Source organism: Roseateles sp. (genome assembly GCF_039595595.1).
Taxonomy (GTDB): Bacteria; Pseudomonadota; Gammaproteobacteria; order Burkholderiales; family Burkholderiaceae_C; genus Roseateles.
The window spans coordinates 389,868-504,341 of the sequence record NZ_JBCNLG010000001.1 but is presented as its reverse complement, the minus strand read 5'-3'; the positions used below and the strand labels follow the sequence as shown (position 1 = coordinate 504,341).

Sequence of the window (114,474 nt, the reverse complement as noted above, 5' to 3'; positions counted from 1 at the left end):
TCGTCATAGGCCGGGGCCTTGCGGTGGATCGGGGCAGTCTGGGCGGACGACACATCGCCGCGCTCGTCGATCGGGTTGCCCAGCACGTCCATGATGCGGCCCAGGGTCGCCTGACCCACGGGGACCTTGATCATGTCGCCGGTGTTGTAGACCTCGGTGCCGCGGCGCAGGCCGTCGGACGAGCCCAGCGCGATGGTGCGGACCACGCCGTCGCCCAGCTGCTGCTGCACTTCCAGCGTCAGGGCCGAGCCTTCCATCTTCAGGGCGTCGAAGACCTTCGGCATCTGGTCGCGCGGGAACTCCACGTCCACCACGGCGCCGATGCACTGAACGATCTTGCCCACCGATTGAGTGTTAGCCATTTCTTCGTTCCTTCAATTCAAATCTGTTGCCTGCGATCGATCGCGAGATCAACCGCTGATGGCGGCGGCGCCGCTGACGATTTCCGACAGTTCCTTGGTGATCGCGGCCTGGCGGGTCTTGTTGTAGACCAGCTTGAGCTCACCGATCAGCGTGCCGGCGTTGTCGGTCGCGGCCTTCATGGCCACCATGCGCGCCGATTGCTCGGACGCCATGTTCTCGGCCACGGCCTGGTAGACCAGGGCCTCGGTGTAGCGCACCAGCAGCTCGTTGATCACCGTCGGGGCGTCGGGCTCGTACAGGTAGTCCCATGCGTGACCCGCGGCATCCGTCTCCAGCGACTCGGCCGTCAGCGGCAGCAGCTGCTGCACCACCGGCTCCTGCTTCATCGTGTTGACGAAGCGCGTGTAGCAGAGATAGACCGCCGACAGCCTGCCTTCCGCATACGCGTCCAGCAGCGTCTTGACCGGGCCGACCAGCTTCTCGAGCTGGGGGCTGTCGCCGAGCTGCGTCGCGTGCGCGACGACCTTGGCGCCGATCCGGTTCATGAAACCGAGACCCTTGTTGCCGATCGCCACCACTTCCGACTTCTGACCGGCGGCCTCGAGCTCCTTGAGCTTGTTGGTCGTCGCGCGAAGCAGGTTGGTGTTCAGGCCGCCGCACAGGCCCTTGTCGGTCGTGACCACAACGAAACCGGCCGTCTTGGCGTCGGCATGCGACACCATGAACGGATGACGGTACTCGGGGTTGGCCTTGGACAGATTGGCTGCGATGTTGCCGACCTTCTCGGCGTACGGACGGGCCGCGCGCATCCGATCCTGCGCCTTGCGCATCTTCGAAGCGGCGACCATCTCCATGGCCTTGGTGATCTTCTTGGTGTTCTCGACCGACTTGATCTTGCCGCGGATTTCCTTGCCTGCTGCCATGATTTCTCCTTGTGAGGGCCGGGTCTTGCCAGACTTCAGCGAGACCCGGTCATGGTTGCTTTAGGCGAAGGACTTCTTGAACGACGTGATCGCGGCGTTCAGTTCGGCTTCGGCGTCCTTGTCCATGGCCTTGTCGCTTTCCAGCTTGGCCAGCAGGGCGGCGTGCGAGGTCTTCAGGAACTGGTGCAGGCCGTGCTCGAAGGCCAGGACCTTCTTGACCTCGATGTCGTCCATGAAGCCCTTGTTGGCCGCGTACAGCGACGCGCCCATCAGGCTGATCGACAGCGGGCTGTATTGCGCCTGCTTCAGCAGTTCCGTCACGCGGGCACCGCGGTCCAGCTGCTTGCGGGTCGCGGCGTCCAGGTCCGAGGCGAACTGCGCGAACGCGGCCAGCTCACGGTACTGGGCCAGGTCGGTACGGATACCGCCGGACAGCGACTTGATCAGCTTGGTCTGGGCAGCGCCACCGACGCGCGACACCGAGATACCGGCGTTGATCGCGGGACGGATGCCGGCGTTGAACAGGTTGGTTTCCAGGAAGATCTGGCCGTCGGTGATCGAGATCACGTTCGTCGGAACGAAGGCGGACACGTCGCCGGCTTGCGTCTCGATGATCGGCAGCGCGGTCAGCGAGCCGGTCTTGCCCTTGACTTCACCCTTGGTGAAGGCTTCGACGTACTCGGCGTTGACGCGGGCAGCGCGCTCCAGCAGGCGGCTGTGGAGATAGAACACGTCGCCGGGGAAGGCTTCGCGGCCCGGCGGGCGGCGCAGCAGCAGCGAGACCTGGCGGTAGGCGACGGCCTGCTTGGACAGGTCGTCGTACACGATCAGCGCGTCCTGGCCGCGGTCGCGGAAGTATTCGCCCATCGTGCAGCCGGAGTAGGCCGACACGTACTGCATGGCGGCGGATTCCGACGACGAGGCGGCGACGACGATGGTGTATTCCATCGCGCCAGCGGCTTCCAGCGCGCGCACGACGTTCTTGATCGACGAGGCTTTCTGGCCGATCGCGACGTACACGCAGGTCATGTTCTGACCCTTCTGGTTGATGATCGCGTCGATCGCCACGGCGGTCTTGCCGGTCTGGCGGTCGCCGATGATCAGCTCGCGCTGGCCACGGCCGACGGGGACCATCGAGTCGATCGACTTCAGGCCGGTCTGCACCGGCTGGTCGACGGACTGGCGCGCGATCACGCCGGGGGCGACCTTCTCGATGACGTCGGTCATCTTGGCGTTGATCGGGCCCTTGCCGTCGATCGGCTGACCCAGCGCGTTCACGACGCGGCCGATCAGCTCGGGGCCGACCGGCACTTCGAGGATGCGGCCGGTGCACTTGACGGTGTCGCCTTCGACGATGTGCTCGTAGGCGCCCAGGATCACGGCGCCGACGGAGTCGCGCTCGAGGTTCAGGGCCAGACCGAAGGTCTGCGAGCCGTCGGCGGCGGCCGGGAACTCCAGCATTTCGCCTTGCATCACGTCGGACAGGCCGTGCACGCGCACGATGCCGTCGGACACGGACACCACGGTGCCCTGGTTGCGCACGTCGGTGGACGCGCCAAGGCCTTCGATGCGGCTCTTGATCAGTTCGGAAATTTCAGCAGGATTCAGTTGCATTGCTTGCTCCCAACGGCATCCTGCCGCAGCGGGACACCAGGGTGAATCGGGGGGATCTTGGCAGTCGGGCCGAAAGCCTGAGGCTCGCGCCTCAGGCCGTCAGCGCCACTTTCATGCGTTCCAGGCGGGCCTTGACCGAGGTGTCCAGCACCTCGTCACCGACCACCACACGGATACCGCCGATCAGGCCAGGCTCCAGCTCAACGTTGGCTTGCAGCTTGCGACCGAAGCGCTTCTCCAGCGACGCGACCACGTCGGCCAGCTGGGCCGGCTCGATCGGGAACGCGCTGTAGATGTGCGCATCGGACACGCCGGAAGCCGCGTTGGCCAGGTCGTGGAACTGCTGGACCATCGCCGGCAGCGCCGACAGGCGGCCATTGGCGATCACCTCGCGCAGGAAGTTCTGCACGCCGGGCAGCAGCGTCTGCTTGCTGGCCGCCGACATGACCTGGAACACCTGATCGGTGCCCACCTTCGGGTTGTCGGCGAACTGGCGCAGCTGGCTGTCGCCGGCGACGAGCGCCAGCGCGGCCAGTTGCTCGTTCCAGGCCTTCAGGTCCTGCGAGGACGCGACCTGGAACAGCGCTTCGGCGTAGGGACGGGCAATGGTTGCGAGTTCAGCCATGATTACAGCTCCGTCTTGAGACGGTTCAGCAATTCGGCGTGCACGCTGGCATTGACCTCGCGCTGCAGGATTTGCTCGGCGCCCTTGACGGCCAGCGCGGCGACCTGCTCACGCAGGGCCTCGCGGGCACGGACCGACTGCTGCTCGGCTTCAGCCTTGGCAGCGGCGATGATCTTGGCAGCTTCGTCTTCCGCGCGCTTCTTCGCTTCGTCCACGATGGCCGCGCCGCGCTTCTCAGCGTCGGACAGCAGCTTCGTGGTTTCGTTGCGGGTCTGCGCCAGTTGCTCGTCGACCTTCTTGTTGGCGGTGGCCAGTTCGGCCTTCGCCTGGTCGGCGGCAGCCAGGCCAGTGCGGATCTTGTCCGCGCGTTCGTCCAGCGCCTTCACGATCGGCGGCCAGATGAACTTCATCGTCACGAACACGAGGACGATGAACGGGATCCACTGAATGAACAGGCTAGCGTTGATATTCACGGCACGATCCTTTCAGTCGTGAAAGGGGACGTAGCGGATTAACGCAGGACGAACGGATTGGCGAAGGCGAACAGCAGGGCGATGGCGACGCCGATCAGGAAGGCCGCGTCGATCAGGCCAGCCAGAATGAACATCTTGGTTTGCAGTTCGTTCATCAGCTCGGGTTGACGGGCCGAGGACTCCAGGAACTTGCCGCCCATCAGCGCGATGCCGATGGAAGCGCCGATCGCGCCCAGACCAACGATGATGCCGCAAGCCAGAGCGACCAGACCGAGGATGTTTTCCATGTTTTGCTCCTGAGAGAGTTAGATAAAAAGGAAAGGGAAAAGGAACTGTTGAATCGGGATCGAGGCTGTCCGGCCGGATCAGTGCGCGTCGTGCGCCTGGCCCAGGTAGATCAGCGTCAGCATCATGAAGATGAAGGCCTGCAGCGTGATCACAAGGATGTGGAACAGCGTCCAGACCGTGCCGGCGATGACGTGGCCGATGGCCAGGCCGATGCCGGTGCCGGTCAGGGCCCAGCCGCCGCCCATCAGGGCGATCAGCATGAACACGAGTTCGCCGGCGAACATGTTGCCGAACAGCCGCATGCCATGAGACACCGTCTTGGCGATGAACTCGATGACCTGCATGAGGAAGTTGAAGGGCCACAGCGCCCAGTGGTCGCCGAACGGGGCCGCGATCAGCTCATGGGCCCAGCCGCCCAGGCCCTTGATCTTGATGTTGTAGAAGAAGCACAGCAGCAGCACGCCGGTGGACAGGCCCAGGGTCGTGGACAGGTCGGCGGTCGGGACGACGCGTTGATAGGCGTGGTGAGGATCGTGTCCGGTGGTGCCGACATACCAGGCCCACAGCGACGGCAGCGCGTCGACCGGCAGCATGTCCATGGCGTTCATGAAGAAGATCCACACGAACACGGTCAGCGCCAGCGGGCCGACGAGCTTGCGGCTCTTCTCGTTGTGGATCAGCGCCTTGGCCTGGTTGTCGACCATCTCGACCAGGATCTCGACGGCGGCCTGGAAGCGGCCGGGGACGCCGGCATGAGCCTTGCGTGCAGCACGCCAGAGGAAGAAGACAGCCAGCAGGCCGAGGACCGACGTGTACAGCAGCGAGTCGAAGTTGAAGACGCTGAAGTCGACGATGTTCGTCTGCTTGACGTCCTGGAATTGGAAATTCTTCTGCCAGTGCTGCAAGTGGTGGGTGATGTATTCACCCGAGGTCGGCGCGTGTCCTTCTGCTGCCATGGTTGCTTTCCGATGCTATTTTTTGAATCGACCCCGCCGAAGCAGGGCCAGCCAATTTGCCTTCAGGGTCACGACCAGGGTCGACAGCATGGCTGGCCAACTCAGGGACGAGAACCCCACGGCGACCGCCACCAGGATGGCGACCGCCAGAATGATCTTGATCAGCTCCCACACCATGAACGACAGCACCGCGGTGCCGCCGCCCATCGCCGGGCGCCGGGTCATGCCCCACGCCATCAGGGCGTTCGGCACGACCACCGAGACGGCGCCGAACAGCGCCGACCAGGCTTTGTCACCCTGCAGGGACAGCAGTCCCCACAGCGCGACCATCGCGACTCCCGCCGCCGTCTGCCAGGTCAACAACGACCAGGCTGACACCACCGGGAGCCGGGCCCGCAAGTCCTGTGCTTCTTCTCGCGTCAGGGGCTTGAAAGCCGGTTCGCCATCCGCATCTCCATCGATTCGGTCGTCCCAAGGATCCTGGCTGGCGGCGCCTGGCGCGTTCTTCGGAACGCGGGCGGGCGGCTCGGCGGGCGGCGCATCGGATGCGCGCGCTGGATCGGGATTCACGGCTTCAGGGCACGTTCAGCAAAACCACGGGATTATAGGGGTACTGACCTGACAGACCCTTAACAGGCCGTCGCGCCAGCCCATCCGGCGCAACTTGACAGTCCGTGCGAAGCGCGCATAGCGCGGTGCCAAGCCCTGTTCATGGGCTTTCGCGCGAATCGGCCCGCCGCCCGCGCGAGGTGCGCGCGCAACACCTGGCCCCGCGAGCCGTGCCGCAAGTCATGCGGCGTCCGTCCGGGGAGCGCTGGCGGAGCCGCTCAGCCCGGCCAGCGCGCGAACTGCACCGGCAGGCCGGCGACCGGCACCCGCATCTTCAGCACGCGGCCGGCCCAGGGCTGGGCCGCGAGCTCGGCGTCGCTGCGCTTTTCCCGTGCCGTGGTGACGAAGATGGTGCGCAGGTCCGCACCACCGAAGGCCGGCATCGTCGCGCAGCGCACGGGCAGCTCGACGCGCGTGAGCACCTCGCCTGCCGGCGATAGCCGCAGCAGTTGTTGCCCTTCCATCATCGCGACCCAATAGGCGCCTTCGACGTCGACCGCCGCGCCATCCGGCCGGCCGCCATAGGTCTCGAGCGGCTGCTCCGCGCCGCGCGGCTCGAAGCGGGCGAACAGCTCGCGCTCCCCGAGCGCGCCGCTGTCCACGTCGAACCCGAGCCGATAGATCTGATGCGCCTTGGTGTCGGCCCAGTACATCGTGCGGCCATCGGGGCTCCAGCCCAGGCCGTTGGACGTCGTGATGCCGTCCTGCATCTGGACGAAGGTGCCGTCGCGCAGGCAATAAAGCGCCGACTCGGGCTGACGCGCGTCGTCGATGGTGCCGACCCACAGCCGCCCCTTCGCGTCGGCCTTGCCGTCGTTGAAGCGGCGCTTGGCCGGGTCATACGGCGGGTCGAGCAGCTTCACGTACTCGCCGGTCTTCGGATCGAAGCGCCACAGCCCGTTGCGCTGCGGAATCAGCAGGCCGCCCTCGACGAGCGGCACCACGCAGCCCGGCTCGTCATTGAGCGCCCAGCGCGTGGGCGCCTCGCTGGCGTTGCTGAGCCGGAACAACGCCTTGCCGGGGATGTCGACGTAATAGAGGCATTGCTCCAATGGATGCCAGAACGGCGACTCGCCGAGCAGCGCCGGCGTCGTCGAGGCGGGCGTGAGGTGGAAGTCCTCGTCGAAGGACGTGGTGGCGAGCGAAGCGGCGTGCGAGGTCATCCCGCGATGCTATGCCGGTAACCCGGCGAAACCGGCGACCGCCACCAGGAAGCCCCTGCCGCGGTCAGGCCAGGTCGACCTTCAGGTAGTGCGCGCCCGCCACCGGGTTGAAGTAGTACGGGGGAATCTCCTCGAAGCCCAGGCTCTCGTACAGGCCGCGCGCGGCCTCCATGTCGTCGAGCGTATCCAGCAGCATGCTGGAGTAGCCCGCGCCGGTGGCCCGGTCGATGAGCGCCTGCGCCATCGTGCGCCCCAGGCCGAAGCGGCGGAACGCGGGGCGGATGAACAGGCGCTTCATCTCGCATGCGTTGGCGTAGTCCGAATCCGCCAGCGGCCGGAAGCCGCCGCAGCCGGCGACCTGGCCGTCGACCAGCGCCAGCAGCATCACGCCCTGTGGCGCGGCGTACTCGCCGGGCAGCGAGGCCAGTTCGCGCTCGAAGTCCTGGAAGGAGAGGTCCACGTCCAGCGTCTGCGCGTATTCGCGCATGATCGCGCGCGCTTCTTCCCACATCGTGGGTGAATCGGGACAGATCAGTCGTATGTCAGGGGTATCCACAGCGGGCGAGTGTAGCGAGCGGCACGCGCGCTTCAAGCCGCCGCCTCAGGGGCGGCGGTCAGGGTCCGGCCGCGGGACCGTGGCTGGCGAATCCCGGGCGCTCGAGCAGCCGCTGGTACCAGGCCTGGACGGCAGGCAGCACCGCGTGCTCGATGGGTGCCGCGCGCCAGCGGTGCGCCGACAGCCCAAGCACCACGTCCGCGAGCGTGAAGGTCTCGCCGAGCACATACGGGCCGCCCGAGCGTTCGAGCTGCCCGTCGAGCATCGTCATGTGCCGGTTCCAGCTCGCGATGCCGGCTTCGATCTGCGCCGCATCCTGATGCAGTGCGCTCCGGCGCACCAGCGCCATGAACGCATAGCGCCAGCTGTTGTTGAGCTCGCCGCCCTGCCAGTCCATCCACATCTCGACAAGCGCGCGCCGCTGCGCGTCCTCGGGCAGCAGGTCGTCGCGGCGCTCGCGCCGGGCGAGGTAGCGGCAGATGCTGTTGCTCTCCCACATCGAGAACGGCACGCCGGTGTCTTCGATCAACACCGGCATCATCGCGTTGGGGTTGAGCGCCCGGAAGGCCTCGGCCTTCACGTCGACATCCTCACGCACCAGGTCCAGACCCAGCTCGACGCCGGTCCACAGCACCTTGCGCACGTTGATGGACGCGGCGCGTCCGAGCACGCGCAGCGCGCTCATGGCGCCGGTGCGTCGTCGAGATCGCCCGACTGCGTCGGCGCATCGGACAAGGTGCCTTCGATCGCCTCCAGCCGGACCGTGCCCTTGGGCGTCGAGAGCTCGGCGCGCAGGCCGTCGCGGGCTTCGAAGCTCAGCAACTGGACGCCGCTCTCGGGCAGCTTGTCGGTGGGATGGGCGTCGCCCTGCCACTCGATCGGCACTGGCAGGCCTTCCTTGCGCAGCCGGCGGCCGTCCTCGCGCAGCGCGATGCGCCAGCGCAGGTCGCCGCGCCCGGCCTCGACGGCCTCGCCCGCATCGATGCCCTCGCCGGACCAGGTGGCCAGCGTCGCATCCAGGCTGGACACGCGCGCCACCCAGTGCAGCAGCGCCGTGCCCTCCTGCGCCAGGCGCTCGCGCACGGCGGGCTGGTCCAGGTCGAACCAGCGGGGGCGGCCGGGATCCGGCGCCTCGGGGTCGATGGCGATGATTTCCAGATAGCAGCGGGGATACGTCGGCGGCGCGCTGATGTTGAGCAGCAGGTTGTGCGTGCCCATCAGCGCATGGCGCCCGCCGGGTTGCGGCGCGACACCGAGGACACGTTCACACCAGGCGCGCCCCTCCTCCAGGGTGTTCGCGGCGACAACGAGATGATCGACTTCCATGCTCATGGCTTCACAACCTCACCTGACCGTGGATCAACGGCGTCACATCGCCGCCAATCCAGCAATGCGCGCCTTCGCGTGCCACATGGATCCGGCCGGCGCGCCCGAGGGCGGCGCCCTGGGCGGCCACATAGCGGTCGGGCGCCAGACCGGCGCCCTGCAGCCATAGTGCCAGACCCGCGTTCAGGCTGCCCGTGACCGGGTCTTCCGGAACGCCCAGTCCCGGCACGAAGGCCCGGACCTCGAATTGCTGTGGCGAACCCGCAGGATAAGCGCCCACGACGCCCAGCTTCAGGCCGGCCATCGCGACGAAGTCCGGCTGCAGCGCGAGCACCGCCTCCGCGGAGGCCAGCCGCGCGGCCATCCACTGCGGACCGTTGTCGACCCACACCAGGTCCAGCAGCGCCGCTTCGTCCAGGCGCAGCGCCTTCAGCGCCTGCGCGCGCAACCCGGGCTCGACCGGCCCCTCGCGCTTGAGCGGCGGCGCCGCGAACGCGAGCCGGCCGCCGTCGCGGCGGATTCGCACCAGACCGATCGCGCACTCCTGGACGACTTCGCCAGGCCGCTTGGGATCGCCGCCGCTGGACAGCCAGGCGTGGGCCGAGCCCAGCGTCGGATGACCGGCGAACGGCAGTTCACCGCCCGGCGTGAAGATGCGCACGCGATAGTCGGCCGCCGGATCGGTAGGCGGCAGCAGGAAGGTCGTCTCGGACAGGTTGGTCCAGCGCGCGAAGGCGGCCATCGCCGCCTCGTCCAGGCCCGCACCATCGACCACGACGGCCAGCGGATTGCCCTTCAGGGCCTCGGCGGTGAAGACATCGACCTGGACGAATCGGCGGAGTTCGGACATGCGGAGCCTCATTGGCAGCAGGGCGAAGTCGACCGCGCCCGGCTGACGGGGCGGTGACGGTGCCAGGAACAGGGGACACGCCGGGCGCTGCGGCCCGGCGCGGGAATCAGCGCTCGATTCAGCGGGGAATCAGGGCGCGGTTTCGGCAGTGGTCAGCGCGAGCGCCTCGTGCAGCACGCGGCCGAGCTTGTCGACGCCCTCGGCGATCAGGTCCGGCGTCAGCGTCACGAAGGACAGGCGCAGCGTGCGCGGATCCGGCTGGTGCGCGTAGAACGCGGCGCCCGGCACGTAGGCGATGCCGGCGTCGACGGCGCGCGGCAGCAGCGCCATCGCGTCCAGGCCCTCGGGCAGACGGATCCAGAAGAACATGCCGCCTTCGGGCACCTGCCACTCGCAGCCCGGGGGGAGGCACTCGGCCAGCGCCTTGGCCATCGCGTCGCGATTGGCCTTGTAGCGGGCGCGGATCTTGGGCACGTGCTCGTCCAGGAAGCCGCCCTTGATGACCTCGTGCACCACGCGCTGGTTGAAACCGGGCGTGTGCAGGTCGGCGGCCTGCTTGGCCTGCAGCAGCTTGGGATAGATCTCGCTGGGCGCCACGATGTAGCCCAGGCGGAAGCCCGGCGTCAGCACCTTGGAGAACGAGCCCAGGTAGATGCTGCCCTCGGGCCACAGCGAGCTCAGCGACGGCGGCGACGGCTGGTCGAACCACAGATCGCCATAGGGGTTGTCCTCGACGATCGGCACGCCAGCCTTGCGCGCGGCGGCTACGACGGCCTGACGGCGGCCGGCGCTCATCACGCGGCCGGTGGGGTTCTGATAGTTCGGGAGCAGATACGCGAAGCGCGTGCCCGGCGCGTCATGCGGCAGCGCCTCGATCGCGGCGGGCAGCGGGCCCTCGTCGTCGCTGGCCAGGCTGGCGAAGATCGGCTCATAGGGCGTGAAGGCCTGCAGCGCGCCCAGGTAGGTCGGGGTCTCGACGGCCACCGGCGCGCCGGCGTCGCACAGCAGCTTGCCCACCAGATCCAGCCCCTGCTGCGAACCGCTGGTGATCAGCACCTGGTCCGGCGAAGCCTGGATCCCCAGCGTCGCGACCTTGGCCGCCACCCACTCGCGCAGCGGCGCGAAGCCTTCGCTGGCGGCGTACTGCAGCGCCTCCTTGGCGTTGTGGGTCAGCACGCGGTCGCACGCGGTCTTGATGGCCTCGACCGGAAACGTGTCGGCGCTGGGCAGGCCGCCGGCCATCGACAGGATGCCGGGCTTCTCGGTGACCTTCAGGATCTCTCGGATGATGGACGGGTTCATGCGCGCGGCACGGCGGGCTTGCGTCCAGGGACTGCGATTCATGGGGGTGTCTCCGGTTGAGCGGCCCAGTCTAGTGCGTCGACCAGCACAGAACCAATACACTGAGCCATACCACCGCATCATCTGTATCGGCATGGACACCAGCACAGTGAACGCCGGCGCGGCCGGTTCGACGGCCACGATGGTCGCGCCCGGCGCCCTGTCGCGCAATGCGAGCCAGCCGCTGGCCCAGCAGCTGGCGCAGCGATTCGCGGCGCGGATCCAGCAGCGGCTGCTGCTCCCGGGCGCGCGGCTGCCTTCAGTGCGGGACTGCGCGCGGCATCACGGCGTGAGCCCCTACACCGTCGTGGCGGCCTACGACCAGCTGCTCGCCCAAGGCTTGCTGGAGGCGCGCAAGAAGCGGGGGTTCTACGTTCGCGAAACCCGCCCGCTGCCGCCGCGGGCGCCGGTGGCCGCGCCCGCCGCCGGATCGCTCCGATCGCCGCTGCCGCCGCCCGTCGACGCGAGCGCGCTCATTCGAGGCATGTTCCAGGCCGATGCCCGGCGTTCGCCGGGCCTGGGCACCCTGCCGGCGGAATGGCTGGACCTGGGCCTGCTGCAATCGACGCTGCGCCGGCTGGCCGCGCAGGCGGACGACGCGCTGCTGTCGGGCTATGGCGAGCCGCTCGGCGACGAGCGGCTGCGCCGCGCGCTGTCGCAGCGCCTGCTGGACATCGCGATTCAGGCCGCGCCCGACCAGATCATGAGCACCGTCGGCGCGACGCACGGACTGGACCTGATCACGCGCGCCTTCCTCGAGCCGGGCGACGCGGTGCTGGTCGACGACCCGGGCTGGGCGATCGAGTACGCGCGCCTGTCGCAGGCCGGCATGCGGTTGCTGCCGGTGCCGCGCGGCGCGCACGGACCGGACATGGCGGTGATGCGGCGCCTCATCGACGAACACCGGCCGCGCATGTACGTGACGGTGTCGGTGCTGCACAACCCGACCGGCGCGACGCTGGACCTGGCGCACGCGCACCAGGTGCTGCAGCTGGCGCACGAGCACGACCTGTTGATCGTCGAGGACGACACCTACGCGCTGTTCGCGCCGAACCACGCGCCGCGCCTGGCGGCGCTCGACCAATTGCGGCGCACGATCTATGTCTCGGGCTTTTCGAAGATGCTGTCGCCCGCCTGGCGGGTCGGATTCGTCGCGGCGAGCCCGGACCGCATGGCGCGGCTCACCGAGCTCAAGCTGCTGGCCTCGCTGACCACCAGTCCGCTGATGGACCGCGCGGTGGCGCTGTGCCTGGAGCAGGGCCTGCTGCGCAAGCATGCGGAGCGCATCTCCGCGCGGCTGGTGGCGGCGCGGCAGCGCTGCGTGCGTCTGGCCGAGGACGCGGGATGCCGCTTCGCGGCGGCCCCAGCGGGGCTGTTCGGCTGGGTCGACGTGGGCGCCGATACCGAGCGGCTCGCGCCCGCGATGATGGATCAGGGCTGGCTGATCGCGCCCGGCATCCTGTTCAGTCCGACGCGCACGCCGGGCACGCTGATGCGGATCAACTTCGCGACCTCGCAGGACCCGAAGTTCTGGCACGCGCTGGCCCGCGCCCGCGAGGCGCTCAAGCGCTGACCCGCCCGGCCCGCGCCGTCAGCGGCGCTCGGGCGGCGGCTCGTTGTCGCCGCGGATCGGCGCATAGGGCCCGATGAGCCGGTAGCTCTGGCGCAGACGGCAAACGGCCTCGACCGGCGTCCCCTTCCAGGTGGCCGGGCGCACCCGCCAGTCCTGCATGGCCAGGTGGTTGTGGTTGATGAACGAGCGGGCCGGCCCTTCGGCGACCGTCAGCGGCGTCACCCGCCCCTGCGCGTCGACGCGGAATACGACCTCGACATCGCCGCTGTACGCGTTCATGTGCTGCGTCGCCGGATACAGGGTCTTGCTGCCGAACTCGAGATACGGGGGCACGTCGTAGGTGCCCTCGCAGCCGCCGAAGGGACCCGGCGTCAGGACGTTCTGGTCGTCGTACGGCCGGCCGAAGGGGTTGAGCGGCTGCGACGCGCAGGCCGCGAGCAGCACGGACAGGAGCGCCGCGGCGGCGCGCGCCGGGGTTGCGGAGCGGTCGATCATCTGGAGGCCTCCCTGGCCGTGTCTGCGCCGGAGGGCTGCCGCGCCCGGCTCGGTGTGTCGTTGTCGGGCTGGATGCTAGCGGCCGCGCCTAAGATCCGCGCTCATGACGATCCCTAGCTTCTCCTCCCCCGCGGACCTGGGTGCCGCGCTCGCCCGGGCCTGGTCCGGCGACACGCTGCTGGACGACGCCGCCTGGTCGCTTCCCGATGAACCGGCCGCGTACGCGGCGCAGGCCGAGCTCGCAAAACAGCTCGACTGGCTGGCGCCGGGGCGCGCGCAGTTCTGGAAGTGCGGCGGCTCGTCGCGCGATGGCGCGCTGGGGCATTCCCCGCTGCCGCCGCTGCTGGCGCGCGAAGTCCGCGGCCTGCGCAATGGCGGCGACTTCGGTGATCTGCCCCTGATCGGCGCGGAGGCCGAGATCGCGCTGCGCCTCGGGCAGGACGTGACGCCCGAGATGGCCGCCGCGCTGGTGCCCGGCCAAGCGGAACACCTCATCGATGCGATGTGCGTTGCCGTTGAATGGCTGGGCTCGCGCTGGCAGCGTGGGCTTGGCGCTGACAGCCTGCTGCGTCTGGCCGATGCGCAGACGCATGGCGCGCTGGCGCTGGGTCCCTGGCAGGCGTGGAAGCCCGGTCACGACTGGGCGAATCAGCCCTGCGAGCTGATCGTTGGCGACCAGGCGCCGATGGCGGGCACCGGCGGTCATGGCCTGAACGATCCCGCCTGGGTCGTGGCCGGATGGCTTCAGGAGGCGACCCGCAAGGGCCAGACGGTGCCGGCCGGCAGCGTGGTCACGACGGGTTCCTGGCGAGTCGCCACGAAGCTGCCGAAGGGCGTGACGGTGACGGCGCGCTACGCCGGTCTCGGCGACCTCACGGTCAAGGCCTGACGCGGTCCCCGGTCGCAGATCCGCCGCACGCGGTGATATGTCGGGGCGTGGACAGGGCTTGGGGGTCCTGGAGGGAGCCCCCATGCCGTGGCCGCGCCGTGCTCGGTGACGGCAGTCCAGGAGCCTCCCTCACTTCGCCTCCAACTGCTCCCACCGCTCCATCAGCATGAGCAACTCATCATCGATCTCCGCCGCCCGGTTGGTGACTTCGGTGATTTTCGCGGCCCCTTGCTGGTAGAGCTCGGTGCTGTTGAGCAGTGCCTGCAGGTGTTTCTGCTCTGTCTCCAGCGCGCCGATCTTCGCGGGGATTTCGTCGAGTTCGCGCTGTTCCTTGTAGCTGAGCTTGCGTTTGTTGGCGACCACGGGGGCGGGCGCCGGAGCGGGGGCGGGTGCCGCGGCGGCCGGTGCCTGGCGCGCCTTGATGTCGGCTGCGCGCTGTGACTGCTGCAGCCAGTCCTCGACGTCGCCTTCGTACTCGCGCCATTTGCCTGCGCCTTCGCTGACGATGGTCGAGGTCACGACGTTGTCGAGGAAGCGGCGGTCGTGGCTGACGAGGAAGACGGTGCCGTCGTAGTCGGCCAGCAGTTCCTCGAGCAGTTCGAGCGTTTCGATGTCGAGGTCGTTGGTGGGTTCGTCGAGCACCAGCACGTTGGCTGGCCGCGCGAACAGGCGGGCGAGCAGCAGCCGGTTGCGTTCGCCGCCGGAGAGGCTGGAGACCGGCGAGTCCGCGCGCGCCGGCGAGAACAGGAAGTCGCCCAGATAGCTCTTGACGTGCTTGCGCTGGTTGCCGATCTCGATCCATTCGCTGCCGGGGCTGATGGTGTCGGCCAGCGTGGCGTTGAGGTTGAGCGCGTCGCGCATCTGGTCGAAGTAGGCGACGGTCATCTTGGTCCCCAGGCGCACCGTGCCGCTGTCGGGTGGCAGCTCGCCGAGGATCATCTTGAGCAGGGTGGTCTTGCCGGCGCCGTTCGGGCCGATCAGGCCGACCTTGTCGCCGCGCAGGATGGTGCCGGTGAAGTGGTCGACGATGACGCGGTCGCCGAAGCGCTTGGAGACGTTTTCGAGCTCGGCGACGATCTTGCCGCTCGATTCGCCGGTGGCGACGTCGAGCCGCACCTTGCCCTGCACGTCGCGGCGGGCGGCGCGTTCGTTGCGCATCTCGTGCAGGCGCTGCACGCGGGCCACGCTGCGGGTGCGGCGCGCCTCGACCCCCTTGCGGATCCAGACTTCCTCCTGGGCGAGCAGCTTGTCGAAACGGGCGTTCGCGAGCGCCTCGTTCTCCAGCTCATAGGCCTTGGCGGCCTGGAAGGCGGCGAAATTGCCGGGATAGCCGCGGAGCTGGCCGCGGTCGAGTTCGACGATGCGGTTGGCGACGTTGTCCAGGAACGCGCGGTCGTGGGTGATCAGCAGCAGTGATCCCTTGAAGCCGTTGAGCAGTTCCTCGAGCCAGCGGATCGCGTCCAGGTCCAGGTGGTTGGTGGGCTCGTCCAGCAGCAGCACGTCGGGCTGGGCCACCAGCGCGCGGGCGAGCGCGACGCGCTTCTTCAGCCCGCCGGAGAGCTCGCCGACCGGGCGGGCGCCGTCCAGGCCCAGGCGGTGCAGCGTCTCGTCGACCCGCTGCTCCCAGTTCCACGCGCCGATCTGCTCGATGCGCTCCTGCACCCAGGCCAGGTCGTCGTTCTCGTCATGGGCCTCGTAGCGGGCGCGCAGTGCCTTGGCTTCAGCCACGCCCTCGCTGACGACGTCGAAGATCGTGGCCTCGGGGCGGAGTTCGGGCTCCTGGGGAACGTAGACGCTGGTCAGGCCCTTTTCGAGCTGCAGCAGACCGTCGTCGAGCTTCTCGAGGCCCGCGAGGACCTTCAGCATCGAGGACTTGCCCGTGCCGTTGCGGCCGATCAGGCCGACACGGTCGCCGGTTTCCAGGGAGAAGTTGGCACCGTCGAGCAGCGGCACGTGGCCGAAGGCAAGGTGGGCGTTGGTGAGGGAGAGGACAGCCATCGGGGGATTGTCCTCGATGGGGGCGAGGGCAGACCCGGAGCGAGGGGTCAGACCCAGACGCGGTAGGCCCAGAACGCTTCGTCGGCCGCGACGCGGCGGCGCAGTTCCTCGGGGCTGAAACCGCTGAGCCGGCGCGTCTCGCGGCACAGGTGCGCCTGGTCCGCATAGCCGTGCTCCTGCGCCAGCGCGCTCCAGATCACCGCGCCCTCGTCCTCGTCCAGCCGGCGCACGTCCTGGAACGCGGCCTCGGCGCGGCTGACCAGCCGCAGCGCGCGCAGGCTCTGGCCGCTCCATTGCTTGATGCGGCGCTCCGCTTGCCGGACGCTTCGGCCATGTCCGGCAGCGATCGCGCGCAGCGCCAGACGCTGCATCCAGCCGGCGTAGCCGTGCGGCACGTGATCATCGGCCAGCACGCGTTCGCGCACGGCGCGCCAGCGCGGCAGCAGGAAGACTTCGAGCGTGCGGCGGGCTTCGTGTTCATCGCGTGCGGCCTGCATCGCGGCGTCCAGCGCATGCCAATCCGGATCACCGATCTCCGACAGCGGCACCAGGCGATCCTTGAGCGCGCCGATGTCCAGCCCCGTCATCGCCTGCAGCGCCTCGGGCCGGATCGCCGCCATGAAAGCGCGGCCGTCGGGCGTCGACTGGAAGCGGTGCGGTCCGCCGCGCGGCCCGCCCAGCACGCCGGCCGGCAGCCAGTCGCCGGGTTCGCCCGACGGGCCCAGGCGCCGCACGCGGCCGCTCAGCGACCAGCTCAGCCCGCACAGCGGCGTCGCCGGGAACCAGCTCTGGCACTGGGCCTGGCTCAGTTCGAATCCTTGAGCGGCCGCCGCCGACAGGTCGCGCCAGAGGTAGGCGTACAGGCAGCCCTCCAACGCGCGCGGCGGAATGAGCAGCCGGGCGATGGTGGCGGGATGCAGGGAGGCTTCCATGGCGCCGCAGTCTAGGGGCCTTCGGCGCGGCGCCTTGCCTGCGGGAGAGAAGCCCCGCCGATGTCGCTTCCATTCAAGACGGCGCTGCCCGCCGCGAGCAGGATGCCCGCCATGAGCCACGTCCTCGCGATTCCCGACACCGTGCCCGGCCCGCGCCCCCGCTGGGCCGGACTGCCCGAGATCCTCTCGATGCGCCGCGACTATCTCGGCCACATGAAGCGGCTGCAGCAGCGCTATGGCGACGTCGTCCATCAGCGCCTGCTGGGCCTGGACGACTACAACTTCTTCCATCCCGCGCAGGTGCGCGAGCTGCTGATCGCCAGCCATGACGGGATGATCCGCTGGGAGCGCGCGACGCAGGTCTTCGCCGACGCGCATGGCCAGAGCGTGCTGGTCGCCGAGGGGCCGGCCTGGCAGCGCCAGCGCAAGCTGCTGCAGCCGGGTTTCTCGCCGCAGCGGGTGCAGGGTTTCGTGCCGCTGATGGTGGCGGCCTCGCGTCAGGCGCTCGATCGCGCGGCGCCTGCGGCGGGCGATCCCGCGGACATCGACTTCGAGCAGTTGATGACGCTGCTGACGATGGACGTGATCTTGCGCACGCTGTTCTCGGCCGACGGCGCCACGCCGTCTGCCGCGTCGGAAGAGGCGGCCTGGGCGGTTCACGAACTGGGACGGGTCGCGATGGGCGAGATGTACGTGCCCGTCAGCGCGCCCTTGTGGGCGCCGTGGAAGCGCGGCAAGCGCCTCGCGCTGAGAAGCCTGGACGCACTGATCCGCGGCCACATCGCGCGGCGCCGCGCGGTCCGGGCCGCGATGCGCGGGGCGGACGCTCCGCCCGAGGACCTCCTCGCGCTGCTGATGTCGCTGCGCGACGAGGACGGACGGGAACTCGGCGACACGGCGCTCCGGGACGAGTGCATGACGGCCTTCCTGGCCGGCCACGAGACCAGCGCCGCGGCGCTCACCTGGCTCGGCTGGTGCCTGGCCGCGCATCCGGACGCGCAGCGGCAGGCGATCGAGGAGGTCGACGGCGTGCTGAGCGGCCGCGTGCCCGAGGCCGCCGACCTCACCCGCCTGCCCTGGCTGAGCCTGTGCATCAAGGAGTCGCTGCGGCTGCATCCCCCGGCGCCGGCGCTGTTCTCCCGGCAGGCGGCGACGGAGCTGCGCATCGGCGGCCTGACGCTGAGGCCGGGCGCCATGCTGCGCATCACGCCCGGCGTGATGCAGAGAGACCCGCGCTGGTTCGAGGAGCCCGACGCCTTCCGCCCGGAACGCTTCGATCCGGCCTGCGGCCATCCGGAGATCCCGCGCGGCGCGTGGATGCCATTCGGCGCGGGACCGCGCGTCTGTCTGGGCAGTCACTTCGCGCTGACCGAGATCACGCTGGTCGCGGCGATGCTGCTGCAGCGCTTCCGGCTGGCGCCCGTGCCCGGCGCGGCGCCGCCCGAGCCGGTGCTCAACATCACCTTGCGGCCGAAGCAGCCGCTCCAGCTGCGGCTGCTGCCGCGCTGAATTTTTCATTCATGGACAGGACCCGCGGCGCCCCCTTAGGGTGGCGGGCATGTCCTCGTCACGCGTCCGGTCCCCGCACCATCGCGAGGGTCTCCGTCAATCGCACGAAGCTCCCGTCCGACAGCTGCAGGCGCACCCAGCGCATGCGGCTGGGCAGGATGGGCATGTCCTGCTCGACGGCGGCCCCGGTGTCGAACTCGACCGCCGCGGGTGCCGGCTCGAACCAGCCCAGCGCGTCGAGCCGCCCTTCCTGCGCCACGATCTCGGGCGTCGCGTAGCACCACAGCGCGCGGCCGATCAACTCGGCCCGCGGCAGGCGGCAATCGCGCTCGCGGGCGCTGGACATCGCCAGCAGGCGGTGGCTCAGATCGCAGATCAGGTGGATCGCCACCGGCGCGCGCTCGACCAGCCGGCCGAGCTCGAAGTCCGCCGCGCTGTCCAGCCGCGCGGCCATCAGCCGGCGCAGCGTCTGCTGTTCGTCGAAGGACGGCGCCGCCAGGCCCGCTTCCCAGCGCGACACCGTCGTCTGCGACACGCCGAGCTCGGCCGCGACCGCGCCCTGCTTCAGGCGGCGCAGCGAGCGCCACAGCCGCAGGCTGCGGCCGAGCTGGCGGGCATCGCGCAAGAGCAGCGGCGAATCGTTCATGGCGCGGTCAGGCAATCGATCAACAACACAGGCATCGGCATGAAGGGACCGAAGTGAGGATTCTGCTGTACTACCTTTGCGGCGTGTTCGCCGCGGCCCAATTGGGCAAGCTGGCCGCGTTGTCGCCGCCGATCGCGCGCGAGCTCCATCTGGGCCTGGCCGCCATGGCCGCGCTCACCTCGTTGCTGGAGGTCTGTGGCGCGGCGCTGGGCGGCATGGCCGGGCACCGGCTGCCGCGCTTGGGGCTGAGGCGCTCGCTGTCTGCGGCGGTGCTGGCGCTCGCGGCCGGCGCGGCGGGCGCGGCCTTCGCACAGGACGTGGCGATGCTGGCGCTGGCTCGCTTTGTGGAGAGCCTGGGCTATCTCGCGATCGTCGTCGCGGCGCCGGTGCTGATCGCCCGCGCGGCCGAGGGCCGGCGTCAGGCCGCCGCGATGGCCTTGTGGAGCACCTTCGTGCCGGTGGGCATGGCGCTCGGCGCCTGGGCTTATGCGAACGCGGCGAGCTGGGCCGGCTGGCGGCAGGCGCAGGCGCTCAGCGTCGCGGGAGGCGTGCTGCTGTGGCTGGCGCTGCGCGCGGCGCCCGCGGACGTCGCCACGGCGGACGCGCATGGGCACGCGCCGCCCGGCCCGACCGGCGCGCGCCTGTGGGCGCTGGTCGCGGCGTTCGGGGCCTACGCGATCGCGGAGGTCGGCCTGCTCGCGCTGCTGCCCAGCCTGCTCACGCAAGGCGGCATGCCGCTTGGCGCCGCCGGCAGCTGGACCGCCGCCGCCGCGCTCGCCAATGTGCCGGCCAGCGCGATCGGCGCCTGGCTGCTGCGTCGGCATGGCGCGCCATCGCGCGCGATCGCAGGCGGGATGGCCCTTTCGCTCGGCCTGTCGGGGGCGCTCTTCATGGCGACGCTGCGCGACGGCGGCGCCGCGCCCATGCAGGCGGCCCTCGCGGTCGCGATCAACGCCGCATCCGGGGTCTTCCCGAGTCTGGTCTTCGCGCTGCTGCCGCTGGCCGCGGGCACGCCCGGAAGGCTCGCGCTGGCGAGCGGCCGCTTGACGCAGTTCGGCGCCTCGGGCGCGCTGCTCGGTCCGCCGCTGATGGGCGCGGTCGTCGAGCGCTGGGGCTGGAGCGCCGCGGGCGGTCTCGCGCTGGCGCTGTCGGCGCTGGCGATTCCACTGGCGCTGTTCGCGTGGCGCGGACTGGGCCAGGCGTCCCGCGCCAAGGCCCCGGAACCGCCCTCCTCGTTCCGGTCACCCAGTCGCCTTCGATCGGGCACTTCGAGCCGCTTTCATGCTGATTGAGGTGAAAGACGTCGACGGACAGCCTCCGAAGAATCAGCACCTTTCCTCATGAAGTTGCAGGAGTGGTGCGATGTCCTTCATGTATCAAGAGCAGTTGATGACCGCTGACGAGTTCTCGAAATGGCAAGCCCAGCAGGAAGGCATTCACGAGCTGATCGGTGGGCAGCCATTCCCCGCGCCAGACCGCGATCCTGCATTCTTCCGAGTGCTTCTGAACATCACGGGCGCGATGAAGCGACAGCTGGGGCGGCTGGGCAACCGTGGCTGGGCGACCTTCGTTTACGGCGAATCGCTGAAGTTGGACCTGCACAACGTCCTGCTCCCCCATGCGATGGTCGCGCCCCGCTCCGCCCCGATGAACCCACCCTTGGTCATGGACATCGTCTCGACAGGCGTCCGCGCGTCCGAGGTCATGAGGCGGACGCTGACCTTACGCCGCAACGGCGCGCTGCGGGAGCTGGTGGTCGTGGATCCCGCCGCGCGGAGCGTGCGCATCGATCGCCTCCAAACGGACGGGACCTGGGCAATCTCGGAGTACCGCCCGGGGGAGTCCGCGCGCTTGGAGTCGCTGGCCTTCGGCTTCGAAGTGGCACAGGCCTTCGCGGGCCTGGACGCGGGTCGCCAAGCTCTGACGCTGGGGGAGTTTCTCGAGTGGGACCGAGCTCCCGCCCATTCAGAGCTGTCCCGGTACGAGTTCTTCGACGGCGCCATCCATGCGCTGGCCGGCGCGACGCGCAATCACGAACGCGTGGTGGTGAACCTCGTGTCCTGCTTGCAGCATCACCTCGCGGGTTCTCCATGCGAGGTGTTCGGAAGCAATCTGCGCCTGTGCTGCGAGAAGACGGAAGGCGGATTCTTCCCCGACGTCTCCGTCGTGTGTGACAACGCCGACCTGTCCGACGACGACGTGATGCGCCGGCCGCTGATCCTGATCGAAGTCCTGTCGGCGTCGACGGCGCGTCATGACCGGACGGTCAAGCGGCAGCACTACCTTCAGATCCCGTCCCTGCGGGAATACGTGCTGGTCGACCATGTCCGCCGTCGCATCGACCTTCATCGCCGCGAGGACGACGGAACCTGGTCCCGTCACCCGTCGATTGGCGATGCGCCACTCCATCTGGCGTCCCTGGACCTGACCATTCCCGCGGAGGCCATCTACGCGCGCGTCGCGCCCAGCGCTCAGGCCGCGGCGTAGCCGGTCCTCAACCAGCGCGCCCAGTCCTCCCGGCCATTTGCGGCCGCGGTGCGTGCCGCGGCCTCGTGGTCGTACGGCACGCTGATCGATTCGGTGACCCAGCCCTGGGGCACCCTTTCAACGATCGCGTATCGCGCATCCGGCGACCCGTTCTCGACGACGTGATAGACCGGGTGTTCGTCATCCCAGGCTTGCAGACCGACGCTGCCAGGATTCACCAGCCACTGCCCCCGCGCGCTGCGCACCGCGCGCGGCACATGGGTGTGTCCGCAGCACACCAGGGCCGAGGTCCGGTCGCCGAGCCGGTCCTCGACCTCCGCGGACGAAGCCGCCGTCAAGCGCGGTCCGACCTGCGTGTCGAGGAAGTATTCGACGTCGCTGCGCGGCGTCCCGTGACACAGGAACACTTCATCGCTCAACGGGAGCGTCGTCGGCAGCGAGCGCAGCCAGGCCAGCTCCACCTCTCCGAGCCGCTCGCGCGCGAAGCGGTCCGAGGCGCCTCCGGGCTTCTGCGCCGTGATCGCGAGCACTTGCCGCTCATGGTTGCCGGCGATCGTGGGCCAGCCTTGGGCCATCAAGTACTGCGCGGTCTCCAGCGGCTGCAGCGGCCCCGACAGGATGTCGCCGAGATTCACGATCCGATCGACGCCCCGCCGCCGCGCATCGGCCACAACGGCCTCCAGAGCCAGCAGGTTGCCGTGGATGTCGGACAGCAGAGCGATGCGCATGGCGGCCTTTCAGGTTGCGACAGGGCGTCGGCGATCAGCGGGCCATCAGCCGGCCATCAGCGGGCCAGTTGCCGCGCGTGGTGCGCGACGTGGTCATCGATCACCGAGGCGATGAAGTAGTAGCCGTGGTCGTAGCCCTCATGGCGGCGAAGCGTCAGCGGCTGCCCGACCGACGCGCAGGCGGACTCGAGCGCCTCGGGATACAACTGCTCCACCAGGAACTTGTCCGCCAGTCCCTGATCGACCAGGATGCCGTGGGGATAGGGAGCGCGCTCCTGGGCCTGCATCAGCGCGCTCGCGTCATGCGCGGGCCAGGCATCGCGGTCCTCACCGAGGTAGCCGGTGAACGCCTTCACGCCCCAAGGACAGCGGCTCGGTGCCGCGATCGGCGCGATCGCCGACACCGACGCGAACGCCCCCGGGTGCCGCAACGCCAGCGTCAGCGCGCCATGCCCGCCCATCGAGTGACCGGCGATGCCGGTCTTCGACGCGTCCAGCCCCAGCAGCGCCTGCACCTGCGGAACGAGCTCCTTCATCAGGTAGCTCTCCATCCGCCAGTGCGCCGCCCACGGCGCCTGCGTCGCGTCCAGGTAGAAGCCAGCCGCGATGCCGAAATCCCACGACGCCGTCGCGCCCGGCAGCGCGCTCGCGGCCTCGCCGCGCGGGCTGGTGTCCGGCATCAGCAGCGCCAGGCCGAGCTCCGCCGCCTTGCGCTGCGCGCCCGCCTTCATCGTGAAGGTCTCCTCGGTGCAGGTCAGCCCCGCGAGGAACACCAGCAGTCCCTTCGCCGCCCGCGCCCCGCCCGGCGGCAGGAACAGCGCGAAGCGCATCGGCAAGCCGATCTGCGTCGAGTCGTGGCGGTGGAAACGCTGCACGCCGCCGAAGCAGGCGTGCTCGCTGATCAGTTCGACATCCATGTCGGTTCCCGGATGGGCCGCGCGGGCCGCTCAGCGCGAGGCGGCCACCGCCGCCTCCAGCGCGTCGATGAGCACCGCGCCGACGTCGAACCCCGTCTGCTCCATGATCTCCTGGAAGCAGGTCGGGCTGGTCACATTGATCTCGGTCATCTTGTCGCCGATCACATCCAGCCCCACCAGCAGCAGGCCGCGCGCCGCCAGCACCGGCGCCAGCGCCTCGGCGATGCGGCGGTCGTCCTCGGTCAGCGGCTGCGCGACGCCCTTGCCGCCCGCCGCCAGGTTGCCGCGCACCTCCGTGCCCTGCGGGATCCGCGCCAGCGAATACGGCACCGGCTTGCCGCCGATCAGCAGGATGCGCTTGTCGCCCTTGACGATGTCCGGCACGAAACGCTGCACCATCACCGACTGCGCGCCGTTCTTGTTCAGCGTCTCGATGATGCTGCCCAGGTTCAGCGCATCGGCCTTGACGCGGAAGATCCCCATCCCGCCCATCCCGTCCAGCGGCTTGAGGATGATGTCCTGATGCTCAGCGTGGAAGGCCCGGATCGCCGCCGCCGAGCGCGTCACCAGCGTCGGCGTGATGAACTGCGGGAACTCCAGGATCGCGAGCTTCTCCGGGTGGTCGCGCAGCGCCGCTGGCTTGTTGAACACCCGCGCGCCCTCGCGCTCGGCCTGCTCCAGCAGATGCGTGGCGTAGAAGAATTCGGAGTCGAAGGGCGGATCCTTGCGCATCAGCACCGCGTCGGCCTCGGCCAGCGCCAGGTCTTGCGTCGCGGCGATCTCATGCCACACAGCCAGCTTGGTGCCGGCCCGGCTGGCGATCGCCTCGGGCGTCAGCGTCAGCCGCCTGGCGCCGTGCGCGGTCACGCGGCCGCCGCTGATCCAGAGGAGATCCGGCACCTCGCACACCCACAGTTCATGGCCGCGCCGGGCGGCCTCGCGCATCATCGCGAAGGTGGAATCCTTGTAGGTGTTGAACGCGGTCAGCGGATCGGCGACGAACAGCAGTTTCATGGGCAGGGCTTTCGGCAAGGGACGTCGGGAGCTCATGGCTTCGGAGCAGCCCGGAAGTGTTGCACCAAAAGAGAAACCGCGCCGGCGACCACCCCCCAGAACGCCGAGCCAATGCCCAGCAGGCTCAGTCCCGACAGCGTCACCAGGAAGGTCAGGATGGCCGCGTCGCGGTGGTGCTCGTCCTTCAGCGCCGCCGCCAGGCCGCCAGCGATCGTCCCCAGCAGCGCCAGTCCGGCCACCGCCGCGATCAGCTCGCGCGGAAAGGCCGTCAGCAGCCCCACCACCGCGCCTCCCGCCAGACCGATGGCGATGTAGAACAGGCCCGCCACCGCCGAGGCCGTGTAGCGCCTGGCCGGATCCTCATGCGCTTCACGCCCCATGCAGATCGCCGCGGTGATCGCGGCCAGATTGAACGCATAGCCGCCAAAGGGCGCGAACACGATCGAGGCCAGGCCGGTGGCCGCGATGCTCGCCGACACCGGCGTCTGGTAGCCCGAGGCCCGCTGCGCGGCGACGCCAGGCAAGTTCTGCGAGGCCATCGTGACGAGGAACAGCGGCAGCGCCACGCCGATCAGCGCGGTCACCGAGAACGCCGGCGTCACCCATACCGGATGCGCCCAGCCCCAATGGACGGCCTCCAGATGCAGCCGCCCCTGCGAGGCCGCGACGGCGATCCCGGCCAGCAGCACCAGCGGCGTCGCGTAGCGAGGCAGAAAGCGGCGCGCCAGCACGTAGCTCAGCGCCATGACCAGCACCATCGCCGGCGCGGTCTTCGTCGCGAGCACCGCGTCCAGCCCGAAGCGCGACAGCACGCCGGCCAGCAGCGCGGCGGCGATGGCCACGGGGATGCGGTCCATGATCCGTTCGAACCAGCGCGTCGCGCCGGCGATCAGGATCAGCGCGCCACAGACGATGAAGGCGCCGACGGCCTCGGACATCGACACGCCGGACACGCCCGCCAGCAGCGCCGCGCCGGGCGTGGACCAGGCGGTCAGCACCGGCTGGCGGGTCCACAGCGACAGGCCCAGGCTGGTCAGCCCCATGCCCAGGCCCAGCGCCCAGATCCACGAACTGGTCTGCGCCGGCGTGGCGCCGAGCGCCTGCGCCGCCTGGAACACAATCGCCACGGAACTGGTGAAGCCCACCAGGACCGCGACAAAGCCCGCGACCGCGGTGGAAAGGGACAGGTCTTGCAGCCAGCGTTTCATGGACGCGGAGCTTACGTCCGGATCAGATCTCCACCTTCGAGCCCAGTTCCACGATCCGGTTGGTCGGCAGGTGCAGGAAGTCCGCCGCGGCGGCCGCGTTGCGGTGCATGCTCGCGAACAGCTTCTCCCGCCACAGCGCCATGCCCGAGCCGATGGTCGGGATCACGATGTCGCGCGAGAGGAAGTAGCTGGTCTCCATCTCGTCCAGATGAACGCCTCTCTGCTCCAGCAGCTTGAGCGCGTCCGGCACGTCGGGCTCGTTCTTGAAGCCGAAGTGCAGCGTCACCTGCCAGCAGTCGTTGTCCAGGCTCTCGACCTCGCAGCGCTTCTCGAAGCCGATCCACGGCACCTCGTGATGGCGGACGCTGACGAACAGGTTCTGCTCATGCAGCACCTTGTTGTGCTTGAGGTTGTGCAGCAGCGCGTTGGGCGTCACGCCCTGCTCGGCCGACAGGAACACCGCCGAACCGGTCACCCGCGTGGGCGGATTGATGAACACGGCCTCCAGGAAGCTCTTGAGGTCGATGGCGTCCTCGCGCAGCTTGTCCGACAGCAGGCGCCGGCCCTGCTTCCAGGTCAGCATCAGCGTGAACATGCCGATGCCGATCAGCAGCGGGAACCAGCCGCCGTGGGCCACCTTCAGCAGGTTGGAGGCCAGGAAGGTGGCGTCGATCAGGAAGAACGCGCCGGTCGCGCCCACGCACAGCCACAGCGGATAGCGCCAGCCGAAGCGGATCACGAAGAAGGTCATGACCGTGGTGATGGTCATGTCGATGGTCACCGCCACGCCATAGGCGCCGGCCAGCTTGCTCGACGAGCCGAAGAAGGCCACCGCCACGACGACGAAGGCGAACAGCCCCCAGTTCACGAAGGGCACGTAGATCTGGCCGATGTCGCGCACCGAGGTGTGCACGATGCGCAGCCGCGGCAGCAGGCCCAGCTGCACCGCCTGCTTGGTCACCGAGAACGCCGCCGTGATCAGCGCCTGCGACGCCACGATCGCCGCCAGCGTCGCCAGCGCGAACAGCGGGATCTCGGCCCAGCCCGGCGCGAGCAGGAAGAACGGGTTCTTGATCGCCTCGGGCCGGTCCAGCAGCAGCGCCCCCTGGCCGAAGTAGTTGATCGCGAGCGCCGGCATCACGAAGCTGTACCAGGCGATGCGGATCGGCTGCTTGCCGAAGTGGCCCAGGTCGGCATAGAGCGCCTCGCCGCCGGTGACGACCAGCACCACGGCGCCCAGCGCGACGAAGGCGATCCAGCCGTAATGCACGCAGAACTCGATCGCGTAGAGCGGATTGATCGCCTGCAGCACCTGCGGGTTCTGCACGATCTTGGGCACGCCCAGCAGCGCCAGCGAGGTGAACCACACCAGCATCACCGGCCCGAAGGCCTTGCCCACGCCGCTGGTGCCCAAGCGCTGCACCGAGAACAGCCCCGCCAGCACCACCAGCGCGATCGGCACGACCGCGTCGTGGTACTGCGGGGCGTAGACCTCGATGCCCTCGACCGCCGAGAGCACCGTCATGGCCGGCGTGATGACCGCGTCGCCGAAGAAGATCGCGGTGCCGAACAGGCCTACCAGCATCAGCCCGCGGCGCAGCACCGGCTTCTCGCGCACGGCGGTGGTGGCCAGCGCCAGCATCGCGATCAGGCCGCCCTCGCCGTTGTTGTCCGCGCGCAGGATCAGCAGCACGTACTTGAGGGAGACCACGATGGTCATGGTCCAGAACAGCAGCGACAGCACCCCGAGGATGTTGTCGTGGGTCATCGGGACGTGCGCGCCGTGGAAGACCTCCTTCAGCGCGTACAAGGGACTGGTGCCGATGTCGCCGTAGACGACACCGAGGGCGCCGATGGTCAGGCCGGCCAGGGCGGCCGGCGAGCGGGGCGCGTGATGTGAACTCACGAAAGCACGAGCGGCCGCGACGGCCGCCGGAAGTCGAAAGGGCCTATTGTCTGCCTTCCATTGTGCGGTGCGTCAATGCCCGCCTCCTGGCGTTGCGGGGCGGGGGTTGACGGGCGCCGCGGGTTGCGCTTGCGGCCCGCCCTCGTCCGCTGGACGGATCTCAGGATGTCATCTGAACCCAGGGGGCGGCTCGGCAACTGAGTCGGCCTGTCGCGGGATGTCCCTGCGACGTGGAGCACTCCTGATGTCCATTTCCGACACCTTCAAATCGTCACGCGTTGGCCACTGGCTCTCAATCGCCCATCCCGAGTTCCTGCTCGAACCTGCGAGAAAGTTCTTGAGCCGCCTGCTGCACTGGAAGCACCGCGGATCCAGTCAGCGACGCCCGGCGTCATCGGCGGCGCGGACGCCGCCTCCGCGCCCGCCACGTTCGGAGAAGCTGTTGCAGCGCCTTGGCCAGTTCAACAGCGGCATGTTGAATCGACCTACTGGCGTCGGACCGACCGGCATCACTGTGCCGCTCATGGATGAGGCCGCCGGCCACCCCGCCGCCGATGATCACCTGAACACGTAACTCGCCGCGACATTGAAGCGCCGGCCCAGCAGGTTGGACGCGCCGCTGTCGTAGTAGCTCAGCACCGTCGGGATGCCATTGGCGCGGTCGTAATCGTTGGTCACGTTCATCACGCTGGCCGACAGCGTCAGCCCCTTGATGCCGCTGTACGAGCCGCCCAGGTCGATGGTGCGGTCGCGCCCCACCCGGCAGCGGCTGAGGTTGCCCAGGAAGGTCCGCTGTGCCGCGGTCAGCGACATGCACAGCGTGCTGGCCAGTGGATCCGCATGGTTGAAGCGGATCCACGCCCGCGCGCGGTCGGTGTCCCACTTGAAAGTGGCGCTGGCGCGGGTCTTCGAGATGTCCGAACTCGTCGTCCCGGCCTGGCGCTGCACCGCCTGCCCTTTCACCACGAGCTGGTCATAGCGCGCGGTGTAGGTGCCGTTCACGTTCATGCTGAACCTGCCCCACGGCAGGGCCGGCAGCCGGACGTTCAGGTCGTAGTCGACGCCCGAGGTCTTGGTCCACTCGTTGTTCCCGTACTGGCGCACCAGCATGATGATCGGACCGCTGTCGGGCACGCCCGGCAGCCACGACTCCGGGTTGGGATCGCGCACCACCTGGGTGTTCCCCGCCGGGTTCGCGTTGTAGCCGTCCATGATGTCCACGCCACGCTGCGAGCGGATCTCGTTCTTGCGATGGAAGTACCAGCCGTCGATCGCGAGGTCGGCGTATCGGCTCGGCGTGAAGATCATGCCGAAGGTGAACGAATTGGACTTCTCCGGCTGCAGCGCGGGATTGGCGCTGATGACGGTGGGCAGGCTGCCCGGGCTGACCGTGCCCGCCGGCACCCCGGTGAATCCCAGCACGTTGCAGTCGCGGTTGACCGGCACCGGCGCCTTGCTGACCGGCGCATCGGGGTTGCTGGTGTCGCAGCGCAGGCTGTCGAAGACGCGCCGCTCCTGGAAGCTGTGGAAGGACAGCGCGAAGGAGTTGCCGATCTGTGAGATCGCCGGCGCGCGGAAGCCCGTCGCCGCCGTGCCGCGGAAGACCATCAGCGACGGCAGCGCCGTCCACTTGAAGCCGGTCTTGCCGGTGGTGCTGTTGCCAAAGTCGTCGTAGTGCTCGTAGCGGGCGGCGGCCTGGAGCTCCAGCCGCTTGACGACCGGCAGGCTCAGTTCGGTGAATGCCGCGTAGGACTTGCGGCTGCCCGCCGCGCCGTTGGCCACCAGGCCGATGTAGTCGCCGGTGCCGTAGACCTCGTCCGGCACGGCTTCCAGCTTCTCCTTGCGAAGCTCGGTGCCCACGGCGATCGCCGCCGGACCGCCCGGCAGCTGGAACAGCTCGCGGCTGCCGCGCACGTCCCAGGACAGCAGGCGCGACTTGCCCTCGTTGTAGGCCGTCGACGACACGCTGTTGATCGCCTCGCGCGAGTTGGGCTTGCCGAAGCGGTAGCTGCCGCTGGCGATCGCCGCATTGAGCAGCGAGCTGCGCACGCGGCCCTCCTGGAAGCGCTCGTTGTTGTTCTGGCTGAACAGGATCGCGGTGTCGAAGTCCCAGCCGAAGGCCGTGCCTTCCAGACCCGCGGTCAGCCGCGTGGCGCGCAGCACGTTGATGTCGCCGGTGGGCAGATCCTCGAAGCGATAGATGAGCTGCACCGGTTCCTGGCTGGCCGTGCCGTTGGTCGGATTGTCCGGATGGCCCACCGGCAGGATGATCGCGTTCTGCCGCAGGAAGCTGCCATCGAGCTTGGGCCAGGTCGTCCCGGCCCGGTTGCCCGACGTCACCAGCGACGTGGTCATCGCATAGGGCATGCGCTGCTCGGTCGTCCTGGTCTTGGAGATCATCAGGTCGGCATACGCGGACAACTCGTTGTTGATCGCGAAGGTGCCGCGCACCATGCCGCTGTGCCGATCCTGCCTGGCGACGGCCTCGTCCGCGTCGTCCAGGCTGAAGCGGCACAGCCCGGTGGGCAGCGACGCGCTCGTCGGCAGCAGGCCTGGCGGCCGGTTCGGCACGCCCTGGCCGACGGTGCGGTCCGCCGGGCATCCCGGCAGCGTGCCCAGGTAGTTCACGCCCGCCAGGTTGCTGTTGGCGACGCTGATGCCGCCCAGCGTCGTGGAGCCGCTCAGGCTGGCCGGCAAGCGGTAGTAGTTGCCGTAGAAGGAAGCCGACGAGTCCGGCGTGAAACGCGCCAGCGATCCGGTGGACGTGAGGTACTGGTTCTGCAGCGCCAGGTTGCCGCGGTCCTTCAGCTCGTTGGCCATGACGCTGTCGCGCCGGGACACTTCCAGGCCGCCGAAGACATTGAAGCGCTGCGTGGCCAGGTCGCCGAAGCCCCAGCTCAGCGAGCCGGTCTTCGTCGCGCCGACGCCGCGATCGTTGGCGCCATAGGACGCGCTGCCTTCGATGCCCTGGTAGTCCTTGCGCAGGATGTAGTTGACGACGCCCGCCATCGCGTCCGAGCCATACATCGCGGAGGCGCCGTCCTTCAGGATGTCGATGCGCTCGATCGCCTCCTTGGGAATGGTGTTGACGTTGATCATGGTGCCGCGGCCGAAGTTCACGTCGACCGCCGCGACCGGCGCCGTGCGCCGGCCATTGATCAGGATCAGCGTCCCTTGCGAGCCGAAGCCGCGCAGCGAGATCGTGGACACGCCGCCAACGAAGCCCGACGCGGCGCCGTCGCCGATCGATCCCAGGTCGACAGCGGAATTCGCACGCAGCAGCTCCTCGACGTTGGCATACCCCGCATTGCGGATCTCCTCGCGCGTGATACTTTGGACGACGGACGGGGTCTCCTTGTCGGTGCGCTTGATCAGCGTGCCGGTGACCTCGACGCGCTCCAGCTTTCTCGACTCATCGGGTGACGGCTGCGCCGCGGAGGCGGCCGCCTGCTGGACATGGGACTGACTGGCCAGAGCGAGGGCGGCAGCGGCCGCGACGCGCGCCAGGCGCGGTCCTTGCGGACGGAAGAAGGGACGGACCATGAGATTCACTCCTGTGGACGGGACTCGAAGGGGAGCGAGTCACGGTAAGGAGCCGGGCCTCGGGGACCATGATGCTTTGTGATGAACTTGTGAAGATCAGGTTATGAACGCGTTGCCAATCGCTCCCGAGGCCGCCGAACACTTCGTCCTCAGACGCATGTCGCTGCGTCATGCGCGGGTGCTGCTGGCCCTCAACGACACGGGCAACATCAGCGCGGCGGCCGATCAGCTGCACGTCACGCAGCCCGCGGTGAGCAAGACGCTGGCGGAACTGGAGCAGGGGCTGGGACAAACCCTGTTCCTGCGGCGCGGACGCAACATGCAGCTCACGCCGCTGGGCCGGCGGCTGCTGGCGCTGGCGCGCAAGCTCGATGGCGACGTGCAACGCGCCGCGGCCGACGTCGCCACGATGGTGCGCGGCGCGTCCGGCGAAGTGCGCATCGGGGCCACCAACGCAGCGCTCGCCCGCTTGCTGCCCATCGCGATCACGGCGATGAAGGCGGAGAGCCCCGGCGTGACGGTCAGCGTGCGCACGCATGCGCTGCGCTCGCTGTTCACGGAGCTTCAGGCGGGGACGCTGGATCTGGTCGTCGCGCGGGCGATGCCGCAGGACGAGCCGCTCGGGCTGGTGCGCGCCCCGCTGCTGCCGCAGCCCGAGGTGCTGACGATGAGCGCCCACCATCCGCTGGCGCGGCAGCCGCGGCTGAGTTGGGAGACGCTCAGCCGGCTGCGCTGGCTCTGGCAGTTGCCCGGCACGCGCACCCGCACGCTGATGGACCGGCTCTGGCAGGAAATGGGGCTGGCGCCGCCGGCCGACCTGATCGAGAGCGGCGACGCGCAACTGGCGCTGAGCCTGATGCGGGAGATGCCGCTGGTGGCGGTGATGCCGCACGACATGGCCATGGCCGCGGCCAAGAGCGGCATCGTGGTGATGCTGCCGCACGCGGTGGACCTGGGATTGGGGCCGATGAGCGTCTGGCACCAGCCCGGCATGCAGATCGAGGCAGTGGACCGGTTCCGGCAGCTGCTGGTCGAGATCGGCGGCGCGGGGGCGGACGGGGCCTGAGGCCGCCCCGCCCGCCTCGTCCGCTCCGGACTCAGACGTAGTCCTCGGCGTCCGGATCGGTGGTCTCGAGCTCGTAACTGGCCGCGAGCATCGCCAGGCGGCCGATCACCCCATACATGTAGAAGCGGTTCGGCGCGCTGGCACCGGGCTTCTCGCCCGGCGCCGGCAGGTGCGACGAGTGCGCGAACGCCAGCGGCACGAAGCGCGAGCCCGGCGCGTTCAGGTTCTCGTCCTCGCCGCGGTCGGCGTGCACGCGATAGAAGCCGCCGACCACGTAGCGGTCCATCATGTAGACGACCGGCTCGGCCACCGCTTCATGGATGCGCTCGTGCGTCGCCACGCCTTCCTGCACCAGCACCTGCGACAGCGCCGGCACCCCCTGCAGCTTCGCCAGCTTCTCGCGGGCCTTGATCGCCAGCGCGTCCAGGTCCTTGGCGTCGCGGATCGTCATCACGCCCAGGCCGTGCGTGCCGGCGTCCGGCTTGACGACGACGAAGGGCTTCTCCTGGATGCCGTATTCCTTGTACTTGCGGCGTGTGCGTGTCAGCGTCGCGTCCACCTGCGCCTGCAGCGCATCGAGCCCGGCGCCGGTGCCGAAGTCCAACCCGTCCACCGCCACCGAGTGCGGATAGATCAGCCACGGGTCCATGCCCAGCAGCTTGGCGAATTTCTTGGACACCTCCTCGTAGGCGCGGAAGTGCTGGCTCTTGCGCCGCGCCGCCCAGCCCGCGTGCAGCGGCGGCAGCAGGTACTGCTCGTGCAGGTGGGTCAGCATGTCCGGCACCCCGGCCGACAGATCGTCGTTCAGCAGGATGGTGCAAGGGTCGAAGTCCTTGAGCATCAGCCGCGAGCGCTGGCGCACCAGCGGCTCCAGCGTCAGCGCGCTGCCGTCGGGCAGCGCCACCGTCGTGGGCTCCTTGACCGACTCGTCCAGCGATCCCAGCCGCACGTTCAGCCCTGCCATCGAGAAGATGCGCACCAGCGTCGCGAGGTTGGACAGGTAGAAGCTCGAGCGGTTTTTCGCCTCGGGCACCAGCAGCAGGTTCTTGGCCTCGGGGCAGATCTTCTCGATCGCCGCCATCGCCGCCTGGACCGCCAGCGGCAGCATCTCGGGCGTCAGATTGTTGAAGCCGCCGGGGAAGAGGTTGGTGTCCACCGGCGCCAGCTTGAAGCCGGCATTGCGCAGATCGACCGAGGTGTAGAACGGCGGCGTGTGCTCCATCCACTCGAGCCGGAACCAGCGTTCGATCGCCGGCATCGACTCGAGCACACGCTGCTCCAGTTCATTGATGGGCCCGGTCAGGGCGGTGATGAGATGAGGGACCATGGTGGGCAGCGGCGCCGGGAAGCGGGCCAGGGGGGGATGGGTCGATTCTAGGCATGCGCAATTGGGGGCGACAGACCGGAACTCAAGGGCCGGCGCCGCGTGGTGAACCAAGCGCTGCAAGCGACAACTGATCATTCCCCCCTTCCACGCCTGCGCCCCATGTTCGCCACCCTTCGCTCATTCCTGACCTCCGCCCACTCACAACCCTCGGCCGACGACGAGGTTTCCTGCTCCGACGAATTGATGGTGATCGTGTCGGACCACCAACGCGGCAAGCGCCTGTATGCCGCGCTGGAGCGCCAGCAGCCGGCCATGCCACCGGATGACTTCGGCGTCGTCTGGCGGCCTGCCACCGGGGCCGAATGGCTGGCCGCGCCGTCAGGGCCTTCGCCGCAGCGCGGACGGGTCCTGGGGCGGCGCCTCGACAATTGCACCCTGACGCTTCGCGCGCCGTCCGAGGACGCCCAGCAACGCGTCGACCTGCTTGAGGCGCTGCTGGATCAACATGTCGGCCTGATCGTCGACCTGAATGCCGGACAACTGGGGGGTGTCGCGCATGACCTGGCCACCTCCTGGGAAGCCGAGCTGCCCGACGGCTGCCACGCGAGCCTTGGCGTCATCGACGTCGCGCCTGCAGAGGGTCTTCCCGACTCGGCACTGAACCATCAACTCGACCTGCGCGTCACTCGCCCGCCAGAGGCGGGTGCCCAGCAGGCGCGGCCGCGCAAGGCATCCATCGAGGTGGTGGCGCTGCGCACGCCGGTCACCGACCAGGCGCTGGACCTCGAGGACGCGCTCTCGCTCGTCCGCTACTGCCAGGGCTTTCGCGACATGTACCCGAACGAGCGTGTGGCCTTCCTGAGCGGAGACGGCTTGGGCGCGGCCGTCGCGCTGGCGGCCATGGAACGCCTGTTCATCGACTGCGGCAAGGGACGTCTACGGCCCGCCGATAGCGAGGCCGCCGTACTGGACCACGCCTCCAGGCTGCGCAAATCCTGCGGTCCCTTCGCCCTCTTCCAGCAGGACCTCACCACGGTCGCCGACTTTGCCGAGTACCTGGCGGCGAAGCCCGAGCGCGCGGTGCGAACCGGCCCCGCTCAGGCCTGACCGTAACCGCCGCCACCGGGCGTGCGGATGACGAAGACATCGCCAGGCGACATCTCCACCTGGCCGATGTGACCCAGTGCCTCGACGCGGCCGTCGGCGCGTTCGACGAGGTTCTCCCCGGCGGCGCCCGGCTGCCCGCCGGCCATGCCGAAGGCGCCGGCGCTGCGGCCGTTGCTCAGGATCGACGCGGTCATCGGCGTCAGGAAGCGGACGCGGCGCTCGCCGCCCTCGCCGCCGCGCCAGCGCCCGGCACCGGCCGAATCGCGCCGGATCTCATAGCTGTCCAGCCGCACCGGAAAGCGGAACTCGAGCACCTCCGGATCGGTCAGCCGCGAGTTGGTCATGTGCGTCTGCACCACCGAGGTCCCGTCGAAGCCCGGCCCGGCGCCCGAGCCGCCGGAGATGGTCTCGTAGTACTGGTGCGTCGCGTCGCCGAAGGTGAAGTTGTTCATCGTGCACTGGCCCGCCGCCATCACGCCCAGCGCGCCGTACAGCGCGTTGGTCACGCACTGCGAGGTCTCGACGTTGCCCGCCACCACCGCCGCCGGGAAGCGCGGATTCAGCATGCAGCCTTCGGGCACGATCACCTCGATCGGCTTGAGGCAGCCGGCGTTGAGCGGGATGGCGTCGTCGACCAGCGTACGGAACACATAGAGCACCGCCGCCATCGTGATCGAGCGCGGCGCGTTGAAGTTGTTGGGCTGCTGCTCGCTGGTGCCGGTGAAGTCGACCGTCGCCCGCCGCGCCGCCGTGTCCACGCGGACCGCCACGTGAATCCGCGCGCCGTTGTCCAGCGGCAGCGTGAACGCGCCGTCCTTCAGCACCGAGATCACGCGCCGCACCGATTCCTCGGCGTTGTCCTGCACGTGGCGCATGTAGGCCTCGACGGTGGCGCGGCCGAACTGCGCCACCATCGCCTGCAGCTCCTGCACGCCCTTCTCGTTGGCCGCCACCTGGGCGCGCAGGTCGGCCAGGTTCTGCGCCGGATTGCGGCTGGGGTGCGGCCCCGAGCGCAGCAGCGCCTGCAGCTCCGTCTCGCGCAGGCGGCCCTGTTCGACCAGCTTGAAGTTGTCGATCAGCACACCCTCTTCGGTGATGTCGCGCGAGAACGGCGGCATCGAGCCCGGCGTGATGCCGCCGATGTCGGCATGGTGGCCGCGGCTGGCGACGAAGAAGCCGGGGCGGACATCGGCCTCGTCCAGGAAGACCGGCGTCACGACGGTGATGTCCGGCAGGTGCGTGCCGCCGTGGTACGGATCGTTGAGCACGTAGACATCGCCGCGCGCCATGTCCGGGTTGCGTTCAATGACCGAGCGGATGGACTCGCTCATCGAGCCCAGATGCACCGGCATGTGCGGCGCGTTGGCGATCAACTGGCCCTGACCGTCGAACAGCGCGCAGCTGAAGTCCAGCCGCTCCTTGATGTTGACCGAGTGCGCCGTGTTCTGGAGCCGCAGCCCCATCTGCTCGGCAATGTTCATGAACAGGTTGTTGAACACCTCCAGCACGACCGGATCGGCCTCGGTGCCCAGTGCGCGGGTGCGCGCCCGCTCGCGGATCCGGGTCAGCAGGAGGTCGCCCGAGGGCTGCAGCTCGGCGCGCCAGCCGGCATCGACGACGGTCGTCGCGTTGCGCTCGGCGACGATCGCCGGGCCGTCGATGCGCGCACCCGGTCTCAGCGCATCGCGGTGATGCAGCTCGGCGTCGCGCCAGCCGGCCGGCTGGTCGTCCGCGAGGCAGTACATGCGCACACGCTCCAGCGGTCTTGGATGATGGGCGCTGGCGATGCCAGCCTCGGCCGGCGCGTCCAGCGACGCGCCAGCGGCGAGCGCCTCCACCGACACCGCCTCGATCACCAGCGCCCGGTCCGGCATCAGGAAGGCGAAGCGGCGGCGGTAGGCCTGCTCGAAGGCCTCGCGGATCGCGGCGATCGCGGCGGGTGCGGGCTCGTCCAGCGGCAGCGGACAGGTCAGCGCCGTGTCCGTGCCCTGGTAGCGGACCTGCGCGCGCGCGATGGTGCGCAGCGCGCCGGCGGGCACGCCCTGCGATGCGAGCTCCCCTCCCGCCTGCGCGGCCAGCGACAAGGCCGTTTCGCGCGCGGCGCTCAGGCCATCGACATCGAGCGCGCGCTCGATCGAGGCTTCGCGCATTGCGCTCTGGTCGGCCAGGCCCATGCCGTAGGCGCTCAGCACGCCGGCGAACGGATGCGCCAGGATGCGCGTCATGCCGAGTGCGTCCGCGACCAGGCACGCCGCCTGGCCGCCCGCGCCGCCGAAGCACTGCAGCGTGTAGCCGGTGACGTCGTAGCCGCGCGCCACCGAAATGCGCTTGATCGCGTTGGCCATCGCGCCGACGGCGATCTGCAGCGCGCCGGCGGCGGCGTCCTCGGCGCCGACGCGCTTGCCGGCCGCCGACATCTGCGCGGCCAGCGCGTCGAAGCGCGCCTTCACGACCTCGCCATCCAGCGGCTGGTCCGCGCCGGGCCCGAAGACTTGGGGGAAGTGCGCCGGCTGGATGCGGCCGAGCATCACGTTGGCATCGGTGGTCGCGAGCGGTCCGCCGCGGCGATAACTCGCCGGGCCCGGATTCGCGCCGGCCGAGGCCGGCCCGACGCGCAGCCGTGCGCCATCGAAGGTGATCACCGAGCCGCCGCCCGCCGCCACCGTGTGGATGCTCATCATCGGCGCGCGCATGCGCACGCCCGCGACCTCGGTGTCGAAGGCGCGTTCGAACTCGCCGGCGAAGTGGCTGACGTCGGTCGAGGTACCGCCCATGTCGAAGCCGATCACCTTGTCGTGGCCCGCCGCCTGCGCCGTGCGCACCATGCCGACGATGCCGCCGGCCGGTCCGCTCAGGATCGCGTCCTTGCCCTGGAAGCGCCGCGCCTCGGTCAGGCCGCCGGAGCTCTGCATGAAGAACAGCCGCACGCCAGGCATCTCGGCCGCGACCTGGTCGACGTAGCGGCGCAGGATCGGGCTCAGATAGGCGTCGACGACGGTCGTGTCGCCGCGCGGGATCAGCTTCATCAGCGGACTGACTTCATGCGACACCGAGATCTGCGTGAAGCCGATCTCCTGCGCGATGCGCTTGGCGCCAAGCTCGTGCGCCGGCGCGCGCCAGCCGTGCAGGAACACGATCGCGCAGGCGCGCAGGCCGGCCTCGAAGGCCGATCGCAGCTCGGCGCGCAGCGCGGGCTCATCCAGCGGCTCGATCTCGACGCCCTGCGCGTCGACCCGCTCCTGGGCCTCGATGACGCGCTCGTACAGCAGCTCGGGCAGCTGGATGTGCCGCTCGAAGAGCTGGGGCCGCGCCTGCGTCGCGATGCGCAGCGCATCACGAAAGCCGCGCGTCGTCACCAGCAGCGTGCGGTCGCCGCGACGCTCCAGCAGCGCGTTGGTCGCCACCGTCGTGCCCATCTTCACGCAATCGACGCGGTCGGCGGTGATGGGCTCGCCGGACTTCAGACCCAGCAGCCGGCGGATGCCTTCCACCGCCGCATCGCGGTAGTGCTCCGGGTTCTCCGACAACAGCTTGAGCGTGTGCAGCGTGCCGTCCGGCGCGCGGCCGACCAGGTCGGTGAAGGTGCCGCCGCGGTCGATCCAGAACTGCCAGCGATCGGGGGTGGGGGTGGCTTGCATCGTGAGGTCCATGAGGTCCGTTCAAGCGCCCGGCATCCAGCGCCGGGCGCCCGTGATTCGAAGGGTCAGGCGGGTCAGGCCGCAGCCGGCGCCAGTTCGCGGCCGCGGGTTTCGGGCAGCGCCAGCGCCGCCAGGATCACCAGCCCGTAGCACAGCGCCGCCATCCAGCCCAGCGTCTGCCCCAGCGGGTGCTGCGTGCTGAAGTGGCCGATCAGCGCGGGACACGCGGCGCCGAGCGCCCGTCCGATGTTGTAGCAAAAGCCTTGGCCGGAGCCGCGCACATCGCTGGGAAACAGCTCCGCCAGGAAGGCGCCCATGCCGGAGAAGATGCCCGACAGGAAGAAGCCGAGCGGGAAGCCCAGCACCAGCATCCATGCATCGGTGATGGGCATCTGCGTGTAGGCCAGCACCAGCACGCCGCCCATCAGCGCGAACAGCATGAAGCAGCGGCGCCGGCCGATCGCGTCGCAGAGCCAGGCGCTGGTCAGGTAGCCGGCGAAGGAGCCGGCGATCAGCACCAGCAGGTAGCCGCTGGTGCCGAGCACCGAGAGATGGCGCTCGGTCTTGAGGATGGTGGGCAGCCAGGTCGTCACCGAGTAGTACGCGCCCTGCATGCCGGTGGCCAGCAGGCTGGCCAGCACCGTGTTGCGCAGCAGCTCCGGCGAGAAGATGCGCAGGAAGTTGCCGCGCTCGCCGCGCGCCCTGGCGCGGGCCTGCTCGGCCAGATACACCGGCGGCTCGTCGAGGTTGCGGCGGATGTACAGGATCAGCAGCGCGGGCAGGATGCCGATCCAGAACAGCACCTTCCAGGCTGTCTCCGGCGGCAGCACCGAGTACAGCCCCCAGAACGCCAGCGCCGAGGCGGCCCAGCCGATCGCCCAGCTGCTCTGCACCAGGCCGGCGGCCTTGCCGCGATGCCTGGCGTTGATGGTCTCGGCGATCAGCACCGAGCCCACCGCCCATTCGCCGCCCATGCCGAAGCCCTGCATCGCGCGGGTGAAGAACAGCTGCTCGAACGAGGTGGTGAAGCCGCTCAGGAAGGTGAACAGCGCGAACCACAGCACCGTCCACTGCAGCACGCGCACCCGGCCATAACGGTCCGCGAGCACGCCGGCCGCCCAGCCGCCCACCGCCGAGGTGAGCAGCGCCCCGGTCGCGATCGCGCCGGCCTGGCCCTTGCTCATGCCCCAGGCCGCGATCAGCGTCGGGATCAGGAAGGTGTAGATCATGTAGTCGAAGCCGTCGACGGCGTAGCCGGCGAAGGTCGCGGTGAGCGTGCGCCGCTCGGAAGGCGTGGTGTCTCGGAGCCACATCTGGGATTCCCCTTGTTGTCGTGGTGAAGGCGCGATCAGGGACTGCGCTCGCGCGGATCAGGCGGCGATCAGGTCGCGGTTCAGCAGGTCGCGGTTCAGCAGGTCGGTGACCAGCATGCAGCCTGGCGCGTGCGTGATGCAGAACGGCGGGCGCGCCGTGGCGATGGCCGCTTGCGGCGTCACGCCGCAGGCCCAGAACACCGGCAGCTCACCGTCGCGGATGTCGATGGGGTCGCCGTAGTCCGGACGATCGATGTCGAGGATGCCGATACGCGCGGGATCGCCCAGGTGCAGCGGCGCCCCGTGCACCTGCGGCAGGCGAGACGTGATCTGGATCGCGCGGATGGCGTCGGCGGCGTTGAGCGGCCGCATCGACACGACGGTCGGGCCGCGGAACACGCCCGCCGGCTGGGTCTCGAGGTTGGTGCGGTACATCGCGACGTTGCGACCCTGCGCCACATGGCGCAGCGGGATGCCCTCGGCCAGCAGCGCGTGCTCGAACGAGAACGAGCAGCCGATGACGAAGGCGACCAGGTCGTCGCGCCACCAGCGGCCGACATCGGTGGGCTGGTCGACCAGTTCGCCATCCCGCCACACGCGGTAACGCGGCACATCGCTGCGCAGGTCCAGATCAGCGCCGAGCGCCGTGAGCCTCGGATCCCCGGGCTCGCTCACGCCGAGCAGCGGACAGGCCTTCGGATTCAGTTCGCAATAGCGGCGGAAGTCGTCAGCGAGCGACGCCGGCAGGATCGCGAGATTGCCCTGCACGAACGCCGCCGCGAGTCCGCTGGTGTGGCCCGTGAGGGCGCCGCGGCGCGCCGCGAGGCGGACGTCCAGCGCGCTGGACGCGGCATCGAGATCGAGGCTGTCGGTCGAGGAAGTCATGGCTTGATCGCGGCGGCTGTCTGACGATGCCGCGGATTGTGAGAGCCGCCCGCCTTCGCGATCCAACGCAAATTTTGCGCGTCGGCTCATCGATTTTTTCGATGACGACAGCGGCGCTTCCGCTTAGCGCTGTCGCGCCGCCGATGCCATGCGGGCTTTCCCGGACGGCTTCTGCCGGGCGGCGAAGTCGAGCGCGGAGGCCAGCACCGTCTCGGTGAGCTGCGAGCTCGGATCCTCGCGGTAGCTGGCGTGAATCGGCAGCGCGGCGAGCGCCGCGTCACTGCGCAGCACGCGCAGCGAGAGCCGCTTCGCGAGCTGCTCCGCGACGGCCACCGGCAGCGTCGCGACACCGAAGCCGCCCTCCACCAGCTGCACCATCGCGGAGATCGACGAGATCGCATGCACGCGGGGCAACGGCAGGCCGGACTCCTGGAACATCTGCAGCAGCGCCTGGTGCGGCTGCGAACCGCGCTGGAAGGTCAGCAGGTCATGCCCCGCCAGATCGGACAGCGCGTAACGGCGCCTGGTGTGCAGGTCCGCGCGGCCGACGAATCCCATCGGCATCGGCGCCATCGCGCGGGTGCGCACGCCACCGGCATCGGCGGCCGGGATCGCGGCGAACACCAGGTCCTGCGCGCCGCGGCGGATCTGATCCACCAGCACCGGCGAGGTCTCCACCGTCAGTTCAAGCTCGAAATCGGGATTCGCGGCCCGCATCTCCTGCAGCCAGCCCGTCAGCCAGCTGTGCACCACCGACTCGATCGCGCCGATGCGCAGCACCACCGGCCGGCCCGCGCCACCCGTGCCGCCGCCCATTTCCTCCTTCACCTGGCGCTGCACCTCCAGCAGCCGCTGCGCCAGCGTGTGAAAACGCTGGCCGGCGACCGTGAGGCGGAACTGCTTGTCGCGGCGGTCCAGCAGGACCACGCCGAGCTCCTCTTCGAGCGAGGCAATGCGGCTCGACAACGCGGATTGCGTGAGATGCAGCTTCTCCGCCGCGCGCGTCACGCTGCGCAAGGAGGCCGCCCAGTGGAAGGCTTCGACAAAGCGGAGATTCATGGCGGCGGATTATGGGCAGCCCAGAAAAAAGGCCGCCCCGAAGGGCGGCCTCAGCGCTTGCAGGAGCGTTCGATTTACTTGTGATACGCGGTCTCGCCGTGGGCCGAGATGTCCAGGCCTTCGCGCTCTTCCTCTTCGGTGACGCGCAGGCCGATGACCAGGTCCACGACCTTGAAGCCGATCACCGAGACCACGCCCGACCACACGATGGTCAGCAGCACGGCCTTGCCCTGCGTCAGGACCTGAGAGGCGATCGAGTAGGCATCCGCCGTGATCATCGACGCGGTCACCCAGTCGCCGACCGCCGACGGGCCGCCCAGGCCCGGCGCGTTGAAGACACCCGTCAGCAGCGCGCCGACGATGCCGCCCACGCCGTGCACGCCGAAGACGTCCAGCGAGTCGTCCGCGCCCAGCAGCTTCTTCAGGCCCGACACGCCCCACAGGCAGGCGAAGCCGGCGATCAGGCCGATCACCAGGCCACCGCCGATGCCGACGTTGCCAGCGGCCGGGGTGATCGCGACCAGACCGGCCACCGCGCCCGAGGCGGCGCCCAGCATCGAGGCCTTGCCCTTGAGCAGCGCCTCGCCCACGCACCAGGCCAGCACCGCGGCGGCCGTCGCGAACAGCGTGTTGATGAAGGCCAGCGCGGCGAAGCCGTTGGCTTCCAGCGCCGAGCCGGCGTTGAAGCCGAACCAGCCCACCCACAGCAGCGCGGAGCCGACCATCGTCAGCGTCAGGCTGTGCGGCGTGAAGGCCTCCTTGCCGTAGCCGATGCGCTTGCCCACCATGAAGGCGCCCACCAGACCCGCGACAGCGGCGTTGATGTGCACCACGGTGCCGCCGGCGAAGTCCAGCGCGCCCCATTGCCAGATCAGGCCGGCCTTGCTGTTCATCTCGTCCACGACGGCCGTCGAGGTGTAGGCATCCGGGCCCATCCAGAACCAGACCATGTGGGCCATCGGCGCGTAGCTGAAGGTGAACCAGATGACCATGAACAGCAGCACCGCGCTGAACTTGATGCGCTCGGCGAAGGCACCGACGATCAGGCAGCAGGTGATGCCGGCGAAGGTCGCCTGGAACGCCGCGAAGACGATCTCCGGAATCACCACGCCCTTGCTGAAGGTCGCCGCGTTGGCGAAGGTGCCGGCGGCGTTGTCCCAGATGCCCTTCATGAACAGCCGGTCGAAGCCGCCGATGAACTTGTTGCCTTCGGTGAACGCCAGGCTGTAGCCGTACAGGGCCCACAGCACCAGGATCAGCGAGAAGGTCACCATCACCTGCATCAGCACCGACAGCATGTTCTTGCTACGGACCAGGCCGCCGTAGAACAGCGCCAGGCCGGGGACGGTCATCAGGATCACCAGCAGGGTGGAGACCAGCATCCAGCTGACGTCGCCCTTGTTGGGGACCGGCGCGGCGGCGGAGGCGGCCTCGGCAGGGGCCGAGGCGGCCGGCGCGGGGGCCGGGACCGCCGGGGCGGCAGCGGGAGCCGCCGTGTCGCTGGCGGCGGCCACGGGCGCGGAGGCGGCGTCCTGCGCCATGGCGGCAGGGACCGCGCCGGCGAAGGCCGCCGCGGCCAGGGCCAGGCAGGCGAGTAGTTTCTTCATGATCGGGACTCTCTTCGTTGGATCTTGGGGATCGGCGGGAGCGGCCTCCCTCGGTGGCCGCGGCGGGATCGGGGGAGCGCCGTCAGGCGCCGGCCAGGCCGGGGTCAGAGCGCGTCCTGGCCGGTCTCGCCGGTGCGGATGCGGATGACCTGGTCCAGCGGCGAGACAAAGATCTTGCCGTCGCCGATCTTGCCGGTGCGGGCGGCGCCCTCGATGGCTTCGATGACCTGCTCGACGACGCCGTCGGCGACGGCGGCTTCGATCTTCACCTTGGGCAGGAAGTCGACGACGTACTCAGCGCCGCGGTAGAGCTCGGTGTGGCCCTTCTGGCGCCCGAAGCCCTTGACCTCGGTGACGGTCAGCCCCTGGACGCCGATGGCGCTGAGCGCCTCGCGGACCTCGTCCAGCTTGAAGGGCTTGATGACGGCGGTGATCAGTTTCATGCGGATGCTCCTCAGAAGACCTTCTTGACCGACAGGACCACGCCGGTCTTGCCCAGGTCCTTGCCCTTGCCGCCGATGTAGGCGTCGGTGCTGGTGGCGACGACTCCGAGGCCGAAGGTGAAGCCTTCGAAGTCCTTGTTCGCCGTGAGCGAGTAATCCGTGTAGCTGGCCGCGCTGTTGTTCTTGACCTTCTGATGGCCGACGTGCGGGGTCAGCGAGAAGCCGCCGCCGACGTCGAAGGTGGCGCTCAGGTCGAGGTAGCCGCTGTTCTTCGAGTCGGCGAAGCCGAACAGGTTGCTGACGCTGTGCGAGTACTTCAGCGTGGCGGGGCCATAGGAGACGGCGCCGTAGAGCTCGTTGGTGTTGGCGCTGACAGGCAGCTTGTTGCTCGGATAGTTGTAGCGCAGGAAGCCCACGTCGACGGTGAAGCCGCCGCCGACCTCGGTCTTGTAGCCGGCGTAGGTGTCGATCTCGACGTCGGCGTCGCCGCCGCTGTCCTTGATCCACTTGATCGTCGAGGCCCAGGCGCCGATGTAGAAGCCGCTCGAGTGGGCGTAGTCGACGCCGCCCTGCAGCGCGGGCTTGAGGCGCGTCTGCGAGATGCCGCGATAGCGGTAGTCGGAGGTGACGCTGAGGTTGAAGGACAGCGGATTGGTCTCTTCCGCGAGCGCCGGGAGGGCAGCGGCGGCGGCGAGGCCGACGATGGCGGCGGCGCGGAGGGCGGCGAAGGGCTTCATGCGCGAGGGCTCCTGAATTTGAGGGGACGATCCGGAACGACTGCTTCCGGACGGGCTTTGCAGCTTTTGTGCCAAGCGCACATCAGCCCCGGAAAGAGCCCCAAACCGGCTCACGGCCCCAGAAATGGGGAGTGACCCTGCCCCGTCAAGCATCAGGACGCACCAAAAGCATGCGTGGCCGGGGGAGGGGTGAACCCTCGAAACGCCCCAACAGGGTGCTAGGCGTGAAATGGGTCACTGGGGACACTGCCGACCTGTTGAACCGAACGAGTGCGGAGGGCAGGCGAATGCAGGGGAATGAGCAGCCGATCGCGTGGCCGGTCGATCTGTCCCACATGCGGCCGGAGGATGCGGCGGAGTGGGTGGTGGCCAGGTATGGCGATGGCGCCATGCCGGTCCGGCCGGAGAAGATCGCGCAGCGCATGGGCATCGATGTCTATGCCCTCACCGAGGCGGATCGCCAATCCGTTTATGCGGGGCCGGACGGCCGACTGAGGATCGTCATTGACCTGCAGGACATCGACCATCGCCAGCGCTTCGCGGTAGCGCACGGGCTTGGCCACATCGTTCTGAGGCATCCAGACCCGCCGCTCGAAGCCTGGAACTCGTTCGCCAACGAAGCGCCAGATCCCAGGGACCAAGCCGCCAACTTGTTTGCCGCGAGTCTGCTGGTGCCGACCGAGACGCTGCGCTGGTGCGTGTCCAGCGGATGGATGAGAAACCTGGAGCAGATCGTCGAGACCCTCTGGGTTCCAAAGGGTCTGGTGGTCTTTCGCTATTGCCAGATGATGGGCCGTCGCCCATGAACTGCCTCCAACTTCCCAATGCTCCGGAGCCCGCCCATGTCGGATCCGCAATCTGCCGCATCCATCCCCGCTCAGCCCGTCGCCGAGCTGAGGCATACCGACCCATCCGATGAAGCCTCGATCCGGCAAGACGCCATCGACTCCCGCGCGCGCCTCTGCTTTCGCGCGGTGTCCCTATGCCTCGCGGCGTTGGTGCTCTCTGTCATCGCAACAGGTCTGCTTGCTGTCACCATCGCGTTCGTCGATGGCGCCCACGTGCAGCCGCGGGATTCACCGCACCCTCAACGCGCAGCGCTCGATCAGCAGAACAGCGTTCCGGGCGACCTCTCTACGACGTCCCACTCGCCAGCATGGCCTCACGCGGTTGTCGCCGTTATCTCGGTGTTGCTGGTCGGCGCCGTGGTACTTGCCATCGGACTGATCCGGGCGACCTTCGCGATGACGGTGAACACCGACAAGCAGCCCGCTCCCGCGAAAGCTGAGCCAGCCAATGGCGCGAGCCTCCCTGGCATCGAGATGTTGAAAGCCCTGACCGAGGCGTTCTCCACCGCCCTCAAGGGTCTACCCAAACGCTGAATGCGCGGTCATCACCGTGGCGATGTCCCTGTCCATCATCCACAGCCGCGCGCTCGATGGCCTGTCCGCTGCAGCGGTCGATGTCGAGGTACACCTGGCCAACGGCCTGCCGAGCTTCACGCTGGTCGGGCTCGCCGACCTGGAGGTGAAGGAGTCGCGGGAACGCGTGCGCGCCGCGCTGCATAGCAGCGGTCTCGAGTTCCCCGCGAACAAACGCATCACCGTGAACCTCTCGCCCGCGGACCTGCCGAAGGAAGGCGCGCGCTTCGACCTGCCGATCGCGCTCGGATTGCTGGCCGCGAGCGGCCAGATCGACGACGCGATGCTCGCGAACATCGAATGCGCTGGCGAGCTTGGTCTGTCGGGCGAGTTGCGACCGGTCAAGGGCGCGCTGGCGATGGCCCTGGCGTTGCGGGCAGCGAAGCTAGACCGCGAGCTCATCCTGCCGCGCGGCTGCGCTGACGAGGCGGCCTTGGTGCAGGGCCTCGTCGTCCGCGAGGCCGCGCATCTGCTGGACCTGGTGAACGCACTGCAGCCTCGCAGCGACGCCCCGTTGCCCCGCGTGTCGCGCACGCCACCACCGCCGGGCGACACGCCCCTCGATCTTCGCGACATCAAGGGCCAGACGGGACCGAAACGGGCCCTGGAGATCGCGGCCGCGGGCGGCTTGAGCGTGCTGCTGGTCGGCCCGCCGGGCACCGGCAAGTCGATGCTCGCGCAGCGGTTGCCCACGCTGCTCCCGCCCTTGTCGGAGAGCGAGGCCCTCGAGTCGGCGGCCTTGCTCAGCGCCAACGGCCAGTTCCGTCCCTCGCTGTGGGCGCGCCGCTCGTTCCGGGCGCCGCACCACAGCGCCTCGGCCGCGGCCTTGATCGGCGGTGGCTCTCCCCCGCGTCCCGGCGAGATCACGCTCGCGCAGCACGGGGTGCTCTTCCTCGATGAACTCCCCGAGTTCCCGCGCATGTCGCTGGAGGCCTTGCGCGAACCGCTGGAGACGGGACGCGTCCACATCTCGCGTTCCGCGCATCAAGCCGAGTTCCCTGCGCGCTTTCAGCTCATCGCGGCGATGAATCCCTGTCCTTGCGGCCATCTCGGCAATCCGCAGAAGGCTTGTCGATGCTCACCGGATCAAGTCACGCGCTACCAGAACCGCTTGTCGGGTCCGCTGCTGGACCGCATCGACCTGACCGTCGAAGTCCCGGTACTGGCGCCTGCCATCCTTTCTGCCGCGCCGGATGGCGAGACCAGCGCGGCCGTGGCGGCGCGCGTCGCCCAGGCGCGGGAGCGCGCCATCGCACGCCAAGGCTGCCCGAACGCCCACCTCGCGGCGGCGCGGCTCGACGAGCACCTCGCGCTCTCGCCCGAGGCCGAGGCGATCCTGCATCGCGCCTCGGCGCGGCTCGCCTGGTCGGCGCGCAGCTTCCATCGCGTGCTGCGCATCGCGCGGACGGTCGCGGACCTTGCGGGCAGCGATGCGGTCTCCGCGCTGCACGTCGGCGAGGCGATCCAGTGGCGCCGAGCCCTGCCGGGCCGCGAGGATTGAGGAAGCCTTGCCTGATTCAATCAGAGAAGTAATTCTTGCTCAGCGTTTCGATGCGATCGGCATATGCCTTCAACAAGCAGCGAGATTCAAACATCGGGACGCCAGTTCCCGGCGAATACAAGCTTGCCTGCGCTGCGCAATCAGCGCTGACAAAAGAACGCCAACGATTCTGAGATTCCACGAGTAGCGGCGCCGAACGGTCCACCGTTCGTGTCGCATCAAAGCCCTGGATGCGCTTCAGTTTTGACTCGTACAAACTATCCACACGCTTGCTCTGGGCGGCCACCTCATCGGCCAAGCACGCATTGAGCTCAGGGGTATTCTTCGAATCAACGCAAGCCGCTTGAGGCGCAGCGAAAACGGTTTGGCCAACAACAGCCAGCAATGTGGATCCGACGACCGACAGGAGCTTCATGGTGTTCCTTTCAAAAAATATACTGATGCAATAGTCAAGAGCAAAGGAAATGGCCGCCCTCGCAAACACTGTGCGGATGCTTGGCGCAAATAGAAATCACGTCGGAAAAGTACGACAACATTGGCAACCAATCACCGTGCAGTTCGACCTGCCGAAGGCGAATCTCATAGCCACCGAAAGACGCCCAGAACATTTCCTTCAGGGGGATATACGTATTCTCGGGTAACCCGAGCGCCCTCATGCGAGCGTTGAACAAAATTCTTGAACACCGCCCATTTCCGTCCGCGAACGGGTGATAGCTATTGACGCAGACGAATTCGATCACCGCCGCGACAAATCCCTCGAGGGTGCCGTCCGGCCACGTTCTCATGGAGAGTTGCTTGAACATCGATAGCGCAACATCGAGATCCGACAATCGGGTGACAGACCCTTTACTGCCGGCGATGAACGTGTGACGGGATCTCCATACAACGCGGTGCCCAACGACAATTTCGTTGAGCCGCGCCAAGTCGCTGAGATCGACGAATGAATCTGCAGAGTCGACCTCCCACCTGCGTAGGCTACCCAGCTCCGTAGAGGAACTTCTTGTTGGAGTTGTGGGCCACCCAAAAGTGCTGACCAATACATCCGACAGCTGATGACGAAGATCCCTTGAACAATGCTCAAGGAAATGTTGACCGTCTTCAGAAATTTTTCCGGGGTCGTCGGCTCGTCCGCATTCAAAGCTATTTCGCAGTGACCAGAGCGAGCGTTCGACTTTTGTTTTCAGTTCCGATGGATAGCTTGGCCACACGTCCCATGGCACCGGTCGTCTAGGATTCGACAAACCCCTTCTCCATCGCGCTGAGATCGACAAGCAAAGTGCCGACATTGGTCGGGCAACCTGATCTGGATGCGCAATACAGCGACGTCATGAACGACGTCATGCGGGCAATCATCAGTGCGCCAGCGTCGACAGGAACAAAGCGGGCATCAATTTTCGCGGCCTTCAAGATCCATCTCGCAGCCCTCAGCATGCTCGCGGCAGCTGCGCTGGATTCCTTTCCCGCGCCAGTCGTGCCAACAGAGTAATACAGCAAGCAATCCAGATCTTGTGGATCACGGACATTCAAATTCAGCACACTTCCTCCGATGAGAAGGTGATGCACCTTAATACTAGGCGGAAACATCTCCAGCGCGTGCGCCAGCATGTTCACCAAGTGCCGGCGGCGGCCGTGTTCATGGAACATCGAGCGCAACCGCCGCCCGTCCACGACATGCGGCGATGCATTGGCGGTATGGCACTCATCGATCCTGGTGGAAAATCGCCCCAAGTCCGCGAGCGTCGCCCGATCAGCCTCAAACGCAGAAGTGGCACGGCGCTGGTCCAGTTGCGAGAACGGAAGCTGACGATTTATTTCCCTGATGCCAATGAATGCGTAATACGCCTCCAACTGCTGGATGCGGAAGGAATGCCAGTCCGGATATATCGTGGCCGTCACGCTTGAGAACCATTGACCGTGATCCGCTTGCAACCCATGGAAGAACGCCATCCAACGCCGGGCCAGATCGCTCGTACCGATTTTGTCCGGTCGAATGCAGTATGTGTCCTCGGGACACGAGGCACCAAGCTCTTCTCTCATCCGCTCCGCCAGGTTTCGATCAATGATCGCAAGGTCAAGATCGGACGTGCCCGGACAAAATGTTCTCAAGTTGAGGAGTGAAAAGCCAAACTGCGCTGATCCGATGATCCGTACAGAATCCCGGCTGACGCCAAAGTAACCAGCGGCCGCCACCGCAATTTCTTCCGGTATTTCTGTGAACTGATCCAACCAGCACACGGCGCCTAAAGAATGGACGGCGTCAATTGCTGCCGGAATGTCGGAGGCGACAAGAATCCTTGATTCAAGGGACGCGATATGCGCCTCCGACGGGGAGCGGTAGCGCAGTGCCTGATGCGCGTGCGCATCAGCAATCAAGTCACCCATGTCCGCTTCTCAGATGTGTCGCAACTCGGCAGAAATGCGCGATACCTGGCAGACCAAGGGCAGACCCGGCGTGGCGTTCTGGTCGGCCAGGATCGACCTGACGTGATCCAGGAAAATTGGATCCAGTTCCTGGTTGTGCGCCAGCCTCTTGGGCAGAAAGATGCTGAGCCGAGGCCTGGCCTCGATCGGCTCCATGCTTGCGCGCTGATCGCACCGCGCCCAGTTTTTTTCTTTTGGCCATGCGCAAGCACCAATGAAAAAGCGCCGGTCAAAGCCGGCGCTTTTTCATTGGATTCGCGCGAACCGCCCGGTCCGCGCGGCTCGATTACTGGCGAATCAGCTGACCGTCGCTCACGCGGACGATGTCGCCGTTCTGCACGCCCGGGTCGTGGCTGAAGGTCATCGTGCGGTTGGTCTGGTCCGCATTGCGCATCTTCACCACCCACACGGTGGTGCTGCGCTGGCGCTTTTCGATCTCGTTGCCGGCATAACCGCCGGCGACCGCGCCACCCACCGTGGCGATCTTCTTGCCGGTGCCGCCACCGATCGCGCTGCCCAGCAGACCGCCCACCACCGCGCCGCCCACCACGCCGATGCCGGTGCCCTGCCCTTCACGGGCCTCTGTCCGGACCGACAGCACCGTCGCACACGAGGCGCACAGGCGCGAGTCCGCTTGCGCCGAGCCAGCCTGGCCGTTGTTCTCCGCGTAGCCGCTCGAGCCACTGTCACGCGCCGGCTGCTGCGAAGCACGGTGCGAGTCATTCGCCCGGCGCTCCTGCGACGAGCGGGACATCGAGTCCTCGGCGGAGCGGCGTGCCGCGCGGGCCTCGTCCGCGGATTGCTGCGGGTCATTCACCGCAGCGACCGGGCCCTCGGGCATCGACGGCGCGGACTGATGCCGCCCCGCGAAGAAAGCCGCCACGACCAGCACGGCCGCCCCAACGGCACCCGCCGCGATCTTGTGATTGGTACTCAACGCCATGATTCACCTCTTATGGTTTACCCCTACTCCGAGGGATGAACGAAGAATGCCACGCTGTTACAAGTGGCGGCTTCACCGTTCCTGTTCCGTTTGTAAAGGGCTGAAACAAACCCTGTAGGACAAGGCCGCGTCGCGCGCTTTTCGTTGCGCCGCGGCCTCACTTCCAAAAGCGCCGTCAGCCCAGCAGCGGGGCCAGCGCCCGCTGCGCCTCCGTCTGATCGAGCGCCATGCGCGCCGCCCAGTCGGCGACCTGGTCGTCGCCGATGCGGCCGACGTTGAAGTACGACGCCTCCGGATGCGAGAAGTAGAAGCCGCTGACGCTGGCCGCCGGCGTCATCGCCATGCCCTCGGTCAGCGCCATGCCGATGTCCTGCGCTTGCAGCACGCGGAAGAGATCGCGCTTGACCAGATGGTCCGGACAGGCCGGATAGCCCGGTGCCGGACGGATGCCGCGGTAGGCCTCGGCGATGAGCTGCTCGTTGCTGAGCGCCTCGTCCTGCGCATAGCCCCAGAACTCCTGGCGCACCCGCTGGTGCAGGCGCTCGGCGAAGGCCTCCGCCAGGCGGTCGGCCAGCGCCTTCAGCATGATCGCGGAGTAGTCGTCCAGGTCGGCGATGAACTGCTGCTCCTTCTTCTCCACGCCCAGGCCCGCGGTGACCGCGAACAGCCCGATGTAGTCCGGCACCGTGCCCTTGGCGGCGATGTAATCGGCCAGCGCCCGGTTGGGGCGGCGCACGCCGTCCACCACCGGACGCTCCGACTGCATGCGCAGCCCGCGCCAGGTCATCAGCACCTCGGAGCGCGATTCGTCGCTGTAGATCTCGATGTCGTCGTCATTGACCTGCGCGGCGGGGAACAGCCCCATCACACCGTTGGCGGTCAGCCAGCGGCCTTCGATCAGCCGCTGCAGCATGCGCTTGCCGTCGCTGAAGACGCGCTGCGCCTCGGTGCCGACGATCTCGTCCTTGAGGATGGCCGGGAACGGCCCCGCCAGGTCCCAGGTCTGGAAGAACGGGCCCCAGTCGATGCACTGGGCCAGTTCGGCCAGGTCGTAGTTGCGGAACTGGCGCCGGCCGATGAAGCGCGGCACCGGCGGGGTGTAGGTCGTGAAATCGGCGCGCGCCTTGTTCTGGCGCGCCTGCGCCAGCGTCACCAGCGGCGTCTGCTTCTTGTTGGCGTGGAGCTGGCGGACCTGCTCGTAATCCGACTTCAGCTCGTCGATGAAGCGCGTGGCGCGTTCGTCGGACAGCAGGTCCGAGCACACGCCCACCGAGCGCGACGCGTCGGGCACGTAGACCACCGGCCCTTCATAATGCGGCGAGATCTTGACCGCCGTGTGCACGCGGCTGGTCGTGGCGCCGCCGATCAGCAGCGGAATCTTCTTCACGCGGAAGTAGTCGTCGCGCTGCATCTCCGAGGCGACGTGCTGCATCTCCTCCAGACTCGGCGTGATCAGGCCGGAGAGCCCGATGATGTCGGCGCCTTCGACCTTGGCCTTGGCGAGGATGTCCTGGCACGGGACCATCACGCCCATGTTCACGACCTCGAAGTTGTTGCACTGCAGGACCACGGTGACGATGTTCTTGCCGATGTCGTGCACATCGCCCTTCACCGTGGCGATGACGATCTTGCCCTTGGACCGGACGTCAGCACCAGCGGCAGCGAGCTGGCGCTTCTCCTCCTCGATGTAGGGCACCAGGTGGGCCACCGCGGACTTCATCACCCGCGCGCTCTTGACCACCTGCGGCAGGAACATCTTGCCCGCGCCGAACAGATCGCCGACCACGTTCATGCCAGCCATCAGCGGGCCCTCGATCACGTGCAGCGGCCGGCCGCCCTTGGCGCGGATGCCCTGCCAGGCTTCCTCGGTGTCCTCGACGATGAAATCGGTGATGCCATGGATCAGCGCATGCGACAGCCGCGCGTCGACGTCGCCCGCGCGCCAGGCCAGCTTGGCGCTGTCGTCCTTGGCCGCACCCTTGACCGACTCGGCCACCTCGAGCAGCCGCTCGGTCGAGTCCTCGCGGCGGTTCAGCACCACGTCCTCGACACGCTCGCGCAAGTCGGCGGGGATCTCGTCATAGACGCCGACCATGCCGGCGTTGACGATGCCCATGTCCATGCCGGCCTGGATCGCGTGGTACAGGAAGACCGTGTGGATGGCCTCGCGCACCGGCTCGTTGCCGCGGAAGCTGAAGGACACGTTGGACACGCCGCCGCTGACCTTGGCGCCGGGCAGGTTGGCCTTGATCCAGCGCGTGGCCTCGATGAAGTCGACCGCGTAGTTGTTGTGCTCCTCGATGCCGGTGGCGATCGCGAAGATGTTGGGGTCGAAGATGATGTCCTCGGGCGGGAAGCCGATCTCATCGACCAGCAGCCGGTAGGCGCGCTCGCAGATCTCGATCTTGCGCTGGTAGGTGTCGGCCTGGCCGGTCTCGTCGAAGGCCATCACCACCGCCGCGGCGCCGTAGCGGCGGATCAGCTTGGCCTGGCGCCGGAACTCGGCCTCGCCCTCCTTCAGCGAGATCGAGTTGACGATGCCCTTGCCCTGGATGCACTTGAGCCCGGCCTCGATCACCTCCCACTTGGACGAGTCGATCATGATCGGCACGCGCGCGATCTCGGGCTCGGAGGCGATCAGGTTGAGGAAGCGCACCATCGCAGCCTTGCTGTCCAGCATGGCCTCGTCCATGTTGATGTCGATGACCTGGGCGCCGTTCTCGACCTGCTGGCGGGCGACGCTCAGCGCCTGTTCGAAATCGCCATTCAGGATCATCCGCGCGAAGGCCTTCGAGCCGGTGACGTTGGTGCGCTCGCCGACGTTGACGAACAGCGTGCCGGCGCCGATGTTCACCGGCTCCAGGCCGGAAAGCTTCATCGGCGGCACGGCCGGCGCGGAAGGGGCGGAGACGTCGTCTGAAGGGGTGGCGGACATGGCGGCGAACTCTTCGAATCGGAAACGAGAGACGGGGCCGCGCAACTCACCGCAACCCCGCGGCAAGCGGGACGGTGAGCGCCGTTGTTGGGCGCGCCGCGGGATCTGGCGCGCCGTTCCGAGCCTGGCGGGCACCCGGATGACGGGACCTGTCGCAACGCTCCTCGGAAACCTTCGCCCCGTCGACGCCGCGAACGCGGCATTGTCGAGGGCGGAAACGGCGTGCATTCTACCGGTTGGGCCCGGCTTTGTTCGTGCCGCATTGCCCGGCCGCGCGACGCGCGCGCCTATGCTCGCGCCCAAACGACAACGAACGGGAAGACGGCGTGGACCTGGTCCAACTTCCTCCACACAGCCTGCGCGTGGGACAGGTGCTGACGTTCTCGCTGCGCGACGCGGCGGGACATCTGCTGTTCGCCTCCGGGCATCCGCTGCCCGATACGCCGCAGGTGCGTGAGCTGCTCGCGCGCGGCCCCTGGGTGCAGGCGCACGAGACGCGCGAGTACCAGCGGGCGCTGGCCCACAAGCTCGACACGATGATGCTGCAGGGCGCGCCGCTGTCGGCGCTGGCCGGCGCCAAGGCCGACTACAAGCCCACCCGCCCGATGCCCCTGCCGTCGCAGGCGGGCCCCGCGCACGCGGCCGTCTGGGCCGATCTGCAATGGCATGCGCAACAGGTGCTGCGCGATCCGCGGCGGCCCGACTTCCTGCTGCGCCTGACGCAGTTGCTGGACACGGTGCTGGCGCGCTTGACGCAGCAGCCCGACGCGGCGCTGGCGGTGCTGGTCCATGACGCCGCCCAGGAGCCGCTGCACTACAGCGCGCGCCACGCGCTGCTGTCGCTGGTGCTGGCGGAGATGACGACGCGCCAGCTCGGCTGGAGCGAAAGCCGGCGGCGCACGCTGGGGCTCGCGGCGCTGACGATGAACCTGGACAGCGGTGCCGAGCAGGACCAGCACGCGCTGCGGCCCCAGGCGCTGGGCCCGGCGCAGCGCGAGGCCCTGGCCGGGCACGGCGACCGGGCGGCGGCGACGCTGCGCGAGATCGGCGTCGACGATGAGGGCTGGCTCGCCGCCGTGCGCCTGCATCACGACGCCGGCCCGGGGCCGCTCGCGGGACGCTCCGACGGCGAACTGATGGCGCGTCTGCTGCGCCGTATCGACGTCTACGGCGCGCGGCTGAGCCCGCGGCGCAGCCGCCGGGCGCTGTCCGCCGGCCAGGCGGCGCGGGCCGTCTATCTCGATGAACGCCAGCAACCCGACGAGGCGGGGGTCGCGCTGATCAAGGCAGTCGGCCTTTATCCGCCGGGCTCGCTGGCGCAGCTGGCGAGCGGCGAGCAGGGCATGGTGCTCAAGCGCGGCCACAGCGCCAACGAGCCGCTGGTGGCGGCGCTGGTGGGCCGCAGCGGCACGCCGCTGACGGTGCCGGTGCTGCGCGACACGCGGTTGCCGGCTCAGGCCATCACGGCCAGCCTCGCGCCGCACGAGATCCGCCTGCGCATCCACATGGACGCGATGCTCAAGCTCTATTGAGCCGAACTGCCCCGGCCGCTGACCCTCCTGCCCGCTCCCGCCCGCGGGCGAGGGAGTGGGAGGGGTCAGGCGTCTTCAGTGATCAGGTCGCTGAACAGCCGGTTGCCCCAGCGGCGCGGCCGGTAACCCGAGACCTTCTGCGCGATCGCGCGGATGTGATCCGGCGTCGTGCCGCAGCAGCCGCCGGCGATGTTCAGGAAGCCGGCCGCGGCGAACTCGCCCACCAGCCGGCCGGTCACGTCCGGCGTCTCGTCGAAGCCGGTCTCGCTCATCGGGTTGGGCAGGCCGGCGTTGGGGTAGCAGGAGATCGGGGTGTCGTCGGCCGCCTTCGAGAGTTCCTCGATGTAGGGCCGCATCAGCGCCGCGCCCAGCGCGCAGTTCAGGCCGATCGCCAGCGGCCGCGCATGCCGCACCGAGTGCCAGAACGCCGTCACCGTCTGGCCCGACAGGATGCGGCCCGACGCGTCGGTCACCGTGCCCGAGATGATCACCGGCAGGCGCTCGCCGGTGTCCTCCATCAGCTCGTCGACGGCGAAGATCGCCGCCTTGGCGTTCAGCGTGTCGAAGATGGTCTCGATCAGGAACAGGTCGACGCCGCCCTCCAGCATCGCCTTGGCCTGCTCGTAGTAGGCCGCGCGCAGCGTGTCGAAATCGATGTTGCGGGCGCCGGGGTCGTTGACGTCGGGGCTGATCGAGGCGGTGCGCGGCGTCGGGCCGAGCGCGCCCGCCGCGAAGCGCGGCTTGTCCGGCGTGCTGAAGGCGTCGCAGGCCTGGCGGGCCAGCCGCGCGGCCGCGACGTTCATCTCGTAGGCGTAGGCCTCCAGGCCGTAGTCCTCCTGCGCGACGGTGGTCGTGCCGAAGGTGTTGGTCTCGATGATGTCGGCACCGGCTTCCAGGTACTGCCGGTGGATTTCGCCGATGACCTCGGGCTTGGTCAGCACCAGCAGGTCGTTGTTGCCCTTCAGGTCCTTGGGGTGATCGGCGAAGCGGGTGCCGCGGAAGTCGGCCTCGGTCAGCTTGTAGCGCTGGATCATCGTGCCCATCGCGCCATCCAGCACGGCGATGCGTTGCGCCAGGATGCCGGGCAAGGCGGCGCCGCGGGTGTAGGCGATGGCGGGACGGACGGAAGTCGGGGCGTTCATGGGGAGCGATTGTAAAAAGTCGCGATCAGCCCCAGCCTTCTCATCCGCCAAAGACCTTCTTCAGGATCGCGCTGCCGGTGCCGACCGGATCCTGGCGGATCTTCTTCTCCTCCTGGCCGATCATGAAATAGAGCCCGTCCAGCGCCTTGCCGGTGACGTAGGACTGCAGGTTGGCGTCCTCCTTGCGGATCAGGCCGAAGCCCATCGCCTTGCCGGCCACGGCGTTGTACTTCTCGCTGAGCGACTGGCGCTCGGTCGCCCGGGTCACGATCGGCAGGAACTTCAGCGTCAGCGGCTCGCGGGTCTTTTCCTCGAAGAACTGCGTCACCGCGTTGTCGCCGCCGCGCACGACGCGCACCGCGTCCTCGACGCTGATGTTGCGCACGGTGCTGACCAGCAACTGGCGGGCTTCGGGCATCGCCTGCTCGGCGGCGCGGTTCATCGAGGTCACCAGCTCGTCGATGCGCCGGCCCTGGCCGGTGCTGCGCAGCAGCCGCGCGGCGTCCTTCAGCGCGCCGGGCAGCTCGATGCGCACCTGCGGATTGCCGAGGAAGCCATCGGTGCGTCCAAGGTTGGTCAGCGCCGCCTGGGCGCCGCGCTCCAGCGCCGCGCGCACGCCCGAGGCGGCATCGCCTTCGCTCAGGCTGAAGGCCATCGCCCAGGGCGAGGCGCAGCCCGCGCCCAGCAGCGCGATCAGCTCACGTCGAAGCAGGTTCATCGAGGTCTCCTTCATGGGGGGCCGCCGCGGCGGCATCTTCAACAGGTTCGGCATCCTCGGCAGAGCCAGCTGATTCCGCGAGGTCCATGTCGATGGCGCCGAAGGGGCCCGGGCCGTCGCCGAGCTTGAACTCGATGCGCAGACTGTCACCGGCCTCGAGCACGATCGCCTTGCCGATCAGGGGCGATCCCGCGCCAACGAGCGTCCCGGCGCGCAGCGGCCGGTTGCGGGCCGCCTCGGCGAGCAGGTCGCCGAAGGACCATTGCATGCCGGTCTTGGCGTCGACCACCGCCTGCTTGCGCCCATTGCGCATGAACTGCAGCTGCAGCGCCGCGCGGCCCAGGTACCAGGCACCGGGCAATTCGTCCGGGGTCAGCGCCACCGGCGCGAACTGCAGCGCGGGCCGGCTGTGCAGCGCGGGCCAGCCCTGGGCGAGTTCCTCCTGCTGCACGGGCCGCAGCACCCAGTCGCTCACCAGCATCAGCAGGCGGACCGATTCCAGCGCCTGCGACGGCACCGCGCCCTGCGCCAGGTCGCCGGTCAGCACGGCGAGCTGCGCCTCCGGCTCGAGGCCGGGCGCGCGCAGGTCCAGCGGCTCGGTGGGGCCGAGCAGCGCCTCCGCGCCACCGGCGCGCAGCAGCGGCGCGCTCAGGCGCTCCGGCCAGGCCAGGCCGCGCTCGCGCAGGGCCTTGCCGTGGTCGGGGTAGGCCTCGCCGGCGATCCAGCCGGCCAGCCGCGGCAACGGCGCCGCGCATTGCTTCGGATCGAAGGCGAATGCGTGCCGGGCGCGCCCCTGGTTGAGCTGCTGCGACAGCGCCTCCAGCTGCGGCGCCATGAAGTTCCAGTCGTCGAGCACCTGCTGCAGGCGCGTCGCGATGCCGTTGGCATAGCATGCCTGGCTCAGGTCGCGCGACACGACCACCAGTTGGCCGTCGCGGGACCCGTCGCGGTAGGTAGCGAGTTTCATTGTTGTGATCGGACAGTCATTCGTCGGGCGAGCGGTGGCGGCATTGTCGCCTCAGGACCGGGCCGCGCTCTCGCTGGCGCTGGCCGGCGCGCTGGCGCTGCACGCGGCCGCCTTGGGAGCGCTCCTGCCCCGCCCGGCACCGCGCGCGGTGCAGGCGCCGGCGGTGCTCGCGCGCCTGGCCGAGGCACCGCCCCCGCCTGTCGCCGAGCCCGCGCCAAAGCCGCGCGGATCGAAGCCGGACACGCGCCCCGCGCGCGAGCCCCGGTCCGGCGCCGTCGCCCTCGACGACGCCCTGTCCCGGCCTCCCCCCACGTCCCCGCCCGAGGCCCGGCCCGTGCCCGCGCTGCTCGCGCTGCCGCTGCGCGGTGAAGGCGCCCTCGCCTACGCGTTCGTCATCGACGGTCAAGCGGGCCAAGCCGCGCTGAGTTTCCGCATCGAGGACGGCCGCTATGAACTGAGCCTGGAGCGCCGCGCCGGTGATCGCGAACTCCCCGTCTGGCACAGCGAAGGCCGCGCCGGCGCGCAAGGCTTGCAGCCAGATCGGCATCGCGTGACGCGGCGGGGCCGCGAACGGGAGCTGCTGATCTTCGACCGCGATGCCGGACCGCCGCGTCTGCTCGTAGGCGGCCGTGCCGTGGCGATGCCGGCGGGCACGCAGGACCGGCTGTCGTGGTGGCTGCAGCTCGCCGCGATGATGGCGGCCGAGCCCGCGCCTCATCCCGGACTGCGGCTGCGCATACCGGTCGCCGGTCCGGCCGGCGTGCACGACTGGGATTTCGAGGTGATCGCGCGCGATGGCGACCGTTGGCTGCTGCGGCGGGACTGGTCTCGCGGGGCGGGCCAGGCGGCCCTGCAGTGGTCGGCCTGGCTGGACGGCCAGCGCGGATTCCTGCCGGTTGAACTGCGTTTCAGCCTGGACGACGACGAGCAGTGGGCGCTCCGCTTGCTGGAATGACGGCAAGGTCCCGCGCGCGTGCCGGATCGGTGACGGCAGTGTGCGCGCGCGTGACGATTCGTGAATCCGTGAAACCCTGTGCGCTTGGCACCACAAATGCATGGGCCCTCGCGCACCCGGTCCGGCAAGTTCTGCCACCATGGGGTCATGGCCTGGTTGGGAGCGATGGGCTTGAATCCATCGCGTCAGGCCATAACTCCTCAGCAAAGGAGTCCTTCATGCACATGCTCTACGACTCACCGAGCTACATCGTCGTCCAGTTCGATGTGCCGGTCGACCTGTCCCCCGGCGATGCCGCGCATGCCGCCCAGGCCGATCGCGTCCACCTGCCCGCGCTGCAGCGCGATGGCTTCGAGATCGTCGACAAGTTCACCCGCAAGGAAATCTTCATCGAGGGCGCGCTCGCCCAGACCTTCCAGGAAGGCGTCGAGGCGCTGATCGAGCAAGGTCCCGACGTCGATGACCTCGACGCCTTCATCGCGCAATACGCGAACCTGGGACAACAACCCGTCATCATGCATTGAGCCCGGCGAGGCTCGGGGCTTGTCCTGAGCCTGCCGCTGCGCCAAGATCGTGCGGCCGCGCACCGCCCTGGACCGCGCGGCAGGCGGCGCCCGGGTCCGGGGCCATGTCGTCACCGCTCGCCCGGAGCCCGCATCCGATCGACCCATGGCCAAGCGCGCGCCCGCACCGCTGCTGTCCCCGGGGCTGTCCGAGAGCCCGGTGCTGGATCGCATGTGCTCGCACTTCGTGCTGACGCTGACGGTCCGCCACGCCAACCGCTTCAATCCGCGCCGCGACCTCAGCGGCCTGCTGGCCCTCACTGCCCGCCACCTCGTCTGGCCTCCCGCCGTGCTGGCGCGGCTGCGCGCCTATCTCGCGCGGCGCTGCCAGGGGCACGCGCTGTGGGCCGGGCATGAACGGCTCGGCGACACTGCCTTCCTCGCCCGCCACGGCGTCTGGCGCGGTCCGTTCGCCGAGGCCACGCTGTTCTTCTACCTCGACGAATACATCAAGGACGCGCCCAAGGACCTGCTGGCGCTGCTGTCCTGCACCTGCGAGGCGCTCGAGCGCCAGCTGCAGAGCCAGTCCACGCTGGTCGAGCAGAACATCGACGTGCTGGGCCGCCTGCTGCAGCTCAATGCGGCGGAGCGCGCGCTGCTGCTCTACGGCACGCTGGCGCGCTACCAGCGCGAGCTGCGCGGCGCGCTGGTCGAGTTCAAGGTGAACACCGCGCAGGAGGCCTTCGCCGCGATCGCGGAAGTGGCCGGCGTCGATGCGCACGAGATCGCCGAGGCGCTGCGCGCGGGCTCGCGGCTGGAGCGCGTGGGCATGATCGAGAACCTGATCGCCGAGCACAACATCACCGACCTGTCCGACCTGATGAAGGTCAGCGAGCAGCTCCCGCCGGTGCTGATGCGCGCCTACGACGGCCCGCAGGATCTGATGGCGGTGTTCACGCGCCCGGTGGCGCCGAGCCCGTTGCAGCGGGCCGATTTCGACTTCATCGCCGAGGACCTGGGCATCCTCGCGACGCTGCTGCGCAATGCGGTCGCGCAGGGGCAGCACGGCGTCAACGTGCTGGTCTATGGCCCGCCCGGCACCGGCAAGACGGAGCTGGCCAAGGTCGCCGCGCGCGAGGCCGGCCTGACGCTCTACGAGGTCGAATACGCCGATCGCGACGGCAACGCGCTGAGCGGCCGGGACCGCTACCGCTCGCTGCAGATCAGCCAGGTCTTCCTGAAGGCGAGCCGCGACGTGGCGCTGCTGTTCGACGAAGTCGAGGACGTCTTCCCGCACCTGAGCGGCGACGCCGCGCACCTGATGGCGCGGCTGGACGCGGCGCTCGAGATGCCGGCGCCGATGGCGGTCAACGGCAAGGCGTGGGTCAACCAGATCCTGGAGAGCAATCCGGTCCCCGTGCTGTGGATCACCAACCGCATCGAGCACATCGATCCGGCCTTCCGGCGGCGCTTCCAGTACCACCTCGAGCTGACCTCGCCGCCGCCCGGCGCGCGGCTGGGCCTGGTGCGCAAGGCGCTGGAGGAACTGGCGGTGCCGGAGGGTTTCGCCGAGCGGCTGTCCGAACGCCGCGGCCTCACGCCGGCGCAGGTGCGCACCGCGGTGCGATTCGCGCGTCTGGCCGCGGCGCGGTCACCGGATGGCGCCGCGCCCGATGCCGCCGAGAACGAACGCCTCGTCAGCCGGCAGTTGCTGCATGCCGACAAGGCGCTCGGTCAGGGCGACGCGGCGCCGAAGGCGCGCCCGATGGCGCCGCGCTACTCGCTGGACCTGATCCATTGCGAATGCCGCTTCCCGCTGCCCCGGCTGATCGAGGCGCTGCGACGCCGCGGCATGGGCACGCTGTGCTTCCACGGGCCGCCGGGCAGCGGCAAGACCGCGCTGGCCGAGCACATCGCGTCGGAGCTGCAACGGCCGCTGATGGTGCGGCTGGCCAGTGACCTGATGTCCAAGTACGTCGGCGAGACCGAGCAGCACATGGCACGCATGTTCGAGGCCGCCGCCGCCGAGGGCGCGGTGCTGCTGCTCGACGAGGCCGACAGCTTCCTGCGCAGCCGCCGCATGGCGGAGCGGCATTACGAGGTGAGCGAGGTCAACGAGATGCTGGCGGGCATGGAGCGCTTCGCCGGGCTGTTCATCTGCACGACCAACGCGTTCGACGACCTCGACGAGGCGGCGTTGCGCCGGTTCGGCTTCAAGATCCGCTTCAAGCCGCTGCGGCCGGACCAGCGGCTGGCGATGTTCGAGCGCGAGCTCGGCACGCCGCCCTCGGCTGGACACGCGGACCGGCTGGGCCTGTTGGACCAGTTGACGCTGGGCGACTTCGCCGCGGTGCGGCAGCAGGCCGAGATCCTGGGCGAGGCCCTGTCGCCGGACGAGTTCATGACGCTGCTCGAGGCTGAACATCGGGTGAAGCCGGAGGTCCGGCAGCGCCGGCCGATGGGCTTCCGCGCCGGCGAGGCCTGACCCCGCAGCGCTCGCCCCGTCTTACCCCCTCGTCCCAGCGGGGAGTAGGAAGAGCCGAGCAGCGCAGTAGACCCCCTCGCCCCCGCAGGGGGAGAGGGAAGGGGAGAGGGGCCTCGTGCCCCAGCGCTGCTGCCCTTCGAAGCACCCCCTCTCCCCTGCCCTCTCCCCCCTCGCGGGGGGCGAGGGAGTTCTTGCCGGCAAAGTTGACGCTGCGGCCGCCTCCTTCCTGCCTCCTCGCGCCCGCCATGTTCTATGGCATCGTGCCGGCCATGCTGATTCCGCTTCTCTTCCGATGGCTCGCGCGACTGCGCCATGTGGCGCGCCGGGCAATGCTCCGGCCGCTGACCCTCGCGTTGCTGCTCGGCGCCGCGGCGCAAGCCGCTTCCGCCGCTCCTCCCGCCTCTCCTCCCGCGGCCGCCTCGGCGCCGAAGGCCAACTGCCCCGCCGAGCCCGCGCCGCTGCCCGCCGCGCGGCTGGCCGCGCAGGCCAAGGACCGCGGCCTGATGTGGACGCTGCGCCGCGACGGCCGCACCTCCTACCTCTATGCCAGCCTGCATGTCGGCCGTCCGGCCTGGGCCGCGCCCGGACCGCGCCTGAAGCGGGCGCTGGACGAGGTCGACGCCGTCGCGCTGGAACTCGATCCGCTGGACCGCGACGCGTGGAAGATGCCGCCGATGCCGGACCTGCCGCTGGAGCCCGCGCTGCGCAAGCGGCTCGACGCCCAGGCCGCCGCTGTATGCCTGGAGCCGCAGGCGCTCGCGGCGATGCACCCGCTGCTGCAGACCAGCACCTACATGCTGCTGCGCGCCCGATCGCTGGGACTGGACGTGCGCTACGGCCAGGAGATCCTGCTGAGCCAGTGGGCCCGCGATCGCGGCCTGCCGGTGCTCGCGCTGGAGACGCTGCAGGGCCAGCTCGAGGCGCTGCTGCCCGCCGACCCCGAGGCCGCGCGGCATGAACTGCACTCGAACCTGCGCCAGCTCGAACGTCCAAAGGCGCTGCTGCGCACGCTGGACGCGATGGTCGGCGTCTACGACCGCGGCGACCTCGCGCGGCTGAACCGTTATGCGGACTGGTGCGACTGCGTGACCGACGCCGCCGACCGCGCCGCGCTGCAGCGGATCAACGACGGCCGCAATCCGGCCCTCGCCGACCGGATCTCCGAACTGCATCAGCGCGGCCAGTCGCTGCTCGTGGCCGTGGGCGCCATGCACATGACCGGTCCGCAGTCGCTGCCCGCGCTGCTCCAGGCGCGTGGCTTCGAGGTAACCCTGATGCCGAGATCCGGATCGCGGTGACCGAGTTGCGGCACACTGAGCCGCTACCGCTTCGGCGCCCTCTTTCCCTCTGATCCCTCCCGCGGAGCCCTGCATCTTGGACCCCCTGCCGTCCTTTCTCCAATCGCTGTTCCTGGTGCCGCTGACGCTGCTGCCCATCATCAATCCCGTGGGCGTCGCCCCCATCGTCATCGGCGCGGCCGGCGGCGACGACAAGGTCCTCAAGCGGCTGTCGCGCCAGGTCGCGATCAACGGCTGGGTGGTGATCATGGTGTCGCTGCTGGTGGGCACCTATGTGCTGGACCTGTTCGGCATCTCGCTGCCGGTGGTGCGCGTGGGCGGCGGCCTGCTGGTCGCCTACAGCGCCTGGACCATGCTGACCCGCAACGAGACCGACGACGTCCAGACCGCCGTCGTGCACGCCTCGCCCAGCGACATCAGCGAGAGCGAGATCGTCCGCAGAAGCTTCTTCCCGATCACCTTCCCGCTGACGACCGGGCCCGGCTGCATCGCCGCGGCGATCGCGCTGGGCGCGCAGATCCCGCGCTCGCCGATCCCGTACGTGATGGGCGCCGGCATCGCGGCGATCGGCGCGGCATTCACCGCCGCCGTGGTCTATCTCGTCTACCGCAACGGCGGCCGGCTGCTGATGCGCATGGGCGAGATCGGCACGCTGGTCATGATGCGGCTGATGGCCTTCGTGCTGCTGTGCATCGGCATCCAGATCCTGTGGAGCGGCTGGGCCGACCTGAACCACATCCCGACCTGAACCGGTCCCCGCCCGGACGTAGGATCGAGCCCAGCGCCGCGCCGGACCGGCCGGGCGACCGAGGAGACACCATGGCGGACACCGACTTCAGCAGATTCGTTCCCGGCTTCGACTTCCTGCAAGGGTTGATGAAGAACGCCGGCGCGGCCATCCCGGGCTTCAACCAGTGGGTCGCGCCGACGCTGGACCCGCAGGAACTCGACAAGCGCATCGACGAGCTGCGCACGGTGCAGTTCTGGCTCGAACAGAACGCCCGCATGCTGGCCGCGACGATCCAGGCCCTGGAAGTGCAGCGGATGACGCTGTCCACGCTGCATGCGATGAACGTGCCGATGGCCGACCTCAAGGAAGTGCTGAAGACGCCGATGGCCGGCGCCCGGCCCGCGACGGCCGCCACGCCAGCGCCGGCCCGCGAGCCGGAGCCGGAGCCGAAACCGGTCAAGGCCCCCGCGCCCGCGGCGGCAGAACCCGGGCCGGAGGCCGCCACCAAGGCCGACGCCCCCGAGGCTTCCGGCAAGGCCGCGCCCAGGAGCCCGGCCGGCGCCGACCCGATGCAGTGGTGGAACGCCCTCACGCAGCAATTCACGCAGGTCGCGGCCAATGCGATGAAGACCGCTCAGAGCACCGCGGCGGCGGCCACCTCGGCCGCGACCAGCGCCGCGGCCGCGGTGAGGCCTGCGGCCCCAGCCGCACCGGCCGGCGCCAAGGAGGCCACGCGGGCCTCGACCAGGAACACCGCCAAGTCCTCTGCCAAATCCCCCGCCAAGTCCAACGCCAAGACGGCCACGGCACGTGCCGCCAAACCGGCGGCCACCTCCCCTGCGGCGCCCGCCGCCAAACCCGCCGCGGCCCGCAAGGCACCCGCCAGACGCAAGACTTCCTGAGCCTCGCGCCGTTGCCGCTCGAGGGCCGTACATGCCTCGCTTCCTCCAGGCTCACGCCACCCATCCCGATCCCCACATGGCGCTGGCGCTCGTCGGCGCGCAGCTGGACGCGCAGCGCGGCGACATGGCGCCGACGCTGGGCTTCCTCTACCTGACCCATCCCTACGCGGCGCAGGCCCAGGCGCTGCTGGACGAGGTCCGGTTGCGATGGCCCGGCTGCGGCTGGGTCGGCGCCTCGGCGCTCGCGGTCAGCGCCAGCGGCGTCGAGTACTTCGACGAACCGGCCCTGGTCGTCATGCTGTCCGACCTGCCGCGCGAGCAGTGGCGGGTGTTCTCCGGCCGCCAGCCGCTGCCCGCCGATGGCGACGCCCGCAGCCTGCTGCTGCACGCCGACGGCGCCGCGCCCGACCTGCAGGAGCTCATCGGCGAGCTGTCCCAGCGTTGCAGCAGCGGCTATCTCTTCGGCGGCCTGGTCAGCGGCGGCGGCGATGCCGTCCAGATCGCCGACGGCGTGTTCGAGGGCGGCCTGTCGGGCCTGGCGCTCGGTCCGCAGGTGCGCTGGATCTCACGCGTCAGCCAGGGCTGCCAGCCGCTGGGCCGCGAGCGCCGCGTCACCGCCTGCGACGGACCGCTGGTCACCGGGCTCGACGGCCAGCCGGCGCTCGATGCGCTGCTGGAGGACCTGAAGCTGCCCGCCTACACCGGCGAGTCCGGCGCGCTGCGTCAGGCGATGCCGCTGTTCCGGCGCACGCTGGCCGGCCTGAATGACGAGCCAGGCGCCCGGCGCGAGTACGGCCCCGAGGTGCGCGTGCGCCATCTCGTGGGTCTGGATCCGGCGCGGCGCGGCGTCGCCGTCGCGGAGCAGGTGCGCGAAGGCGAACTATTGAGCTTCTGCGAGCGTCATCCCGACGCGGCGCGGCGCGATCTGGTGCGCATCTGCACCGAGATCCGCGCCGAGGCCGAGGAACGCGGCGCCCGCATGGCCGGCGCGCTGTACTTCAGCTGCATCGGACGCGGCGGGCCGCACTTCGGCGCGCCGTCGGCCGAACTGCAATGGGTGCAGCACGCGCTGGGCGAGGTCCCGCTGGCCGGCTTCTTCGCCAATGGCGAGATCGCCCATGCCCGGCTCCATGGCTACACCGGCGTGCTGACCGTGTTCCTGGACTCCTGATGGCGGAGCGGCGCGACCTGCTGCACGCGGCCGCGGCCGCCACGCTCGGCGTGTCGCTGCCGGGCGCGGCGCGGGCGGCCCGCCAGCCGGCCGCTTCCGCGCCATCGCCCGGCCTGGCGCCCGAGCCCGCCACCGTCGTCTTCCCGCGCCACTTGCCGCAGCAGGACAAGCAGGTGGACTACTTCATCAGCCTGCTGCACGCGGCGCTGCAGCGCAGCGGCACGCGCTACGCGCTGATCCAGACGCAATCGGAGATGGTGCAGAGCCGCGCGCTGCTGGAGATGGCGAGCAACGAGCCCGGCATCGACGTGTTCTGGACCATGACCGACCCGCAGCGCGAGCAGACGCTGCTGCCGGTCCGGGTCCCGCTGGACCGCGGGCTGATCGGCTGGCGGCTGTGCCTGATGCGGGCCGCCGAGCGTGACCGGCTGGGCGCGGTGCGCGACCTGCGCGGCCTGGCGACGCTGATCGCCGGCCAGATGCACGACTGGCCCGACACCGCCGTGCTGCGCGCCAACGGCCTGCCGGTGCAGGTCAGCACGCATTACCAGGGCCTGTTCCAGATGCTGTCGCAAGGCCGCTTCGACTACTTCCCACGCTCGATCTTCGAGATCGACGCCGAACTCGCCAGCTTTGCCGACCAGGACCTGGTCATCGATCCCCACCTGCTGCTGTACTACCCGGCCGCGCTCTACATGTTCGTGCGTCCCGGGCGGCCGCGGCTGGCGGCGGACCTGGCCCGCGGCATGGAGGCGCTGGTCGTGGACGGCACGTTCGAGCGCCTGTCCCGGCAGCTCTTCGGCGATCTGGTCAGGCGCCACCGCATCGACCAGCGCCGCGTGCTGCGGCTGCGCAATCCGCTGCTGCCTCCGGCCACGCCGCTGGATCGCAAGGCCCTGTGGTGGCCGCTTCCCGGCTCGCGCTGAATGGCCGCCCCGCGCCGCCGCCGCGCCTCCCGCGCCGACGCCGCCCGGGTTCAGGCCCGAGTTCAGGCCCGGGTTCAGGTTGGAGTCAACGCGCGGGGCTACAGTTCGACGCCATGACCGCCGTCCTCCCTTCGACCCACCCGCCGCCCGGCGACCAGGCGGCGGCGCTGTCGGCCTTCCGCGCCGCACGCCGCGCGGCGCTGGTCCAGGCGCTCGGGTCGGTGCTGCCGCCGCACGCGCTGCTGTGGCAGGACGAGCAGACCCGCTCCTATGAATGCGACGGCCTCACCGCCTATCGCGAACGCCCGCTGGCCGTCGCGCTGCCCGAGACCGAGGCCCAGGTGGCCGGCGTGCTCAAGGCCTGTCATGGACTGGGCATGCCGGTCGTGGCGCGCGGCGCTGGCACCGGCCTGTCAGGCGGCGCGATGCCGCATGCGGAAGGGCTGACGCTGGCGCTGGCCAAGTTCAACCGGATCGTGTCCATCGACCCGCTGGCGCGCACCGCGCGGGTCCAGTGCGGCGTGCGCAACCTGGCGATTTCCGAAGCGGCCGCCGCGCACGGCCTCTACTACGCGCCCGATCCGAGCAGCCAGATCGCCTGCACGATCGGCGGCAACGTCGCCGAGAACTCCGGCGGCGTGCACTGCCTGAAGTACGGCCTGACGCTGCACAACGTGCTGAAGGTGCGCGGTTTCACCGTCGACGGAGAGCCGGTGGAATTCGGCTCCGAAGCGCTCGACGCGGCCGGGCTCGACCTGCTGAGCGTCGTGATCGGCAGCGAGGGCATGCTGGCGGTGGTGACCGAGGTCGTCGTCAAGCTGACGCCCAAGCCGCAGCTGGCGCGCTGCATCATGGCCAGCTTCGACGACCTGCGCCGCGCCGGCGACGCGGTGGCCGCGATCATCGCGGCCGGCATCATCCCGGCCGGGCTGGAGATGATGGACAAGCCGATGACGGCGGCGGTCGAGGACTTCGTCCATGCCGGCTACGACCTCGAGGCCGAGGCCATCCTGCTGTGCGAGAGCGACGGCACGCCGGAGGAGGTCGAGGAGGAGATCGGCCGCATGAGCGAGGTGCTGCGCGCCAGCGGCGCGACGCGGCTGGAGGTCAGCGAGACCGAAGCCCAGCGGCTGCGCTTCTGGAGCGGGCGCAAGAACGCGTTCCCGGCCTCGGGGCGGATCAGTCCGGACTACATGTGCATGGATTCGACCATCCCGCGCAAGCGGCTCGCCGACATCCTGCTGGCGATCCAGGAGATGGAGAAGAAGTACGCGCTGCGCTGCGCCAACGTCTTCCATGCCGGCGACGGCAACCTGCATCCGCTGATCCTGTTCGACGCCAATGACCCTGACCAGCTGCACCGCTGCGAGCGCTTCGGCGCGGACATCCTGGAGACCAGCGTCGCGATGGGCGGCACGGTGACGGGGGAGCACGGTGTCGGGGTGGAGAAACTCAACAGCATGTGCGTGCAGTTCTCGCCGGAGGAGCGCGAACAGATGCTGGCCTTGAAGCGGGCCTTCGACCCGCAGGGGCTGCTGAACCCCGGGAAGGTGATTCCGACGCTGCAGCGATGCGCCGAGTACGGCCGCATGCATGTGAAGCGGGGGGCGCTGCCCTTCCCTGATCTGGAGCGATTCTGATGACGGTGCGAGCAGGGGATTTCGGACACGCGGCGGTGACGGCGGCGCCGGCGCTCGACGCCGGGCAGACCGCGGCATTGCGGGCGATCCAGGACCGGATCCGGCAAGGCGGGCCGCTGCGCATTGCCGGCCATGGCAGCAAGGACTTCTATGGCGGACCGCTGACGCCGCCGGGCGCCGAAGGGCCATTGCCGGTGCTGTCCACGGCGGGACTGAGCGGCGTGCTGGCCTATGAACCGAGCGAGCTCTATCTCACCGCGCTGGCGGGCACGCCGCTGGCGGAGGTCGAGGCGCTGCTGGCCGGGCATGGGCAACACCTGGCGTTCGAGCCGCCGCGCTTTGTCGGCGCGGCCTCGGGCGGGACGGGGACGATCGGCGGCATGGTGGCGACCGGGCTCTCCGGGCCGGCGCGCGCGACGGCGGGCGCGGTGCGCGACCACGTGCTGGGCATGTCGATGCTCAATGGCGATGGCGAACTGCTGCATTTCGGCGGCACGGTGATGAAGAACGTGGCCGGCTACGACGTATCGCGGCTGATGGCGGGCGCGCTGGGCGTGCTGGGTTTCATCGCGCAGGTGACGCTGAAGGTGCTGCCGCTCCCGGCGGCCACCGCGACCTTGCGCTTCGAGTCCGGCCTGGACGAGGCGCTCGTGCGGATGAACCGCTGGGGCGGGCAGCCGCTGCCGATTTCCGCCACGGCCTGGTGGGATGGCGCGCTGGTGGTGCGGCTGTCGGGCGCCGCGGCGGCGGTGGCGGCCGCGAAGCGGCGTCTGGGCGGCGACGTGATTCCCGAGGCGATGGCGGCGCCGTTCTGGCAAGGCCTGCGCGACCAGAGCGACGAGTTCTTCCTCGGCGCCCGGCGGGCGGTGCAAGGGGGCGCGGCGCTGTGGCGCATCGCGGTCCCGGCGACCTCGCCGGCGATGACGCTGCACGGCGAACAACTGGTCGAATGGGGCGGCGCGCAGCGCTGGGTCGTGACGCCGATGGCGCCAGCGCAGCTGCGGGAGGTCGTCGCCGCGGCCGGCGGCCATGCGACGCTGTTCTATGCGAACGACAAATCGGCCGGGGCGTTCTCGCCGCTGGGGCCGCAGCTGACGCGGATCCACCGCGAGCTCAAGCGCCAGTTCGATCCGGCGGGGATCTTCAATCCCGGCCGGCTCTATCCGGATCTCTGACCCGGTCGACGACGTCACCCGCCAGCCCCCCGCCCGCACAATGCAAACCCACCTGGCTCCCGAGTTCCAAGGCACCCCGGAAGGCAGCGCCGCGGAGGCGATCCTGCGCCGCTGCGTCCATTGCGGCTTCTGCACGGCGACCTGCCCGACCTACCAGCTGCTGGGTGACGAGCTCGATAGCCCGCGCGGACGGATCTATCTGATCAAGCAGGTGCTCGAAGGCGCGCCGCCAACCGCCGCGACCCAGCAGCACCTGGACCGCTGCCTGACCTGCCGCAACTGCGAAAGCACCTGTCCGTCCGGCGTCCAGTACGGCCAGCTCGTGGAGATCGGCCGCCAGGTCGTCGAGGCCAAGGTCGAACGCCCGCGCGAGGAGCGCCTCAAGCGCTGGCTGCTCAAGGAGGGGCTGACCTCGCCCCTGTTCACGCCGGCGCTGCGGCTGGGCCAGGCGATGCGGCCGCTGGTCCCCGCCGCGCTGAAGGACAAGGTCCCGCCACGCCCGGACGCCCGCGCGTTCCAGTGGCCGCGGCGCGAGCATCCGCGCAAGGTGCTGATGCTGCTCGGCTGCGTGCAGCCGGCCATGATGCCCAACATCAACGCGGCCACCGCCCGGGTCCTGGACGCCGCCGGCGTGCAGACGCTGGTCGCCGATGAAGCCGGTTGCTGCGGCGCGATCCGCGCCCACTTGAACGACCATCATGGCGGGCTCGACGACGCCCGGCGCAACATCGACGCCTGGTGGCCGATGGTCGACGGCCATGGCGGCGAGGTCGAGGCCCTCGTCATGAACGCGTCCGGCTGCGGGGTCCAGGTCAAGGACTACGGCCGCCTGCTGGCCCACGATCCGGACTACGCCGACAAGGCCGCCCGGGTTTCCGCGCTGACCCGCGACCTGAGCGAGTTCCTCCCGGCGCTGGCCGGGACGCTGCGCTCGCGCCTTGGGCAGACCGCGTCCGGACCGCGGCCCAAGCTCGCCTACCACCCGCCCTGCACGCTGCAGCACGGCCAGCAGCTGCGCGGTGGCGTCGAAGGGCTCATGCGCGAACTCGGGTTCGAGATTGACGTCGCGCCTGCCGAAAGCCACCTGTGCTGCGGCTCCGCCGGCACGTATTCCGTGCTGCAACCCGTGCTGTCCAAGCAGTTGCGGGATCGCAAGCTCCAGGCGCTGGGTCCGCTCGCCGCGGACACGATCGTCTCCGCCAACATCGGCTGCATCCAGCACCTGCAATCGGGCACCGGCACGCCGGTACGCCACTGGATCGAGGTCCTCGACGAGGCGCTGGGGGCCTGAGCGTCGCATCGGCGCATCACTCTCCTCGAAAACATCTCCCACTTGAGGAGGAGTTCTCACTGTCCGCGCACCGCCAAGGGCAAACCCGGGCATGCGCATTGCCTGCGGCCCGCACAATCGCGCTCAATAACAGGAGGGGAGCGCGTCAAGCGATCCAACCAGAAAGCGAAAGAGGCCGGTCACCGTGTGGTGACCGGCCTTTTTTCCGTCCCGAGCGGCTTGGCGGCCACGGATACTCCACTGTCACACTTCCTTCATTCGGCTTCGCCCGAAGCCCGATCCGCCATGACCCTGACCCGTCGCACCTGGCTGCTGGCCCCCGTCCTGGCCGCGCTGGCCGCCTGCAGTTCCGCTCCCCCTTCCGCCCCTGCTTCCACGCCGGCCGCGGCGCCCACCGCCTCCGCCCAGGCAAGTCCCGGCCCCCTCGCGGCGAAGAATCCGCCGAGACTGGTGGTCTTCATGGTGATCGACGGCCTGCCGATCCGGCAGGTGCTGGGCTACCGCGACCAGTTGCAGCCGGACGGCTTCAAGCGCTTCCTCGACCGCGGCGCCTGGTTTGCCAACGCCTACTACGGCCACGGCTACACGGTCACCGCCGCCGGCCACTCGATCATGCTGAGCGGCGCCTATCCGCAGCGCAGCGGCATCATCGGCAACGAGTGGCGCGATCCGGTGACCGGCGAGCCGGAGTACAACACCGCCGATCCGCGCTACCAGTACATCGGCAACAAGACCGAGCCGCTGGCCGGCACCAGCCCCAGGAACTACAAGGTCGAAACGGTGGGCGACGTGCTGCGCACCCTCCGGCCGGGGTCCAAGGTGATCGGCATCTCCGGCAAGGACCGCGGCGCGATCCTGCCGGCCGGCCACAAGGGCACCGCCTACATGTTCATGAGCGGGACCGGCCAGTTCGCGTCGTCCACCTATTACATGGACAAGCATCCGGCCTGGGTCGACGCCTTCAACGCGGCCAAGCCGGCCGACCGGTTCTTCGGCAAGACCTGGGCGCCGATGCTGCCCGAGGCCGCCTACGCCCGCAGCGCGCCGGACGGCCAGCCCTGGCAGGCCAACAGCGGCAACGGCAACAGGCTCCCGGCCGTGCTCGGCGCCGGCATGGACGGCCCCGGACCGCGCTTCTACGGCAACATCCTGCCCTCGCCGTTCGGCGATGAACTGACGCTGGACTTCGCCCGCGCCGCGATCGAGGGCGAGCAGCTCGGCACCGACGACCAGACCGACATCCTGTCGGTGAGCTTGTCCAGCCACGACTACATCAACCACGCCTTCGGCCCGGAGTCGCGCCTGTCGCACGACCACTTCCTGCATCTGGACGCCTCGCTGCAGGCCTGGTTCAAGTACCTCGACGCCAAGGTCGGGCCTGACAACTACATCGCCGTGCTGACCGCCGACCACGGTTTCACCGACACCCCTGAATGGGCGAAGTCGCAAGGCCGCGACGCTGGCCGGATCAATCCCGCGCAGGCGGTGACCTTCGTCAACGCCGGGCTGGCGAAGCAGTTCGGGGAGGGCCGCTGGGTGGTCGGCCTGTCGGGCACCGGACTGATCTTCGACGAGGCGGCCATCCGGGCCAAGGGCCTCCAGGCCGACGACGTCTACGCCGCCGCGAAGGCGCTGGTCGAGCAGGTCGATGGCGTGCAGGCCGCGTTCACACGCGCCCAGCTCGCGGGCACCGACACCGCCACTCCCTACCTCGAGCAGATGCGCAAGTCCTGGTATCCCGGCATCGCCGCGCCGCTGCAGGTCGTGCCCAAGCCGGGCTGGATGTTCAGCTCCCGCATGACCGGCACCACCCATGGCAGCCCCTACGAAGCCGACACCCACGTGCCGCTGCTGACCTGGGGCCCGGGCTGGGTCGGCCAGGGCCGCATCGAGCAGCGTGTCGAGATGGTCGACCTCGCGCCGACGCTGAGCGCGATCCTGCACATCCCGGCGCCCCGCCAGGCGCAAGGCAAGCTGCTGCCGCTGCCAGCGCAATAAGGCAAGCAGGCCCAAAGGGGGACGGCGTCAGCCAGCCGTACGGCGAATCCCCCCGTTCAGCGCATCCACCCGCCACCGAAGCGGTGGTGGGATGCGCCTGACAAATGGCTGCGGTAGGCTGGCCGGTCTCGCAGAAATGACAGGGAGACCGCCGTGTTTGGCTGGTTCGAAAAACTCGTCGACCCTTTTCCGCAAAGCCCGGCCCCGCAGCCGCCCAAGGGCTTCTTCGCGTTCGTGTGGGCCGGCTCTCACGGCATGCGCAAGCTGGTGCTGGTGCTGGTCGTCCTGACGGCCGCCATCGGCGCCTTCGAGGCGCTGCTGTTCTCGATGCTGGGCTCGGTCGTGGACTGGCTCAGCCAGGTGCCGCCATCCCAGTGGTGGTCGACGCAGCAGGACAAGTTGCTGCTGCTGGGCGGCATCCTGCTGGCCAGCCCGCTGCTGATCGCCCTGCAGGCGATGAGCAAATATCAGGGCCTGTCCAGCAACTTCCCGATGCGGCTGCGCTGGAACTTCCACCGGCACCTGCTCGCGCAGAGCATGAGCTTCTATCAGGACGAGTTCGCCGGCCGCGTCTCGGCCAAGCTGATGCAGACCGCGCTGGCGGTGCGCGAGTGCTGGCTGATCGTCACCGACATCCTGGTCTTCATCACGATCTACTTCGTGACGATGCTGGGCGTCGTCGGCAGCTTCGACACGACGCTGCTGATCCCGTTCCTGGGCTGGCTGGCCTGCTACCTGGTCGCGCTGGTCGTCTTCGTGCCGCGGCTGGGCAAGGCCGCCGCCGCGCAGGCCGATGCGCGCAGCCTGATGACCGGCCGCGTCACCGACGCCTACACCAACATCAGCACCGTCAAGCTGTTCTCGCATTCGAACCGCGAGGCCGGCTTCGCGCGCGGCGCGATGCAGGACTTCCTGGGAACGGCCTACCGCCAGATGCGGCTGATCAGCGCCTTCGAGATCGTCAACCACGCGCTGTCGATGGGCCTGATCGCCGCCACCGCGGGCATGACGGTATGGCTGTGGACGCAGGGGCAGGTCGGCATCGGCGCGGTCGCCGCGGCCACCGCGATGGCGCTGCGGCTCAATGGCATCTCGCACTGGATCATGTGGGAGATGGCCAGCCTGTTCGAGAACATCGGCACCGTGCAGGACGGCATCACGACGCTGTCGCGCCCGATCGCGATCCAGGACGCCGCCGGCGCGACGGCGCTGGACGTCACTCGCGGCGAAGTGCGCTTCGAGCATGTCGACTTCAGCTACGGCGGCCGCAAGACGGTGCTGCACGACCTGACGCTGACGATCCGGCCCGGCGAGAAGATCGGCGTGGTCGGGCGCTCGGGCGCCGGCAAATCGACGCTGGTGAATCTGCTGCTGCGCTTCTATGACATCGACAAGGGCCGCGTGCTCATCGACGGCCAGGACATCGCGACGGTGACGCAGGACAGCCTGAGACGCCAGGTGGGGATGGTCACGCAGGACACCTCGCTGCTGCATCGCTCGGTGCGGGACAACCTGATGTACGGCCGCCCCGACGCGACCGAGGCCGAGATGCGGGCCGCAGCCGAGCGTGCGGAGGCGCAGGACTTCATCGAAGGTCTGACCGACCCGAAGGGGCGTCAGGGCTACGACGCCCACGTGGGCGAGCGCGGCGTGAAGCTGTCCGGCGGGCAGCGCCAGCGCATCGCCATCGCCCGCGTGATGCTGAAGGACGCGCCCATCCTGCTGCTCGACGAGGCGACCAGCGCGCTGGACTCCGAGGTGGAGGCCGCGATCCAGCGCAGCCTGTACCGGCTGATGGAGGGCAAGACGGTGGTGGCGATCGCGCACCGGCTGTCGACCATCGCGGCGATGGACCGGCTGATCGTGATGGACCAGGGCCGCATCGTCGAGCAGGGCGACCATGCCTCGCTACTGGCGCAGGGTGGCCTGTACGCGAAGCTGTGGGCGCACCAGAGCGGTGGTTTCCTGGTCGAGGAGGATCTGGACGAGGCGCCCGGCGGCGCGCCGGCGCCACATCGCAGCGGCGGAGGCGGCCAGCTGGCCAGCGACGACCGTGACGTGGTGCACGACGAGCTGGACTGACGCGGTCCGGCGCTGTCGCCGGAACAGGGGCTGCGGGCATGGCGCGTTCGGCTCAGCGCGACGCACCGGCCGACGGTCATGCCCGTTCTGAGCGAGATGGATCAACGGCTTCATCGTAAGCCGGCGCTGACTTATCCGTCGAATGGCGGACACCGCACGCCACCCGTTCAAGGGGTTCGGCGGGGTATCCGGGTGAGGGCTTGTATGAAACACTGCGCTGGCAGGTCGGACGGGAGCGCCGATCCGCTTGAGCGTCCGCCCTTTCCGGGGCGCGTGCACCACGAAAGCTGAGCATATGGACCACAGCAGCGACACCACCCCGCAGTCTTCGGCCACGCTGGCGCCCGCCGCTGGATCCGTCGTCTCGCAGCGCCGCCGCCGCTTCATCCAGGCGGGCGTGGTGCCGGTCGGTCTGACGCTGGCCAGCCGTCCGGCGATGGCCTGGCACTGCAACACGACCTCGGCCTGGGGTTCGGCGGTTCTGCGCAATGGCGGCGCCAGCGTGCAGGCCCGCGCTGACCAGGCGGTGATCAACAACACCGAGTGCTGGACCATCACCAACTGGAACAACAACTCCGGACGCTCGTCGGTGCGCGGTGGCACCGCGCCGTGGACCCTGGTCATCAACACCTGGTACGCGGGCAAGAGCCTGGCCTATGCGCGCAACAGCCTGACGGTGGCCAAGGTGTATCCGGGCGGCTTGAAGACCGTCAGCAGCACGGCCAAGGTGTCCGATCTGCTGAAGAATGATCCGGGCGGCTACGGCACGATGATGCTGGTGGCCCGGCTGAACACGCTGTTCGCCGGCAACAACGTCGCGCAATGCGTCGTGTCGTCGACGGGCCAGGACATGCTGGTGCAAATGGCGTCGCAAGGCCCCGACGTCTTCAAGCCGGCCAACTCGACCGGCGCAGCCTGGACGGCGACCGACTTCCGGAACTACCTGTACGGCAACTGGCTCGTGTCCGTCTGATGGCTGGACCGGCCTGGCACTGCAGGCAATCGCTGAATGACGTGCTGCTCGCCTGGGAAGGCGAACAGCACGCTGTCTATTTCGACCCCGAGAGCGGGGACACCCACCTGATCGCCGCGCTCGGTGCGCAACTGGCCGAATGGCTGGCCGATGGTCCGCTTGATCGCGATCAGCTGACGCAACGGCTCGCACGCGAGGTCGACTGGGACGAGCCGCCCTCGCCCGAGGCGCTGTCCGAGATCCTCGACCTGCACCTGCGCCGGCTGGCCGAGATCCACCTGTTGAGCGAGGACCCGGCGCAGGAGCCCAGCGCTTGAAGCTGCAGGACATCGGCATCGAGGGGCTGCGGGCCCGGATGCGAGGCGGCGGCCTGACGCTCAGGCTCTCGCCGTTCACCGTGCGCGTGCGGTCCGACATTCCGCATCTGGCGGCCGACGTCGCGGCGATGTATCACGACTTCGAACTCGCCGGCGAGAACGACTTCGTCGACTTCCACGTCGCCGTGCTGCGCAGTTCGCACTGGCTGAGCCGGCTGCAGGGCCGCGCCGAGTTCTGGTTCGACGGCCAGCGCTCGTTCACCCCGCTGCCAGCCGCGCAGGCGTTGACGATGCTCGAGTGGGGCATCAACTGGTGCATCGCCGCTCACGCCCATCAATACCTGCTGATCCATGCGGCCGTGCTCGAGCGCGGCGGCCGCGCACTGCTGATGCCGGCGCCTCCCGGCTCGGGCAAGAGCACACTGTGCGCCGCGCTGGCGCATCGCGGCTGGCGGCTGCTGTCCGACGAACTCGGCCTGCTCGACATGACGACCGGCCTGGTGCACGGCATGGCGCGGCCGATCAATCTCAAGAACGCCTCGATCCCGCTGATCCGGGCCTTCGCGCCGGAGGCGGTCTTCAGCGCCTCGATGCCGAACACCTCGAAGGGCACCGTCGCGCTGGTGCGCGCGCCGCGGGCGTCGATCCAGGCGCGCCTGACGCCGGCGCGTCCGGCCTGGGTCGTGCTGCCGGCCTGGCGCGCCGAGTCGCCCGCCGCGCTGATGCCGATCGAGCGCGCCCAGGCCTTCATGGGGCTCGCGGAGCAGTCGTTCAACTACGACGTGCACGGCCAGGCCGGGTTCCAGGCGCTGGGCCGGCTCGTCGGGAGCTGCGGCTGCTACCGCTTCGAGTACAGCCGCCTTGACGAGGCGCTGACCCATTTCGACCGGCTCGCCGAGGCCGCCCCCGCTTCGGCGCCGGATCCCTTGCCGGAGCACGCGCGATGAGCGCCGAGCGCCGCCGCCCGCTGCTGGTCCGGGTGCTGCTGCAGCCCGCGGTGGCCGTTGGCCTGAGCCTGACCGACTGGGACTTGCTGCTGCGCCAGGCGCGGCGTTCCAACCTCGCCGGCAAGCTGGCCGAGCAGATGGAACGCGGCGGCTGGCTCGACAGCCTGCCCGAGCCGGTGCGTCCGCATCTGCGTGCGGCGCTGCTGCTGTCGCGGCGGCAGGCACAGATGCTGCGCCGGGAGGTCGACCTGCTGCGCCGGACGCTGGCCGAGCTGCCCGGGCCGCTGATCCTGCTCAAGGGCGCGGCCTATGTGCTCGGCGGCCACGCGCCGGCGCCGGGCCGGATGTTCAGCGACATCGATCTGCTGATCCCCCTCGAACAGCTGCCGCGCTGCGAGACCACGCTGCTGGTCCATGGGTGGGACTTCGACGAGGGGCTGGACGCCTACGACCAGCGCTACTACCGCGACTGGATGCATGAACTGCCGCCGCTGCATCACAAGCGGCGCGGCACCTCGCTGGATCTGCACCATGCGTTGCTGCCGCCGACGGCGCGCACGCCGCTGGACAGCCGGGCGCTGTTCGATGCGCCGCGGGCCTTGCCGGGATTTCCGGGCGTGTTCGAGCTGCCGCCCGAGGACATGCTCCTGCACAGCGCCGCGCATCTGTTCCATGAGGGTGAGTTGCCCAACGGGCTGCGGGACCTGTTCGATCTGGACGCGCTGCTGCGCGAGTTCGGTGCGATCGACGGCTTCTGGCCGAGATTGACGGCGCGGGCGCGGCGCATCGGTCTGACGCGTCCGCTGTGGCTGGCGCTGAGGTACACGCGGATGCTGCTGGATACGCCGTGGCCGGACGCGCTGCTGGAGGAACTCGGACCGCCGCCGGGCACGCTCGCGTTGCGGCTGCTGGATGCGTGTTACCGGCGCGCGCTCCGGCCAGCGCACGACAGCTGCCGGCTGCCGGGGCATGAGCTCGCGGAAGCGGCGCTCTATGTGCGCTCCCATTGGCTGCGGATGCCATTCGGGCTGCTGGCGCGGCATCTCTTGCGCAAGGCGTGGACACGGATGACGGCCACCCCCGAAGTTCCGAAGGTCGACACCCCCTGATGGACGCCCTCTCCTCCTGAAGGGGCAGAGGGGAACAACGCAGGGGGACAACGCAGTGGACCCGGCGGGGCGGGCGCGGCCATTGCCGCAGAGCCAGGAGCCTTCGCTTATGCTCGCTCCCCATGAACCGACCCAAGCCTTTCTCCATGATCCGCGAGTTCCATCTGGCGGACTGGTTCACCCTGGGCAACGCCTTCTGCGGCGTCGGCGCGCTGTTTTCCGTGATGACCTTCCTGCAGACCGGGCTGACGCTGCACCTCTATTACGCCTGCGCCCTGATCCCCGCCGCGCTGGTCTTCGACGTGCTGGACGGCCGCATCGCGCGGTGGCGCCAGAAGAGCTCCGCGATGGGGCGCGAGCTGGACTCGCTGGCCGACGTGATCTCGTTCGGCGTCGCGCCGGCGGTCATCGCCTACGGCTGCGGCATGCAGGGCCTGTGGGACCGCATCGTGCTGGGCTTCTTCGTCGCCTGCGGCGTCTCGCGCCTGGCCCGCTACAACATCACCGCCGAGTCCTTCTCCGGCGGCAGCGACAAGGTCGCCTACTTCGAGGGCACGCCGATTCCGACCTCGCTGCTGCTGGTCATCGTGCTGTGGATCGCGGCCTGGCAAGGCGCGATCGGCGAGGCGCTCTGGTTCGGCAGCGTCAAGCTGGGCGGCTTCACGCTGCATCCGCTGGTGCTGCTGTTCGCGATCTCGGGCTCGCTGATGATCAGCCGGATCCGCATTCCCAAGCTCTGACCCACGCTCCGGCCACCGGGACGGCGGGCCGCGCCGCCGCCCGGCGCCTGCTCACTTGGTGACGGCGCTCGTCGCGGTCGACACGTTGCCGGCCGCATCGCGCGCGACCGCCTGGATGGTATGCGCGCCGTTGGACGCCTTCTTGAGGTTCCACGTGTAGCTCAGGCTTGCCCCGGTGCCCGAGGCCACCACCGCGCCATCGATGTAGATCGTCTGCTGCAGCCCGGCCGTGCCGGCGTTGTCGCTGGCGCTGGTGGTGATCGTCACGTTGTTGCCGGTGACCCGGGTGTTGGTGGCGGGACGCGTGATGGCGATCACCGGCGCCTCGGTATCGGCCAGCACCGCGTTGGACACGTTCAGCGTCACGGACGCGCTGGTTCCGCTGTTGCCGGCGGCGTCGACGGCCGTGGCGGAGATTGTCACCGGCCCGTTGCCCATGCGGGTCGAATCCCAGCTGAAGCCATAGGGCGGCGAGGTATCGGACGCCACCACGTTGCCGTTGACGCGCAGGTCCACGCGGGTCACGCCCACGTTGTCGTTCGCGGACACGTCGAAGGCGACCAGCCCGCTGACGATCGCGCTGGCCAGCGGCGCATTGACCGCCACGGCGGGCGCCTGCGTGTCGGGCGCCGGTGTGGCCAGCACCGCCTGCATGGCCGCGCCCGCGTTCAAGCGGCCCCAACCGTAGTACGGATCGCGCCCCGCGGCGCCGAGGTCGACCGCCGTCGTGAACAACGCGTTCTGGATCGCGCTGATGCTCAGCGACGGCCGCGCCGACATCAGCAGCGCGACGGCGCCCGCGACGACGGGGCTCGCCAGCGAGGTGCCCCACCAGGCCCCATAGCTGCCGCCGCGCTGCGTGGTCCAGATGTTCTGGCCGGGCGCGGACAGCGCGACGAAGCTGCCATAGCTGGACCAGCTGGTCTTGTTGTCTGTCTCGTCGGTGGCGGAGACCGGGATCATGCTGGCCGTCGGGGTGATGCCTTCGTCGATGCCGTTGTTGCCGGCCGCCACGACCACCAGTCCGCCCTTGCTGCGCATGTAGTCGGCGGCGCTGTGCACGGTGCTGCTGCCCGCGACGCCGCTGTAGCTGATGTTGGCCACGCGGGCGCCCTGATCGGCGGCCCAGCTCAGGCCCTGCGCCACGGTGCTCCAGTAGGCATAGGCGTTGGGATCGGCGATGCGCACCGGCATCAGCTGCGCCTGCCCGGCGACGGAGGCGACGCCGACGCCATTGTTCAGCGCGGCCGCCGCGGCGCCCGCCACCGCGGTGCCATGGCCGTTGACGTCGCTGGTATCGGCATTGCCGTCATAGAAGTTCCAACCCGCGACGAGGTGCCCCGCGAGGTCGGGATGCGTGCCGTCGACGCCGGTATCCAGGATCGCGATCTTGATGCCCGCGCCCTGCGCGGTGTCCCAGGCCTGCGGCGCGTTGATGCGCGCGAGGTGCCACTCGCTGCCCATGTAGGGATCGTTGGGCGACATCGCGGGCGAGACACGCATGTCGAGCTCGGCCGACTTGAGCTGCGGATGGCGCGCGAGCAGCATCGCGACGGCGGTCTCGGAGGCATTGGCCGGCAGGTCCACGACGGCCAGTTGCGTGCGCCCGAGCCGGCGCGCCTTCCCGCCATGCGGAGCGAGGATCTTCGCGAGCGCCTTGTCATCCAGGCCTGCGCGGGTCTGAATCAGCAGGCGCTGGCGCGCCCAGCCATTGGCGGTGCCGGCGGCGGGGGGCGGCAGCATGATTTCCGACTGCGGTCCGCCGGGCCGGATGCGCAGGGCCTGCGCGAGCGCATCGAAGGCGTCGGGCTTGCGCCGCGCCAGGCGCGCGAGCATGCGTCCCTCGACGGTCATCGCGACGCAGGTGTCACCTTCGCAGAACACAAGAGCACTGGCCTCCGCGGCCGGTTTCCACGACGACAGGTCGAGGCGGTCACAAAGCTGACCACCGATCAACGCGTGGCGGATGTCGTCCTCATAGCGGTACTGACCGTGCACGCCATCGCGTCCGAGCATCACCAGATCGTCCACGCGCAGTTGCGCGATGCGGCGCGCGAGTGCGTCCCGGACGGCGGGGTTCAGGTCGGTGTAGCGGTCCAGCGCCTGCGTGGGCGCCTGGTCCGAGCGCAACTGCGACGGCAGCGCCGGCGAGCACGGCGGCGCCGAAGCGGGGGAGCCGGGAGAAGCCGTCGCGGCGGCAAGGATGAGCGAGGCAAGCACAGGCATGGCAGTCCCCTCCTCTCCGCCAGGCATGACGGCCATGCGGGCACGCCGCCGCGGAGCTACTCGTCACCCCCTGCTCGCTGCCGGCGCGTCTGCGCGCGTGCGGCCAGACGAAGCGAGCAAGCCTCGGGCCAGATCGGCAAGTGCTGATAGGGATTGAAGTTTTTCGGTGGCCGCCGAAGCGGATGCGCGGAACTGTCAAATCGCCCGACAAGGCGAACGTGGACGCCGCGTGAGCTCAGTGTCCCCGTGCCGCCAGGCGCAGGCGCCGATGCACCGCCCGCGCCTGCGGCACCCAGCCCAGGCGCGCCCAGCGGCGCCACATCAGCAGGCCGCGGATCCACTCGTCGGCGGCATAGGCGATCCACAGGCCGACGAGGCCCAGGCCCAGCACCTCGCCGAGCAGCCAGCTGCCGCCGGCCAGCACCACCAGCATCGAGCCCGCGCCCACCATCACCGGGTACTTGGCATCGCCGGCCGCGCGCAGCGCGTTGATGACGACCAGGTTGAAGGTCCGTCCCGGCTCCAGGATCACCGTGATCCACATCAGCACGGCGGCGCTCGCGAGGATGGTCTGGTCGCGCGTGAACATCGTCAGCAGCCACGGCGCCGCGAGGGCCGCCGCGCCGGCCACCGCCACGCTGATCGCGAGCCCGCGCGCCAGCGCCCGGCGCACCAGCCGGTGGGCCTCGTGGAGTTGACCGGCGCCGATGAGGTGGCCGACGACGATCTCCGCCGCGAAGCCAGTCGCCAGCCCGGGCAGCAGCACGAAGTACATCAGCTGCGAGGTGTAGCTGTGCGCCGCCAGCGCCGACGCGCCCAGGTGCCCCGCCACCGCCACGCTCACCATGTAGGCGAGCCGGTACGCGATGTTCTCCGCCGCGCCGGGCAGCCCGATGTGCAGCACCGCCGCCAGTTCCGAGCGCGGCAGCCGCCACCAGTCCGAGACCCTCGGACGCAGGTCGAGCCGGGCGCGCCACAGCCACAGGTGCAGTCCCAGACCGAAGGCCCGGCTCATCGCCAGCGCCAGCGCGAAGCCCGGCAACCCAAGGCGCGGCATCAGCGTCAGCGACAGCAGCAGCTGCGCCACCTGCATGGCCACCAGCACCATCAGCGTGTCGCGGCTGCGCAGGTGGGCCCGCATCACGCTGGCCATGGAGGCATTCCAGGCGTCGAGCATCAGGGCCGGCGCCAGCGCCATCAGGAAGGGCTGCGACAGGGGCAGCACCTCGGCCGGCGCATTCATCAGCCGCAGCAGCGGACCGGCGAAGAGCAGCGCCATCAGCGCGGTGATGCCGCCCAGCCAACTGCTGGCGCCCAGTGCGGCGCGCGCGGTCGCGTCGGCCACCGCGCGCCGGCCGCCGCCAAGTGCCTGCGTGATCACCACGCTGATGCCCGCGCCGATGATGCGGAACAGGATGAAGAGCGTCGCCGCCAGCTGATTCGCCAGCGCGAACGCGGCGCCGGCCGGATCGGAGATCCGCGCCGCCAGCATCGTCCCGATCACGCCGACGGCGATGCCCAGGCAGAGCTCCAGGAACAGGGGCCAGGCCAGCGAGAACAGGCGTGGGGACGGCGTCGGCAGCGAAGGAGGGGACGACATGGTGCGGCGGCGGGAGGTCGCGGCCCACCGATGACAACGGTGGACATGAGCGCGGGATTCTCTCGTGGCGCTTTCGCGCCGGGGGACGTAACCGCGATGAAACCGGGACCGGCGGGCGAAGACGTCCGCGTCTGTGGTTTCGCCGCCACCGCGGCGCGGCAGCTCAGGCTTCGGGCGCGGCGCTCAGGGGCGCGGGGTTTCGCCGCCGGACGCGGCGACCGGACACATCGGCAGGCCGCCCGCGAGGAAGGCGCCGCGCTCCGAATCGGCGGCGGCGCGCAGCGAGACCAGTTCGGCGCGCTCGCCGTAGAGCTCGTCGAGCTCCTCGAGCAGCAGCGCGCGCACCTGCGCCTGCGCGCAGGGCGGCAGCGCGCGAACCCACTGGCGGTCGCGCCCGTCCAGGCGGTATCCCACCACCCAGATCACGCAGGTATCGATGAAAGCGGACATGCGCGCAGCCTAGTCGAGCCGCCCCCGGCTGGCGATGGGGCCGTCCCGCGTCAGGTGCGCCATATTCATCGAATCGGCCGGCGTTGAAGCCGCAGCGGTCAAGTCCCGTGACGGAAGTCCGGATCGCCGTGACGGATGGACGGCGGTCCATCCGGCGCGGCGAGCGCTCACGGCCGCATGGCCTCACCGCCTCACCGCCTCACCGCCACTCCACGACCGACACGCCCAGCCCCACGCGCGATTCGCGGAAGTTGTAGTCGATCAGGCTTTCGCCATAGCCGCTGAACAGCTGCAGATAGCCATGCAGGCCGCCGCCGATCGGGAAGGCCCACTCCAGCTGCGCCGAGCCGCGCGAGCGATCGCCGAAGCGCAGGCTGTGCCGCGCCGTCAGCGCCAGCACGTGGCGCCCCAGTTTCTGCGTCACCAGCAGCTCGCCGCGGCCGACATAGTCCTGGATATGCGGGTTGTCGTCGTTGCCGGTGTTCAGGATCCGCCACCAGGGGCGCAGGCTGACGGTGGTCTCGCCGCGTTCCAGGCTCAGTTCGCCAATCAGCCGGTTCCAGCTGCGCGACAGCGGCGCGGCCCGGCCATTGGACTGGTGATTGAAGCTCAGGCCCACCAGGCTCGCCTTCCACCCGAAGGGCAGGGTCACGTCGCTGCCGTGCGTCACGATCAGCTCGGGCTCGTAGTTGGTCTCGCGAAACGGCCGCGACACCCGGCCGTTGTAGACCTGCCAGCGCGAGCTTTGCGTGTACGCGCCCCATACCGACAGCGAGCCATGGTCGTCCAGGGACCAGATCTTCGACTTCAGGCTGATCTGGAACTTGGCCTCGTTCTTGTCGAGATCGAGCGCGTCGACCAGCCCGTTGTCGGGCGTCTCCGACGATCGCGCCGGCGAGCGGTTGCTCCGCGAGGTCCATGACACCGGCAGCAGATAGACGGGCTTGTACGGCCGCGGCAGGAAGCGCGGCAGCTGGTCGCGGCAGGACAGCTCCCAGCGCTCCGACATCGTCGAGCCCAGGAAATTGCGCGCGCCGCCGGACGCCTCGGGCAGGCGCGAGCAGGGATCCTGGCCCGGCATGCTGGCCGCCGCCGCCACCGGCAGCGCCGCGGGCACCGGCTGCACCGGCGCCTGCGCGGCGACCGACGGCGGCGCGATGTCCGGCGCGATGTCCGGCGCGCGGCCATGCAGCCGGTCGTAGCAGGCCAGCCGCGCCGTGTTGTCGGCGATCGCGGCGCAGTCCTGCGCGCGTGACTCGGCCTGGGCCGACGCGTCGGCCGGCATCGCCGCGATCAGCGCCGCCAGCAAGGCCGTCAGCAAGGTCATGGTCATCGCGAATCGATGACGCAGTTCCCGGATCCACAACTTCCGCACACACCCTCCTTCGGTCGGACGGCTGTGCAATCAGCGTGCCCGGCTGCCAGCCCCCCGTGTCGGGAAGACTTGCCGCACGCGATCCCTAGAATCGCTCGCCATGCTGCCGCTCTCGCTTCCACGCCTCGCCCCGGCCCTCTCTCTGGCGGGCAAGCCCTGGCCCCGCTGGATGGCGCTCACCGCGCCGTTGCTGCTCGCGGCCTGCGCTCAACTGCCCAAACCCGCGCCGGCGCCGGCGTCGACGCCCGCCGGTCCGTTCAGCCCGGCCGCGCTGCAGGCCTTGAGGCCGGAGCAGTTCCGCTCGACGGTCGGCAGCGCCGCGCAGGCGCAGGAGCGGCTCGACATCGACCGGGCGCGCATCCGCGCCGCCTCGGCGCAGGCGCTGGCCGCTCCGCAGGACGCCGCGGCCCTGCGCGAGCTCGCTCAGGCGCTGCGTCTGGTCGCCCATTACCGGACGGAGATCGACAGCGCCCGACCGGCGCTGCTCGCCGCGCTGCCGGGGCTTGGCGCCCAACCGGTGGACATCCAGCGGCCGCTGCTGACCGCGGCCTACACGCTCTATGCCTTCGACGCCGCGCCGCTGCTGCGCCCGCTGCTGCCGCAGCTCGCCACGCCGCGCGAGTTCGCCATCGCCGCCTATGCGTTGATGCAGTCGCGCCAGCCGGCCGATCTGGCGCTGATCCAGTCGCAGCTCGCGCAGCGCGACCGCGACGAGCCGCGGCTGCAGGCGCTCGCGATGGCGGTGAGCGCGGCGCAGGGCGTGCCGCAGCCGGCGCGGCCGCCGCTGGCGGATCTGCTGGCGATCCGTCCCGGTTATCCGGTGATCTTCAGCTTCCAGCGTCCTGGCCGTCAGCAGATGGGGCTGGCGCTGGTGCGGCAGGCTGATGGCCGTTTCGTGCGTCGCGCCGACGGCGGCCTCTTCAACGTCGAGCAGTTGGCGCTCTCGAGCAGTGGCCTGCCTGGCACGATCACGCTGGGCAACACGCCGCAGGGGCTGTTCACGATCCAGGGGGCGGGCCGGGCCGCGACCAACATCTGGATCGGGCCGACGCCGTATCTGCACACGAAAGTGCCGGGCGAGGCGAGCGTCGCCGAATACGAGCAGCGCGCGGCGGGTGCTGACGAGCCGGCCTGGACGCTGGACCGTTACCGCGCGCTGCTGCCGGTCTCGTGGCGGGATTACGCGCCGCTGCAGGAGGCGTGGCTGGCGGGCCGTGCCGGCCGTGACGAGATGTTGATGCACGGCAGCACGATCGACCCGCGTTACTACGCGGGCAGCCGTTTCTATCCGGGCACGCCGTCGGACGGTTGCCTGGTGGCGATGGAGTACTGGTCGCCGGAGGGCGTGCTGGTGCACAGCGACCAGATTGCACTGCTGCAGGCCTTCACGGCGCAGGGCCGGGACCGTGGCTACATGGTGCTGGTCGAGCTCGACGCCTCTCCCACGCCAGTCGCTTTGGCTGAGGTCATCCAGTCCGTGCTCGAAGCCGAGGCCCGCACGCCTGGCCGCCGGTGAGGCTCGAACAGGGCGTGAGGTTCGCGGACGCGAGGCCTCATGCCCTGGTCGGGCCTGCGCGCTGGAGGTGGCAGTCCTTGCCAGAGCCCATGCGATCACCCCCAGTTATGGCGTTCCCGCGCCGTTTCATTGGCAGTGCTTCGTCGCGGCCACTAGAGTAGGCCGCACCATGCCTGATTCTCCGCAGTCTCTGAACACCGAATCCCCGAGCGAGCATCACCCGGATCTGGATTTGTACGACAGTGTCCGTCTGATGGAGGTTTTCATCGATGACCAGCGGGTCGCGGTGGAGGCGGTTCGCGCGGTGGCGCCGGCGTTGGCGGCCGCGGTGGAGGCGGCCTTGCCGCGTATCGTGGCGGGTGGTCGCCTGCTGTATGCGGGCGCGGGCACTTCCGGCCGGTTGGGTGTACTGGACAGTGTCGAGCTGGTGCCGACCTTCTCGTGGCCGCGCGAGCGTGCCGTGGCGGTGCTGGCGGGTGGCGAGGGCGCGATGTTCGTTGCCGTCGAGGGCGCGGAGGATGACGAGGCGCAGGGCCGCTGCGACATCGAGGCGCTCCGCCCCACGCGCGACGACGTGCTGATCGGCATCGCGGCCTCTGGCCAGACGCCCTATGTGCTGGGCGCGCTGGCGGCGGGCCGGGCGTCGGGTTGCCTGACGATCGCGCTGGCCAACAACCCGGGTGCCGCGGTGCTGGCCGCGAGTGCGCATCCCATCCTGCTGGACACCGGTGCCGAGGTGATTTCCGGAAGCACGCGGCTGAAGGCGGGCACGGCGCAGAAGATCGCGTTGAACAGTTTTTCGAGTGCGCTGATGGTGCGGCTGCACAAGGTCCACGGCAATCTGATGGTCGACATGAAGGCGACCAACGCGAAGCTGGTGCGCCGCGCGGTGGCGCTGACGATGCGGGCCGCCGGCGCCGACGAAGCCGCCGCGCGCGAGGCGCTGGGCCGCAGCGGCTTCAGCGTGAAGATCGCGGTGGTGATGCTGCTGCGCCAGCTCGACGCCGAGGGCGCGCAGGCGTTGCTGGCGCGCCATGCGGGCAGCGTGCGGCGCGCGCTCGCCGATCGCTGATCTGCGCGCGCGCCACCGGCACGCCCGCAAGCGCTGCATTCCCCGATGCGGCCGCCCCCGCGTTTGCACCGACACTGAGGGCCATGCACGCCTCTTCCGTTTCCTCGAACGCCCGCGGGCCGTGGTCCTGGGTGCCCACGCTGTACTTCGCGCAGGGCATGCCGTACGTGGTCGTGATGACGCTCTCGGTCATCATGTACAAGAACCTGGAGATCTCGAACACCGACATCGCGCTCTACACCAGCTGGCTCTACCTGCCCTGGGTCATCAAGCCGCTGTGGTCGCCGCTGGTCGAGATGCTGGGCACCAAGCGGCTGTGGATCGTCACGCTGCAGTTCGCCGTCGGCGCGGCGCTGGCGATGGTGGCGCTGACGCTCCCGATGGCGCGCTTCTTCCAACTCTCGCTGGCGGTGTTCTGGCTGATGGCCTTCGCCTCGGCCTCGCATGACATCGCCACGGACGGGCTCTATCTGCTGGCGCTGGAGAAGCATGAGCAGGCCGCCTTCGTCGGCGTGCGCTCGACGTTCTATCGCGTCGCCAACATCAGCGGCCAGGGCGGCCTGGTGTGGCTCGCCGGCGAGTGGCACGACCGCGGCGGCAGCTGGGCGCTGGCGTGGCAGGGCGTGATGGCCTTGCTGGCGGGGATCTTCCTGGTGCTCGCGGCCTATCACTGGTGGCGGTTGCCGCGTCCCGCGATCGATGCGCCGGTGCCCCGCGGCCAGCGCCATCCGCGCATGTTCCTCGAGATCTTTCTCGAGTTCTTCCGCAAGCCGGGTCTGCCGGTAACGCTCGGCTTCCTGCTGCTGTACCGGTTCCCGGAAGCGCAGTTGCTGAAGCTCGCGACGCCCTTCCTGCTCGACAGCGTCGCCAAAGGCGGCCTGGCGCTGAGCAACAAGGAGGTCGGCCTGGCCTACGGCACGATCGGGCTGCTCGCGCTGACCTGCGGCGGGCTGCTGGGGGGCTGGATCATCTCGCGCGTGGGCCTGAAGCGGGCGCTCTGGCCGCTGGTGCTCGCGATGCATGTGCCCAATGCGGTCTTCCTCGCGATGGCGTGGTCGCATCCGGGCAGCCTGGCGATCGTCAGCGCCGCGCTGGCCGTCGAGCAGTTCGGCTATGGCCTGGGCTTCACCGCCTACCTGATGTACATGGTCCTGGTCGCCGAGGGCCCGCACAAGACCGCCCATTACGCGATCTGCACCGGCTTCATGGCCCTGGGCATGATGCTGCCCGGCATGTGGAGCGGCTGGCTGCAGGACCACCTCGGCTACCTGCATTTCTTCGCGTGGGTGCTGATCGCCACCATCCCGTCGCTGGTCATGACCGCGCTCATCCGCATCCCCGACGGCTTCGGCCGGAAAGCGGCGCCATGAGCGCCCCACGCGCCGGCGGCGAGCGGCTGCTCGCGCTCGATGCCTTCCGCGGTTTCGCGATCGCGTCGATGCTGCTCGTCAACAACCCGGGCGACTGGTCCGCGCTCTATGCGCCGCTCGAGCACGCGCCATGGCACGGCTGGACCTTCACCGACTGGATCTTCCCGTTCTTCGTCTTCATCAGCGGGATCTCGATGAGCTTCAGCCTGGCTCGGCGCGGCCAGGCGGATGATCGCGGCGCGCTGCTGCGTCACCTGTGGCGGCGCGGCGCGACGATCGTGCTGATCGGGCTGCTGCTGAACCTGTTTCCTCATTTCAATCTCGGGACGGTCCGCATTCCCGGCGTGCTGCAGCGCCTCGGGCTGATCACGATCCTGGCCGCGCCGATCGCGCTCTGGTGCGGATGGCGCGGCCAGCTGACGTGGTTCATCGGCTTGCTGCTCGGCTATGGCCTGGTCCAGACGCTGGTCGCCGTCCCCGACGCCCAGGGTGTCTGGCATCGCGGCTCGCTGCAGCCGGGCGAGGACGTGGGCGCCTGGCTGGATCGCGCGCTGCTCTCCGGCCATCTGTGGGCCGGTAGCAAGACCTGGGACCCCGAGGGCCTGCTGAGCACGATCCCGGCGCTGGCCAGCCAGGTCGCGGGGCTGCTCGCGGGGCGGTGGCTCGCACGACCAGGACGCGATCCCGGCGAAAAGGCCACCTGGTTCATGGTGGCGGGCCTTGCCTGCCTGTGGATCGCCCAGGTCCTCGACGCCTGGACGCTGCCGATCAACAAGAATCTCTGGACCCCCGCCTTCGTTTTCCTCACGACCGGCTGGGGCTGCCTGGTGTTCGGCGTGTTCTACTGGCTGCTCGATGCCGCGCCGCTGCCGCGGATGCGCGACGCGATGGCGCGGCGCTTGCATCCGCTGGTGGTATTCGGCATGAACGCGCTGTTCCTGTTCGTGCTGTCGGGCTTGGCCGCCCGCGTGCTCGGACTGGTCCACGTGGCCGAAGGCGTCACGCTCAAGGCTTGGCTCTACGCGCCGCTGCGCGCGCTGCCGGTGGATCCGCGCTTCGCGTCGCTGCTGTTCGCCGCCGGCTTCGTGACGGTGTTCTATGGCATCGCGTGGGGCCTGTGGCGGCGCGGCTGGATCGTGAAGGTGTGAGCGGGCCGCGCGGCCCCGCCAGGTGAGCTTCGATGCGACGACGACAGTGGATGACCGCGGCCCTGGCCGCGCCGGTGATGGGAACCTTCGGCGGCACGCTGGCGGGCTGCTCGACACGGCCCGCTCAGGGCCTGCCCGCGCAGCCCGGCACCGCCGGGGATGATGCGCCGCCGCCGGCGCCGCGCGAGTTCCGCGCCGCCTGGGTCGCCACTGTCGCCAACATCGACTGGCCGAGCCGTCGCGGCCTGAGCGACGCGGCGCAGATCGCCGAGATTCACGCCCTGCTCGACAGCGCGAGCGCGCTGCGCCTCAATGCGATCGTGCTGCAGGTGCGCACCAGCGCCGACGCGCTCTACCGCTCGACGCTGGAGCCGTGGAGCGAGTACCTGTCCGGCGTTCAGGGCCAGGGTCCGGGCTACGACCCGCTGGCGGTCTGGATCGAGCAGGCGCATGCGCGCGGCCTCGAGCTGCATGCCTGGATCAATCCCTATCGCGCGAAACAGAGCGGCAGCCGCTCGGCTGCAGCGCCGTCGCACGTGAGCCGCGCGCGGCCGGAGTGGGTGCGCAAGTACGGCGACCAGCTCTGGATCGATCCCGGCGAGCCCGCCGCCGCCGAGCACACGCTGGCCGTCTGCCGGGATCTGCTGACGCGCTACGAATTCGACGGCCTGCACATCGACGACTACTTTTATCCGTATCCGGTCCAGGACGCGGCCAAGCAGGACCTCGATTTCCCCGACGAACCCAGTTGGCAACGCTACCTGCGTGGCGGCGGCACGCTGGCGCGCGCCGACTGGCGGCGCGACAACGTCGATCAACTGGTGCGGCGGATGTATGAGCTGGTCCGGGAACTGCGGCCCGCCGCGCGGGTCGGCATCAGCCCCTTCGGACTGCCGCGGCCGGATCTGCGGCCGGCGGGGATCACCGGGTTCTCGCAGTACGACAAGCTCTATGCCCATGTCGAGCACTGGCTCGCCGAGGGCTGGCTGGATTACCTCGCACCGCAGCTGTATTGGCCACGCGCGCAGAAGGCGCAGGCCTTCGAGCCACTGATGCGCGCCTGGCAGGGCGTCAATCCGCTGGGCCGCCATGTCTGGCCGGGGCTCTTCACCAGCAAGGCGGGCAACGACGCGGAGGGCTGGCCGCTGGACGAGATTCCCGCGCAGGTCGAGGTGATGCGCAGTGCGCCGGCCACCCTCGGCCATCTGCACTTCAGCATGGTCGCGCTGTTGAAGAACCGCCGCGGCATCGCGGACGCGCTGCGAGCGGGCGTCTACGCCCAGGCGGTGTTGCCGCCGGCGACGCCCTGGCTGACGGCGCCCGCCTGCGGGCCGGTGGCGCTCGCCAGGGAAGCGGATGGCGTGCTGCGCGCCACGGTGAGCGGCGCGCCAGCGGCGCGATTCGCGCTCTGGCGGCGCGCGCCCGGCGGACCCTGGCGCTTCGACGCGCTGCCGCCGGACGGACGCCTGCCCGCGACAGCGGCGGGCGAAACGCTGGTGCTGTCGGCGCTCAATGCCATCGGCGAGGAAGGCCCGCGCGCAACGTTCGTGGCCTGAACCAGCGGCGCATTCTGTCGATTCGGCGCAACGACTGACCCTGGCCGCGCGCGGTGCTCACGCCCAGGGAAAACCCTCGATTCCAGGCAGCTTCGAGTCATTGCCGGAGCACGCTTCCCGTGCCTGCGCCGCTCGCCAGGCGGGTCCGTTTCTGGCGCGTGTTGCGCTCGTGCAGCAACCGTCAACGCCAGTGAACACTTGTCACAGCTCCTCAACATTGGCTCACCAGACTGCGGCGCAGACGCGGTGAACGCTGCGCCGCCTCGGCCCCGGAAAAGGGCCCGAATGGCGCATTGACACCGCGGCGAAAGCGAGAGGTCTCCCGATATTGCCGCATTGATGCGGCATGTTTCGACTGGTAGGCTTTTTGCTTCATAAGCGGAGATGGCGCGCCCAGGAGCGCGCCCGTCGCAACAACAACACGAGGGCGCGCGTCGCCGGCAGACGCATCGGATTGCGGGGAAGCCGGCAGCGGAAAACGTTTGCGGAACGTTTTCAGACGCCTTGGGAACAGGTTTCGGTCTGACGTCGCACAGGAGCACAGGAATGAATCAGAAGGATTGGTTGGGTTTTTCGCGCACGGCGCTTGCCGCCGCGGTCGCCATCGTGGCGGCCGCGCCGGTACTGGCGCAGAACACCACCTCGGCCATCGGTGGCCGGGTGGTGGGCGCTGACGGCAAGCCCGTGGCGGGCGCCACGGTGGTGATCCTGCACAAGGAGTCCGGCTCCTCGAACACGCAGACCACCGACGCCGACGGCCGCTACAACGCGCGCGGCCTGCGCGTGGGCGGCCCGTACGTCGTCACCGTCACCAAGGGCGGCGACCGCGACGTCAGCGAGAACGTCTATCTGGCCCTGGCCGAGACGCTCAACCTGGACGTGCAACTGGGCAAGACGTCGACGCAGCTCGAGACCGTCGTGACCTCGGGCAGCTCCACGGCGGCCAAGTTCAACAACTCGACGATGGGCTCGGGCACGCAGATCAACCGTGCTGAACTGGACGCCTACGCGTCGATCGCGCGCAACCTGCAGGACTACGCCCGCAACGATCCGCGCCTGGCGCAGACCGACAAGGAGCGCGGCGAGATCTCGGCGATGGGCCAGAACTCGCGCTACAACTCGATCACCATCGACGGCGTCGCGATCAACGACAGCTTCGGCCTGGAAGCCAACAACCTGCCGACCGCCAAGCAGCCGATCTCGATCGACGCGATCCAGTCGGTGCAGGTCAACCTGTCCAACTACGACGTGACCCAGAAGGGGTACACCGGCGCCAACATCAACGCCGTCACCAAGTCGGGCACCAACGAGTTCAAGGGCAGCGTCTACTACGTCTATCGCAACGACGACATGGTGGGCAAGCGCTTCGACCGCGGCAACCAGCGCTACACCGACTTCCTGCCCTTCAAGGAAGACACGAAGGGCTTCACCCTGGGCGGCCCGATCCTGAAGGACAAGCTGTTCTTCTTCGTCAACTATGAAGAGCTCAAGAGCAACCGCGCGCAGCCGGAATTCGGCCCGATCGGCAGCTCGCTGACCAACAACGCGATCTCGCAAGGCCAGCTCGACGCGATCACGAAGACCGCCAAGGATGTGTACGGCATCGACACCGGCTCGGTGATGGGCCAGTCGCAGCTGACGGTCAAGGACTACCTGGCCAAGATCGACTGGAACATCAGCGACAAGCACCGCGCCAGCCTGCGCGTGGCCCGCACCGAGCAGTCCGACACCAACAACGGCAGCTTCAGCGGCTACAGCGCCACCGGCCTGCAGATGACCTCGCAGTGGTGGCAGCAGAAGAAGAAGATCGACACGGTCGTCGGCCAGTGGTTCGCCGACTGGACGCCGGACTTCTCGACCGAGCTGAAGATCTCGAACCGCGACTACAACAGCGTTCCGCAGAACAACAGCAACCTGCCTGCGGTGGGCATCCGGTTCAATGGTGCGCTGCCTGACGGCGCGCCGGCGGGTTCGAGCACTGGCAACCGCTTCGTCAACTTCGGCACCGAGCAGAGCCGCCAGTACAACGTGCTGGACACCAAGACCATCGACGCCTACCTGGGCGCGACCTGGGTCAAGGGCGACCACGAAGTCAAGTTCGGCGGCGACCTGCAGCGCAACAAGATCTTCAACGCGTTCTTCCAGAACGTGAATGGCAACTACACCTTCGGTTGCGAGAACACGGTGCCGGCCGACCCGAAGACCAACCGGCCCGAAAGCTGGGGCTACAGCTTCGGCAGCATCAACTGCAACAGCGCCTCCGCGGCGCAGGTGCAGGCGGCGGTGCTGGAGAACTTCCGCCGCGGACGCCCGTCGTCGTACCAGGTGCAGGTGCCGGTGGCCGGTGGCACGCTGGACAACGGTATCGCGCAGTGGACGCTGACGCAGGCCGGGCTGTTCCTGCAGGACACCTGGAATGTGTCCAAGGACCTGAACATCACCGCGGGCTTCCGTGTCGACCAGTTGAGCACCGGCGACAAGCCGACCTACAACGCCGCGGCCGCCGCCCCGGTCGTGGCGGGCGCCGTGACCGGCGCCAGCACCGTCGCCCGCGCCACGGGCGGCTTCGGTCTGGACAATTCAACGACCGTCGACGGCGAGAACCTGTTTCAGCCGCGCTTCGGCTTCAACTACGCGCTGGACAACCGAAGCGGCCACAAGAAGCAGATCCGCGGCGGTGCGGGCCTGTTCCAGGGCGCCGCGGCCTCGGTCTGGCTGACCAACCCGTACTCCAACACCGGCATGGCCACGCGGATCGTCGGTTGCGGCGCCGCGGGCCTGAACTCCTGCGACGGCAATGCCTCGGGCGTGTTCAGCGCGGATCCGAACGGCCAGCCGATCCTGCCAGGCGCGACGCCGGCCGCCAACGTCGACTTCATCCAGAAGGGCCTGGGCCAGCCGTCGGTGTGGAAGATGAACCTGGCGTATGACGCCGAGCTGCCGTTCTTCGGCATGAACTTCGGTGTCGAGTGGGTCTATACGAAGGTCAACACCGGCATCTACTACCAGCACCTGAACCTGGGCGATCCGACCAAGACCGGTCCCGATGGCCGCTCGCTGTACTACACGCCGCAGAGCTACGACCCGAACTGCTGGACCAACACCAACGGCAGCCTGAGCACTTCCGGTGCCTGCTCCGGCGGCCGTTCGCGCGCGCTGTCCAACGCCAGCTTCAACAACGTGACGCTGGCCACGAAGACGAAGAAGGGCGACGGCAACGCCATCACCCTGTCGTTCCAGCGTCCGGCGCGTGACGGCTTCGGCTTCGGCGTCGCCTACACGTACACGGAAGCGTCGGAAGTGAGCCCGCTGACCTCGTCGGTGGCCAACTCCAACTTCAACTCGCGCGCCGTCTTCAACCCGAACGAGAACGTGGCCGCCAACTCGGCGTACATGATCCGCGACCGCGTCACGGCCAACGTGACCTGGCAGAAGGCGTTCATCAGCAACCTGAAGACGACCGTGGGCCTGTTCTGGGAAGGCCGCAAGGGCAAGCCCTACAGCTGGACCTACCTGAACGACATGAACGGCGACGGCGTGGCCGGCAACGACCTGCTGTACATCCCCGCCTCGCGTGGCGCGGCGGGCGTCAAGTTCGTCACTCCGGCGGACGAGGCGGCGTTCTGGAACATCGTCGACAACACCCCGGGCCTGTCGAAGTACAAGGGCTCCGTGGTGCCGCGCAACAGCTCGTTCTCGCAGTTCGTGAACAGCTTCGACCTGCGCGTCAGCCAGGAAGTCCCGGGCTTCTTCCCGCAGCACAAGGGCAAGGTCACGTTCGACATCCTGAACATCGGCAACCTGCTCAACAAGAAGTGGGGCCGCATCGACGAGGTGACATTCCAATCGGCCGGCGGCAACCGCCGCAGCTTCGTGAACTTCGCCGGCATCGACAAGGACGGCAACTACATGTACCGCACCAACGCCAATGCGATCAACGACAACCTGGCCATCCGCCAGGTCAAGGGTGAATCGCAGTGGGCCATCCAGGTGACGGCCGCCTACGAGTTCTGACCCTGACGGGATCGGCCGGCCCTCGCGGCCGGTCCTTCCAGCGACTGTCACGGGCTCCTTCGGGAGCCCGTTTTTCATGGGCGCTTCGCAGGCCATGACCCAGACTCATACCCGCCCCGCGCATTGACAATGGCGGGCGCGCGACGCGGCCCGTAAGCTCCGCGCGCCAGGCCGCCCCAGACATGAGTCCCTTTCCCTCCCCCCTCGCCGATGCCCGAGCGCCCCACCGGGCCGGGACCGCGCGCGCCGGCACGGGGTTGGGGCTCGGGCTGGACGCCGGCGGCACCCAGACGCGCTGGGCGCTGGCCCGTCCGGACGGCACCCAGGTCGCGCGCGGCGAGGTCGGCGGCTTCAGCGCGCTGCTGCTGGACAGCGGCGCCGGCCGCGTGCTGCTGGCCCAGACGCTGCAATCGCTGGCCGACGCCGTGCTCGCGCATGCGGCGCCTGGCGCGCTGCGCGGCCTGCAGGCCGGCATCACCGGTCTGGGCGAGCCCGACGGCCCCGCTGGCCGCCAGCTGCGCGCGCTGCTCGCGCAGCAGCTGGGCCTGTCGCCGGCGCAGATCCATTGCGACAGCGACATCGCCCAGGCCTGGCACGCGCTCTACCGCCCGGGCGAGGGCTACCTCGTCTACGCCGGCACCGGCGCCATCGCCGCCTTCATCGACGAGGACGGCACCCTGCATCGCGCCGGCGGCCGCGGTCCGCTGCTGGGCGACGAAGGCAGCGGGCAATGGATCGCGCGCGAAGCGCTCGCGCTGGTCTGGCGGCGCGAGGACGAACACCCCGGCGCCTGGTCCGCCTCGGCCCTGGCCCGCCATCTCTTCGACGAACTCGGCGGCAGTGACTGGCCGGTCACGCGCGCCTTCATGTACGGCGGCGACAACACGTCCCGGCGCGGCGCGATCGGCCGCCTGGCGCTGGCCGTCGCACGCGCGGCGCGCGAAGACGATGCCGACGCACTGACACTGCTGCGCCGGGCGGGCCACGAACTGGCCCGTCTGCCGCTGGCGCTCGCGCGCCGGCTGGGGGTGCGTCCGGTCACGGCCTCGGGCCGTGTGCTGCAATTGCACCCCGCGATCGAATCCGGCCTGCGGGCCGCGCTGCCGCAAGACCTGCCCCTGGCCGTCCATCAACCCGACACCGCCCTGGCCGCCGCCCGGCGCGCCGCCCTCGCCTCATGAAGACCAAGCTCCTGACCCTCGCCGCCGCCTCGCTGCTGGCCGCCTGCGCCTCTCCCACGCTGCAGATCGACCGTTCGCATGTCTCGCAGAACCAGGACAGCCGCGCGCAGTACCTGATCCTGCACTACACGGTGCTCGACTTCGACAAGTCGATGAAGGTGCTGACCACCGGCGGCAAGGTGTCGGCCCACTACCTGGTGCAGGACAACCCGTCCAAGGTCTACCAGCTCGTCGACGAGAACCGCCGCGCCTGGCACGCCGGCGTCAGCTACTGGGCCGGCGCGACCAACCTGAACTCGGCCTCGATCGGCATCGAGATCGTGAACCCGGGCTTCACCGAAACACCGATGGGCCGCGTCTACGCGCCCTATCCGAAGGCGCAGATGGACGACGTGATCCGGCTGAGCCAGGAGATCGTCGCGCGCCACGGCATTCGCTCCGACCGCATCCTGGGCCACAACGACATCGCCCCGGGCCGCAAGCAGGATCCGGGTCCGGAGTTCCCGTGGAAGCGCTTCGCCGACGCCGGCCTGATCCCCTGGCCGGACCAGACGCAGGTGGAGATCAAGACGGCGATCTACCAGGTCGGCCCAGTGCCCGAGGTCGACTGGTTCCAGGACCGGCTGAGCAAGGTCGGCTACCAGACCCCCCGCACCGGCGTGTTCGACGTCGCCACCCGCGAAGTCATCAGCACCTTCCAGATGAAGTACCGCCCGGCCAACTTCTCCGGCGACATGGATGCCGAGACCGCCGCGCTGCTGGACGTCGTGACCTCGCCCGGCGGCATGAAGACCAAGACCCCGCTGCCGGCCGACGATCAGCCGCGCTCGGAGTTCTGAGCCCTTTCGCCCCGCGACCGCCTTGCTGAACTTCCTGCTCCGCCGCCTGGCCGCGCTGCTGCCGACGCTGATCGGCGTGACGCTGGTCGCCTTCGGCCTGATCCGGCTGGTGCCGGGCGACCCGATCGCGATCATGATGGGCGAGCGCGCCCTCGATGACGCGACCCATGCGCGGCTGATGCACGAGCTGGGGCTGGACCAGCCGCTGTGGCGGCAGTACGCGAACTACGTCGGCGGTCTGCTGCACGGCGACCTGGGCCGCTCGCTGGTCTCGCACGAGCCGGTCTCGCAGGAGTTCCTCGCGCTCTTCCCCGCGACGGCGGAGCTGGCGCTGTTCGCGCTGCTGCTGGCGATCGTGCTCGGCATGGCGCTGGGCACCGGCGCGGCGCTGCGCCGCGGCTCGCTGCTGGACCAGGGCGTGATGGGCGTGGCCACGGTGGGTTACTCGATGCCGGTGTTCTGGTGGGGGCTGATCCTCATCATGTTCTTCTCGGTCGGACTGGGCTGGACGCCCGTGTCGGGCCGCATCGCGGTCGAGTACGACGTGCAGCGCGTCACCGGCTTCATGCTGGTCGACGCGGCGCTGCATGACGAGGCGGGCGCCTGGCGCTCGGCGCTGCGCCACCTGCTGCTGCCGGCGCTGGTGCTGGGCACCAGCACGACGGCGGTGATCGCGCGCATGACGCGCTCCAGCCTGCTCGAGGTGCTGCGCGAGGACTACATGCGCAGCGCCCGCGCGCGCGGGCTGTCGCCGGCGCGCGTGGTGCTGGTGCACGGCCTGCGCAACGCGCTGATCCCGGTGATCACGGTGATCGGGTTGAAGGTCGGCAGCCTGCTCGCGGGCGCCGTGCTGACCGAGACCATCTTCAGCTGGCCCGGCATCGGCAAATGGCTGATCGACGCGATCGCGCGCCGCGACTATCCGGTGGTGCAGGCGGGGATCCTGATCTCGGCCTGCACCTTCATCGCGGTCAACCTGCTGGTGGACCTGCTGTACGGCGTGGTCAACCCGCGCATCCGCAAGCAGGGATGAGCACGACATGAGCGCCCTGCCCCTCTCCTCCACGCCGCCGGGACCGCTGGCCGAGTTCTGGCGCGGTTTCTCGGCCAATCGCGGCGCGCTCGCCGCGCTGATCGTCTTCGCGCTGCTGGCGCTGGCGGCGCTGCTGGCGCCGTGGATCGCGCCGCACGACCCGGTGCAGCAGTTTCGCCAGCACATGCTGACGCCGCCGCTGTGGATGGACGGCGGCCTGCCGCGCTTTCTGCTCGGCACGGACGAACTCGGCCGCGACCTGCTTTCACGGCTGCTGCATGGCGCGCGCGTCTCGCTGGGCATCGGGCTGGCGTCGGTGCTGCTCTCGCTGATTCCCGGCGTGCTGCTGGGCCTGCTGGCCGCCTTCCATCAGCGCCTGCTGGCGCCGGTCGTGATGCGGGTGATGGACGTGATGCTGGCGCTGCCCGGGCTGCTGCTGGCGATCTGCGTGATCACGGTGCTCGGCCCCGGACTGATGAACACGGTGATCGCGATCGCCGTCGGCAGTCTGCCGGAGTACGTCCGGCTCACGCGCGCCGCCGCGCTGGCGGAGCTCGGCAAGGACTACGTCACCGCGAGCCGCGTGGCCGGCGCGTCGACCTGGCGGCTGATGTTCTCGGCGGTGCTGCCGAACTGCGTGGCGCCGCTGATCGTCAATGCGTCGCTGAGCTTCTCGGCGGCGATCCTGGAAGCGGCCGGTCTGGGCTTCCTCGGCCTGGGGGTGCAGGCGCCGATGGCGGAGTGGGGCACGATGCTGTCCTCGGCGCGCGACTACATCGTCCGCGCGCCGTGGGTGGTGACGCTGCCCGGCTTGGCGATCCTGCTCTCGGTGCTGAGCGTCAACCTGATGGGCGACGGCCTGCGCGACGCGCTCGACCCGCGCCTGAAGAGGGTCTCGTGATGCTGGAGATCCGCGACCTGCGCGTGCGCTTCGGCGCGTTCCCGGCGGTGGACGGCGTGGACCTGGACGTCGCGCCCGGCGAGGTGCTGGGCATCGTCGGCGAGTCGGGGTCCGGCAAGTCGGTCAGCATGATGGCGCTGATGGGGCTCATCGACCCGCCGGGCCAGGTGAGCGCCGCGGCGCTGCGCTTCGACGGCCAGGACCTGCTGACGCTGCCGCCCGCGCGGCGGCGGCGGCTGATCGGCAAGGACATCGCGATGGTGTTCCAGGACGCGCTGGCGAGCCTCAATCCCAGCTACACCGTGGGCCACCAGATCGAGGAGGTGCTGCGCACGCACCTGGGCCTGCGGGGCGCGGCGGCGCGGCAGCGGGCGCTGGAATTGCTGCAGCAGGTCGAGATCCCGGATGCGGCGAGCCGGCTGAAGGCTTATCCGCACGAGCTGTCGGGCGGGATGAACCAGCGGGTGATGATCGCGCTGGCGATCGCCTGCGCGCCGAAGCTGCTGATCGCGGACGAGCCGACGACGGCGCTCGACGTGACCATCCAGGCCCAGATCATGGATCTGCTGCTGCGTCTGCAGCGTGAGCAGGGCATGGCGCTGGTGATGATCACGCACGACCTGGCGGTGGTGGCGGAAATGGCGCAGCGCGTGGCGGTCATGTACGCGGGGCAGGTGGTGGAGACCGGCGCGCTGCCCGATGTCTTCGAGCATCCCTCGCATCCGTACACGGCCGCGCTGATGGCCGCGATCCCCGAGCACAACCGCGGCGCGCGCCGTCTGCAGGCGCTGCCGGGGATCGTGCCGGGCGCGCTGGACCGGCCGGCGGGGTGCCTGTTCTCGCCGCGCTGTCCGCGGGCGCAGGAGCGCTGCCGCGCGCAGCGGCCGGAGGCGGTCGAGGGCGTGCGCTGCTTCTTTCCGCTGATCGAGGAGACCGTGGCATGAGCGCTCCGCTGCTGCAGGCGCGCGATCTGGCGCGCCACTACCACGCCAGCCGCGGATGGTTCGCGCCGAAGGCGACGGTGCGCGCGCTGGATGGGGTGAGCTTTTCGCTGGCGCCGGGCCTGACACTCGCGGTGGTGGGCGAGTCAGGCTGCGGCAAGTCGACGCTGGCGCGGGCGCTGACGCTGATCGAGACGCCGACCTCGGGCGAGCTGCTGATCCACGGCCGCGATGCCGCCGACGCGCTCGCGCGCAAGGCGCTGCGGCGCGAGGTGCAGATGGTGTTCCAGAACCCGTACGCGGCGCTCAATCCGCGCAAGACGATCGCGTCGACGCTGGCGGAGCCCCTGGTGATCAACACGGCGCTGAGCCGCGCGGAACGGCGCGAGCGCATCGAGGCGCTGGCGGCGAAGGTTGGGCTGCGCCCCGAGCATCTGCAGCGCTATCCGCACATGTTCTCGGGTGGACAGCGCCAGCGCATCGCGATCGCGCGGGCGATGGTGATGCAGCCGGGCATCGTGGTCGCGGACGAGCCGACCTCGGCGCTGGATCTGTCGATTCAGGCGCAGATCCTGAATCTCTTCATGGATCTACAGGAGGAGTTCGGGACGGGCTACGTGTTCATCTCGCACAACCTGGCGGTGGTGGAGCACGTGGCGGACGAGGTGATGGTGATGTACCTGGGCCGCGTGGTGGAGCACGGCGACAAGCGCCGGATCTTCGCGCGGCCGCTGCATCCGTACACGCAGGCGCTGATCAGCGCGACGCCGGCGCTGCGCCCGGCCGACCGGCGCGAGCGCATCCGCATCCACGGCGAGCTGCCCAGCCCGCTCAAGCCGCCGACGGGGTGCGCCTTCCATCAGCGCTGCCCGATGGCGATCCCGCGCTGCGCGGAGCAGCGCCCGGAGCTGCGCGAGATCGACGGGCGGCTGGTCGCGTGTGATGTGATCTGAGGTTCCGATGCGCCCTCCCCTCCCCCTCTCACTGGCTGCGCTGCTCCTTGCGGCGCTGCCCGCCGCGCACGCGGCCGGACCGGCGGCGCCCAAGCCGCTCATCTATTGCACCGACGCCAGCCCCGAGGGCTTCGATCCCGGGCTGTGGGACTCCGCCAGCACCAACAACGTCAACAACCAGATGTTCCAGGGTCTGGTCCGCTTCGAGCGCGGCGGCACCGCGTTGCAGCCCGCCCTCGCGACATCCTGGACCATCTCCCCCGACGCCCGCGTCTTCACCTTCACGCTGCGCGAGAACGTCCGCTTCCACACCCGCCCCTGGTTCACGCCGACGCGCCCCTTCAACGCCGATGATGTGCTGTTCACCTTCGGCCGCTTCCTCGATCGCGCGCATCCGTTCAACCAGGCCTTTCCGGCCAACTTCGTCTATCCGCAGAATCTGGGCCTGGCCAAGGCGATCGCGAAGATGGAGAAGCTCGACGACCGCACAGTCCGCTTCACGCTGAGCCAGCCCAACGTCACCTTCGTCACCTGGTTCGCAATGGCCTTCGCCGGCATCCAGTCGGCCGAGTACGGCGCCCGGCTGCTGCGCGAGGGCAAGGCCGCGCAGATCAACCGGCTGCCGATCGGCACCGGCCCCTATCGCTTCCGCAGCTATGCCAAGGACGACGTCGTGCGCATGGAGGCCAACCCCGACTACTGGGGCGAGCCGCAGAAGACGCGCAAGCTGATCTTCACCATCAGCCGCGAGGCGCCGGTGCGCGTGCAGAAGCTGCTCGCCGGCGAATGCCAGATCACCTCGCCGCTGCGCGACATCGACGTCGCCGCGATCGACCGCCATCCCGACCGCATCCGGCTCGAGAAGATCCAGGCGCTCAACATCTCCTACCTGTCCTTCAACCTGCGCAAGCCGCCGACGGACAACCGCCTCGTGCGCGAGGCGCTGGACATCTCGATCGACCGCGACGCGATCTTCCGCGCGCTGTTCCCGCGCGGCGACGCAATGCAGGCCGTCAACCCGTTCCCGCCCGCGATTCCCGGCTACAACCGCGCGCTGAAGAACGAGTACAACCCCGAGCGCGCCAAGGCGCTCCTCCAGCAGGCGGGCTTCCCGAACGGCCTGGACATCGACCTGTGGGCGCTGCCCGTCACGCGCCCGACCAATCCCAACGGCCAGTTGATGGCGCAGCTGATCCAGCAGGACTGGGCCCGCATCGGCGTGCGCGCGCAGATCCGCACCTACGAATGGGGCGAGTACCTCAAGCGCGCCAACGCCGGCGAGCACTCGGTCTACATGAGCGGCTGGTCCGGCGAGAGCGGCGATGCCGACGACTTCCTGACGCCCAACCTCAGCTGCGCGACCAACAAGTCCGGCGTCAAGTTCTGCAACCCGGAGTTCGAGCGCCTGATCGACGCGGCCCGCGCCACGCCCGACCAGGCGCGGCGGATCGCGCTCTACGAGAAGGCCCAGGAGATCTTCAAGCGCGAGCGCCCGTGGATCACGATGGCACACTCGACGGTCTACATCCCCACCAGCAAGGACCTGCGCGGCTTCAAGATGCAGCCGAACGGAGGGGTTGTCTTCGAGAACGTCTACCGTGAATAAGCCTGCTCCTCTTCTCAGCGCGCCGGCCCGAGCGCCGGGCCGCCCCAAGCCGGGCCTGGCCCCCTCGGGGGCCGGACGACGTATTCGCCGCACCGGAGGGCTGACATGAGGCTTCGTCACATCGAGGTCTTCCACGCGATCATGCAGGCGGGCACGATCAGCGGCGCCGCGCAGTTGCTGCACATCTCGCAGCCGGCCGTGACGAAGGTGCTGCAGCACTGTGAGCTGCAGCTGGGCATGCCGCTGTTCGACCGCGTGCGCGGCAAGCTCTATCCGACGCCCGAGGCGCAGCGGCTGTTCGTCGAGATCGACAAGCTCAACCGCGACCTGGTGGCGATCCGCCGCTTGGCCGCCAACCTGCGCAGCGGCGAGTCCGAATCGCTGCGCCTGATGGCCACGCCGACGCTGGGCGCGGCGGTGATTCCGGCCGCGATGACGCATTGGGCGCAAGCCTTCCCGCGCAGCCGCTGCCAGCTCAGCACCAACCACACGCGCGAGATCGTCTCGGCGCTGCTGCTGGGCGAGGCCGACCTCGCGCTGAGCCTGCACGACCCGCGCCATCCCGGCATCAAGGCGGAGGTGCTGGCCAGCGGCTCGATGATGGCGCTGTGCCCGATGACCAGCCCCGAGGCGCAGGGCAGCGGTCCGCTGCCGCTGGAGGAGATCCAGTCCGAGCTGATCGCGATGGCCGAGGACGATCCGCTGGGCCACCTGCTGCACAACGCCAGCGAGGCCGAAGGCCGTCATCTCGACAGCCGCATCACCGTGCAGACCTACCAGCTCGCCAGAGCGCTGGTCGAGGCCGGCGTCGGCATGACCGTGGTCGATCCCTTCACCGCCGCGTCGGCGGACCGCGCCCGCGTCAAGGTCCGCCCGCTGGCGCCGTCGATGACCATCCAGCTCTACCTGCTGACCTCCGCCAGCGCGCCGCTGGCGCAGGCGGCGCGCCGGCTGGTGGGCTATCTGCGGGACGCGGCCCGCGCCAACCTGGAGAGCCTCGGCTGACGCGCCCCGCGGCACCGGCCCTCCGCCACTGCTCCCGCCATGACTCCGGACGCCGATTCCGTTCTTCCCATCGAGCCCTCGCCGCCCGCACCCATCCCCTGTGAGGAGATCGCCGCGCATCCCGAATTCCGCTCGCTGCTCACGATCCCCGGCATCGCGGTGGACCTGCGCTACGCGACGCCGGACAACTTCGTCGGCCGCAACGTCTACGGCGGACTGGACTGCGGCTTCCTGCGCCGCGAGGCGGCGGCCGCGGTCGAGGAGGCCGCCAGCCATCTCGCGCGGCACTGCCCCGGCGTCACGCTGGCTGTGCTGGACGCGCTGCGGCCGCAGCGGGTCCAGGAAGCGCTGTGGAAGGAGCTCGAAGGGACGCCGCTGACGAAGTACCTGGCCCATCCGGCGCGGCGCTCGATCCATTCCTTCGGCATGGCGGTCGACGTGACGCTGCTGGACGCGGACGGCCGCGAACTCGACATGGGCACCGGCTTCGACGAGATGACGCCCGCGTCGCATCCGGAGTTCGAAGCCGAGCAGCTGGCTGGCGGCGGGCTGACCGCCGCGCAGCTGACGCATCGCGGCTGGCTGCGGGCGGCGATGCGCCAGGCCGGATTCCAGACCATCAGCACCGAGTGGTGGCACTTCGACTTCGGCGACCGCGAACAGGTCCGCCGCAGTCTGCCGCTGGTGCTGTGAACACCCCCCCGTCTGAATGCCCATGACTGCCTCCCGTCGACAGATCCTCACCGGCGCCGCCACCGCGGCGGCCTCAGCACTGGCCGCGGCGCTGCCCGCGCAGGCGCAGTCCGGCGCGCCCGCGGCGCTGCGGGCCCGCCGGCTCAAGCCCGGCGACACCATCGGCCTGGTGAGCCCGGCCAACGCCACGTTCGAGCGCGAGCCGCTGGAGATCGCCATCGAGTCGCTGCAGGCGCTCGGCTTCAAGGTCAAGCCCGGCGCCCATCTGCGCAGCCGCTACGGCCAGTTCGGCGGCACCGATGCGCAGAGGGCCAGTGACATCAACGACTGCTTCGCCGATGACGGCGTGGACGGCATCCTTGCGATGACCGGGGGCTCGGGCAGCAACCGCATCGTCGACAAGCTCGACTACGCGCTGATCCGGCGCAAACCGAAGTTCTTCGGCGGCTTCTCGGACCTGACCAGCCTGGTCAATGCGATCCATCTGCAGACGGGGCTGATCACGTTTCACTGCCCGGTGGCGGGATCGGAGTGGAACGAGTTCTCGGTACAGCAGTTCCGGGCCGTCGCGATGGAGGGGCAGGCGCAGCTGATGCAGAACCCGCCGAGCGAGCGCGGCGACAACCTGGTCCCGCGCGAGGACCGCATCAGCACGCTGCGCGCGGGCGTGGCGCGCGGGCCGCTGATCGGCGGGAACCTCGCGGTGCTGTGCTCGCTGGCGGGCTCGCCGTACTTCCCGGATACGCGCGGCGCGATCCTGTTCCTGGAGGAGATCAACGAGTACATCTACAGCGTCGACCGGCTGCTGTCGACACTGCGGTTGAGCGGCGCGCTCGATCAGGTGGCGGGCGTGGTGCTGGGCAAGTTCACCAACTGCGGCCCGGGCAACGGCGGCTATGGCGTGCTGACGCTGGATGAGGTCTTCGACGACTACTTCCTGCCGCTGAAAGTGCCGGTGTACCGGGGGGCAATGATCGGACACATCAAGAAGAAGTTCACCGTGCCGGTCGGGCAGCTCGCCGAGATGGACGCGAGCGCGGGAACGATCAGGCTGCTGTCGCCGGCGGTGAACTGAAGATCTCAGTGGCTGGCGACCCAATCGACCAGCGCGTCGATCGCGGGCCGCGCCTTCATGGCCTGCTCGTCGTTGACGACGGCGACCACGATCCAGGTCTTGCCACTGGCGTCCGGCACGAAGCCCGCGAGCGCCACGACATCCCGCAGCGTGCCCGTCTTCATGCGCGCCCGCCCTTCGGCCGCGCTGCCCTTGAATCTCCGCGCCAGCGTCCCGTCGACGCCCGCCACGGGCAGCGTGGCCAGCAGCTCCGGCCCATGCGGCCCCTTCGCCGACGCCAGCAGCAGCCCCGCGAGCTGACTGGCCGTCGCCCGCTCCACGCGCGACAGGCCCGCGCCGTTCTCCAGCACCAGCCCCGTGGCGTCCAGCCGCTGCGACGCGAACCACTCGCGCACCACCCTCGCCGCGGCCTGCTGCGTGTCCTCGCCCGGCTGCGCGGCTGAAGCGCCCAGTCTCAAGAAGAGCAGCCGCGCCAGCGCGTTGTCCGACGCCTTCATGATGGGCCGCAGCAACTCCGCCAACGGCCGGTCCCGATGCTGCGCGAGCACCCTCGCCCCCTGCGGCGCCGAGCCCTCGCGCACCTCCCCGCCCAGCGTCCCCCCCAGCGAGCCCCACAACTGCCGCAGCGCCTGCGCGGTCTCCCACTGCCGGTCCAGCACATTGAGCGCCTGCACGGCCTGGCACCCGCGCGGGAACTCCCCCGCCAGCGCGACCCGCGCCGCGCCGCCCGGCAGCACCTCGAAGCGCGACGGCATCCAGCCGTCGTCCCAGTCCTTGCAGGGCTTGTCGTTGAGCCGCATCCCGCTCGTGTCGACCGCCAGCGCGCCGAACTGCGGGAAAGGCCGCGCCGTCACGCCGCGCTCATCGGACGCGAGGTCGAACTGCAGCAGGCTGCCGTTCAGATGCAGCGCGTCGGGAATCACGTTGTAGGGGAACTCCGCCTGCTCGTCGAAGCGCGGCGCGCCGATCTCTGGCCGCGCCGGCTGGAACAGCCCGCGATCAACGACGATCCCGCCCGCCAGCTCGCGCACGCCATGGCGCTCGCGGACCTCGCGCAGCATCATCCACAGCGCGCCCCAGTCGAGGTCGGCATCCCCGCCGCCCTTGAGCACCAGCGGCCCCTCCAGGCGGCCGTCGCGGATCTCGCCCGCGGCCAGCAGTTGCGTCTGCCCGCGGCTGTTCGGCCCGAGCCGGTCCAGCGCGACCACCGCGGTGATGGTCTTCATCGTCGAGGCCGGCGCCATCGGCCGGTCCGCGTTCATCCGCCATCCGCCCTCCGGCGCGTCCATCGGGAAGGCCACGACGGCCAGCGAGGAGGCAGGCACGCCGGCTTGCCGGAGCGCCTGCTCCACGGGCGCGGGGGGCGTGTCGCGCAGGCTCGCGCAGCCGGTGGCGGCGAGCGCGGCGCTCAGGAGGACGAGGGCGGAGATCGATCGCATGAGGGGCGACTGTATAGTCCCGGCCCCGTTGCATTCCCACAGGTTATACGCGCGCGACAAGCATTCATCGGGACGGATGCAACAAATGAGTGACGTTCCTAGGACGGGGCCCGAGCCTCGTGCTTGAAGATCATTCACAGCTCGCAACAAGCCGGTGACGGGCGGTGACGCAGCGCCGCCCCCGGTCGTTGGCGGCGCGCGATGCGCCGGTCCGGTCAACAAGGAGAAGGTCGTGAAACTGAATCAACTTGCCCGCTGTCTCGTCATCGTCGGACTCGGCAGCCACGCGGCGGCGTGGTCGCAGGAAGTCCAGAAGATCGAGCGCGTGGAGATCACCGGCTCGAGCATCAAGCGCATCCAGGACGAGGGCGCGCTGCCGATCCAGACGATCTCGCGCAAGGACCTGGACCGCCAGGGCATCGTCTCCGCCGAGCAGTTGATCGCGACGCTCTCCGCCAACGGCAACGGCCTGGACAACCTGGCCTCCAACGCGGACGTGGTCTCGGGCCAGGCGCGCGGCAACAACGGCGCGACCTCCGCCAACCTGCGCCTGCAAGGCGCCAACGCGACCCTGATCCTGCTCAACGGCCGGCGCATCGCGGCGCACGGCCTCAACGGCGGCGTCGTCGACCTGAACCAGATCCCGATGGCCGCGATCGAGCGCGTGGAGGTGCTCAAGGATGGCGCCTCGTCGACCTACGGCACGGACGCCGTCGGCGGCGTCATCAACTTCATCCTGCGCAAGGACTACCAGGGCCTGCAGGCCAGCGCTTTCACCGACGTGACCGAGCATGGCGGCGGGAACATCTACCGCGCCTCGCTGACCGGCGGCGTGGGCAACATCGAGAAGGACGGCTTCAACCTGCTGGCCGTGGTCTCGGTGACCGACAACAAGCGCCTGGACGGCTCGCAGCGCGACTTCGTCAACAGCTTCCAGCCCGCGCGGGGCCTCTCGCCCGACACGCGCGGCACGCCATTCGCGACGCTGTTCCTGCCCACCACCACCGGCACGACGATCCGCAACGTGCTGAGCCGCCCCGGCTCGCCGGCCAACACCGGCCCGCTGTACAACGGCGCCACGATCGGCAACGTCAACATCCTGGACCTGCCGGGCCAGGCCGGCTGCGCCTCGCAGCCGGGCATGGACGCCTACGCGGAGAAGCTCTGGAACTCGGCCTCCGCCTCGCCGGCCAACCAGTTCGGCTGTGCCTGGGACACCGGCCGCGCCGCCGTGATCCAGCAGCCGGTGCGCAACACCAACCTGGTCACGCGCGGCCAGCTCAGGCTGGGCGAGCACATGCTGACCGGCGAGGTGCTGCTGGGCAAGTCGGAGTCGACCAAGTTCTTCTCGCCGAACCAGATCAGCAGCGCCGCGTCGACCTCGACCATCGGCCTGCCCAATGGCACGACCACGCGCAACCCGTTCGCCGACCTGGCCTATCCGTCCACCGGCGCGGGCTACCAGCGCGTGTTCGATGCGCTGGTGAAGCAATTCCCGTCGCTGGCCGCCAACCAGGGCCTGCCGATGACCTTCCGCTGGCGCTGCATGGAATGCGGCCAGCGCGACATCGGCACCGACACCGACACCGGCCGCTACCTGGTGAGCATGGACGGGCCGCTGCCGTTCATGAAGGACTGGGATTACAAGGCGGGCGCCTCGCACGCCTTCAGCAAGAGCACCTCGACGCTGGGCGGCGGCTATCAGAATTACGTCGGCCTGGCCAACCTGATCAACACCGGCGTGCTGAATCCGTTCCTGCTGGCGGGCGAGTCGCAGACGCCGGCGGCGCTGGCGGCGCTGGATGCGATCTCGGCGGCCGGCACCAAGCTGTACGGGGGCAAGTACACGACGGACGAGTTCGACGCCACGGTCTCGGGCCCGGCCTTCAAGCTGCCGGCGGGCGACGTGATGGTGGCGCTGGGCGCCAACTACCGGATCGAGAAGTACAACTTCGACGGCAACACGACGGTCAACACCAACGACATCAACACGTGGGTGTACAACGCGCCGTTCGACAACATCAACGCGCTGAGCGGCGTGAAGCGCAAGGTCGGCGCGATCTTCGGCGAGACCATCATCCCGGTGCTGAAGAACCTGGACCTGAACCTGTCGGTGCGCTATGACAAGTACACCGGCTTCGGCAGCACGACCAACCCGAAGGCCTCGATCCGCTACCAGCCCTTCCAGAGCCTGGTGCTGCGCGGCTCCTACAGCACCGGTTTCCGGGTGCCGACCTTCAACCAGCTGTTCAACGGCGTGACGCAGTCGCCATACACGGGCGCTGGCGTGCCGGATCCGGCGACCTGCCCTGGCAATGTGGTGAGCAACACGCCGGGCTGCCAGGCGATCACCTTCGACACGCTCTTCGGCGGCCGCACCGACCTGCGTCCGGAGGAGTCGAAGATGTCCAACATCGGCTTCGTGTGGCAACCCTCGCCGGACTACAGCATGAGCGTGGACCTGTGGGACATCCGGCGTGACGGCCAGATCCAGAGCCTGACGCTGTCGCAGATCCTGAACAACTACCAGCTGTTCCCGCAGGCCTTCATCCGTGACCCGGGCGGCGCGCTGCGGATCGTGGACACGCGCTGGATCAACACCGGCGAGACGCGCACGCGCGGCCTGGAGCTGTCGATGCGCGGCAGCACGGCGCTCAATGGCGGCCGCCTGACGGCCGGGTTGGACGGCACCTACCTGCTGGAGAAGAAGTCCAAGCTGCTGGACAACGTGCCCTTCGGTCCGAGCGAGGTGGGGCAGTTCACGCGCTCGAGCGAGCTGGGGCTGCGCTGGAAGCACAACGCGTACATCACCTACTCGTATGGGGACTGGGCGTGGTCGCTGCGGCAGACCTATGCGACGGGCTACTACGGCTACGTGCCGCCGGGCGTGGCGAACGGCAATGCGTCGGCGCCGCTGTTCGATCCCTGGGTGAAGCCGTACTACCTGCACCACGTGAGCGTGGCGTACAGCGGGATCAAGAATCTGACGATCACGGCGGGCATCAAGAACATCTTTGATCAGGACCCGCCGTTCGCCAACAGCTACGACAGCAACACCGGCTCGGGCAGTTCGTGGGAGCCGCGCGTGGCGGATCCGCGCGGCCGCTCGTTCACGCTGGGCGTCGACTACAAGTTCTTCTGACTGCTGATGGCCTGCCGCCCCGCGCGGCGGGCCCGGACACGCGAAGCCCGCCGGGGAACCGGCGGGCTTTTTTACGCTTTGCCGCCCAGTGCGGCCGAGGTCAAGGGGAAGACGCGCTTCACGCCCTGTTCCCGGATCGTGTGCAGGAAGCGCAGGAGCGGACCGGTCGGTCGATCCAGCCCTTGCTCGTAGCGGCGCAGCAGCCGCGCTGTCGTGCTGAGCATGTTCGCGAAGACATAGAGGCTGAGGTCCGCTTCCTCGCGGATGGCCCGGACCTCGTCGGGCGTCAGCGGTGCCGGCGGTGCGATGCCGCACCAGGCCAGGCGTTGGAAATGCTCACCGCTGACCAGCCCGCAGGCGTGCATGCCGCGTCCGGTCTTCACCATTCGATCAATCGAGTCGTACTTGCGCTTGCGCATCACAGATCACCTCCGTCAGAAAACCAGAATTGATTGCGGCATCCCGCTGAACGATGCCCATCGCCGCCAGGGAGACGTTCATCGCCTTGAAACCTTGAAGCTGCCGGTCGTCGATATTGGCGAGGACGTTCTTCGCATAGCCTTCGATGAAGAACCACGGTGCGCCCGGTCGATGGGCGACGATCACGCGAAAGCCATCGCGTTTGCCGGCGCCGGATCGTGCGATCCGCTTCTTGAAGAGTCCACTACCAAGATCTGCATCGATCAGGCCGCGTTCCATTTCAGCCACGGCACGGCAGAGATCACCGTCTGCGCATGCCCTGCTTGCGCCTCCACTTTTGAAAGCCGGGGACCAGATAGACGGCGCGAGCCATGTCGACCTCCTCGCATCTTTGCGATCGAGAAGAGTGCCAGGCTTTGCGTTCCAAGTCGTCGCCCTGAAGTCGTCCCTCCGATGGGGGCAGGAGGACAAGCTCTTCTGATGACAAAGGTCACTCGTTCCAAGGCGTGCCGCAGCCGATAGAGTGATCCTTCAACGCAGATGGGCTCCTCGGCATGTGGTCCGACGATGGTCACTAGATTGCTTTTCCTATGGCTGGCGCTGTGCGCCAGTGCATGCGCCGCCCCGGGGCGGCCGACTTCGTGATCGTCCGCATGAACGCCAAAGGCGAGTTGCGGCTGTATTCATCGGCACCCTTGAAGCGCGACGCCACGATCTGGACGCAGGTCGCTGGTCCCGGCGACAGCACCCTTTGCTGCCGGCGGCTCAAGGTCTCCGAGTTGCAACCGGCACAGGAGGACGGCGTGATCGCCATCGACAAGGCCACCGACCAGGCGCTCATCAGTCATTTGGGCACGATGCCGAAGGACTGGCCCCACACGGCTTTCATCGGCATCGCCGCGATCGGTGCGCAGCTTCGCGTGCGCGGCCACGGCACGCGCCTCGACGTGACAGACGCCCAGGGTTCGATGATCTCTGCGGACCTGTGCACGAGTCGCGAAGGCGTGCACGTGGTCAATCCGTCCGCGCCGGCCATGGGGTCCCGCCTCTATCTCTGGTTGGGCTACGACATCGAGGAGCCGACCTGCGCGCCTTTGGGCTCTCAGGGCGCGCTCACACGCTGAGCGTCCTCGCCACTGGATCCAGCGTCACCGCAACGCCGATCGGCAGCGGCAGGTTCGGCGACGTATGGCCGCTTGGCCAGCCGGCCAGCACCGGCACGCCGAGCCCGCCGAAGTAATCGGCCAGCACCTCATCCGGCGAGTCCGCGTCGCTGAAGCTGCCCAGCAGCACGCCCGCCAGTTCGTCGAGTCCTCCGCCCAGGCGCAGCTGGCACAGCAGGCGGTCGATCTTGTAGGGGTCCTCCCCGACATCCTCGAGGAACAGCACCGAGCCCCGCAGGTCCGGCGCGAACGGCGTTCCCAGCAGCGCCACGAGCACTGCAAGGTTGCCTCCCGTCAGCACGCCGCGAACAGGCGCTGTCCCGCGATTCAGCGGATGCGGCGCGAGCGCCGGCCCGAGAAGCTCCCCTTCCCGCGGCCCCTGCCGCAGGCGCTGCGCGAGCGCGATGGCATCGGCCCATCCCGAGTCCCCCTTGCACCAGTCCGACGCCGGCATCGGCGCATGCCAGCTCGCCAGACCGAGCTGCTGCCGCAGCGCGATCAACGCCGTCAGGTCGCTGTAGCCGATCAGCGGCTTCGGGCAGCGGCTCAGCAGTTCACGATCAACGCGATCCAGCAACCGCATGCAGCCGTAGCCGCCTCGCAGCGCGATCACCGCGTCGACACCCGGATCGGCCAGCGCCTGATGCAGGTCGGCCAGCCTTCGCTCATCGTCCGCCGCCAGATGACCGAGGAACGCCGGTCCCGCGCAACCGGGAAACACCTTCGCGCGAAAGCCCAGGCGCTCGATCATCGGCACGACCTGCTCCAGCGTGCCCGCCCGGGGCGGGCCTGCGGGCGCGATCACGCCGAGGCAGGCGTGCTGGGGCAGCGGAGGCAGAAGGACACCTGGGTCGGCCATGACATGTGGCGGCGCTCGAAGCACCGGATCCGGTTCGATGAATGCGCCCGCGCTCGCGCTCAGGCCTCGAGCCACGCCGCCATCCGCGCGTCGATCGCGGCGCCGAGCGCCGGGATGCGCCACGTCGTCGGGCAGCGGGGATCGGGAGCGTAGCGCGACCCGAGGCTGGTCAACACCGCGATCAGGTAATGGCGGCGGCGCGGCAGGATGCCGCGCACGATGCCGGCATCGGATGCGTAGTTCTCGGTGTTGCCGGTCTTGTGCGCGAACCAGACCTCGCCGCCCGCCGCGAAGCGCCGCAGGTCGCCCGGCAGCGACACCTCGCCCGCCCGCAGCGACCCGTCGGGCTGCAGCCACCGGCCCGGCAGGCGCGCCGGCAGTCCCGGCACCCAGCCCGGAACGCCGCCGAGCGCGCCGCTCGACAGCACCTCGTGCAGCGCCTGGTCCTGCAAGGCCTGCATCGCGTGATTGCGGCTCTCCGGCGACAACCGCGGCGCGCCCGGCCGCAGCCAGGGCGCGCGCGGCGCCAGCGGGTCCAGCCACCACAGCAGCCGCACCGTGTCCCAGGCGGTCATCTGGATCTGCCCCACGCCCGATCCCGACCCGTTGCCCCAGCCGCCTTCCGCCGTCGTGTTGGCCAGCCGCAGGGTGGTCAGGCCGAGCGCCGCGAACAGCGCGTGCAACTCGTTGCGCAGCTCGCTCCCATCGCCGGGGCCGCCCTCGCGGCGGATCGCTCCGGCCGCATGCATCAGCGTCACGAGCGCGGAGGTCGCCTCGTTGCTGCTCCACGTCACCATGTCCGAGGCCCAGTCGGCCACCACGCGCTCGCGTCCGCCGTAGCTCAGCGGCTGCCACCAGCCGGCACGCCCTTGATCGACCAGCCGCCCCACGCCAACCAGCAGCATCAGCTTCAGCAGCGACGCCGGATAGGGAGCGACCACGCGCGCGACCTCTTCGCCACCGGCGAGCGGCACCCAGTCCATCGCCGACCAGTCCGAGTCCGGCCGCCAAGCGATCGAATGGCCGTCGCCATCACGTTGATCCGCGAGGAACCGGATGTTGCGGACCGGTCCGTATCCCTCGGCGATATCAGCGATCAGGCCGGCCGGATGCTCGCGCGAGAACAGCACGTTCGCGGCGACGGGCGCGCCGTGATCCGGGAACGCGACCACCGCGAGATCCAGGCTTGGGAAATGCCGCACCGGCCGTCCACCGTCCTGCGAGTCCGGTGTCGCGCCGAAGTCCTGCGCGAGCACCGCCTGCCGCAGCGCCTCGCCGAGCGAAGCCGCCGTCAACGGCTCGCGCCGGACCTGGGATGCAGCGGCCTGAGGCGCCTTCATCGCGGCGCCTCAGGCCGCGCGCAGCGCCAGCCCGTCGAGCGCGATCGGGCTGGGCTTGCCGGAGACGAGGTCCGCCACGATGCGGGCGGAGCCGAACGAGAAGGTGAATCCGAGGGCGCCATGGCCCACATTCAGCCACAGCCCGCGCAGCGGCGTGCCGCCGAGCATGGGCGCGCCGCTCGGCGTCGCGGGACGCAGACCAGCCCAGGGCACGGCGTGGTCGTAGTCGGCGGCCTTCGGGAAGGTTTCGCGCACGTTGCGCTGCAGCGCGGCCAGGCGTGCCGGATCGATGCGCGTGTCCTCGCCGACCAGGTCGACCATCGCCGCCACGCGCAACTGACCGCCGATGCGGGCGTAAAGCGTCTTGCGCTCGAAGTCGGTCACGCTGACGGTCGGCGGGCGGTGCACGCCATGGATCGGCGCCGACAGGCTGTAGCCCTTGAGCGGATAAAGCGGCAGCCGCACGTCCACGAGCGCCGCGAGCGCCGCGCTCTGCAACCCGGCCGCGAGCACGACGCCGTCCGCGCCGAGTTCGCCCTGGTCCGTCTTCACCGCGGCCACGCGGTCGCCATGGACGGCAAAGCCGGTGGCGTGCGCGCGGACGCGTCCCTGGAAATTCGG

General features: G+C 69.4%; 99 protein-coding genes and 1 riboswitch (2 of these 100 running past the window's edge). Of the genes, 48 read left to right on the top strand and 51 right to left on the bottom strand.

From position 1 onward, the window contains the following. The 14 genes from atpD to ABDW61_RS02210 all read right to left on the bottom strand — a co-directional run. Window positions 1-362: the 5' end (the start) of a F0F1 ATP synthase subunit beta gene (atpD, locus tag ABDW61_RS02275; RefSeq protein ID WP_343635785.1), read on the bottom strand. Its footprint begins 1,051 nt before the window's first position; 362 of the gene's 1,413 nt are visible here — the first part of the coding sequence; the start codon lies at window positions 360-362; its stop codon lies off the left edge, out of view. Between the two features lie 48 nt (window positions 363-410). After that, window positions 411-1,286 (bottom strand): F0F1 ATP synthase subunit gamma, encoded by an 876-nt coding sequence (gene atpG / locus ABDW61_RS02270; protein ID WP_343635783.1) that lies wholly within the window; start codon window positions 1,284-1,286, stop codon window positions 411-413. Window positions 1,287-1,346: 60 nt separating this feature from the next. Beyond that, window positions 1,347-2,900 (bottom strand): F0F1 ATP synthase subunit alpha, encoded by a 1,554-nt coding sequence (atpA, locus tag ABDW61_RS02265; RefSeq protein WP_343635781.1) that lies wholly within the window; start codon window positions 2,898-2,900, stop codon window positions 1,347-1,349. A gap of 91 nt (window positions 2,901-2,991) precedes the next feature. Next, entirely contained in the window at window positions 2,992-3,525 is a 534-nt protein-coding gene (locus ABDW61_RS02260; protein ID WP_343635779.1) for a F0F1 ATP synthase subunit delta, read from the bottom strand. A gap of 2 nt (window positions 3,526-3,527) precedes the next feature. Further along, entirely contained in the window at window positions 3,528-3,998 is a 471-nt protein-coding gene (locus ABDW61_RS02255; RefSeq protein ID WP_343635777.1) for a F0F1 ATP synthase subunit B, read from the bottom strand. A gap of 38 nt (window positions 3,999-4,036) precedes the next feature. Continuing rightward, complete coding sequence (gene atpE / locus ABDW61_RS02250; protein WP_058933479.1) at window positions 4,037-4,285, bottom strand: F0F1 ATP synthase subunit C; 249 nt, start codon at window positions 4,283-4,285, stop codon at window positions 4,037-4,039. A gap of 78 nt (window positions 4,286-4,363) precedes the next feature. Next, the gene (gene atpB, locus ABDW61_RS02245; protein WP_343635775.1) at window positions 4,364-5,242 is read right to left on the bottom strand and encodes a F0F1 ATP synthase subunit A; all 879 of its coding nucleotides are present in this window, start codon (window positions 5,240-5,242) and stop codon (window positions 4,364-4,366) included. 15 nt (window positions 5,243-5,257) lie between these two features. After that, complete coding sequence (locus ABDW61_RS02240) at window positions 5,258-5,812, bottom strand: ATP synthase subunit I (protein ID WP_343635773.1); 555 nt, start codon at window positions 5,810-5,812, stop codon at window positions 5,258-5,260. 257 nt (window positions 5,813-6,069) lie between these two features. After that, window positions 6,070-7,014 carry an SMP-30/gluconolactonase/LRE family protein gene (locus ABDW61_RS02235; protein WP_343635771.1) on the bottom strand — a complete coding sequence of 315 codons (945 nt, stop codon included), beginning with the start codon at window positions 7,012-7,014 and terminating at the stop codon, window positions 6,070-6,072. A 64-nt stretch (window positions 7,015-7,078) separates the two neighbouring features. Continuing rightward, window positions 7,079-7,570 (bottom strand): GNAT family N-acetyltransferase, encoded by a 492-nt coding sequence (locus tag ABDW61_RS02230; protein ID WP_343635769.1) that lies wholly within the window; start codon window positions 7,568-7,570, stop codon window positions 7,079-7,081. 58 nt (window positions 7,571-7,628) lie between these two features. Further along, complete coding sequence (locus ABDW61_RS02225; protein WP_343635767.1) at window positions 7,629-8,255, bottom strand: glutathione S-transferase C-terminal domain-containing protein; 627 nt, start codon at window positions 8,253-8,255, stop codon at window positions 7,629-7,631. Next, window positions 8,252-8,896, bottom strand: a complete 645-nt coding sequence (locus ABDW61_RS02220) for a VOC family protein (RefSeq protein ID WP_343635765.1) — start codon at window positions 8,894-8,896, stop codon at window positions 8,252-8,254. Before ABDW61_RS02220 ends, ABDW61_RS02225 begins: the two co-directional genes overlap by 4 nt. Window positions 8,897-8,906: 10 nt before the next feature. After that, window positions 8,907-9,746: a PhzF family phenazine biosynthesis protein gene (locus ABDW61_RS02215; RefSeq protein WP_343635763.1), complete on the bottom strand. Its 840-nt coding sequence runs from the start codon at window positions 9,744-9,746 to the stop codon at window positions 8,907-8,909. A 129-nt stretch (window positions 9,747-9,875) separates the two neighbouring features. Then, window positions 9,876-11,090 (bottom strand): PLP-dependent aminotransferase family protein, encoded by a 1,215-nt coding sequence (locus ABDW61_RS02210; protein ID WP_343635761.1) that lies wholly within the window; start codon window positions 11,088-11,090, stop codon window positions 9,876-9,878. Window positions 11,091-11,229: 139 nt separating this feature from the next. Between ABDW61_RS02210 and ABDW61_RS02205 the strand changes: the two genes are divergently transcribed. Next, on the top strand, window positions 11,230-12,660 hold the full coding sequence (locus tag ABDW61_RS02205; RefSeq protein WP_343635967.1) for a PLP-dependent aminotransferase family protein: 1,431 nt from the start codon (window positions 11,230-11,232) through the stop codon (window positions 12,658-12,660). A gap of 18 nt (window positions 12,661-12,678) precedes the next feature. Here the strand turns inward: ABDW61_RS02205 and ABDW61_RS02200 are convergent, their stop codons facing one another. Then, on the bottom strand, window positions 12,679-13,155 hold the full coding sequence (locus tag ABDW61_RS02200; protein ID WP_343635759.1) for an energy transducer TonB: 477 nt from the start codon (window positions 13,153-13,155) through the stop codon (window positions 12,679-12,681). Between the two features lie 103 nt (window positions 13,156-13,258). On the opposite strand from ABDW61_RS02200, the gene ABDW61_RS02195 reads away from it, so the two are divergent. Further along, a complete protein-coding gene (locus tag ABDW61_RS02195; protein WP_343635757.1) occupies window positions 13,259-14,044 on the top strand; it encodes a fumarylacetoacetate hydrolase family protein in 786 nt (261 codons plus the stop codon). Between the two features lie 129 nt (window positions 14,045-14,173). Here ABDW61_RS02195 and ABDW61_RS02190 read toward each other — a convergent pair whose 3' ends face one another. Both ABDW61_RS02190 and ABDW61_RS02185 read right to left on the bottom strand, forming a co-directional pair. Next, window positions 14,174-16,042: an ATP-binding cassette domain-containing protein gene (locus ABDW61_RS02190; RefSeq protein WP_343635755.1), complete on the bottom strand. Its 1,869-nt coding sequence runs from the start codon at window positions 16,040-16,042 to the stop codon at window positions 14,174-14,176. A 47-nt stretch (window positions 16,043-16,089) separates the two neighbouring features. After that, complete coding sequence (locus tag ABDW61_RS02185) at window positions 16,090-16,974, bottom strand: AraC family transcriptional regulator (RefSeq protein WP_343635753.1); 885 nt, start codon at window positions 16,972-16,974, stop codon at window positions 16,090-16,092. A gap of 111 nt (window positions 16,975-17,085) precedes the next feature. On the opposite strand from ABDW61_RS02185, the gene ABDW61_RS02180 reads away from it, so the two are divergent. Further along, window positions 17,086-18,483 carry a cytochrome P450 gene (locus ABDW61_RS02180; protein ID WP_343635751.1) on the top strand — a complete coding sequence of 466 codons (1,398 nt, stop codon included), beginning with the start codon at window positions 17,086-17,088 and terminating at the stop codon, window positions 18,481-18,483. Window positions 18,484-18,541: 58 nt separating this feature from the next. Here ABDW61_RS02180 and ABDW61_RS02175 read toward each other — a convergent pair whose 3' ends face one another. Next, window positions 18,542-19,129 (bottom strand): helix-turn-helix transcriptional regulator, encoded by a 588-nt coding sequence (locus ABDW61_RS02175; RefSeq protein ID WP_343635749.1) that lies wholly within the window; start codon window positions 19,127-19,129, stop codon window positions 18,542-18,544. Window positions 19,130-19,182: 53 nt separating this feature from the next. Between ABDW61_RS02175 and ABDW61_RS02170 the strand changes: the two genes are divergently transcribed. Together ABDW61_RS02170 and ABDW61_RS02165 are read left to right on the top strand one after the other, a co-directional pair. Continuing rightward, window positions 19,183-20,421 (top strand): MFS transporter, encoded by a 1,239-nt coding sequence (locus ABDW61_RS02170; RefSeq protein ID WP_343635747.1) that lies wholly within the window; start codon window positions 19,183-19,185, stop codon window positions 20,419-20,421. Window positions 20,422-20,491: 70 nt separating this feature from the next. Next, the gene (locus tag ABDW61_RS02165; protein ID WP_343635745.1) at window positions 20,492-21,616 is read left to right on the top strand and encodes a Uma2 family endonuclease; all 1,125 of its coding nucleotides are present in this window, start codon (window positions 20,492-20,494) and stop codon (window positions 21,614-21,616) included. On the opposite strand, the gene ABDW61_RS02160 is transcribed toward ABDW61_RS02165, so the two are convergent. From ABDW61_RS02160 to ABDW61_RS02140, 5 genes are read right to left on the bottom strand one after another with little or no spacing between them, the layout of a single operon-like run. Further along, window positions 21,601-22,344 (bottom strand): metallophosphoesterase family protein, encoded by a 744-nt coding sequence (locus tag ABDW61_RS02160; protein ID WP_343635743.1) that lies wholly within the window; start codon window positions 22,342-22,344, stop codon window positions 21,601-21,603. The two genes, ABDW61_RS02165 and ABDW61_RS02160, sit on opposite strands and share 16 nt — an antisense overlap. A 56-nt stretch (window positions 22,345-22,400) precedes the next feature. Continuing rightward, window positions 22,401-23,261, bottom strand: a complete 861-nt coding sequence (gene fghA, locus ABDW61_RS02155) for an S-formylglutathione hydrolase (RefSeq protein ID WP_343635741.1) — start codon at window positions 23,259-23,261, stop codon at window positions 22,401-22,403. Window positions 23,262-23,291: 30 nt separating this feature from the next. Further along, on the bottom strand, window positions 23,292-24,275 hold the full coding sequence (gene gshB / locus ABDW61_RS02150) for a glutathione synthase (protein ID WP_343635739.1): 984 nt from the start codon (window positions 24,273-24,275) through the stop codon (window positions 23,292-23,294). 32 nt (window positions 24,276-24,307) lie between these two features. After that, on the bottom strand, window positions 24,308-25,483 hold the full coding sequence (locus ABDW61_RS02145) for a benzoate/H(+) symporter BenE family transporter (RefSeq protein WP_343635738.1): 1,176 nt from the start codon (window positions 25,481-25,483) through the stop codon (window positions 24,308-24,310). Window positions 25,484-25,505: 22 nt separating this feature from the next. Further along, on the bottom strand, window positions 25,506-27,389 hold the full coding sequence (locus tag ABDW61_RS02140) for a potassium transporter Kup (protein ID WP_343635736.1): 1,884 nt from the start codon (window positions 27,387-27,389) through the stop codon (window positions 25,506-25,508). Between the two features lie 244 nt (window positions 27,390-27,633). On the opposite strand from ABDW61_RS02140, the gene ABDW61_RS02135 reads away from it, so the two are divergent. Then, entirely contained in the window at window positions 27,634-27,963 is a 330-nt protein-coding gene (locus tag ABDW61_RS02135; protein ID WP_343635733.1) for a hypothetical protein, read from the top strand. Here the strand turns inward: ABDW61_RS02135 and ABDW61_RS02130 are convergent. Beyond that, on the bottom strand, window positions 27,948-30,932 hold the full coding sequence (locus ABDW61_RS02130; RefSeq protein ID WP_343635731.1) for a TonB-dependent receptor: 2,985 nt from the start codon (window positions 30,930-30,932) through the stop codon (window positions 27,948-27,950). The two genes, ABDW61_RS02135 and ABDW61_RS02130, sit on opposite strands and share 16 nt — an antisense overlap. Window positions 30,933-31,035: 103 nt before the next feature. Here ABDW61_RS02130 and ABDW61_RS02125 point away from each other — a divergent pair, with 103 nt between their 5' ends. After that, window positions 31,036-31,998, top strand: a complete 963-nt coding sequence (locus ABDW61_RS02125; RefSeq protein WP_343635729.1) for a LysR substrate-binding domain-containing protein — start codon at window positions 31,036-31,038, stop codon at window positions 31,996-31,998. A gap of 31 nt (window positions 31,999-32,029) precedes the next feature. Here ABDW61_RS02125 and gshA read toward each other — a convergent pair whose 3' ends face one another. Next, window positions 32,030-33,325, bottom strand: coding sequence for a glutamate--cysteine ligase (gene gshA / locus ABDW61_RS02120; protein ID WP_343635727.1), 1,296 nt, complete (start codon window positions 33,323-33,325; stop codon window positions 32,030-32,032). 159 nt (window positions 33,326-33,484) lie between these two features. On the opposite strand from gshA, the gene ABDW61_RS02115 reads away from it, so the two are divergent. Then, a complete protein-coding gene (locus ABDW61_RS02115; protein WP_343635725.1) occupies window positions 33,485-34,432 on the top strand; it encodes a hypothetical protein in 948 nt (315 codons plus the stop codon). Here the strand turns inward: ABDW61_RS02115 and ABDW61_RS02110 are convergent. The 7 genes from ABDW61_RS02110 to ABDW61_RS02080 all read right to left on the bottom strand — a co-directional run bounded on the left by ABDW61_RS02110 (window position 34,423) and on the right by ABDW61_RS02080 (window position 44,114). Further along, window positions 34,423-38,070: a hydantoinase B/oxoprolinase family protein gene (locus tag ABDW61_RS02110; RefSeq protein ID WP_343635723.1), complete on the bottom strand. Its 3,648-nt coding sequence runs from the start codon at window positions 38,068-38,070 to the stop codon at window positions 34,423-34,425. The two genes, ABDW61_RS02115 and ABDW61_RS02110, sit on opposite strands and share 10 nt — an antisense overlap. A gap of 74 nt (window positions 38,071-38,144) precedes the next feature. Then, complete coding sequence (locus ABDW61_RS02105; protein ID WP_343635721.1) at window positions 38,145-39,383, bottom strand: MFS transporter; 1,239 nt, start codon at window positions 39,381-39,383, stop codon at window positions 38,145-38,147. Window positions 39,384-39,440: 57 nt separating this feature from the next. Continuing rightward, window positions 39,441-40,268 (bottom strand): putative hydro-lyase, encoded by an 828-nt coding sequence (locus tag ABDW61_RS02100; RefSeq protein WP_343635719.1) that lies wholly within the window; start codon window positions 40,266-40,268, stop codon window positions 39,441-39,443. A gap of 123 nt (window positions 40,269-40,391) precedes the next feature. After that, window positions 40,392-41,327, bottom strand: coding sequence for a LysR family transcriptional regulator (locus tag ABDW61_RS02095; RefSeq protein ID WP_343635717.1), 936 nt, complete (start codon window positions 41,325-41,327; stop codon window positions 40,392-40,394). Window positions 41,328-41,401: 74 nt separating this feature from the next. After that, complete coding sequence (gene amt, locus ABDW61_RS02090) at window positions 41,402-42,934, bottom strand: ammonium transporter (protein WP_343635715.1); 1,533 nt, start codon at window positions 42,932-42,934, stop codon at window positions 41,402-41,404. Between the two features lie 104 nt (window positions 42,935-43,038). Continuing rightward, window positions 43,039-43,377, bottom strand: coding sequence for a P-II family nitrogen regulator (gene glnK / locus ABDW61_RS02085; protein ID WP_343635713.1), 339 nt, complete (start codon window positions 43,375-43,377; stop codon window positions 43,039-43,041). A gap of 11 nt (window positions 43,378-43,388) precedes the next feature. Further along, window positions 43,389-44,114 carry a TorF family putative porin gene (locus tag ABDW61_RS02080; protein WP_343635711.1) on the bottom strand — a complete coding sequence of 242 codons (726 nt, stop codon included), beginning with the start codon at window positions 44,112-44,114 and terminating at the stop codon, window positions 43,389-43,391. A gap of 287 nt (window positions 44,115-44,401) precedes the next feature. On the opposite strand from ABDW61_RS02080, the gene ABDW61_RS02075 reads away from it, so the two are divergent. The 3 genes from ABDW61_RS02075 to ABDW61_RS02065 are packed head-to-tail and all read left to right on the top strand — an operon-like array spanning window position 44,402 to window position 47,036. Continuing rightward, window positions 44,402-44,920: an ImmA/IrrE family metallo-endopeptidase gene (locus tag ABDW61_RS02075; protein WP_343635709.1), complete on the top strand. Its 519-nt coding sequence runs from the start codon at window positions 44,402-44,404 to the stop codon at window positions 44,918-44,920. A gap of 36 nt (window positions 44,921-44,956) precedes the next feature. Beyond that, window positions 44,957-45,496, top strand: a complete 540-nt coding sequence (locus tag ABDW61_RS02070; protein WP_343635707.1) for a hypothetical protein — start codon at window positions 44,957-44,959, stop codon at window positions 45,494-45,496. A 22-nt stretch (window positions 45,497-45,518) separates the two neighbouring features. Further along, window positions 45,519-47,036 (top strand): YifB family Mg chelatase-like AAA ATPase, encoded by a 1,518-nt coding sequence (locus tag ABDW61_RS02065; protein WP_343635706.1) that lies wholly within the window; start codon window positions 45,519-45,521, stop codon window positions 47,034-47,036. 16 nt (window positions 47,037-47,052) lie between these two features. Here ABDW61_RS02065 and ABDW61_RS02060 read toward each other — a convergent pair whose 3' ends face one another. From ABDW61_RS02060 to metH, 6 genes are all read right to left on the bottom strand, one after another. Further along, window positions 47,053-47,451 (bottom strand): lysozyme inhibitor LprI family protein, encoded by a 399-nt coding sequence (locus tag ABDW61_RS02060; protein ID WP_343635705.1) that lies wholly within the window; start codon window positions 47,449-47,451, stop codon window positions 47,053-47,055. A 34-nt stretch (window positions 47,452-47,485) separates the two neighbouring features. Beyond that, window positions 47,486-48,244, bottom strand: a complete 759-nt coding sequence (locus ABDW61_RS02055; RefSeq protein WP_343635704.1) for a Fic family protein — start codon at window positions 48,242-48,244, stop codon at window positions 47,486-47,488. Window positions 48,245-48,263: 19 nt separating this feature from the next. Then, window positions 48,264-49,418, bottom strand: coding sequence for a hypothetical protein (locus tag ABDW61_RS02050; RefSeq protein ID WP_343635702.1), 1,155 nt, complete (start codon window positions 49,416-49,418; stop codon window positions 48,264-48,266). Window positions 49,419-49,427: 9 nt separating this feature from the next. Further along, window positions 49,428-49,613, bottom strand: coding sequence for a hypothetical protein (locus ABDW61_RS02045; RefSeq protein WP_343635700.1), 186 nt, complete (start codon window positions 49,611-49,613; stop codon window positions 49,428-49,430). 130 nt (window positions 49,614-49,743) lie between these two features. Next, window positions 49,744-50,400, bottom strand: a complete 657-nt coding sequence (locus tag ABDW61_RS02040; protein WP_343635698.1) for a glycine zipper 2TM domain-containing protein — start codon at window positions 50,398-50,400, stop codon at window positions 49,744-49,746. Window positions 50,401-50,575: 175 nt separating this feature from the next. Further along, window positions 50,576-53,335 (bottom strand): methionine synthase, encoded by a 2,760-nt coding sequence (gene metH, locus ABDW61_RS02035; protein WP_343635696.1) that lies wholly within the window; start codon window positions 53,333-53,335, stop codon window positions 50,576-50,578. Between the two features lie 69 nt (window positions 53,336-53,404). Next, a riboswitch (S-adenosyl-L-homocysteine riboswitch) is annotated at window positions 53,405-53,507 on the bottom strand. A 154-nt stretch (window positions 53,508-53,661) separates the two neighbouring features. On the opposite strand from metH, the gene ABDW61_RS02030 reads away from it, so the two are divergent. After that, window positions 53,662-54,867 (top strand): phosphohydrolase, encoded by a 1,206-nt coding sequence (locus ABDW61_RS02030; protein WP_343635694.1) that lies wholly within the window; start codon window positions 53,662-53,664, stop codon window positions 54,865-54,867. A 65-nt stretch (window positions 54,868-54,932) separates the two neighbouring features. On the opposite strand, the gene ABDW61_RS02025 is transcribed toward ABDW61_RS02030, so the two are convergent. From ABDW61_RS02025 to ABDW61_RS02015, 3 genes are read right to left on the bottom strand one after another with little or no spacing between them, the layout of a single operon-like run. Next, window positions 54,933-56,009, bottom strand: a complete 1,077-nt coding sequence (locus tag ABDW61_RS02025) for a homocysteine S-methyltransferase family protein (protein ID WP_343635692.1) — start codon at window positions 56,007-56,009, stop codon at window positions 54,933-54,935. A 40-nt stretch (window positions 56,010-56,049) separates the two neighbouring features. After that, on the bottom strand, window positions 56,050-56,727 hold the full coding sequence (locus ABDW61_RS02020; protein WP_343635690.1) for a DUF4197 domain-containing protein: 678 nt from the start codon (window positions 56,725-56,727) through the stop codon (window positions 56,050-56,052). Continuing rightward, window positions 56,708-57,694 carry a fumarylacetoacetate hydrolase family protein gene (locus ABDW61_RS02015; protein WP_343635688.1) on the bottom strand — a complete coding sequence of 329 codons (987 nt, stop codon included), beginning with the start codon at window positions 57,692-57,694 and terminating at the stop codon, window positions 56,708-56,710. The genes ABDW61_RS02020 and ABDW61_RS02015 overlap by 20 nt, the downstream gene beginning before the upstream one ends. Before the next feature lie 43 nt (window positions 57,695-57,737). Between ABDW61_RS02015 and ABDW61_RS02010 the strand changes: the two genes are divergently transcribed. The 18 genes from ABDW61_RS02010 to pssA all read left to right on the top strand — a co-directional run bounded on the left by ABDW61_RS02010 (window position 57,738) and on the right by pssA (window position 78,936). Then, window positions 57,738-58,649 (top strand): hypothetical protein, encoded by a 912-nt coding sequence (locus ABDW61_RS02010; RefSeq protein ID WP_343635686.1) that lies wholly within the window; start codon window positions 57,738-57,740, stop codon window positions 58,647-58,649. Between the two features lie 218 nt (window positions 58,650-58,867). Then, window positions 58,868-59,173: a DUF3567 domain-containing protein gene (locus ABDW61_RS02005; protein ID WP_343635684.1), complete on the top strand. Its 306-nt coding sequence runs from the start codon at window positions 58,868-58,870 to the stop codon at window positions 59,171-59,173. A gap of 145 nt (window positions 59,174-59,318) precedes the next feature. Beyond that, complete coding sequence (locus ABDW61_RS02000; RefSeq protein ID WP_343635682.1) at window positions 59,319-61,637, top strand: AAA family ATPase; 2,319 nt, start codon at window positions 59,319-59,321, stop codon at window positions 61,635-61,637. A gap of 269 nt (window positions 61,638-61,906) precedes the next feature. Then, a complete protein-coding gene (locus tag ABDW61_RS01995; protein ID WP_343635680.1) occupies window positions 61,907-62,935 on the top strand; it encodes a TraB/GumN family protein in 1,029 nt (342 codons plus the stop codon). A 76-nt stretch (window positions 62,936-63,011) separates the two neighbouring features. Then, window positions 63,012-63,683, top strand: a complete 672-nt coding sequence (locus ABDW61_RS01990) for a MarC family protein (RefSeq protein WP_343635678.1) — start codon at window positions 63,012-63,014, stop codon at window positions 63,681-63,683. Between the two features lie 71 nt (window positions 63,684-63,754). Then, window positions 63,755-64,567: a PhaM family polyhydroxyalkanoate granule multifunctional regulatory protein gene (locus ABDW61_RS01985; RefSeq protein WP_343635676.1), complete on the top strand. Its 813-nt coding sequence runs from the start codon at window positions 63,755-63,757 to the stop codon at window positions 64,565-64,567. A gap of 31 nt (window positions 64,568-64,598) precedes the next feature. Further along, entirely contained in the window at window positions 64,599-65,738 is a 1,140-nt protein-coding gene (locus tag ABDW61_RS01980) for an FIST C-terminal domain-containing protein (RefSeq protein WP_343635674.1), read from the top strand. Continuing rightward, window positions 65,738-66,664, top strand: a complete 927-nt coding sequence (locus tag ABDW61_RS01975) for a hypothetical protein (RefSeq protein ID WP_343635672.1) — start codon at window positions 65,738-65,740, stop codon at window positions 66,662-66,664. Before ABDW61_RS01980 ends, ABDW61_RS01975 begins: the two co-directional genes overlap by 1 nt. Before the next feature lie 113 nt (window positions 66,665-66,777). Further along, complete coding sequence (locus tag ABDW61_RS01970; RefSeq protein ID WP_343635670.1) at window positions 66,778-68,304, top strand: FAD-linked oxidase C-terminal domain-containing protein; 1,527 nt, start codon at window positions 66,778-66,780, stop codon at window positions 68,302-68,304. Beyond that, a complete protein-coding gene (glcE, locus tag ABDW61_RS01965; protein ID WP_343635668.1) occupies window positions 68,304-69,479 on the top strand; it encodes a glycolate oxidase subunit GlcE in 1,176 nt (391 codons plus the stop codon). Before ABDW61_RS01970 ends, glcE begins: the two co-directional genes overlap by 1 nt. Before the next feature lie 40 nt (window positions 69,480-69,519). After that, a complete protein-coding gene (glcF, locus tag ABDW61_RS01960; RefSeq protein WP_343635666.1) occupies window positions 69,520-70,770 on the top strand; it encodes a glycolate oxidase subunit GlcF in 1,251 nt (416 codons plus the stop codon). A gap of 285 nt (window positions 70,771-71,055) precedes the next feature. After that, window positions 71,056-72,768, top strand: coding sequence for an alkaline phosphatase family protein (locus ABDW61_RS01955; RefSeq protein WP_343635664.1), 1,713 nt, complete (start codon window positions 71,056-71,058; stop codon window positions 72,766-72,768). Window positions 72,769-72,921: 153 nt separating this feature from the next. Continuing rightward, entirely contained in the window at window positions 72,922-74,850 is a 1,929-nt protein-coding gene (locus ABDW61_RS01950; RefSeq protein WP_343635662.1) for an ABC transporter ATP-binding protein, read from the top strand. Between the two features lie 295 nt (window positions 74,851-75,145). Beyond that, complete coding sequence (locus tag ABDW61_RS01945; RefSeq protein WP_343635660.1) at window positions 75,146-75,823, top strand: hypothetical protein; 678 nt, start codon at window positions 75,146-75,148, stop codon at window positions 75,821-75,823. Next, a complete protein-coding gene (locus ABDW61_RS01940) occupies window positions 75,823-76,140 on the top strand; it encodes an HPr-rel-A system PqqD family peptide chaperone (RefSeq protein ID WP_343635658.1) in 318 nt (105 codons plus the stop codon). Before ABDW61_RS01945 ends, ABDW61_RS01940 begins: the two co-directional genes overlap by 1 nt. Then, entirely contained in the window at window positions 76,137-77,087 is a 951-nt protein-coding gene (locus tag ABDW61_RS01935) for an HprK-related kinase A (RefSeq protein WP_343635656.1), read from the top strand. Before ABDW61_RS01940 ends, ABDW61_RS01935 begins: the two co-directional genes overlap by 4 nt. After that, window positions 77,084-78,196, top strand: a complete 1,113-nt coding sequence (locus tag ABDW61_RS01930) for a nucleotidyltransferase family protein (RefSeq protein ID WP_343635654.1) — start codon at window positions 77,084-77,086, stop codon at window positions 78,194-78,196. The genes ABDW61_RS01935 and ABDW61_RS01930 overlap by 4 nt, the downstream gene beginning before the upstream one ends. A gap of 122 nt (window positions 78,197-78,318) precedes the next feature. Beyond that, on the top strand, window positions 78,319-78,936 hold the full coding sequence (gene pssA / locus ABDW61_RS01925; RefSeq protein WP_343635652.1) for a CDP-diacylglycerol--serine O-phosphatidyltransferase: 618 nt from the start codon (window positions 78,319-78,321) through the stop codon (window positions 78,934-78,936). Between the two features lie 51 nt (window positions 78,937-78,987). Here the strand turns inward: pssA and ABDW61_RS01920 are convergent, their stop codons facing one another. The 4 genes from ABDW61_RS01920 to ABDW61_RS01905 all read right to left on the bottom strand — a co-directional run bounded on the left by ABDW61_RS01920 (window position 78,988) and on the right by ABDW61_RS01905 (window position 84,545). Beyond that, the gene (locus tag ABDW61_RS01920) at window positions 78,988-81,162 is read right to left on the bottom strand and encodes a S8 family serine peptidase (protein ID WP_343635650.1); all 2,175 of its coding nucleotides are present in this window, start codon (window positions 81,160-81,162) and stop codon (window positions 78,988-78,990) included. Between the two features lie 235 nt (window positions 81,163-81,397). Next, entirely contained in the window at window positions 81,398-82,762 is a 1,365-nt protein-coding gene (locus ABDW61_RS01915; RefSeq protein ID WP_343635648.1) for an MATE family efflux transporter, read from the bottom strand. Between the two features lie 183 nt (window positions 82,763-82,945). After that, the gene (locus ABDW61_RS01910; RefSeq protein ID WP_343635646.1) at window positions 82,946-83,212 is read right to left on the bottom strand and encodes a hypothetical protein; all 267 of its coding nucleotides are present in this window, start codon (window positions 83,210-83,212) and stop codon (window positions 82,946-82,948) included. Window positions 83,213-83,411: 199 nt separating this feature from the next. Beyond that, window positions 83,412-84,545, bottom strand: a complete 1,134-nt coding sequence (locus ABDW61_RS01905; protein ID WP_343635644.1) for a phospholipase A — start codon at window positions 84,543-84,545, stop codon at window positions 83,412-83,414. Between the two features lie 142 nt (window positions 84,546-84,687). On the opposite strand from ABDW61_RS01905, the gene ABDW61_RS01900 reads away from it, so the two are divergent. The 16 genes from ABDW61_RS01900 (at window position 84,688) to ABDW61_RS01825 (ending at window position 105,490) form a co-directional block, all read left to right on the top strand. Next, window positions 84,688-86,103, top strand: coding sequence for a hypothetical protein (locus ABDW61_RS01900; protein ID WP_343635643.1), 1,416 nt, complete (start codon window positions 84,688-84,690; stop codon window positions 86,101-86,103). 169 nt (window positions 86,104-86,272) lie between these two features. Beyond that, complete coding sequence (locus ABDW61_RS01895; RefSeq protein ID WP_343635641.1) at window positions 86,273-87,175, top strand: N-acetylmuramic acid 6-phosphate etherase; 903 nt, start codon at window positions 86,273-86,275, stop codon at window positions 87,173-87,175. Window positions 87,176-87,258: 83 nt separating this feature from the next. Next, window positions 87,259-88,545, top strand: coding sequence for an MFS transporter (locus ABDW61_RS01890; protein ID WP_343635639.1), 1,287 nt, complete (start codon window positions 87,259-87,261; stop codon window positions 88,543-88,545). Then, window positions 88,542-89,693, top strand: a complete 1,152-nt coding sequence (locus ABDW61_RS01885; RefSeq protein WP_343635637.1) for a heparan-alpha-glucosaminide N-acetyltransferase domain-containing protein — start codon at window positions 88,542-88,544, stop codon at window positions 89,691-89,693. The genes ABDW61_RS01890 and ABDW61_RS01885 overlap by 4 nt, the downstream gene beginning before the upstream one ends. 32 nt (window positions 89,694-89,725) lie before the next feature. Next, window positions 89,726-91,249: a family 10 glycosylhydrolase gene (locus tag ABDW61_RS01880; protein ID WP_343635635.1), complete on the top strand. Its 1,524-nt coding sequence runs from the start codon at window positions 89,726-89,728 to the stop codon at window positions 91,247-91,249. 546 nt (window positions 91,250-91,795) lie between these two features. Continuing rightward, entirely contained in the window at window positions 91,796-95,263 is a 3,468-nt protein-coding gene (locus tag ABDW61_RS01875) for a TonB-dependent receptor (RefSeq protein ID WP_343635633.1), read from the top strand. Between the two features lie 182 nt (window positions 95,264-95,445). Next, on the top strand, window positions 95,446-96,444 hold the full coding sequence (locus ABDW61_RS01870) for a BadF/BadG/BcrA/BcrD ATPase family protein (RefSeq protein WP_343635631.1): 999 nt from the start codon (window positions 95,446-95,448) through the stop codon (window positions 96,442-96,444). Beyond that, window positions 96,441-97,283 carry an N-acetylmuramoyl-L-alanine amidase gene (locus ABDW61_RS01865; protein ID WP_343635629.1) on the top strand — a complete coding sequence of 281 codons (843 nt, stop codon included), beginning with the start codon at window positions 96,441-96,443 and terminating at the stop codon, window positions 97,281-97,283. The genes ABDW61_RS01870 and ABDW61_RS01865 overlap by 4 nt, the downstream gene beginning before the upstream one ends. 22 nt (window positions 97,284-97,305) lie before the next feature. Continuing rightward, window positions 97,306-98,316: an ABC transporter permease subunit gene (locus tag ABDW61_RS01860; RefSeq protein WP_343635627.1), complete on the top strand. Its 1,011-nt coding sequence runs from the start codon at window positions 97,306-97,308 to the stop codon at window positions 98,314-98,316. A 7-nt stretch (window positions 98,317-98,323) separates the two neighbouring features. Beyond that, window positions 98,324-99,217: an ABC transporter permease subunit gene (locus ABDW61_RS01855; protein ID WP_343635625.1), complete on the top strand. Its 894-nt coding sequence runs from the start codon at window positions 98,324-98,326 to the stop codon at window positions 99,215-99,217. Continuing rightward, entirely contained in the window at window positions 99,217-100,161 is a 945-nt protein-coding gene (locus ABDW61_RS01850; RefSeq protein WP_343635623.1) for an ABC transporter ATP-binding protein, read from the top strand. Before ABDW61_RS01855 ends, ABDW61_RS01850 begins: the two co-directional genes overlap by 1 nt. Then, complete coding sequence (locus ABDW61_RS01845; RefSeq protein ID WP_343635621.1) at window positions 100,158-101,111, top strand: peptide ABC transporter ATP-binding protein; 954 nt, start codon at window positions 100,158-100,160, stop codon at window positions 101,109-101,111. The genes ABDW61_RS01850 and ABDW61_RS01845 overlap by 4 nt, the downstream gene beginning before the upstream one ends. 7 nt (window positions 101,112-101,118) lie before the next feature. Continuing rightward, a complete protein-coding gene (locus ABDW61_RS01840) occupies window positions 101,119-102,717 on the top strand; it encodes an ABC transporter substrate-binding protein (RefSeq protein ID WP_343635619.1) in 1,599 nt (532 codons plus the stop codon). Between the two features lie 105 nt (window positions 102,718-102,822). After that, window positions 102,823-103,722: a LysR substrate-binding domain-containing protein gene (locus ABDW61_RS01835; RefSeq protein WP_343635617.1), complete on the top strand. Its 900-nt coding sequence runs from the start codon at window positions 102,823-102,825 to the stop codon at window positions 103,720-103,722. 39 nt (window positions 103,723-103,761) lie between these two features. Then, entirely contained in the window at window positions 103,762-104,415 is a 654-nt protein-coding gene (locus ABDW61_RS01830) for a M15 family metallopeptidase (RefSeq protein ID WP_343635615.1), read from the top strand. A gap of 22 nt (window positions 104,416-104,437) precedes the next feature. Beyond that, window positions 104,438-105,490 (top strand): LD-carboxypeptidase, encoded by a 1,053-nt coding sequence (locus tag ABDW61_RS01825; protein WP_343635613.1) that lies wholly within the window; start codon window positions 104,438-104,440, stop codon window positions 105,488-105,490. A gap of 5 nt (window positions 105,491-105,495) precedes the next feature. Here ABDW61_RS01825 and dacB read toward each other — a convergent pair whose 3' ends face one another. Further along, window positions 105,496-106,929, bottom strand: coding sequence for a D-alanyl-D-alanine carboxypeptidase/D-alanyl-D-alanine-endopeptidase (gene dacB, locus ABDW61_RS01820; protein ID WP_343635611.1), 1,434 nt, complete (start codon window positions 106,927-106,929; stop codon window positions 105,496-105,498). A 232-nt stretch (window positions 106,930-107,161) separates the two neighbouring features. Between dacB and ABDW61_RS01815 the strand changes: the two genes are divergently transcribed. Next, window positions 107,162-110,071 (top strand): TonB-dependent receptor, encoded by a 2,910-nt coding sequence (locus ABDW61_RS01815; protein ID WP_343635609.1) that lies wholly within the window; start codon window positions 107,162-107,164, stop codon window positions 110,069-110,071. A 71-nt stretch (window positions 110,072-110,142) separates the two neighbouring features. On the opposite strand, the gene ABDW61_RS01810 is transcribed toward ABDW61_RS01815, so the two are convergent. Together ABDW61_RS01810 and ABDW61_RS01805 are read right to left on the bottom strand one after the other, a co-directional pair. Beyond that, window positions 110,143-110,490, bottom strand: coding sequence for a hypothetical protein (locus ABDW61_RS01810; protein WP_183483406.1), 348 nt, complete (start codon window positions 110,488-110,490; stop codon window positions 110,143-110,145). Further along, the gene (locus ABDW61_RS01805; RefSeq protein ID WP_343635607.1) at window positions 110,462-110,962 is read right to left on the bottom strand and encodes a type II toxin-antitoxin system RelE/ParE family toxin; all 501 of its coding nucleotides are present in this window, start codon (window positions 110,960-110,962) and stop codon (window positions 110,462-110,464) included. Before ABDW61_RS01805 ends, ABDW61_RS01810 begins: the two co-directional genes overlap by 29 nt. Before the next feature lie 182 nt (window positions 110,963-111,144). On the opposite strand from ABDW61_RS01805, the gene ABDW61_RS01800 reads away from it, so the two are divergent. Continuing rightward, window positions 111,145-111,615, top strand: coding sequence for a hypothetical protein (locus tag ABDW61_RS01800; protein WP_343635605.1), 471 nt, complete (start codon window positions 111,145-111,147; stop codon window positions 111,613-111,615). Here ABDW61_RS01800 and ABDW61_RS01795 read toward each other — a convergent pair. The 3 genes in view from ABDW61_RS01795 to ABDW61_RS01785 are tightly spaced (at most 59 nt apart) and all read right to left on the bottom strand, a layout consistent with a single transcriptional unit that may run on beyond the window. Continuing rightward, window positions 111,605-112,513: an LD-carboxypeptidase gene (locus ABDW61_RS01795; protein ID WP_343635603.1), complete on the bottom strand. Its 909-nt coding sequence runs from the start codon at window positions 112,511-112,513 to the stop codon at window positions 111,605-111,607. The genes ABDW61_RS01800 and ABDW61_RS01795 overlap by 11 nt on opposite strands. Window positions 112,514-112,572: 59 nt before the next feature. Next, window positions 112,573-113,853 (bottom strand): hypothetical protein, encoded by a 1,281-nt coding sequence (locus tag ABDW61_RS01790; RefSeq protein WP_343635601.1) that lies wholly within the window; start codon window positions 113,851-113,853, stop codon window positions 112,573-112,575. 9 nt (window positions 113,854-113,862) lie between these two features. Then, a protein-coding gene (locus ABDW61_RS01785) for a D-amino acid dehydrogenase (protein WP_343635599.1) crosses the window boundary here: on the bottom strand, window positions 113,863-114,474 show its 3' portion. The gene runs 639 nt beyond the window's last position; 612 of the gene's 1,251 nt are visible here — the last part of the coding sequence; its start codon lies beyond the right edge, outside the window — the gene reads right to left on this strand; the stop codon is at window positions 113,863-113,865.

Coding starts and splice junctions, on each gene's coding strand:
- ABDW61_RS01795 (WP_343635603.1), bottom strand. CDS start 112,513: ATGGCCGACCCAGGTGTCCTTCTGCCTCCGCTGCCCCAGCACGCCTGC.
- ABDW61_RS01945 (WP_343635660.1), top strand. CDS start 75,146: ATGGACCACAGCAGCGACACCACCCCGCAGTCTTCGGCCACGCTGGCG.
- ABDW61_RS01940 (WP_343635658.1), top strand. CDS start 75,823: ATGGCTGGACCGGCCTGGCACTGCAGGCAATCGCTGAATGACGTGCTG.
- glnK (WP_343635713.1), bottom strand. CDS start 43,377: ATGAAACTGATCACCGCCGTCATCAAGCCCTTCAAGCTGGACGAGGTC.
- ABDW61_RS02015 (WP_343635688.1), bottom strand. CDS start 57,694: ATGAAACTCGCTACCTACCGCGACGGGTCCCGCGACGGCCAACTGGTG.
- ABDW61_RS02210 (WP_343635761.1), bottom strand. CDS start 11,090: ATGAATCGCAGTCCCTGGACGCAAGCCCGCCGTGCCGCGCGCATGAAC.
- ABDW61_RS01955 (WP_343635664.1), top strand. CDS start 71,056: ATGACCCTGACCCGTCGCACCTGGCTGCTGGCCCCCGTCCTGGCCGCG.
- ABDW61_RS01890 (WP_343635639.1), top strand. CDS start 87,259: ATGCACGCCTCTTCCGTTTCCTCGAACGCCCGCGGGCCGTGGTCCTGG.
- ABDW61_RS02000 (WP_343635682.1), top strand. CDS start 59,319: ATGGCCAAGCGCGCGCCCGCACCGCTGCTGTCCCCGGGGCTGTCCGAG.
- ABDW61_RS01835 (WP_343635617.1), top strand. CDS start 102,823: ATGAGGCTTCGTCACATCGAGGTCTTCCACGCGATCATGCAGGCGGGC.
- ABDW61_RS02110 (WP_343635723.1), bottom strand. CDS start 38,070: ATGCAAGCCACCCCCACCCCCGATCGCTGGCAGTTCTGGATCGACCGC.
- ABDW61_RS01905 (WP_343635644.1), bottom strand. CDS start 84,545: ATGACCATGACCTTGCTGACGGCCTTGCTGGCGGCGCTGATCGCGGCG.
- ABDW61_RS02070 (WP_343635707.1), top strand. CDS start 44,957: ATGTCGGATCCGCAATCTGCCGCATCCATCCCCGCTCAGCCCGTCGCC.
- ABDW61_RS01900 (WP_343635643.1), top strand. CDS start 84,688: ATGCTGCCGCTCTCGCTTCCACGCCTCGCCCCGGCCCTCTCTCTGGCG.
- metH (WP_343635696.1), bottom strand. CDS start 53,335: ATGTCCGCCACCCCTTCAGACGACGTCTCCGCCCCTTCCGCGCCGGCC.
- amt (WP_343635715.1), bottom strand. CDS start 42,934: ATGAAGAAACTACTCGCCTGCCTGGCCCTGGCCGCGGCGGCCTTCGCC.
- fghA (WP_343635741.1), bottom strand. CDS start 23,261: ATGGATGTCGAACTGATCAGCGAGCACGCCTGCTTCGGCGGCGTGCAG.
- ABDW61_RS01825 (WP_343635613.1), top strand. CDS start 104,438: ATGACTGCCTCCCGTCGACAGATCCTCACCGGCGCCGCCACCGCGGCG.
- ABDW61_RS02020 (WP_343635690.1), bottom strand. CDS start 56,727: ATGAACCTGCTTCGACGTGAGCTGATCGCGCTGCTGGGCGCGGGCTGC.
- ABDW61_RS02260 (WP_343635779.1), bottom strand. CDS start 3,525: ATGGCTGAACTCGCAACCATTGCCCGTCCCTACGCCGAAGCGCTGTTC.
- ABDW61_RS02040 (WP_343635698.1), bottom strand. CDS start 50,400: ATGGCGTTGAGTACCAATCACAAGATCGCGGCGGGTGCCGTTGGGGCG.
- ABDW61_RS01980 (WP_343635674.1), top strand. CDS start 64,599: ATGCCTCGCTTCCTCCAGGCTCACGCCACCCATCCCGATCCCCACATG.
- ABDW61_RS02060 (WP_343635705.1), bottom strand. CDS start 47,451: ATGAAGCTCCTGTCGGTCGTCGGATCCACATTGCTGGCTGTTGTTGGC.
- ABDW61_RS02225 (WP_343635767.1), bottom strand. CDS start 8,255: ATGAGCGCGCTGCGCGTGCTCGGACGCGCCGCGTCCATCAACGTGCGC.
- ABDW61_RS01895 (WP_343635641.1), top strand. CDS start 86,273: ATGCCTGATTCTCCGCAGTCTCTGAACACCGAATCCCCGAGCGAGCAT.
- ABDW61_RS01800 (WP_343635605.1), top strand. CDS start 111,145: ATGAACGCCAAAGGCGAGTTGCGGCTGTATTCATCGGCACCCTTGAAG.
- ABDW61_RS02045 (WP_343635700.1), bottom strand. CDS start 49,613: ATGGAGCCGATCGAGGCCAGGCCTCGGCTCAGCATCTTTCTGCCCAAG.
- ABDW61_RS02235 (WP_343635771.1), bottom strand. CDS start 7,014: ATGACCTCGCACGCCGCTTCGCTCGCCACCACGTCCTTCGACGAGGAC.
- ABDW61_RS02160 (WP_343635743.1), bottom strand. CDS start 22,344: ATGCGCATCGCTCTGCTGTCCGACATCCACGGCAACCTGCTGGCTCTG.
- ABDW61_RS01875 (WP_343635633.1), top strand. CDS start 91,796: ATGAATCAGAAGGATTGGTTGGGTTTTTCGCGCACGGCGCTTGCCGCC.
- ABDW61_RS02190 (WP_343635755.1), bottom strand. CDS start 16,042: ATGGCTGTCCTCTCCCTCACCAACGCCCACCTTGCCTTCGGCCACGTG.
- ABDW61_RS01910 (WP_343635646.1), bottom strand. CDS start 83,212: ATGTCCGCTTTCATCGATACCTGCGTGATCTGGGTGGTGGGATACCGC.
- ABDW61_RS01865 (WP_343635629.1), top strand. CDS start 96,441: ATGAAGACCAAGCTCCTGACCCTCGCCGCCGCCTCGCTGCTGGCCGCC.
- ABDW61_RS01885 (WP_343635637.1), top strand. CDS start 88,542: ATGAGCGCCCCACGCGCCGGCGGCGAGCGGCTGCTCGCGCTCGATGCC.
- ABDW61_RS02145 (WP_343635738.1), bottom strand. CDS start 25,483: ATGAAACGCTGGCTGCAAGACCTGTCCCTTTCCACCGCGGTCGCGGGC.
- ABDW61_RS01850 (WP_343635623.1), top strand. CDS start 99,217: ATGCTGGAGATCCGCGACCTGCGCGTGCGCTTCGGCGCGTTCCCGGCG.
- ABDW61_RS02075 (WP_343635709.1), top strand. CDS start 44,402: ATGCAGGGGAATGAGCAGCCGATCGCGTGGCCGGTCGATCTGTCCCAC.
- ABDW61_RS02115 (WP_343635725.1), top strand. CDS start 33,485: ATGTTCGCCACCCTTCGCTCATTCCTGACCTCCGCCCACTCACAACCC.
- ABDW61_RS02220 (WP_343635765.1), bottom strand. CDS start 8,896: ATGGAAGTCGATCATCTCGTTGTCGCCGCGAACACCCTGGAGGAGGGG.
- atpB (WP_343635775.1), bottom strand. CDS start 5,242: ATGGCAGCAGAAGGACACGCGCCGACCTCGGGTGAATACATCACCCAC.
- ABDW61_RS02095 (WP_343635717.1), bottom strand. CDS start 41,327: ATGAATCTCCGCTTTGTCGAAGCCTTCCACTGGGCGGCCTCCTTGCGC.
- ABDW61_RS01810 (WP_183483406.1), bottom strand. CDS start 110,490: ATGCGCAAGCGCAAGTACGACTCGATTGATCGAATGGTGAAGACCGGA.
- ABDW61_RS01855 (WP_343635625.1), top strand. CDS start 98,324: ATGAGCGCCCTGCCCCTCTCCTCCACGCCGCCGGGACCGCTGGCCGAG.
- ABDW61_RS01920 (WP_343635650.1), bottom strand. CDS start 81,162: ATGCCTGTGCTTGCCTCGCTCATCCTTGCCGCCGCGACGGCTTCTCCC.
- ABDW61_RS01870 (WP_343635631.1), top strand. CDS start 95,446: ATGAGTCCCTTTCCCTCCCCCCTCGCCGATGCCCGAGCGCCCCACCGG.
- atpA (WP_343635781.1), bottom strand. CDS start 2,900: ATGCAACTGAATCCTGCTGAAATTTCCGAACTGATCAAGAGCCGCATC.
- ABDW61_RS02185 (WP_343635753.1), bottom strand. CDS start 16,974: ATGGAAGCCTCCCTGCATCCCGCCACCATCGCCCGGCTGCTCATTCCG.
- ABDW61_RS01985 (WP_343635676.1), top strand. CDS start 63,755: ATGGCGGACACCGACTTCAGCAGATTCGTTCCCGGCTTCGACTTCCTG.
- ABDW61_RS02125 (WP_343635729.1), top strand. CDS start 31,036: ATGAACGCGTTGCCAATCGCTCCCGAGGCCGCCGAACACTTCGTCCTC.
- ABDW61_RS01970 (WP_343635670.1), top strand. CDS start 66,778: ATGACCGCCGTCCTCCCTTCGACCCACCCGCCGCCCGGCGACCAGGCG.
- dacB (WP_343635611.1), bottom strand. CDS start 106,929: ATGCGATCGATCTCCGCCCTCGTCCTCCTGAGCGCCGCGCTCGCCGCC.
- ABDW61_RS02065 (WP_343635706.1), top strand. CDS start 45,519: ATGTCCCTGTCCATCATCCACAGCCGCGCGCTCGATGGCCTGTCCGCT.
- ABDW61_RS01830 (WP_343635615.1), top strand. CDS start 103,762: ATGACTCCGGACGCCGATTCCGTTCTTCCCATCGAGCCCTCGCCGCCC.
- ABDW61_RS01975 (WP_343635672.1), top strand. CDS start 65,738: ATGGCGGAGCGGCGCGACCTGCTGCACGCGGCCGCGGCCGCCACGCTC.
- ABDW61_RS02135 (WP_343635733.1), top strand. CDS start 27,634: ATGTCCATTTCCGACACCTTCAAATCGTCACGCGTTGGCCACTGGCTC.
- ABDW61_RS02105 (WP_343635721.1), bottom strand. CDS start 39,383: ATGTGGCTCCGAGACACCACGCCTTCCGAGCGGCGCACGCTCACCGCG.
- ABDW61_RS02175 (WP_343635749.1), bottom strand. CDS start 19,129: ATGAACGATTCGCCGCTGCTCTTGCGCGATGCCCGCCAGCTCGGCCGC.
- ABDW61_RS01790 (WP_343635601.1), bottom strand. CDS start 113,853: ATGAAGGCGCCTCAGGCCGCTGCATCCCAGGTCCGGCGCGAGCCGTTG.
- ABDW61_RS02080 (WP_343635711.1), bottom strand. CDS start 44,114: ATGAAGCCCTTCGCCGCCCTCCGCGCCGCCGCCATCGTCGGCCTCGCC.
- ABDW61_RS02165 (WP_343635745.1), top strand. CDS start 20,492: ATGTCCTTCATGTATCAAGAGCAGTTGATGACCGCTGACGAGTTCTCG.
- ABDW61_RS02130 (WP_343635731.1), bottom strand. CDS start 30,932: ATGGTCCGTCCCTTCTTCCGTCCGCAAGGACCGCGCCTGGCGCGCGTC.
- ABDW61_RS02195 (WP_343635757.1), top strand. CDS start 13,259: ATGACGATCCCTAGCTTCTCCTCCCCCGCGGACCTGGGTGCCGCGCTC.
- glcE (WP_343635668.1), top strand. CDS start 68,304: ATGACGGTGCGAGCAGGGGATTTCGGACACGCGGCGGTGACGGCGGCG.
- ABDW61_RS02215 (WP_343635763.1), bottom strand. CDS start 9,746: ATGTCCGAACTCCGCCGATTCGTCCAGGTCGATGTCTTCACCGCCGAG.
- ABDW61_RS02100 (WP_343635719.1), bottom strand. CDS start 40,268: ATGACTTCCTCGACCGACAGCCTCGATCTCGATGCCGCGTCCAGCGCG.
- ABDW61_RS02050 (WP_343635702.1), bottom strand. CDS start 49,418: ATGGGTGACTTGATTGCTGATGCGCACGCGCATCAGGCACTGCGCTAC.
- ABDW61_RS02180 (WP_343635751.1), top strand. CDS start 17,086: ATGAGCCACGTCCTCGCGATTCCCGACACCGTGCCCGGCCCGCGCCCC.
- ABDW61_RS02205 (WP_343635967.1), top strand. CDS start 11,230: ATGGTCGCGCCCGGCGCCCTGTCGCGCAATGCGAGCCAGCCGCTGGCC.
- ABDW61_RS01845 (WP_343635621.1), top strand. CDS start 100,158: ATGAGCGCTCCGCTGCTGCAGGCGCGCGATCTGGCGCGCCACTACCAC.
- ABDW61_RS02005 (WP_343635684.1), top strand. CDS start 58,868: ATGCACATGCTCTACGACTCACCGAGCTACATCGTCGTCCAGTTCGAT.
- pssA (WP_343635652.1), top strand. CDS start 78,319: ATGAACCGACCCAAGCCTTTCTCCATGATCCGCGAGTTCCATCTGGCG.
- ABDW61_RS01995 (WP_343635680.1), top strand. CDS start 61,907: ATGCTGATTCCGCTTCTCTTCCGATGGCTCGCGCGACTGCGCCATGTG.
- glcF (WP_343635666.1), top strand. CDS start 69,520: ATGCAAACCCACCTGGCTCCCGAGTTCCAAGGCACCCCGGAAGGCAGC.
- ABDW61_RS01915 (WP_343635648.1), bottom strand. CDS start 82,762: ATGTCGTCCCCTCCTTCGCTGCCGACGCCGTCCCCACGCCTGTTCTCG.
- atpG (WP_343635783.1), bottom strand. CDS start 1,286: ATGGCAGCAGGCAAGGAAATCCGCGGCAAGATCAAGTCGGTCGAGAAC.
- gshA (WP_343635727.1), bottom strand. CDS start 33,325: ATGGTCCCTCATCTCATCACCGCCCTGACCGGGCCCATCAATGAACTG.
- ABDW61_RS02025 (WP_343635692.1), bottom strand. CDS start 56,009: ATGAACGCCCCGACTTCCGTCCGTCCCGCCATCGCCTACACCCGCGGC.
- gshB (WP_343635739.1), bottom strand. CDS start 24,275: ATGAAACTGCTGTTCGTCGCCGATCCGCTGACCGCGTTCAACACCTAC.
- ABDW61_RS01840 (WP_343635619.1), top strand. CDS start 101,119: ATGCGCCCTCCCCTCCCCCTCTCACTGGCTGCGCTGCTCCTTGCGGCG.
- ABDW61_RS01880 (WP_343635635.1), top strand. CDS start 89,726: ATGCGACGACGACAGTGGATGACCGCGGCCCTGGCCGCGCCGGTGATG.
- atpE (WP_058933479.1), bottom strand. CDS start 4,285: ATGGAAAACATCCTCGGTCTGGTCGCTCTGGCTTGCGGCATCATCGTT.
- ABDW61_RS02200 (WP_343635759.1), bottom strand. CDS start 13,155: ATGATCGACCGCTCCGCAACCCCGGCGCGCGCCGCCGCGGCGCTCCTG.
- ABDW61_RS01930 (WP_343635654.1), top strand. CDS start 77,084: ATGAGCGCCGAGCGCCGCCGCCCGCTGCTGGTCCGGGTGCTGCTGCAG.